Origin of the sequence: Pseudomonas sp. XK-1, from assembly GCF_038069885.1 — a bacterium.
Taxonomy (GTDB): Bacteria; Pseudomonadota; Gammaproteobacteria; order Pseudomonadales; family Pseudomonadaceae; genus Aquipseudomonas.
Window position 1 is genome coordinate 1 of the sequence record NZ_JBBPES010000009.1, and the last position, 114,293, is coordinate 114,293.

The window sequence follows — 114,293 nt, forward strand, 5'->3', positions numbered from 1 at the left end:
GCGATTGAAAAAGTTCGACTCGCTGAGGATGGCTGGAACAGCCGAGATCCAGAAAAAGTTTCGCTTGCCTATACGCTGGACACCAAATGGCGTAACCGCGCCGAATTCGCTACCAATCGCGAAGAAGCCAAAGGTTTCCTCACTCGCAAATGGAAAAAGGAGCTGGATTACCGTTTGATTAAAGAACTCTGGGCCTTCACCGACAATCGCATCGCCGTCCGTTACGCCTACGAATGGCACGATGATTCGGGTAACTGGTTCCGTTCCTACGGCAACGAAAACTGGGAGTTTGAAGCAGATGGTTTGATGCATCGCCGCTTCGCCTGCGTCAACGACATGCCGATCAAGGAAAGCGAGCGTAAGTTCTTCTGGCCACTGGGTCGCCGCCCTGATGATCACCCAGGTCTGACTGAACTGGGCCTGTAAGTCATACTAAACCTGATCCTTTACATGTAAAGGATCAGGTTTTTTGTGCAAATGTCCATTACCACTATTCCGCTTTTTGTTAACACACACTGAATCGCCCTAGCTTTTGCAGACACTCTATGACCGCTTCTGGCCGCTTTCTGCCTGTCGAGCTCAGCGCAATGTTCAGCGCTCGGCCAGATTGGTTCCCGGTGGCTGCCACCCCGAACAGCAAGCGCCTTATCTAAGCAGCACCCTCATCCATCGCACCGCCCCTCTGCTGTGGGCCTGTGGGAGCCCTGCCTCCAAGCCTGGTGGGCTTTACAGCTCTGTAAGGTAATTGGGGTCAGAGTCGATTGGCTTCTTTAGCCGGGTACCGACGCAGTGGCAACCAGCGGATATGCACGACAGTGTTATCGTCGAACCCCGCTCATTGTGGAGATCAAGCTAATGGCCTTAAGACACGCAACATCAGGAGAGATGCTTGAGCTGCTGCCTGCCACGCCTACTGCGGTGCAAATTTCCCAAGCCCTGGTCTGCGCACCACGCCTGGAAGTGATGCGCTTGGTCATGGAAGGCGGCAAGCAAATACCCGCGCACGCTGTGGCCGGCCCGCTGACAATTCAGTGCCTGCGGGGCAGTGTTGAGGTGCAGGCTGATGGCGTTTGGCAAACCCTTCAGGAACATCAATTGATGTACGTGGCCGAGGGTGTCGAACACGCATTGCACAGTAAAGTGGAAGCCATTGTGCTGGTAACCCTGGTGCGACTGCCGCACAGCGACTGACAGCGCGCGCATCACAGGCACATGTTTAGCGAGCTACCCATGCAGGCAAAACATGGCTTTGGCCAGCAGCCCAAAGCCATGTGCGGTACAACTTGGGCGTCATAAGGCAACAACGCAGTACCCGCCGTTCAAGCAGCATGTCTGCCGCGGCTTAAGGCGCTGATGTCGTGATCCGCGAACCCTGTACAGACACTTGCTGCCCCTCGATAAAACGCGCCTCTGAGGAGCGCACACGCCGGGTCTGGCCACTGTCATCCTTGATTACATAGAGCGTCTGTTCCAGCCCCAGCGCTTCCTGTGCCTGACTGCCGGCCAGGTAACCAAGGCCTGCCCCCACCAAAGCCCCCACTGGGCCACCGGTCGCAGCGCCGAGCATAAAGCCGGTTAGGCCGCTATAACCCCCGCCGACCAACGTATCGCTTTGCGCCGACAGTATCTGCTCGGCATGACTCAAAGGGCTGTTCAGCAGTGCGGCTACGGCGCACAGAGTAATGATCTTTCGCATGACATGATCCTTGTTAGGTTAAGAGGTTGACTCAGTAACCATCAGAAAGCATGCCAAAATATTATTGATATTAATCAATAGGATAGATTTATAAGGGTATTTAAAACCACAGCAATTAGAGTCTTTTATACCGTCGAATGGTTTTTAAAACCCTCACATCTAGCCCCCCACATAACCCGCAGCACCGGTGAAAAACTAGCTACCGAGCAGGTGCTAACGAATACCTGCAGTTCGTCGCCGTGCGGGTGCCAGACAGCCCCTTCTCCTCAAGGCGGGAGCATTCTTATCTATCGCGCCGCCCCTCTGTTGTTGGCCCCGGGGGGCTTGACAGCCCTGGGATACTGGATAGAGCGCCGCGGCCAGCGCGGCGTGCCCCATCACGAAAGGAAGGTGCTCCATGCGCAATGAAGAACTCAAGGACTTGTTCGACCAGCAGGCCGCCGGCTACGACAAGCAATGGGCGGGGATGGCACCCATTCGCGACGCCCTGTATTTGCTGCTCGACTCCCTCTTCGCCGGCTTGCCGGAAAATGCCCGGATACTCTGCGTCGGTGTGGGCACCGGCGCGGAACTGGCCCACCTGGCCGAGCGCTTCCCCGGCTGGCATTTCACCGCTGTCGACCCCTCGGCTGCCATGCTCGACATCTGCCGCCAGCGGGCGACAGAGGGTGGTTTCCTCCCGCGTTGCAATTTTCACCAAGGCTACCTCGACACCCTGCCCGCCGAGCCCAGCCACGACGGCGCTACCTGTTTTCTGGTGTCTCAGTTCCTGCTCGAACCGCAGGCCCGCATCGCCTTCTTCCATGAGATCGCCCGCCGGCTTGAGCCGGGCGCAATACTGGCAAACGCCGATCTCGCCTCAGACGTCGAATCACCTGCCTACGAGGCGCTGCTACGTAGCTGGATGACGCTGATGTCCTCTGCCGGCGTGCCGCCGGAAGCACTGCAGCGAGCCCGTGCCGCCTACGCCCGCGATGTGGCGATCCTGCCGGCGCAGCAGGTCGCCGGCCTTATCCAGGCGGCCGGCTTCGAGGCCCCGGTGCAGTTCTTTCAGGCGGGGTTGATGCATGGGTGGTTTTGCACGCTGACACCCGGTATCTCCCGCCCCTGCGACAGAACGCAGTCGATATAGGCGGTCGCTGGCGTAGGCTGCACCGCCGGGCAACGAGCACTGGTGCGCGCAGCACACCCTACGGGTAAAGCATGGGCGCGCAATCCGCCTTAAGAGCGCCGCCGGCCTTGCTGACGATCAGGCCGAGGCGCTGCAGGTGCCGATACCATGGGGCGCGGCGCAAAAGGACGGCAGGCGTTCGGCGCGGGCTGAAAGCTCGGCCAGCGCCGGATACTGCGCCGGCTCGATCAGCTCGGGCAGCATCTGCACCGCGAACTGCCAGGCCACCGCGGTGGTCACTGCGGCCTGGTCGATAGACGCTTCGCTCAACTCAGGCACCCGCCCCGCCCACTCATCCTGCAACGCCTGGCAGGCCGCCCGCAGCTGGCCGACCACCCGATCCAGCCAGGGCTGGTGCAGCTTCTCCTGCGGTCGCAGATTGTGCTCGTAGACCACCTGCACGCTTTTCTCGCAGGCGGCCAGCGCCAGGCCGATGATGCGCAGCGCCCGCACTCTGTCCGCCAGCCCACTTGGCATCAGGCTTCGGGGAGCGGCCAGGATTTCGGCGTAGTCGAGAATCAACCCGGAGTCCATCAGCACGGTGCCGTCGTCGCAGATCAGCGTCGGTGCCTTGACCAGCGGGTTGATCCGCTGAAACTCATCGAAGGTGCTGAACACCGAGAGCGCCCGGTGCTCGAAGCGCAGCTCAAGCAACTGCAGGGAGATCGCCACACGGCGGACGTAGGGTGAGTCGAGCATTCCAATCAGCTGCATGGCGGCTCCTTGCGCGCAGGACGATGAGTGACGCAGCTTAGCGCGCAAGGTATGCCTTGCGCACCATGCTCGATGCCCCTGGTCTCAGCCGTAGATCGCCGGCTCGCGGTAATGCCGTGGGCAGGCCTGGCCGTTGGCGCGGAACAGGTGGCATTTGCTGGCCATCAGGCCGGCGGCGAAGGTCTGCCCGACCGCGACCCGCAGGTTGCCGTCGCCACGCACCGTGACCATCTCATCGACCCCTTCCAGGGTCAGGTAGATCAGGTTGTGATCGCCCAGGCGCTCTGCCACGGCGATCTCGCCGTGGAAGGCGAAATCGGCCTGCTCGGGGCCAACGAAGTGCTCCGGCCGCACGCCCAGGGTCATCTCCTCGCCGACTTCCACGGCGCTGCCGTCGACCAGTACCGGCATGCGGTAACCGCCGGGCATCTCGATCTCCACCGCCTCGCTGCTGGCACTGAGTGCCCTGACCTTGAGGAAGTTCATCTGCGGCGAGCCGAGGAAGCCGGCGACGAACTGGCTCTGCGGATAATGGTAGAGCTGCAGCGGCTGGCCGATCTGGACGATTTCGCCGGCGTTGAGCACCACGATCTTGTCGGCCATGGTCATGGCTTCGACCTGGTCGTGGGTGACGTAGACCATGGTGGCCTTGAGGCGCTGATGCAGGCGCGAGATCTCGATGCGCATCTGCACCCGCAGGGAGGCATCGAGGTTCGACAGCGGCTCGTCGAACAGGAACACCTTGGGCTCGCGCACCAGGGTACGGCCGATGGCCACGCGCTGACGTTGGCCACCGGAGAGGTCCTTGGGCCGGCGTTCGAGCAGCTTGTCGAGCTGCAGAATGCGTGACACCTCGGCGACCTTGCGCTGGATCACGCCCTTGTCGACCTTGGCCAGCTTGAGGCCGAAGGCCATGTTCTCGGCCACCGTCATATGCGGATAAAGCGCGTAGGACTGGAACACCATGCCCACCGACCTGTCCATCGGCGGCAGCTCGTTGACCCGCTGACCATCGATCAGCAGGTCGCCGGAACTGATGTCTTCCAGGCCCGCGATCAGCCGCAGCAGGGTCGACTTGCCGCAACCGGACGGACCGACAAAGACCACGAACTCGCCGTCCTCGATGTCCAGGTTGATATCGCGGGTAATCGCGGTGCCGTCGTAGCTCTTGCAGATATTGCGCAGGGTGAGACTAGCCATATGATTTCTCTCGAACAGGGCCTGGCCGAATAGCATCGACCAGGCCGGAACCCTTTATAAACGTGTAGGAGCCATCACCCCAGCAGGCGGGCGAAACCTAAGCCGTGAGCCGGCAAGTTTACCCAGCTGCCGAGAAACTCGGCGGCGCTGGCCGGCACCCCTTCCAGGGGTTCGACCATCAGCGGCAGGTCGTAACGGCGCGGCGCGGCACTCATATTGAACAGACACAGCCAGGCTTGCTCGCCCAGGCGGCGCTCGAACACCAGCAGGCCGTCGTCGTGATAGCGCATGGTGATAGAGCCCTCGATCAACAGCGGCTGCTGCTGACGCCAGGCGAGAAATTGTCGGTAGCTGTTGAGCATCGACTGTGGATCCTGCTCCTGCACATCAACCGCCAGCGCTCGATGACTCTCGGCCAGCGGCAACCAGGGCTGTTGCGCGGAGAAGCCGGCATAGTCGCCCTCGCGGGTCCAGGGCATCGGCGTGCGGCAGCCATCGCGGCCCTTGAAGTCCGGCCAGAAGCGGATGCCATAGGGGTCGACCAGGTCTTCATAGGCCAGCTCGGCTTCGCCCAGGCCCAGCTCCTCGCCCTGGTACAGGCAGACGCTGCCGCGCAGCGACAGCAGCAGGGCCATCAGCATGCGCGCGCGCGCCGGGCTTTCTTCACCGGCCAGCGCCCAGCGGCTGATCACCCGCACCACGTCGTGGTTGCCCACCGACCAGCAGGGCCAGCCGTCGCCCAGTTCGCGCTCGATATTCTCCACCGTATGGCGGATAAAGGCCGGGCTGCACTGCGCGGTCAGCAGGTCAAAGGAATAGGCCATATGCAGGGTGTTGCCGCCGCCGGTGTAGGCGGCCATGGTGCGCAGGGAGTTGTCGCAGCCGATTTCCGCCACCGTGGCCGTGCCCGGATACGCCTCCATCAGCGCGCGCAGACGGCGTAGGAAGGAAAGGTTTTCCGGCTGGGTCTTGTCGTACACATGGCGCTGGTAGGCGTAGGGGTTGTCGGCGCGCACACCGATGCCACCTTCGCGGATATCCGGGTTCGGCGGATTGCTGCGCAGCTGCTGGTCATGGAAGTAGAAGTTGGCCGCATCCAGGCGGAAGCCGTCGACCCCCAGTTCGAGCCAGAAGCGCATGTCGTCGAGCAACTGCTGCTGCACCGCCTCGCAATGGAAGTTCAGGTCCGGCTGGCTGGCCAGGAAGTTGTGCAGGTAGTACTGCTTGCGCCGGCCGTCCCAGCTCCAGGCGGAACCGCCGAACACCGACAGCCAGTTGTTCGGCGGCGTGCCGTCCGGGTTGGGTTCGGCCCAGACAAACCAGTCGGCCTTGGGGTTGTCGCGGCTGGTACGGCTCTCCTTGAACCACTCATGCTGATCCGAGCAGTGGTTGAGCACCTGATCGATGATGATGCGCAGGCCCCGCTTGTGGGCGGCGGCGACCAGCGTCTGGAAATCATCCAGAGTACCGAACAGCGGATCGACTCCGCGGTAGTCGCTGACGTCGTAGCCGAAATCCTTCATCGGCGAGGTGAAGAACGGCGACAGCCAGATGGCATCGACATTCAGGCTGGCGATGTAGTCGAGCTTTTGCAGCACGCCGGGCAGATCGCCGACACCGTCGTCGTTGCTGTCGAAGAAACTGCGCGGGTAAACCTGATAGATGACGCCACCGCGCCACCAGTCCTTGCGGATAACAGCCATACATCAATGCCTTATATGTTCGTGATGACGGCTTCACTCTAGGCAAGCATGACGCCCGTCACATCCTCCCCGCCGGGCTTTTTGCGGGCGTAGCTGGCGTGCGCCGAGGGGGAGGAGTTTTGCCCCGTAGGGTGCGCTGTGCGCACCAATGACTGCGACACCACAACCCGGGCACGGCACAAAAAGAAGCGCCAACGCCAATCCCGATGGTGCGCACGGCGCACCCTACACAGCGGACCGAGTTGGGTGCGCCGCCCTACTCGCCCTGAATCTTGCTCAACAAACTGCGCGCCAGCTGTACCGCCTCGCTGCGCTGGGTGATGGCGAGCTTCTGGTAGAGGCTGCGGATATGGGTCTTGATGGTGGTCGGGGCAACGTTGAGGTGCTCGGAGATCTGTTCGTTGGACAGCCCGGCGTGGATCAGGCTGAGCACCTGCCATTCGCGCCGGGTCAGCGGCGAATGGCGAATCAGCTCGGGCACGTCGGGGCGGTTGATGATGTCCTGGATCACCGCTTCGTCGAGGGTGATGCGGATCGCCCGGCTGAAATCGCGCTGCTGCTGGGCCAGCTGGATCAGGCGGTCGGCGCGCTGGCTTTCCAGCTCGTCGAGCTGGCGTTCGTGCTGCAGGCCCTTGAGCATCGCGATCAGCGGTTTGCCGATGCGCAGGAAGCTGCCGATCACCCCGGTGCTGCTGGCCAGGCGCAGGGCCTGGTGCAAATGGTCGAGGGCCGCCTGGCGCTCCTCGCGCTGCCAGAACAGCTGGGCCTGGAGGATATGGTTGCGGTTCTGGTCCATCACCAGCTGGTGGCGCTCGGCATCCACCTGCAACTGGCGCAGGATCGGCAACGCACGCTCACTCTGGTTCAACGCCAGGTAGGCGCGCACATGGTTGCGCGCATTGCCCTGGGCGAAGTGATTGGCCCCGGGCTTGAGCGGCGGCGCGGTGCTCAGCCACTGCTGGATGCTGTCCTTGTCCTGGGTCGAGTCCCAGTAGGTGAGCATCACCGCATGGGCATTGGCCAGCCAGTCGATATGGTAGTTGTCGCCGGCCAGCAGGCTCTGGATCTTGCCGATATAGTCGGCGCACACGCTCTGCTGGCCGCGGGCGTGGGCGACCCGGGCGAGCAGCACATAGCACTGCAGAAACCAGTGGTCGCCCACCGCATCGAGGATCTCCAGGCCCTGCAGGGCGCACTGCTCCACCGCATCCAGGTGGTGCCATTCGAGCAGCACCTGGCCACGCACGCGGTGGATAAACTCCATGATCGGGGTCACCGGCAGCTGTTCCTGCTCGATGTACTGCAATGCCCGCTCCTGCAGGTTGTAGGCCTTCTGCAGATGGCCCTGGGCGATGGCGATCTCCGATAACTGGCCGAGGCTCCACAGCACCGGGTGAGTGGCATCGATCTGCTGCGCGCGGCGCACGGTTTCCTCGTGCTGCTGCTGAGCCTGCTGCAACTCGCCCTGAACGAAATGCACCTCGGCCAGCACCGACATCGCCGCCACCCGCGAGGTGCGCATGGTCAGCGGCTCGAAGGCCAGGGACTCACGGGCGAAGGCCACGGCCCGCTGCAGATCACCCTGGTTGATCGCCACCTGGGCGCGCACCGCCTTGAAATCGGCCTCGATGCGCTGCCACTGCTCGGGGGTGTGCAGGCCCTTCTGCGCCGCTTCGCCGGCCTGCAGCCAGCGCTCGACCTGATCGCTCTGATACTGGTTCTGCGAGGCCCAGGCCTGCAGCAGGGTGAACAGCGGCGACTCGGCGATGGCGCTTTCCGGCAACATCGCCAGGCAGCGCTGCAGCAGGGCCAGACGGCCCTGGCGATAGAACTGCCGACCGTGACTCAGCAGCACCTGGGTGATGCGCTGCGGATCGCGGGCCAGTACCGCGTGGCGCGCCGCCTCCTCCGGCATCTTCTCCCCCAGCAGTGCCTCGGCGGCGCGCAGGTGCAGTTCGGCGACGCGCTGCGGCTGGTGGGTACTCAGCTCGTTCTGCAGAAAGCAGGCGAACAGCGGATGGTAGGCGAACCACTGGCGCAGGCTGTCGACGGGCTGGATAAACAGGCCGGCACGCTCCAGTGCCTCGAGCATCTCGCGGCCGTTGCAGCTCTCGGTCAGACGGTCGGCCAGGGCCGCGCTGAAGCGCTCGAGCAGGCAGGTGGCCTGGAGGAATTCCTGGGTCGAGGCGTCCAGCCCGTCAAGCACCTGCTCGCGCAGGTAATCGCGGATATAGGGATGGCCGAGCTGCAGGCTCTCGAGAAACAGGTCCATGCCGCGCCCGGTCTGCACCTCCTGCTGGGCCAGTTGCAGGGCGCAGGGCCAGCCGCCGATACGCCGGTTGAGGCGCTCGACCTGCTCGCGGTTGATCGCAATCGGCAGGCCCAGCGCCAGCAGTTGCTGCACCTCGTCGTGCTCGAAGGCCAGCAGGGCGGCATCCAGCGCCAGCAGTTGACGCTTGACCCGCAGTTCGGCGACGCCGAGCTCCGGCAGACCGCGGCTGCACACCAGCAGGGTCAGCCAGGCCGGGCTGTTGCGCAGGAAGAAGCGCAGCGCGGCGATCAGCTCGGGGTTGCGCAGCGCCTCGAACTCGTCGAGCACCAGCAGCAGCGGCGAATGCTCGGCCGGCAACTCGGCGAGCAGGCGGGTGAGCAGGCCGTCGAGGTCTTCCTCGCCCCGCTCGGCGCGAGCCAGGCTCTGCGCACAACCGCCGTCGATACGGGCATGCAAGGCGTTGAGCAGGTAGCGGCCGAACTGCCGCGGGTTGTTGTCCTTGTCATCCAGGTTGACCCAGGCCACCGCGCCGGCGAAGGCCGCCGCCCACTGGCTGGCCAGCACCGTCTTGCCGAAACCGCTGGGGGCCTGCAGCACGGCCAGGCGCACCTGGGGTAGGCGTTGCAGCCACTCGTCGAAACGCGGCCGGGCAAGCAGCCCGGGATGCAGGGCCGGCGCACAGAGCTTGGCCGGAATCAGCGGCAGCGGCTGAGCTAATGCAGCATTCATACAATCACTCCCGTTAATTGTCTTTGTATCGGGTAGCGGCAGATCTTACGCAACTTGCAGGCTCAAGCCTGCGCTATAAACGGCAAAAACCGGCATGCCCAGATAGCAGGTATGCCGGTCGTAGGGTGCGCGGGGCTGCCCAGGCTGTGCACACCAATAGAGCCGACCTGGGCGCAATCAATGGCCACGGAGTTCATCCCTGTAGGGTGCGCCGTGCGCACCGATAGAGCCACGATCCGTGGTGCAAGCATGGCCACGTAGTTCATCCCATGGTGCGCACGGCGCACCCTACGACAGGCACCTCGTCATTTCCGTCCCTACCCTTTCACCCCGCCCGCAGTCAGGCCACCAACTATCCACTTCTGGCAGTAGAGGAATACTGCGGTGATCGGCAGGCCGGAGAGCACGGCGGCGGCGGCGAAGTCGCCCCACAGGTAGTTCTGCTCGTAGAGGTACTGCTGGGCACCGACCGACAGGGTCAGTTTGTCCACATCCATCAACAGCACCGAGGCGATCGGGTATTCGGTGATGCTGGTGATAAAGGCGAGGATAAACACCACCGCCAGGATCGGTACGCTCATCGGCAGCAGGATGTGCACGAAGGCCTGCCAGGTGGTCGCACCGTCGACGATGGCGGCCTCTTCCAGGGAGGCGTCGATGCTCTCGAAATAGCCCTTGATGGTCCAGATATGCAGGGCCATGCCGCCGAGCGAGGCGACTATCACCGCGCCGTGGCTGTTCACCCCGAGCCAGCCGGCGTGCTTGCCGAGCTGGTCGAACAGGGCGTAGATGGCCACCAGCGACAGCACCGGCGGGAACATCTGGAAGATCAGCATGCCCTTGAGGATCGGCCCCTTGCCGGCGAAGCGCATGCGCGCGAAGGCGTAGGCGCTGGTGGTCGACAGCATGAGGATCAGCAGCGAACTGATCAGGGCGATCTTCAGCGAGTTCCACAGCCAGGTCAGCACCGGGAACGGTGGGTTGAGCAGCGTGCCGTTGTCCAGGGTGTAGGGAATGCCCAGGGCCAGCGACCAGTGTTCCAGGGTTGGCTGGTCCGGCAGCAAACTACCGGTGGCGAAGTTGCCCTCGCGGAAACTGATCGACACCACCATCAGCAGCGGAAAGACGATCAGGGCGATGAAGCCAAGCAGACTGAGGTGGGTCAGCCAGAGGCGGTATTTCACGGATTGCGGTTGCACCATGGCCATGGCGGGCCTCCTCAGACTTTGACTTTCGACAGTTTCAGGTTGAGCCAGGCCATGCCGCCGACCACCAGGAAGATCAGGGTGGCGATGGCCGCCGCCAGGGCGAAGTTCTGCCCGGAATCCTGGAAGGCGATGCGGTAGGTGTAGCTCACCAGCAGGTCGGTGGTGCCGGCCGGGGTGGTCGCGCCGATGATGTCCGGGCCGCCGCGGGTCAGCAGGGTAATCAGCACGAAGTTGTTGAAGTTGAAGGCGAAGCTGGCGATCAGCAGCGGTGCCAGCGGCTTGATCAGCAGCGGCAGGGTGATCTTCAGCAGGTTGTCCAAAGGCGTCGCGCCATCCATCGCCGAGGCTTCATAGAGGTCGCGCGGGATCGCCTGCAACAGGCCCATGCTCAGCAGCAGCATGTAGGGATAACCCAGCCAGGTGTTGACGATCAGGATCATGCTGCGCGCCAGGGTCGGGTCGCTGAACCAGTCCGGGCGCACGCCGAACAGGCTGTCGAGCAGCAGGTTGATCTCTCCGAAGTTCTGGTTGAACAGGCCGCGAAATACCAGGATCGAGATAAAGGCCGGCACCGCGTAAGGCAGGATCAGCATGACCCGGTAGAACGCCTTGCCGCGCACCAGATCCCACTGCAGCAGGCTGGCCAGCACCAGGCCCAGCGCCAGGGTGAAGAGCACGGTGAGGCCGGCGAAGGCCACGGTCCAGACGAAGATCTCGAGGAAGGGGTCGCGGATACTCGGCTCGCTCAGCACCCGGGCGAAATTGCTCCAGCCGGCGTACACGGTGAAACCGGGGGCCACCTTGCTGCCGTGGCTGTCGACATAGAAACCGCTGCTGCGATCCACTTCCAGGCGTTCACTGCTGCGGGTATTGAGCAGGTCGCCGTTTTCCAGCAGGCGGTACAGCGGCTTGACCGCCGCCACCTCGCGCAGGCCATAGAGGCGCAGCAGCGCGCCATCGGTACCGCGCAGCACCCACTGTTCCAGCTCGCTGCGGCGCTGGATCACCTCGCGCAGCGGCAGGGCTTCGGCCAGACTCACGGCGCTCTCCGGCAGCAGCTCCAGCGGTTCGCTGAGCAGCGGATCGCCCTGCAGCGGCGGCGAAACAAATACGCCCTGCTCGCCCTGGTCCACCCGCAGGCGCAGTGCGCCGTCCTGATCAGGGTGCAGGCTGAAGGCGAAGCGCTCGCCGGCCAGGTAGGTCTGATTCAGGTGATAACGCTGCACCTGTTCGAAACTCAGCAGATTGGTCGCGCTGTAGTTGGTAAAGCCGATGCCCACCGTGTACAGCAGCGGAAAAATCACAAACACCAGCATGCCCGCCACCGCCGGGTAGATATAACGATGGGCATAGGCCTTCTTGCTGATAAACACGTAACTGGCGATACCGGTTACCACCAACCCGAGCAGGGCGAAAGCGACCTGCTGCTGGGCGTAAAGCGCCACCACCAGGTACAGCGCCAGGGCGTTGAACAGGCCCCAGACAGACCAGCGCAGGGGCTGACGCAGGTAGGCAAAAGCGGATGGTCGGGTCATGGCAGGGCTGACCGGAGCAATTGAAAATTCCAGGGCTGACATCTTTTTATAGCCTCAAGCAAGGCGGTTGCCGACTTCAGGCGTCGGCAACCGCCGGTTGTCACTTGGCGATACGCTTGGCAGCGTCATCCAGCGCAGCGTCCACGGTCTGGCGACCGGAGGTGATATTGGTCAGCGCCGGGGCCATGGCCGACCAGAAGCTGCCCATTTCCGGGACGTTGGGCATCGGCCGGCCCATGGCGGCGTTGTCGAAGGTGGCCTTGATCAACGGATCGTTGGCCAGCTCGGCCATATAGGCCTTGTTCGGCACCGCGCCCAGGGGCACATCGGCATTGACCGTCTTCAGCCCTTCGACCTGCAGCAGGTAGCTCTCGAGGAACTCCACGGCCAGGGCCTGGTTGGGGCTGGCGGCGTTCAGGGTCGCGGCCATCACCCCGGTAAACGGCCGGCTGGCGGCCTCGCCCACGGCGGGGATAGGCGCGACGCCGAAGTCGATGCCGCTCTTCTGGATATTCGACCAGGCCCAGGGCCCGCTGATGAACATCGCCGACTCGCCCTTGTTGAAGGCCGCCTCGGCTGCGCTGTAATCCGCGCCCTTGGGCATCACCCCGGCATCGATCAGTTGCTTGAGTACGGCCGCGCCCTGCTTGGCACCGGCGCTGTTGACCCCGGTCTTGCTGACATCGTAACCGCCGTCCACTTCGGCGAAGGCATAGCCGCCGTTGGCCGCCAGCAGCGGCCAGGTGAAGTAGGTGTTGTTGTAGTCCCAGAGGATCGCGCGCTTGCCGTCTTTGGCCAGCTCGACATTGAGCGCCAGCACCTCGTCGAAGGTTTTCGGCGGGGTCGGCACCAGCGCCTTGTTGTAGATCAGGCCGGTGGCTTCAACCGCCATGGGGTAGCCCCACAGCTTGCCCTGGTAGGTCACCGCGTCCCAGGCGAAGTCCTCAATCTCGGCCTTGTTCTTGGCACTCGGGTTGATCGGCGCGATCAGCCCGCTCTGCGCCCATTCGCCGAGGCGGTCGTGAGCCCAGATAAAGATGTCCGGCCCGTTGCCGGTGGCGGCGGCCTGCTGGAACTTGTCGGTGGCGCTGTCGGGGTGCGCCACCTCGACCTTGATCCCGGTGTCGGCGGTGAACTTCTCGCCGACCTGGGCCAGCCCCTTGTAGCCCTTGTCGCCATTGATCCAGATAACCAGCTTGCCTTCCTCGATGGCCGCCTGGCCCGCTAGCGGCAGACCCAGGGTGACGGCCAGGCCGATGGCAGCAGTAAGCAATTTTTTCTTCATGGGTGAGAGTCCTCGTGGCTTCTTATTGTTGATCCACAACCGCTGCAGGCCGGTAGATAGTCGCGCAGCCCTTGCATCCTCGGGCAGAAACACAAGCGCCACATCCTCCCCCGGCGCAGCTTGCGAGGGCGTAGAGACGGGGGCGTAGTCTGCCAGCCGCCAGCCAAAAAAAGTATGCGCACCGGCCCTGTCCCCGCCTGCCGCAGGCAGCAAAAAGCGACTCCAATGGCGGCTCAACCGTACCGGGAGAAGTCTATGCGCCGCTCGTCACCGCTGCTCGCCAGCCTGCTTATCGCCCTGCTCAGCCCTCTCGCCCAGGCGGCCCCGCAGTTGCAGGCCTGGCTCGAGCAACAGCCGCTGCAGCTGCGCTGGCAAAGCGAAGCCGGGCAGCGTTACAGCAGCGAACTGGAGCTGCAGCCCGGTCTGCTGGCCCTGCGCGGCTCCGCCAGTACCGAGCAGGCAGAGGCCCTGGCGCTCTATCAGCGGCAGACCTGGCAGACCGACAGCCACCTGAGCCTGCAGGTGCCGAAAGCCGGGCGCTATCGCCTGCTGTTCCAGGACGGCGACGATGCCCACCTGCGCCTGCTGCCGATCAAGGCGGCGGCCGCCAGCCAGGTCACCTGCACAGCCTGGCAGGGCCAGGCCCTGAGCGTCGATGTCAGCCGGGTATTCGCCGACGGTCAGCAGCTGCGCGATGCCTATAGCGGACAACTGGCGACGGTCGAACAAGGCCATGTGCAGATGACCCCAGCCCCCCAGAGCGGCGGCCTGCTGTTGCTCGAAGCCGCCGCAGCACCGGCCAAGCCGGCCCACGACTGGCGCAACGCCACGGTGTATTTCGCCCTTACCGACCGCTTCGCCAACGGCGACCCGAGCAACGACCGCAGCTACGGTCGTCAGCCCGACGGCGAGCAGGAGATCGGCACCTTCCACGGCGGCGACCTCAAGGGCCTGACCGGCCAGCTCGACTACCTGCAGCAGCTTGGGATCAGTGCGCTGTGGATCAGCGCGCCCATTGAACAGATTCATGGCTGGGTCGGCGGCGGCGACCAGGGCGACTTTCGTCACTACGCCTACCACGGCTACTACGCCCTGGATTTCACCCGTCTGGACGCCAATATGGGCAGCGAGGACGACCTGCGCGAACTGATCGCCCAGGCCCATGTCCGCGGCATCCGCGTGCTGTTCGATGTGGTGCTCAACCACCCCGGTTACTCAACCCTGGCCGACATGCAGGAACTCGGCTTCGGCGGCCTGCGGCGCGGCATGGCCCAGTACCTGCCGCAGCGCTGGAGCGACTGGCAGCCAGAGAGCTATGAGAACCTGCACGCCTACCACAACCTGCTCGACTACCAGCACCCGGACTGGCAGCAATGGTGGGGCAAGGACTGGCTGCGCGCCGGTATCGCCGACTATGACAGCCCGCCCAGCGTGCTGGTCGACCCGCTCAAGGGCCTGCTGGCGTTCCTTCCCGACTTCAAGACCGAAAGTGAGCAGGCCGTGGCGCTGCCGCCCTTTCTGCTGCGCAAGGCCGACACCCGCGCGGTGCCGCGCGAGGGCTATCGGGTGCGCGACTACCTGGTGGAATGGCTGACGTTCTGGGTGCGCGAATTCGGCGTCGACGGCTTTCGTGCCGACACCGTCAGGCATGTCGAACTGGACACCTGGGCGGCGCTGCGCCGGGCGGCCGACCAGGCCCGCGCCGAGTGGTCGGCCGCCAACCCCCTTGATCCCATGAACGGCAGCCCTTTCTGGATGATCGGCGAAGTGTTCGGCCACGGCCCCCAGGCCAACGTCTACCAGGACAACGGCTTCGACGCCCTGATCAACTTCGCCTTCCAGGGCGAACTGGCGGCCAAAGCCAGCGACTGCCTGAGCCAGGCCGATAGCGGCTACGGCGAATACGCCGGGCTGCTGCAGAACAGCCCCGGGCACAACTTTATGAGCTACGCCTCGTCCCACGACACCTCGCTGTTCTTCGCCGAACAGCACAGCGATCTGGCGCGCCAACAGGGCCTGGCCGCGGCCCTGCTGCTCAGCCCCGGCGCGGTGCAGATCTACTACGGCGACGAAAGCGCCCGCCCCCTCGGCCCCAGCGGCTCCGACCCGTATCAGGGTACCCGCTCGTCGATGAACTGGGCGGCGCACCAGCAACCGCCCATCGCCGCCCTGCTCGAGCACTGGCGCATCCTCGGCCAGTTCCGCGCGCGCCACCCAGCCATCGGGGCCGGCAGCCACCAACGCTTGTCCAGCCAGCCCTACGCCTTCGCCCGCCGCCTCGGCGACGACAAGGTGGTGATTGTCCAAGGCCCGTGAGGCACCCCAGCAACCTTCGCCAACGCCAACTCCGTAGGGTGCGCGGGGCCGCCTAGGCCGTGCGCACCACTTTCTACTCGGTATTACCATGACCCCCGAACAACAACGCCAACAGGCCCAACTGGCCTTCGCCGCCAGCCACGCCGATATCCAGGTCGGCCGGGCCGCCGACTGCCCGCTGCCCATCGAACAACTGCTGCTGACCACGGCCGCCAGCCCCTGGGTGCGCCGCCACTTCGCCAGCGGCCTGACCGCCGAGGTCTACCAGATCGAGGCCGGTGGCAGGCTCTGGACCCTCAAGCGCGCGCGGACGCAGTGCAAGGTGCAGAACCTCAACGGCCAGACCTCCTTTCTCAACGAGGTGCAGCGCCGCGCCGAGCTGCAGGCCCTGAAACAGCAGCCGGCCTGGACTGCGGCGCTAAGCGGGATAGTCGCCACCCAGTACGCCAGCTATCGCCATGGCCTGCTGCTGTCGCCCTGGATCGCCGGCGAAGCCGTACAGGAATGGGACGAGCGCCGCCTGCTGCAGCTGTTCGCCAGTCTCTCGGCGCTGCTGCAACTGGGCTTCTTCGACTGGGATCTGTGCCCGGGCAACCTGCTCGACGACGGCCAGATTCGCCTGTTCGACTTCGGCTATATGTACCGCTTCGATCCCTTGCGCGCCTACAACAGCAACGGCCTGCTGACCCCGCAGTGCCACGCCGCCGAACGCTTCGAAACCCGCAGCTACTACGCCTACCTGCTCGACCTGGAACAGCGCCAGGGCAGCGCCGCCGCCCTTAGCGCCCTGGCGCTGGAAAAACGCATCGCCCTGGAGTGCTACCAGCACCTGCGCCAGACCCTGGCCCGGCGCAGAGCAAGCAGCGACGTATTGGCCTGGCTGGATGGCATCATCGGCGACTGGCAACAGGCACTGCGCCACGACCTCGCCTGCCTCTACCTGCGCGAAGCCTGGCGCTCGCACTGGAGCGACCTGGACGACGACCTGCAGGGCCAGACCTGCACACCCCTGACCCTGCAACGTCTGGATTGGCTAACGGAATGCCTGGAGGCACAGGCTCCGGATTTGCAACGCCTGGACCTGCTGCAAAACAGACCCGTGGCTGCCTGGCGACAACAACTCGAACAGGCACGGGAACAGGCCCTGGCTTGGCAGGTCGATGGTTAAGGCGGCCCCGCACTCCCTACGAGACCGCTACCCCGCACGATGCCCACTCGTAGGGTGCGCCGTGCGCACCGCGGCTTACGCGGTTCTTCGCCACATGCATCTCCCGCCAACGACAAGCGCTTGGCCGGACGTTGACCTGGCAGATCGGCGTTTAACCCCGGTGCGCGCAGCGCACCCTACAGAAGCCATTCCCCCTGCGCCGCACCGCAAGACACCGCAAGACACCGCACACCGTAGGGTGCGCCATGCGCACCGCGACTTACGCAGGGATTCGCCACATGCCTCTCCATCCAACGACAACCGCCTGTCCGGTCGTTGACCTGGCAGATCGGCGTTTAACCCCGGTGCGCGCAGCGCACCCTACAGAAGCCATTCCCCCTGCGCCGCACCGCAAGACACCGCACACCGTAGGGTGCGCCGTGCGCACCGCGGCTTACGCGGTTATTCGCCACATGCATCTCCCGCCAACGACAAGCGCTTGGCCGGTCGTTGACCTGACAGATCGGCGTTTAACCCCGGTGCGCGCGGCGCACCCTACAAAAGCGTCGCGCCCGCAACTTGCTCGGTCACTCGCCGAACGTGCCCTCTGCTTCCCCCGCTCCGCCCCAATCCGCCGGGTATATGCCTTCGCGCACCAGGCGGTGATAGCTGGACCAGGGCCAGTCGGCCACCCGCTCGACCAGGCCATGGCGCACCGGGTTCCAGTGCAGATAGTCCAGGTGCCGGCGGTAATCCTCCTCGTCGCGGATGCGGTGTTCCCAGAAGCGCCGCTGCCATAGCCCGGACTCGCGGCGCAGGTAGCGGCTCAGGCTGATCGCCCCCGGCGCACGGGGTAGCGCCTGACTGGTAAGGCGCTTGATCAGCGACCAGCGCAGGCCGAAGTCGGCATCGCCGGCGGGCAACTGCCAAAGGCAATGCAGGTGATCGGGCAATAACACCCAACCCGCAATAGTGAAGGGATAACGCTGACGCACCTGAACGATGGCCAGACGCAGGGCTTCACGCACTCTCGGCTGGGTCAGCACAGGCTGGCGCTGCTCGGTCGTCAGCGTAAAGAAATAGCAGGCACCCGGGTCCCGGGCGCGGCGATAGTCGGACATTCCCTGTCTCCTGGAAGCGTGTCGCCCGTTCAGGATAGTCGCTGGTGCGCGCAGCCTAGGCGGCCCCGCACCGCCTTCGGGCCAACCGGCCCCCGGCACGATGCCGCCTTCGTAGGGTGCGCCGTGCGCACCGCGGCCGCAGCGGTTATTTGCCCAACGCGCTCTTGTCACCCGCCACGCCGTCCAGCGACAACTGCGCAACCCAGGTCGGCAATAGAGCGAATGCGCGCGGCACGCCAACAAGGTATGCCGCACGCCGCTGGTCAGAAGCTGCCCGAGGTGCTGGCTCCAGCGCTGACGGTCAGGCTGTTGTTGGCACCGGCTTGCCAGGTCTTGACCTGGGTCGAGTTGCTCTCGTTGCGGATGATGCACTTCCACTCCACCTGTTGCTGGGCCGGCAGGCTGATGCTGCCCTTCCAGGTCGGGTAGGCGCTGGTATCGGTCAGGCGCACGGCCGCTGCCGCGCTCCAGTTGCCCAGCTGGCTGACATTGCCCACCGCGTAGACGCTGTCGCCCCATTGGGTGATGCCGTTGTCGCAGCGAAAATTCACGCTGACCAGATCGCCACCGCCATCGCCAGCGCTGTCCGTGCGCCAGATGCGCACCTGCCCGTTGTCACTGGTCAGCGCCTGGGTGAAGTTGCCGCTGGCCACCTGGCCGGGGGAACCCAGGTTCGAATCCAGGGCGATCAGCAACTGCTGATCACTGCCGCTGACGGTCGCCACCAGGCCGCTGAAACCCGTGTGGAACTCGATCGCCGAGTCGGCCTTGATCCCCGCCGTACGGCGGATCTGGATCAGCTGGCGGATAAAGTCGCCGTAGCCCCAGTCGTACATGTGCGACCAGTAGACCACCGGTGTGCCGGGGCTGGAGAGGATATAGGCATAGGCCCGCTTTAGCAGGTGATCGGGCAACGGCCAGTGGTGCTGCCCGCCGTTCTGCCCAGGCGAATAGCCGGTGTCATGGTTGTCGACAAAGGTCACCGCCACCTCGCGCCAGCGCGGGTCGGGGTTGCCGTTCAGGCCATTGCGCCAGTCGCTGACGCCGCCGTTCTGCATGCGCTCCTTGAGGGCGAAGTCGAAGATGGTGCACTGGGCCCGGTCCGACCAGTCCTTGAGGATCTGCTGCCAGCTCGCGCCGTTGCGCCAGTCCCAGCTCGGGTATTCGCCCGGGGCCTTCCACAGCTCGCCGACGCAGAAGCCGTCGTCGTGGGCCTGGTCCATCCAGCTGTCGACCCGCTCGCCGGCGTAGCCTCGGACGAAGTCGAAGCGCAAGCCCGCGCCGCCGTAGTTGTTGCGCAGGTTGGCGAACTCCTGCTGGAACATCGCCAGGTTCTGCGGGTGGCCGGTGTTGAGGTCGGCATCGCCGCCAACAAAGCGGTCGCCGTCGTCGCAGTCGTTGGCATAGTTGCCGGGATCAGCACAATCGTTGCGCCACAGCCCCTGGCCTGCCGGCAGGTTGATTTCCTTGTCCGGATAGCCGCGGTTCATGTGGTTGGGTACCACATCGAAGATCGGCTTGACCCCGGCACCGTTCAGCGCGCTGGCGGCCTGCTTGAGCTGGCTGTCGCTGCCGTAGCGGCCGTTCTTGTTGAAGTCCTGCCAGAAGTAGCCCTCGCCGCCGCCCGAGGTGCCGTTGCTGGAGTCGCTCCAGCTGGAGAAGTCACGCCAGGGTACCGGCATCCAGATGGCGCTGAAGCCGTCCGCGGCGATGCTTGGAGCCATGCTGGCAAGGGTGCTGTACCAGTTGTTGGGGGCGGTGCGCACGACGTTCCAGTGAAAGCCTTGCAGGATGATTTCGTCGCCGCCGTGGTAGCGCACGCCATTGGGCGATTTGCCCGAGGCTTCAGCCGCCTCGAGCAGGCTGCCGTAGGGGTACGCCAGGGGCGTCAATGCCAGGACCAGCCCGGCAAGTCGCAGGTATCGTTTCATCGTAGAGCTCCATTTTGTTGTTGTAGAGAGCATCCGACTACAGGGGATGTGTTGCGCGGGCGGACGCCTGGGTCCACTCAGCCGCGCCAGCTTGGCGCTGCGCGCGCCGCTGCCACACCTCCCCCGGGGACTTTCTTGCGGCGTAGCTGGCAGGCGTAGCCGCCGCCTCCCCCCACCCCCTACCCGCCTGCACGGCGCTACGCCCCGGACCCTCAGCCTTGAAAAAAACGGCCGGGGAGGATGTGGCGCTGGGGGCGATCCATGACGCTTAGTCCAGCCGCCGCCCTCGGTACTCCCCAGTGCGGTCGAGCCTGCGGGGCGAGTGTCGGCACGCCAACGAGGACACCCTCCCCGCCGGCAAATGTCCGAACGGGCAGTGCGCAAGGCTCCGGCAGCCCTGAATCCAAAAACAAGAAAAGGTCCCACGATGAACAAAATCCAACCTGCACAGCTGTTTCGTCCCAGCGCCCTGCTGGCCGCCATGCTGCTGGCCAGCCCGGCAATGGCCGTGGACTTTCATGGCTACCTGCGTTCCGGCATCGGCGCGACTGCCGGCGGCGGCGACCAGGCCTGCTTCCAGGCAGCCGGTGCGTCGGCCAAGTACCGACTGGGCAACGAATGCGAAACCTACGCCGAGATCGGCCTGGGCAAGGAAGTGTGGAAGGAAGGCGAGCAGAGCTTCTACGTCGACAGCATGATTGCCTACAAGTCCGACCAGGCCAACGACTGGGAAGCCACCGACAGCGACAGCAACCCCTACGCCAACGGCACCAGCTCGATTCGCCAGTTCAACGTGCAGGCCAAGAACTTCCTGCCCGACACCCTGCCCGGTGCCACCCTCTGGGCCGGCAAGCGCTACTACCAGCGCCATGACGTGCATATCAACGATTACTACTACTGGGACGTTTCCGGGCCGGGTGCAGGCATCGAGAACATCGACCTGGGCTTCGCCAAGGCGCACGTGGCCTGGATGCGCAACACCGACGGCGACTGGACCTATAACGGCGCGGGCACCGGCACCAACGTGGCCAACGACACCCTGGACTTTCGCCTCAACGACATCGATCTCAATACCGACGGCAAACTGGAGTTCGGTTACAACTACGGCAAGGCCAACCTCTCCGATATCCAGGAAAAAGACCCTGGCTATAGCGACCAGAAGGGCCACCTGGTCACCGTCGAGCATGTCCAGGGCAACTGGTTTGGCGGCTACAACAAGCTGGCCCTGCAGTACGGCACCGACGGCATTATCGGCAGCACCGGGCGCAACACCACCGGTAACAGCAACGGCAGCATGGTCCGCCTGGTCAACCAGGGCGTGGTCAGCCTGAGCGACAACATCGAAATGATGTACGTGCAGATCCACGAAGACAAAGACTTCGACAACGACTCCGGGCAGGCCTGGACCTCCTTCGGCGTGCGCCCGGTGTACAAGTGGAACGACACCATGAGCACCGCCCTGGAGTTCGGCTACGACTACGTCGATCCGCAGGCCGATGGCGAAAAATCCCGCGACCTGAAGAAGATCACCCTGGCCCAGCAATGGTCCGCCGGCCGCAGCTTCTGGGCCCGTCCGCAAATCCGCGCCTTCGCCACCTACGCCATGTGGGACGGCGGCCGCTACAACGCCGCCAGCGAATCCATCGAGCCGGGCGACGACAACGGCCTGACCTTTGGTGTACAGGCCGAAGCCTGGTGGTAAGCCAATCGGGGCCCGTTGCATCCGGGCCCCGAGCGAAGTTGTAACGCTGCTCCTGTGGTTATTTGCCCCGGACCTGCAACAGGCCGGGGCCCTTTTACAGGCGTGAACAATAAGAGGAATAACACATGCCGCATCATCGACTCACCGGCCTTGCCCTGCTCGGCCTGCTGCTGACCGGCTGCGCCGGCGAACCGCTGCGCCGCATCGACGTACTGACCCAGACACCCGCACCGCTGCAGACCTCAGAGCAGGACGGCCAGCGTGCGCTGGCCGCTGCCAAACCCTGCTGCAGCAGCCTGCAACAACTGCCCTATATGCCGATCCCGGCCAATTTTTCCGGCGACGTGGTGATCGACCCCAGCGCCCCGGCCTTCGAATTCCAGAGCGGCAAAAGCTTTCTGCGCGCCTTCGCCCTGCCGAGCGACAGCCGCTCGTTCGAAATCCGCCTGTACAGCCAGGCCGGCAACACCGTGCTGGCCCCCAGCGCCATGCTGCTCGACAGCCAGTTCCGCCTGACCCGCCTGCTCGGCAGCGAGGATTTCGTCTACGAACCGGCCGCCGGTCTCAAGGGCGACAGCCTGGATGCGCGCCTGCGTATCGACCGCCTCTATCACGACAACCCCGGCAACGAGCAGTACCTGATCCTGTTCACCAGCGAGCGCCAGCTGGCCGGCCAGACAGTCCTGCAACACCCGGCCAAAGCCCATGCCAAGGCCCACGGCAACGAGCCGCCGAATATTCCCGATCCGGTCGCCCGGCACGCCCCGGTGGGGGTGATCAAGATGGTGCTGATCGAGGACGGCAGCGCCAGCCAGCAGGCCAACAGCTATGTGCCGCCGCGCAGCATCGGTATGGAAATGGGCAACCGCCTGCCCAGCACCCCAGTACCAGCCGTGCTGCCGGAGACCCAGGCCTACTACCGCCAGGGCATCGACGCCGCCCTGGCCGGCCAGGATCTGGAACGCGCCCTGCGCCTGGCCGATGAAGCCGCGCGGGTCGGCGACGACAGCGCCAAGGCCTACCTGCTCGAGCGTATCCAGATCAAGTGAAGTCAATCCCTCCAGGGATGTTTTCGGGCGGCCGCTGGCCGCCTTTTTTTCGCCTGCCATCCCTGGCGGCCACCCTGCGGACCGTCGCTACGCGACGTTAAAAACCTTTCACCTGCCACACGAGGCACCTCATCCCCCACACGAGACCCTCAGGATGAAAACAACAATAATCCTCGCACTCCTGCTGCTTCTGCCCACCCTGCCCCCCAGCGTCCACGGCTTCGAGAAAGGCACGCTGACCATCTGGATCAACCCGGACAAGGGCCACGACGGCCTGCGCCGGGTCGGCGAACGCTTCACCCGCGACACCGGCATGCCGGTCAAGGTGCTGGCCCCGGACGACCTGGCCAGCCGCTTCGATCGCCTCGGTGCCACCGCCCAGGGGCCGGACATCGTGATCTTCGCCCATGACCGCTTCGGCTCCTGGATCAACGCCGGTCTGCTGCAGCCGCTCGCCCCCACTGCCGACGCCCTGCAGCGGGCACCGACCTTTGCCTGGGAGGCGCTGCGGGTCGGTGCCGACTTCTATGGCTACCCCTTGGCCGTCGAGACCATCAGCCTGATCTACAACCAGCAACTGGTCACGCAGGCGCCGCGCGACCTGGAACAACTGGCCGCCCTGGATCGCCAGCTACGCGCACAGGGCAAGCGCGCCATCGCCTGGGACTACCGCAATCTTTATTTCTCCTGGCCCTTTATCAACGCCGGCGGGGCCTACAGCATCGGCAAGCACCGTGGCCTCTACGACCTCGGCGACCTGGGCATCGCCGGCCCCGCGGCGATTGCCGGGGTGCAGCGCATCAAGGCCCTACTCGACAGCGGCGTGCTGGCGCGCGACAGCGACTACGGCTCGATGATGGAAGACTTCAAGCGCGGCGAGGTGGCGATGATCGTCAACGGCCCCTGGGCCTGGAACGAGTTGCGCGACGCCAGGATTCCCATCGCCCTGGCCGCGGTGCCCGGCCCCAGCGCCGAACAGCCGGGGCGGCCCTTTATCGGCGTGCAGGCCGCCGCGCTGAACCGCCACAGCCGGCACAAGGCGCAGGCCCAGCGCTTTATCGAGGACTACCTGAGCAGCGCCGAGGGGCTGCGTACGATCGACGCGGACAAACCCCTGGGCGCACCGGCCAACCTCGAGCTGATGGCGCAGATGCAGGACGACCCGCTGATCGCCGCCACCTACCTGGCCGCCGAGCGCGGCGAGATCATGCCGGACATCCCCGAGATGAAACGCTTCTGGAGTCTATTCGAGGCGCGCCTGGAACCCATGCTGCTGGGGCAACGGCCGATCCCCGAAACCCTCGCGGAAATCGCCCGCCGCCTGCACGCCGCCGGACGCATGCAGGGCCAACGCCGCCTGCACTACCCGTCCGCGGACGGTTTGTGAGGTAAGAAAGGGTTGAAAGCGGTGGCAGGGACTTCAATGGCGGGAGGCGAAAGCCCGTCCACCCATAAGAAAACCGCCACCCGAGGTGCGCACAGCGCACCCTACAGATATCGGCTGCCGGCAGGGCTTGCCCCTCTCTACCCTGAGGGGAGAGGGAGTTGAATATGCATTGCAGCCGGTGGTAGGCGCGGCGATCTGCCGTTCGTAGGGTGCGCCGCGCGCACCGATGCAGACGCTATCGCTTGCGAACTCAGGGAGCCTTGATGCCCCGTGCGGCTTCGGCCAGGTAGAACCAGGTCGGCGCATCCAGTTGCAGCTCGCTGCCGGCCAGCGCCTCGTCGATACGCGTCTGGCGCAGGCTGCCGAGAATAGGTAACGGATTGCCGGGCAAGCGGCGCAACCAGGCCAGGGCGACCTGAGTCGGGGTCGCCTGCAGCGCCGCGGCGACTTCGCCCAGGGCTTGCTGCAAGGTCGGCGAAAACTGCCCGCCGGCCAGCGGCGACCAGGCCAGCACCTGCAATCCTGCGGCCTGCATGGCCTGCAACTGGCCATCCCAAGCCGGCTGCTGGGCCAGCAGCGACAGCTCGATCTGGTTGCAGCGCAGCGGCAGTTCCCTGGCCAGTACCTGCCAGTGCAGGGGCTCGGCATTGGACAGGCCGATCCAGCCCACCTTGCCACTGGCCAGCATGGCCTGCAGCGCGCGGGTCACCTCCTCGACCTGCAACAGCGGGTCGGGACGGTGCAGCAGAAAGCCGTCCAGACGCTCGACGCCCAGGCGCGCCAACGAGGCCTCCAGAGCCTGGTTGAGGTAGCTCGCGGCGCTGTTGTAGTGCTTGACCCGCCAGCGCGACAGGTCCTGGCTGGCCGGCACGATATCGGCCTTGCTGATCAGTTCGAGGTCCTGACGCAGCTGCGGGCGCAGCCTCAGGGCTGCACCGAAACGCGCCTCGCACTCGCCCAGACCATAGATATTGGCGTGGTCGAAGCCGTTCAGGCCACGCTCCACGCAGCGTTCGATAAACCCCAGCAAGGCCTGGGGTGCGGCCAGCTCGGGGTAGTCGAGCAGGCGCATCATGCCCAGCAGCAGGGGTTGCCGCAGCGCCTGGGTCACAGGCTTTCCAGCAACTGCAGAGCTTCGCTGCTGCACTGCTGAATCCGCGCCCAGTCGCCGTTCTTCACCCACTCGCTGTCGAACATCCAGGTACCGCCGACGCACATCACGTTGGCCAGGGCCATATAGCGCTGCACATTGCCCGGATTGATGCCACCGGTGGGACAGAATTTCACCCCGGCAAAGGGGCCGCCCAAAGCCTTGAGCGCCGCGGTGCCGCCACAGACTTCCGCGGGGAACAGCTTGAAGCGGCGGTAGCCGAGGGCATAGCCGAGCATGATGTCGGAGGCACTGCTGACGCCGGGCAGCAGCGGCACCGGGCTTTCCAGGCTGGCCTGGAGCAGTTCCCGGGTCGAACCCGGGGTGACGATAAACTGCGCACCGGCTTCGAGGGCCGCATCCAGCATCGACAGATCCAGCACGGTGCCGGCACCGACGCACAGCTCGGGGCGCTGCTCACGCAGCAGACGGATGGCGTTCAGGCCGTGCTCGGAGCGCAGGGTCACTTCCAGCACCGTCAGGCCACCGGCGGCCAGGGCATCGGCCAGCGGCAGGATATCCGCCTCGCGGGCGATGGTGATCACCGGCATGATCCGCGCCCGGGCGCAGATGCTGTCGATCTGGGCGATCTTCTCGGCCATGCGGGCCTGCGGGTTGTTTTCGTTGTGGGTCATATCGGCTGGTCCTTCGGCCCTAGGGGCACCAGTAAATCTCAAGGGGGGAATGCAGCAAGGCGCGGATCGGCATGTCTGCCACGTCGTCGCCGGCCAGGGCCGCACGCAGCGTGGCCAGCTTGTCCGGGCCCTGAATCGCCAGCAGCGGCAGACGCGCCGCCGCCAGCAGCGGTAGGGTCAGGCTCAGGCGCTGGGTCGGCGCGCTGGGGGCCTGCATCGGCAATACCCGGCGCGGGCAATCGGCCTGCAGCGCCAGCTCCAGATTGGGGCTGGCCGGGAACAACGAGGCGGTATGCCCATCGTCACCCATGCCGAGTACCAGTACATCGATCGGTGGCAACTCGGCCAGGGCCGCATCGGCCAGTTCGGCGGCCTGCTCCAGGCTGCTCGCGACCCGGTAAAGGCTGAGAAAACGGGCTTCGGCGGCCGGACCGCGAAGCAGATGACGGCGCACCAGGGCTTCGTTGCTGCTGGCATGATTGGTCGGCACCCAGCGTTCGTCCGCCAGGCTGATCAACACCCGCTGCCAGTGCAGCGGCTGCTGCGCCAGGGCCTCGAAAAAGGCAATCGGGCTGCGCCCGCCGGACACCACCAGGGTCGCCTGACCGCGACTTTCAATGGCCACCCGCAGCGCCTCGGCCACGGCCACGGCCTGCGCCTCGGCCAGGGCCTGGGGATCGGCATGGCGGTGGGCAAGCACGCCCGCCGGCAGTTCGAGATCAGAGATCGCCATACCAGCTCCTACCGTCGCGGGTGATCAGGGCGATCGAGCCCATGGGGCCCCAGGTGCCGGCGGCATAGGGCTTGGGCGCATCGCCCTGGCGCTTCCAGCCGGCGATCAACTGATCGCACCACTGCCAGGCGTGCTCGATTTCATCCTTGCGCACAAACAGATTCTGGTTGCCGCGCATCACTTCCAGCAAAAGCCGCTCGTAGGCGTCGGGTACCCGGGCGCTGCGGTAGGTGTCAGAGAAATTCAGTTGCAGCGGGCCGCTGCGCAGCTGCATGCCCTTGTCCAGGCCCTGGTCCTTGGTCATCACCTGCAGGGCGATGCCCTCGTCCGGTTGCAGGCGGATGATCAGCTTGTTGCCGATCAGCTGGCGCTGCTCCGGGTCGAAGATGTAGTGCGGCGGCACTTTGAAATGGATAACGATCTGCGACATCTTTTCCGCCATGCGCTTGCCGGTGCGCAGGTAGAACGGCACGCCGGCCCAGCGCCAATTGCGGATGTCGGCACGCAGAGCGACGAAGGTTTCGGTGTCGCTGCGGGTGTTGGAATTCTCTTCTTCCAGATAGCCCGGCACCGCCTTGCCATCGCTGCTGCCGGCCACGTACTGGCCGCGCACCACCTGCTGGCTGAGCTGTTCGCCGGTGATCGGGGCCAGGGCCTTGAGCACCTTGACCTTCTCGTCGCGGATGCTGTCGGCGGACAGGTCGCTGGGCGGGTCCATGGCGATCAGGCAGAGCAGTTGCAACAGGTGATTCTGAATCATGTCGCGCAGCTGTCCGGCCTGGTCGAAGTAACCCCAGCGGCCTTCGATACCGACCTTCTCCGCCACGGTGATTTCCACGTGGGAGATATGGTTCTGGTTCCACTGGGTTTCGAACAGGCTGTTGGCGAAACGCAGGGCGATCAGGTTCTGCACCGTTTCCTTGCCCAGGTAATGGTCGATGCGATAGATGCGGGTTTCCGGGAAATACTGTGCGACCGCATCGTTGACCGCCCGCGAGGACTCCAGGTCGTGACCGATGGGCTTTTCCAGCACGGCGCGGGTGCGCTCGGCCAGGCCGACCGCCGCCAGGTTGGCGCAGATGCCACCATAGACCGAGGCCGGAGTGGCGAAGTAGGCGATCAGCCGCTCGCGGTTGCCGACCTGTTCGGCCAGCAGCAGGTAGTCATCGGCCTCGAGAAAATCCATGCTCAGGTAGCTCAGGCGCGCCTGGAAGCGTTGCAGCACGGCGGCGTCCACTTCGGCGGCCGGCACATGGCGGCGCAGGTGCTGCTCGATCTGCTGCAGATACTGCTGCGCATCGCCGGCGTCGCGGGCCAGGGCGAGAATCTGCGTATCGGCGTGCAGCAGCCCGGCCCGATCCAGCTGATAGAGCGCCGGAAACAACTTGCGCAGGGCCAGGTCGCCGAGCGCGCCGAATAAGGCAAAAGTACAGGATTCAACGATTATCGAAGGCATGATGTTTGTTCTTTTATCAAGTTAAGCTAGAAATACCCGGTCGCAACGGATTAATCAAGGTTGAATGTAGTAATAAAAACAACATTTTCACAAAATCCACTTTGCAGTGGTCGTCACCTGGCCCCATCAGTACGATAGGCCAGCAAATTCAGTGCAGGTTTAAGGAATCAACATGGATCGCGTGCGCAATCTACTGGAGCAGATCCAGGGCCGACTCGACAGCCTGAACAAGGCCGAACGCAAGGTCGCCGAGGTGATCCTGCTCAACCCGCAGCAGGCCACCCGCCTGAGCATTGCCGCGCTGGCCCAGGCCGCCCTGGTCAGCGAACCCACGGTCAACCGCTTCTGCCGCTCCTTCGGTGTCAGCGGCTACCCCGAGCTGAAGATGCAACTGGCGCAGAGCCTGGCCAGCGGCGCGGCCTATGTCAGCCGCGCGGTGGAAGCCGACGACGCCCCGGAAGCCTATACCCGCAAGATCTTCGGCAGCGCCATCGCCTCGCTGGACACGGCCTGCCAGACCATCGACCCGCAGCTGATCAGCCGCGCCGTCGACCTGCTGATCCAGGCCCGCCAGATCCACTTCTTCGGCCTCGGTGCCTCGGCCTCGGTGGCCCTGGATGCACAGCACAAGTTCTTCCGCTTCAACCTCGCGGTCACCGCCCATTCCGATGTACTGATGCAGCGCATGCTGGCCTCGGTGGCGCATACCGGCGATCTGTTCGTGATCATCTCCTACACCGGACGCACCCGCGAGCTGGTGGAAGTGGCGCGTCTGGCCCGGGAAAACGGCGCATCGGTACTCGGCCTGACGGCCGCCGGCTCGCCCCTGGCCCAGGCCAGCACCCTGAGCCTCGACATCCCGCTGCCGGAGGACACCGACATCTATATGCCGATGACCTCACGGATCATCCAGCTCACCGTGCTCGACGTACTGGCCACCGGCATGACCCTGCGCCGCGGCGTGGACTTCCAGCCACACCTGCGCAAGATCAAGGAAAGCCTCAACGCCAGCCGTTATCCGGCCGACGAAGAGCCGCTCTGAGCGCACCGCTCACCGACGCCTGGTGCGCACAGCGCACCCTACAGGCCCACTCGCGCCTCACCCGTAGGGTGCGCCGTGCGCACCACCGACACCAGGCCGCCTGATGCGTGCAGCGCACCCTACTCCCATGCACCCTAGAAAATGTAATCAGTGGTCAGAAAGCTCGATTCGCGGTTGCGGATGATCTCGCTGACCAGGGCCTTGTTGCTTTCCTGGAACTTGGTCGCCACCAGGGTGCGGATGGAAAACACCCGCAGCGCGTCATGCACCGACAGAGTGCCCTCGGCCGAGTTCTTGCGCCCGTTGAAGGGGAAGCTGTCCGGGCCACGCTGGCACTGGCTGTTGATATTGATCCGCCCCACCTGGTTGGCGAAGGCATCCACCAGCCGACCGACCTGGGCCGAATCGTTGCCGAAGATGCTCAGCTGCTGACCGAAGTCGGAGTCGAGCACATAGTCGATCACCGTCTGCAGGTCGCGGTAAGGCACCACCGGCACCAGCGGACCGAACTGCTCTTCCTGATAGACGCGCATCTGCGCATTCACCGGATACAGCAGCGCCGGATAGAAGAACGACTCACGCGACTCGCCGCCGCCGGCATTGACCACCCGCGCGCCCTTGGCCACGGCATCGGCCAGCAGGCCGCCGAGGAACTCGCTCTTGCCCGGCTCCGGCAGCGGCGTCAGGCTCACACCCGGCTCCCACGGCATACCCGGCTTGAGCGCGGCGACCTTGGCGGCGAACTTGTCGAGAAAGCTGTCGACCACATCCTCATGCACGAAGAGAATCTTCAGCGCCGTGCAGCGCTGGCCGTTGAACGACAGTGCGCCAGTGACCGCCTCGCTCACCGCGTTATCCAGATCGACCTGGGGCAGCACGATGCCCGGGTTCTTCGCATCCAGACCCAGGGCCGCGCGCAGGCGGTGCGGACGCGGGTGCAACTTCTTCAGGTCGCTGGCCCCCTTGTGGGTGCCGATAAAGGCGAACACGTCGATCTTTCCACTGGCCATCAAGGCGCTGACGGTCTCCCGGCCGCTGCCGTAGATCACGTTGATCACCCCGGCCGGGAAGCTGTCGCGGAACGCTTCGAGCAGCGGACGGATCAGCAGCACGCCGAACTTGGCCGGCTTGAACACCACGGTGTTGCCCATGATCAGCGCCGGGATCAGGGTGGTGAAGGTCTCGTTCAGCGGGTAGTTGTAGGGGCCCATGCACAGGGTCACGCCCAGGGGCACGCGGCGGATCTGGCCGAGCGTGTCCTGCTCCAGCTCGAAGCGACTGGAGCGACGATCCAGCTCCTTGAGCGCCTCGATGGTGTCGACGATGTAATCGCAGGTACGGTCGAACTCCTTCTCCGAGTCCTTGAGGTTCTTGCCGATCTCCCACATCAGCAGCTTGACCACCCGCTCGCGCTGCTCGCGCATGCGCGCCAGGAAGGCCTCGACGTGCTGGATGCGCTCGGCCACGCGCAGGTTCGGCCAGGTGCCCTGGCCGTTGGCGTAGGCGCGCACCGCCGCGTCCAGGGCGGACAGCGCCGCCTCGGCATCGAGCAGCGGCGTGCTGCCGAGAATCACCTGCTGCTCGCCCTCCTCGGTTTTGAGGAACACCGGGCTGCGCACGCTGGCCAGGGGCCCTTCCCAGATGCGCAACTGGCCGTCAACCAGGTAGTCGCGCTGCTCGATGGGCGCATCGGGGCGGTAGGCCTCGGGAATCTCGGCCAGGGTGGGAAACAGCGTGTCGAGACGTTTAGACGCAGTCATGGCGTTCACTCCTCTCAAGGGATACGGCATCGGCGCAGTAGGTGGCGCGTCCCTGCAGGGCCTCTTCGATGCGCAGCAGCTGGTTGTACTTGCCGACCCGGTCGGAGCGGCACAAAGAGCCGGTCTTGATCTGCCCGGCGCAGGTGGCCACCGCCAGATCGGCAATGGTGGTGTCTTCGGTTTCACCGGAGCGATGGGAGATCACCGCCCGGTAGCCGGCAGCCTGGGCCATGCGAATGGCGGCGAAGGTTTCGCTGAGGCTGCCGATCTGGTTGAACTTGATCAGGATCGCATTGCCGATGCCGCGCTCGATCCCCTCCTGGAGGATCTTGCTGTTGGTGACGAACAGATCATCACCCACCAGCTGCACTCGCCGACCCAGACGCTCGGTCAGGTAGGCCCAGCCCTCCCAGTCACTTTCGTCCATGCCATCTTCGATGGAGCTGATCGGGTAACGCTCACACAAACCCGCCAGGTATTCGGCGAAACCGGCAGAGTCGAAGGACTTGTTCTCCCCGGCCAGCACATAGCGGCCGTCGCGGTAGAACTCCGAGGCCGCGCAATCCAGGGCCAGGACAAAGTCCTGACCGAGGCGGTAGCCGGCGCGCAGCACCGCTTCCTCGATCACCACCAGCGCCTCTTCGTTACTGGCCAGCGACGGAGCAAAACCGCCCTCATCGCCCACCGCCGTATTCAGGCCACGCTCGCGCAGCACCTGCTTGAGGCTATGGAACACCTCCGCGCCCATGCGCAGCGCCTCGCCGAACGAGGCCGCCCCCACCGGCTGGATCATGAATTCCTGGATATCCACGTTGTTGTCGGCGTGCTCGCCGCCATTGAGGATATTCATCATCGGCAGCGGCAGACTGAAGCGCCCGGGCTGGCCATAGAGCGCCGCCAGGTGCTCGTACAGCGGCAGGTTCTGCGCGGCGGCGGCGGCCTTGGCGCAGGCCAGGGAGACCGCGAGAATCGCATTGGCCCCCAGCGCGCTTTTGCCCTCGGTGCCGTCCAGCTCGATCATCGCCGCGTCGACCACGCCTTGCTGCAGCGCATCCAGGCCCAGCACGGCGTCGCGGATCACGCCGTTGACATTGGCCACCGCGCGCAGCACGCCCTTGCCCTTGTAGCGCTCGTCGCCGTCACGCAACTCCAGCGCCTCGCGACTGCCGGTGGAGGCTCCCGAGGGCACACTGGCGACACCCACCGCGCCGCCCGCCAGAGTCACCACCGCCTCGACGGTCGGATTACCCCGCGAGTCGAGAATTTCCCGGGCACTGACCTGGCGGATCAGGTTCTTGCCCACGGCCCGGGTCGCCCCAGAGAAGCCGTCAGACCGCACTGCGCCGGCCGTACCCGCGAGCAGCTCGCGCTGTTCGGCATGGGACTCGCGAAAATCAAAATCCCGCGGCCACTGCGGCGCGCCAGGGTTGCTGGAATCGTTCATGAATGCGTCCTCGCTTAACAAATGCTGTCGCCCACGCGGATCACCCGCAGGCAGTTGGTGCCACCCTGGGCATTGGCGTGATCGCCACGGGAAATCAATACGTGATCACCCTCGACCACCACCCCGCGACGCAGCAGCTCGTCGACCGCGTGGCCATTGACCTCGGCGATCGGATAGCTGTCGCTGTCGAACGGAATGGTCTGCACCCCGCGAAACAGCGCCACGCGGTTCTGCGTGCGCGGATTGCGCGAGAAGGCATAGATCGGCAGGTGCGAACGGATTCGCGACATCAGCCGCGGCGTGTCGCCACTCTCGGTCATGCAGATGATCGCCTTGACCCCATGCAGGTGATTGGCGGTGTACATGGCGGCCATGGCGATCGACTCGTCGATGCGCTGGAACTGCTCGTCCATGCGGTGCTTGGAGCGATGGGCCAGGGGGTGCTTCTCCGCCCCGACTATGACCCGGCGCATGGCCTGCACGGTTTCCACCGGGTAGGCCCCGGCGGCGGTCTCGGCCGAGAGCATCACCGCGTCGGTGCCATCGAGCACGGCGTTGGCCACATCGAACACCTCGGCGCGGGTCGGCATCGACTGGGTAATCATCGACTCCATCATCTGCGTGGCGGTGATCACCAGCCGATTGCAGCTGCGGGCGCGCTCGATGATCAGCTTCTGCACCGCCACCAGCTCGGCATCGCCGATCTCCACGCCAAGGTCGCCGCGGGCCACCATCACCCCTTCGGACGCCAGGATGATGGCATCCAGAATCTGCAGGTCATTGACCGTTTCCGCCCGCTCGATCTTGGCGATCAGACCGGCCTCGCCGCCCGCCTCGCGCAGCAACCGACGCGCCTGGTGGATATCCTCGGCATCGCGCGGAAAGGACACCGCCAGGTAGTCGACCTGCATGGCCGCGGCGGTCTTGATGTCCTCGCAGTCCTTCTCGGTCAGGGCCGCCGCCGACAGGCCGCCGCCCTTGCGGTTGATGCCCTTGTTGTTGGACAGCGGACCGCCCACCAGCACCTCGCAGAGCAGGCGACTGCCCTCCACCGCCCGCACTTCCAGCTCGATGCGGCCGTCGTCCAGCAGCAGGATATCGCCCGGGCGACTGTCGCCGACCAGGGCCACGTAATCGATGCCCACTGCCTGCTCGTCGCCGGCATTCTTGTCCAGCCGCGCGTCGAGGCAGAAGGACTGCCCCTTGAGCAGCTGCACCTTGCCCCGAGCGAAACGGGCGATACGAATCTTCGGCCCCTGCAGGTCCGCCAGCACCGCCACGAAACGCCCCTGCCGGCGCGCCGCCTCCCGCACCAGGCGCGCCCGCTCGATATGTTCGGCAGCGCTGCCGTGGGAGAAATTCAGGCGCACCACATCCACCCCCGCCTCGACCAGGGCTTCGATCGCCTCAGGGCTTTCGGTAGCCGGGCCCAGGGTGGCCACGATTTTCGTTCTACGACGCATAGCTCAGGTTCCTCGACAGCGTTTTTCTGGGGGAAAAGGGGTAACGACAGGGCAAGCGGCAAACCCGGCCGACACCCCGAAAACCAGCGCCGAGGAGCGGAAAGCTTGTTGCTTTAACCAATTGCGCTATTTTTACTCGGGAAAAACAGATACATCAAGACCAAATGTTGTAATAAAACAACATTTGATCTCAATGCGATAAACCGATGCGCAAAAAAGCCACAACCCACGCCGAATAGGGCCTTGCCGAAGGGATAAACAGTCGCAACGCGGGACTCGCAAGCCGTCAGCCCAGCTGCGCACTCAGCTGCAGCAGCGCCTCTTGCCCGGGTTGCAGGGTCAGGCTGTCGGCGGCGCAACAGGCGGCCTGAACGCTGAGAAAGCCCAGCGCCTCGCTCCAGCCGACATCGGTCAGGGGTCGGCTGCCGGGATGCCAGACCACGCTGTTGGCAGCGCCATGGGTATGAATCGACAGACTGCGCTGCCAGGCCAGGTCCTGCAGCTGCAACAGCCCACCACGGCGAAAGATGCGGTGGCAGCCATCCTCGACCCGCAACGCGCCGCGCTGCTGGCAGGCGGCACGCCTGAGCAGGTCGTGGCCATGGGCACCCTCCAGGCCGAGCACAGTCACCCGCACCACATCGCTGACGCGCCAATAGGCATGCAGGGCATGGCTCAGCTGGCAGGGCTCGCTGTCCTGATGGCTGCTGCGCAGGCGCAGATGCATGCCGTCGCCCAATTCGGCCTCCAGGGTCACCTGCCAGTCGCACAGCTGCAGCTGCCAGCGCAGGCGCACGCCCTGCTCGTCCACCGTGCAATCGAGCAGCTCCCAGTCGCTGAGGCGCGCCCAGCCATGGGATGGCCAGCCGCTCTCGCTGGGATGCCGGCCAAACCAGGGCCAGCACACCGGCACCCCACCGCGGATTGCCCCGCCGCGCTGCCAATGGCTGGCGCACCAGAGCCAGGGGCGCTGGCCGCGAGGCTGGAAATGCAGAAGCTGGCCGCCCTGACGGCTGAATGCCGCCTGAAAGCGCGGATGTTCGAGCAACAGCAACTCGCGCTCCTGGTGGGTCACCCAGCGCAGGGTCTGCCCGCCACCCGGCACAAACAACCCGGCCAGGGGGTGCTCTGCAGCAGCCCCTGGCCGAGTTGTAGCCGGCGCAGGCACGCGCCATCGTTTAGCCGGTAGCATCGAACCGTCCCGGTTTCACAGCGCCGCGCGATCTGTTATTTCCACCAGTATTCGACCTGTACGCCGAAGTTGGAACCATGCCGGGCATTGTCGAAGGCACCGCTGTCGGACAGCGCCGAACCCGCCGCCTGCAGACTGGCCGCACGCTGCGCCGCCTCGTTCCAGCTGGCATAGGTGTAATACAGGCGGATTTCCGGGCGCGCCCAGAAGTCCTGGCCGGCGGGCGACCAGGTCGGGGCCACGGTGAACTTGGTCAGCTTGCGCGTGCCGTCGGTGGCATCGACCTGATCGTGGCCTACCTCGCCGACCAGCTTGAACTGCTCGGTAAAGGCATAGCTGGTACGCCCCCCCACCGATAGCCAGTTCTGATCGTCGCCATCGGGGCGCACATCCTTCTGATAGACGAACTGCGCCTGGCCGCCCCAGCGTGGCGTGGCCTGCCAGTTGTAGATTTCCACCAGGCGATAGCTCTTGTTGTCGTCATCCAGGGTCACATCGCCGGTGTAGCCCAGGCCGGTACCGGGGCCCTGGCCGTACTGCAGGGCCAGGGTATTGCTGCCGCCGAGAAAATTCGCCTGCTTGTGCTGCGCGGTCAGCGCCCAGCCGCTGTTGGCATCGGTGCTGTCGGGCTTGTCGATAAAGCTCAGGCCGAACTCCAGCTCGCCGCCCGGATTGGGCTTGAAGCCGGCGACGTTGAAGTCATGACGGTTGATATAGGGCTGCTGGAAGTAGCTGTCCTTGCGCGAGAAGGCGTAGCTGTATTTCAGCCCGCCCAGCTCGTAGTCCTCGATACCGGCACCGGTACCACTCTGGTTCCAGTAGTAGAAGTCGCTGATATGGATATCGTTACGCTTGTAGAAGCGCCGCCCGGCCCACAGCGAACCGCCGTTGAGCGCCGGCACCTTGCTCCACTCGGCATACATCTGGTTCATCCGCGCGAAACCGTAATCGCCGGTGAATTTCGGCGTATGGCCATAGGCGTTGTACAGCTGCGCCATGCCCTCGACACTGACCACCGAGCCATCGTCCAGGCTCAGCAGGTCCTGGCGCAGGTCCAGCTCCATATAGTGTTCGCACTCGTTACCCAGGCGGTATTTGCTCTGCGCGCCGGGCAACTGGAAGCACGACTGGGTGCCGCCGTTGGACGAACCACCGGCACCACTGCGCACGTACCCGGAGAACTCCAGCGCGCTCGCCGCTTGTGGCAAAACCAGGCTACCGAGGGTCAGTGCCAGGCCGAATTTCATTGCTGCTCTCATGTCTACTCCTTCTTGTTTTTATTGTTGTAACGCTTGTTGCAGGGTCCCAAAGGCGCGGATATGGCAGGCACCCTTGGAGGTATTTAGCTGCGTAGCCCGGATGCAATCCGGGGCAAGATTGCGCGGCCGACAACGCTCCCGGATTGCATCCGGGCTAAGCCTCAGCGGCCCTTGAACTGGGCGACCTTGCTTGCCTGCTCAGCCGTTTGCGGCTTTCCCGGCAACAGGCGCTCACCGCTCTGGGCATCGAACAACAGCACCTTGCTCGGATCGAACTGCAATTCCAGGGTCTGCCCCACCTGCGGCGCATCGTCCGGAGCCAGACGGCAGCAGACCTTGGTCTGGTTCAGCTCGACGAACACCAGGGTATCCGGCCCGGTGGGTTCGACGACCTCGACCTCGGCACGAATCGACGACTGATTGCGGCTTTCGGCCGTGGCCAGGAGGATCTGCTCGGGGCGGATGCCGAGGATCACCTCGCGGTTCTCGAAACCCGCCTCCATCGCCCCCAGGGGCAGCTCGCAACGGGCCTGACCGGAGTCGAGCAGGGCCAGCAACTGACCATCGCGGCGCTGCAGGCGCAGGGGAATGAAGTTCATCGGCGGCGAACCGATAAAGCTGGCCACGAACAGGTTGGCCGGGTCGTTGTAGATCTGCTTGGGGGTGCCGAACTGCTGGATGATGCCGTCCTTCATCACCGCCACCTTGTCACCCAGGGTCATGGCCTCGATCTGGTCGTGGGTGACGTAGACCGTGGTGGTCTTCAGGCGCTGGTGCATCAGCTTGATCTCGGTGCGCATCTCCACCCGCAGCTTGGCGTCGAGGTTGGACAGCGGCTCGTCGAACAGGTAGATCTTCGGCCGCCGCGCCAGCGCCCGGCCCATGGCCACGCGCTGCTGCTGGCCGCCGGACAGCTGGCCGGGCTTGCGCGCCAGCAGATGCTCGATCTGCAGCAGCTTGGCCACCCGCGCCACTTCTTCCTCGATGGCTGCGGGGGCCATCTTGCGCATCTTCAGGCCGAAGGAAATGTTGTCCTTTACGCTCATGGTCGGGTACAGCGCATAGGACTGAAAGACCATGGCGATATCGCGATCCTTGGGGCTCATGCCGCTGATGTCCTGATCGTCGACCAGAATCGCCCCACCGCTGATGTCCTCCAATCCGGCGATGCAGTTCATCAGGGTGGACTTACCGCAACCCGAGGGCCCGACCAGAATCAGGAACTCGCCGGACTCGATGGAAATCTCGATGTTCTTCAGGGTGTCCGCCAGGCCGCTGCCGTAGGACTTGTTGACGTTGCGCAGTTCGAGGGTTGCCATAATCGTTCTCCTAACCTTTGACCGCGCCGGCTGTTAGGCCGCGCAGGAAGTATTTGCCCGCCAGGATGTACACCACCAGCGTGGGCAGACCGGCGATCATTGCCGCGGCCATATCGACGTTGTATTCCTTGGCCCCGGTGCTGGTGTTGACCAGGTTGTTCAGGGCCACGGTGATCGGCTGGGTATCGCCGCTGGCGAACACCACGCCGAAGAGGAAGTCGTTCCAGATCTGGGTGAACTGCCAGATCAGGCAGACCATGATGATCGGCATCGACATCGGCAGCAGGATGCGCCCGAAGATGGTGAAGAAACCCGCCCCATCCAGCCGCGCGGCCCGCACCAGGGCATCCGGGATGCTCACGTAGTAGTTGCGGAAGAACAGCGTGGTGAAGGCCATGCCGTAGACCACATGGATCAGCACCAGGCCGCTGGTGGTATTGGCCAGGCCGAGATGACCAAGGGTAAAGGACGCCGGCAGCAGCACCACCTGGAACGGCAGGAAGCAGCCGAACAGCAGCAGGCCGAAGAACAGCTGCGAGCCGCGAAAGCGCCACATGGCCAGCACATAGCCGTTCAGCGCGCCGATCACGGTAGAAATCAGCACCGCCGGGATGGTGATCTTCACCGAGTTCCAGAAGTAACCGCCGACGCCGTCCCAAGCCTTGAGCCAGCCGATGGCGGTAAACATCTCCGGCCAGGACAGCAGGTTGCCGGTACGGATGTCTTCCGGGCTCTTGAAGCTGGTCAGCAGCATGATGATCAGCGGAATCAGGTAGACCGCACAGGCCGCCAGCAGGGTGGCGTAGATGGCCATACGGCTCAGGCTGAGGGCGGGCTTAGTCATGGCGTTTGCCTCGCAGTTCGGAATACAGATAGGGCACCAGGATCGCCAGCACCGCGCCGAGCATCAGGATCGCACTGGCGGCACCAAGGCCCATCTGGCCGCGGGTAAAGGTGTGGGCGTACATAAACATCGCCGGCAGATCAGAGGCGTAGCCGGGGCCACCGGCAGTCATCGAGGCCACCAGGTCGAAGCTCTTGATCGCGATATGGGCGAGGATCATCAGCGAGCTGAAGAACACCGGGCCCAGGCTCGGCAGGACGATACGCAGGTAGATATTCGGCAGGCTGGCCCCGTCGACCTGGGCGGCGCGAATAATCGACTGATCGACCCCACGCAAGCCGGCCAAAAACAGCGCCATGACGAAGCCCGAGGCCTGCCAGACCGCCGCGATCACCAGGCAGTAGACGACCCGATCGGTGTCCACCAGCCAGTCGAAACGAAAGCCTTCCCAGCCCCAGTCACGGAGCATCTTGTCGATACCCAGGCCCGGGTTGAGCAGCCACTTCCAGGCGGTGCCGGTAACGATCATCGACAGCGCCATGGGATAGAGAAAGATGGTGCGGATAAAGCCTTCGCGGCGGATGCGCTGATCCAGCAGCACCGCCAGCAGCACGCCGATCACCAGGCTGATGCCGATAAACAGGCCGCCGAAGACCATCAGGTTCTTGCTCGCCACCCACCAGCGGTCGTTTTCCAGCAGACGTACGTACTGCTGCAGGCCGACGAAACTGTAACTGGGCATGAAGCGCGAACTGGTAAACGACAGGACAAAGGTCCAGAGGATGTAGCCGTAGAAGCCGACCATGATGATCAGCATGCTCGGTGCCAACACCAGCTTGGGTAGCCAGCGTTGCAGCGCATCCAGCGGCGAGGCCTTGGTGAAAACTGCGGTTGAACTCATGGGTAACTCCATTGCTTGATACACCACCTGTAGGACCCAGGGGACGCCCAGTGCTTGCTGGCGATCCATGGTCAGCGCGGCTGATCGCCAGCAAGCTGGCTCCTACATAAAAACCGACACGGCCGATCCCGTGGCGCTTGCCTAAAAGGGCAGGTACCAGGGAGAAAAGGCTTAAAACTGGCGGGTTGCCCCGCCCTACGACAGCCGCCGGCGAACCGGCGGCCGAGCGGGCCTTACTGCACGGCCTGGATGGCCGCGGCCAGCTGCTGGGCGGCCTTTTGCGGGTCGGCCTTGGTGTCGTTGAAGAAGTTGGTCACCACATCAAACACCGCGCCCTGCACATAGCTGGAGGCGGCCATGCCGTGGGCCAGGCTCGGCTGCAGGCCACCATTGCCGGCGGCTTCCTTGAAGTCGGCCATCGACTGCTGGGCACAGGCGTCGAAGCTGCTCATGTCCTGGTCCAGACGCACCGGGATGGAGCCCTTGTTCTGGTTGAAGAACTGCTGAAACTCCGGCTCCATCACGGTACGCGCCAGGTCTTCCTGGGCCTTGCGATCTTCCGCATTGCTCAGCTTGAACATGGCCAGGGAGTCGATGTTGTAGGCGAAGCTGCCCTTGGTGCCGGGGAACGGCAGGCACTGGTAGTCCTTGCCGGCGATCTTGCCGGCGGCGGTCCACTCGCTCTTGGCCCAGTCGCCCATGATCTGCATGCCGGCCTTGCCGTTGATCACCATGGCTGTGGCGCTGTTCCAGTCACGCCCGGCGGCGTTGGCATCGACATAGCCGCGCAGTTTCTGCAGAGCGGCGAATACTTCGACCATCTTGGCGCTGGTCAACACCGACTCGTCCAGCTCGACGAAGGCCTTGCGGAAGTCATCCGGGCCGAGCACGGCCAGAGCCAGGTCTTCGAACACGGTGCTGTCCTGCCAAGGCTGACCGCCGTGGGCCAGGGGCATAAAGCCGGCGGCCTGGAGTTTATCCGCGGCGGCGAAGAATTCGTCGAGGGTGGTCGGCGGCGTGGCACCGGCCTTGGCGAACACCTCGGGGTTGATCCACAGCCAGTTGACCCGGTGCACATTGACCGGCACGGCCACGTAGTCGCCGCCGAACTGCATCACCTCGATCACCTGGGGTGGCAGCAGCTCGTCCCAGCCATTCTGTTCGGCGACCTGATTGAGGTCGGCAAGCAGACCCAGCTCGCCCCACTCCTGAATGTCCGGGCCTTTGATCTGCGCGGCGGCAGGCGGGTTGCCGGATACGGCGCGGGTTTTCAGTACGGTCATGGCTGCTTCACCACCGCCACCGGCGACGGCGAAGTCCTTCCAGGTGTGGCCCTTGTCTTCGACCAGTTTTTGCAGGGTATCGGCGGCGCGCTTTTCGCCACCGGAAGTCCACCAGTGCAGCACTTCGACTTCGCCGGCATGGGCAGCCAGCGGCAGCAGGGAGACGAGGGAGATAGCAGTAGCCAGGCGGGAGATCGCTTTCATGAGCAGGAGTACCTTTATTGTTGTTATTCACGGGCAAGTCTGGTGCTTGCGCTGGAATCGAGTCTAACCAAGGGTCATTGCCCGGCGGGTAACGAAGGGATGCGCAAAGGTCACGGGATGGTTACATAAGCAAGGCATCGGACCGCACGCGATCTCACTCGACAAAGCGCGGCAGCCACAGGGTCACCCGCAGGCCGCCTTCGCGCAGGTTGCGCAGGCTTACCTCGCCACCGTGGCTGTGGGCGATATTGCGCGCGATACCCAGGCCCAGGCCGTAGCCCTGTTGCTGTCCGGCCAGGCGGAAATGCGGCTCGAACACCTGTTCCAGACGCTGCTCGGGCACCCCCGGACCTTCGTCGTCGACATGCAGGACAAAAGCCTGATCATCGTCCTCGATATACAGATGGGCGCGCTCGCCGTATTTCAGCGCGTTGTCCACCAGGTTGCCGATGCAGCGCTTGAGTGCCAGGGGCTTGCCCGGATAGGCCGCGCACGCCTGACCATCCAGAGTCACCCGACCGTTGCCCTGGGGGGCCAGGTAGGGCTCGATCACGCAGTTGAGCAACTGGTTGAGATCCACCGGCTCGATATTCTCGTGGATATCGGTGTCCTTGACGCACTGCAGCGCGCCCTTGACCAGCATCTCCAGCTCGTCGAGGTCGCGGCTGAACTTGGCCTGCACGGCCTCGTCGTCGAGCAGCTCGACGCGCAGACGCAGGCGGGTGATGGGGGTGCGCAGGTCATGGGAAATGGCGCTGAACAGCTGGCTGCGCTCGCGCAGGTAGCGGCCGATGCGCTCGCGCATGGCGTTGAAGGCCCGGCTGACTTCCACCACCTCGCTGCCGCCCGCCTCCGGCAGAGGCTGCACTTCGCTGCCCAGGGACATGTCCCGCGCCGCCACCGCCAGACGCTTGAGCGGGCGGCTCTGCCAGTGCACCAGAATGCCGATAAACAGCAGCAGAAAACTGCTGGTGAGGATGATAAACCACAGCTGCTGGGCCGGCAGCCCCTGCTGTTCCAGGCTGACATAGGGCTCGGGCATCAGCGAGGCGAGGTACAGCCATTCGCCCGGGGCGATCTGGATCTGCGTCACCAGCACCGGCGGATTCAGCGGCTCCAGGCTCAGGGCGTAATGGGCCCAGGAACGCGGCAACTCATCGAGTTTCAGGGCGTTGTTGAAGATGCGCAGGTCTTCCGGGCTGACGAATTGCACCAGCAGGTCCAGATCATTGCCCAGACGCTCGCGCAGGGTCGCATCCACCGCATCCAGCACCGCGCGCTTGCGCGGTGTCTGCGGCAGCACGCGCATTTCCAGCGGGTTGTCGTTAAGCGAAACGAAGAAGCGTGTGCCGCCCATATTGCGCAGCTGGTCGAGCACCAGCGGCCGGTAGCCCAGGGGCAGCGAGCGGAAGTAGCTGACACTGGCGGCCATCGACTGGGCCAGGCTGCGCGAGCTGGTCAGCAGGCCCTCGACCTGGCTGGCGCGCAACTGCGAGACCCAGATCAGACTGGACAGCGCCTGGGCCAGCAACACTACCAGCAGGGTCAGCAGCAGCATACGGCCGAGCAGCGAGCGCGGCACCGGCAACCACTTGCGCAGGCTAGTCGCCGACATAGGGGCCAACCGCCGCCGCCAACTGATAGCCGCTACCGCGCACGGTACGGATCAGACGCGCCGGTTTTTCGGTATCGCGCAGGCGCTGGCGCAGGCGGCTGACCGCCATATCGACGATACGCTCCAGCGGCATCACCTCGCGGCCGCGGGTGGCGTTGCCGATGGTGTCGCGGTCAAGGATCTGCTGCGGGTGGTCGAGAAACAGCTTCAGCAGGGCAAAGTCGGCACCGGAGAGAATCACCTCCTCGCCATCGGCATGAAACAAGCGGTGGCTGACCATATCCAGCCGCCACTCGTCGAAGGCCAGCACCTCGTTACCGCGCTCCTGGGTGAAGTGCGCACGGCGCAGCAGCGCCTTGATCCGCGCCAGCAGCTCGCGCGGGCTGAAGGGTTTGCCCAGATAGTCGTCGGCCCCCAGCTCCAGGCCGATCACCCGGTCGGTCTCATCGGAACTGGCGGTGAGCATGATGATCGGCACCTGGGCGAAACGCTGATGCTCGCGCACCCAGCGGCAGAGGCTGAAGCCATCCTCGTCGGGCAGCATCACATCGAGAATCACCAGATCCGCCGTCTCGGCGCACAGGCCCTGGCGAAAGCCCGCACCATCGCCAACGGTACGCACCTGGAAGCCGGCGCGGCTCAGGTAAGTGTGCAGCAGTTCGCGAATTTCCTGATCGTCGTCGACCAGCAGAATGGATTTACCGGGCTGGCTCATGGTCCGCCGTCCTTATTGTCATGCACTCGCCAAAAATGGCATGTAGCTAGCATTTGTAGGAGCGGCCCATGGCCGCGAATCGCGGGCATGGCCCGCTCCTACAAGGAATACCTAGGTTCGTAGGATGGGTGGAGCTCCGCGATACCCATCAATCCTGAGCGATGGGTATCGCTACGCTCCACCCATCCTACGCCAATGCTCTTGCTGCAAGGCCACACCCGCGCCCATCAGCCCCGGGTATTCGGCGGTTACCAGCCATACCGGAATGCCGGCAAAGTAATCACTCATGCAGCCTTTGTCACTGAAGCTTTTGGCAAAACCGCTGGCCAGAAAGAATTCGGCAAAGCGCGGCACCACGCCGCCGACTATATACACCCCGCCGCGCGCGCCCAGGCTCAGCACATTGTTGCCGGCGGCGCGGCCGAGCCAGACGCAGAACTGCTCCAGCACCGCCATCGCCAGCGCGTCGCCGGCCAGCGCCGCCGCCGTGACTTCTGCCGGAGAACTCAAGCGCGCCTCATGCCCATCCAGGGCGCACATGGCGCGGTAGAGCAACAGCAGGCCGCTGCCACTGAGCACATCCTCGGCGCGCACATGGCCGAGCTGGCGATACAGCTGCTGCCAGAGTTCGGCTTCGCGCGGGCTGCCGATCGGCAGGTCGACATGGCCGCCCTCGCCCGGCAAGGCCAGCCAGCTGCCATCGGCCAGGGTCAGCAAGGTGCCGACGCCCAGACCGGTGCCCGGGCCGATCACCACACAGGGCCGCTCCCCCTCGGGCGTGCCGGGGCAGACCGGCACGCGCTCGTCATCGCGCAGGCGGGTCATGCCCAGGGCCATGGCGGAAAAATCGTTGATCAGCAGCAACTCGCGCACCTGCAACTCGCGGCAGAAGGCCGCGCGGCTGATGCGCCAGTGGTTGTTGGTAAAGCGAAACAGGTCGCCACTGACCGGCCCGGCGCAGGCCAGACAGACCGAATCCACTGCCCCCAGAGGTAGCTCCAGCTCGGCCAGATAAGCCTGAATCGCCGCCTCCGGCCCCGGAAAATCGGCGGTGGCCAGCACCCGCACCGACTCCAGCTGCTCATTGCGCCACAGGGCAAAGCGCGCATTGGTGCCGCCAATATCACCGACCAGGGCCAGCTTCACTGCAGCGACTCCAGACTGGTGGTGAAGGCACTGGCACCCTGCTCCGCCGAGCTGAAGGACTGACGCATAAAGGCGAACAGCTCGCGGCCGCAACCCACGGCATTGGCCAGGGTACCGCGCGCAGGCTCACGCGCGGCCAGTTCGGCGTCACTGAGCAGCACGCACAGTTCGCCGGTATGACCATCGAGACGAATCATGTCGCCGTTACGCACCCGCGCCAGCGGCCCGCCGCCGTATGCCTCGGGGCAGACATGGATCGCCGCGGGGATCTTGCCCGAGGCACCGGACATGCGCCCGTCGGTGACCAGCGCCACCTTGAAGCCGCGGTCCTGCAGCACGCCGAGGAAAGGGGTCATCTTGTGCAGCTCGGGCATGCCGTTGCTGCGCGGGCCCTGAAAGCGCATCACCGCGACGAAATCGCGCTCCAGCTCGCCGGCCTTGAAGGCATCGGCCAGCTGCTGTTGATCCTCGAAGACCAACGCCGGGGCCTCGACCAGCTGGTGCTCCAGGGCCACGGCGGAGACCTTCATCACTCCACGACCGAGATTGCCCTGCATCAGGCGCAGACCGCCCTCGGCGGAGAAGGGATTGGCCACCGGGCGCAGCACGCTTTCGTCGTGGCTCTTGCTCGGGCCGTCGCGCCAGACCAGTTTGCCGTCCTCAAGGAAAGGCTCGCGGGTATAGCGCGAGAGGCCATGGCCGGCCACGGTGTTGACGTTTTCGTGCAGCAGCCCAGCATCGAGCAGCTGGCGAATCAGGAAAGCCATGCCGCCGGCCGCCTGGAAGTGGTTGATATCGGCCTTGCCGTTGGGATAGACGTGGGCCAGGGTCGGCGTCACGGCGGAAAGGTCGGCCATGTCCTGCCAGGTCAGCTGGATGCCCGCAGCGCGGGCGATGGCCGGCATATGCAGGGTGTGGTTGGTGGAGCCGCCGGTGGCGCTCAGGGCGATGATGGAATTGACCAGGCAGCGCTCGTCGACGATCTCGCCCAGCGGCATAAACTGCCCGCTCTGCTTGGTCAGACGGGTGACCTGCTGCGCCGCTTCGTGGCTCAGGGCATCGCGCAATGGCGTATTGGGGTTGATAAAGGACGCGCCCGGCAGGTGCAGACCCATCACTTCCATCAACAGCTGGTTGGTGTTGGCGGTGCCGTAGAAGGTGCAGGTGCCGGGGCTGTGGTAGGCGGCCATCTCGGCCTCCAGCAGCTCGTCGCGGCTGGCCTTGCCCTCGGCATAGCGCTGGCGCACGTCGGCCTTTTCCTTGTTCGACAGGCCGGAAGGCATAGGCCCCGCCGGCACGAACAGGCTCGGCAGGTGCCCGAAACGCAGGGCACCCATCAGCAGGCCGGGGACGATCTTGTCGCAGATCCCCAGGTACAGCGCGGCGTCGAACATGTTGTGCGACAGCGCCACTGCGGTGGCCATAGCGATCACTTCGCGGCTGGCGATGCCCAGCTCCATGCCCGGCTCGCCCTGGGTCACGCCATCGCACATGGCCGGAACGCCGCCGGCGAACTGGCCCACCGAGCCGATTTCGCGTAGGGCCTGCTTGAGCTGCTCCGGGTAATCCTGATAGGGCTGGTGAGCCGAAAGCATGTCGTTATAAGAAGAAACAATCGCCACGTTGGCCGCATTCATCAGGCGCAGGGCCTGCTTGTCCTCGCTGCCGCAGCCGGCCACGCCGTGGGCGAAATTGGCGCATTGCAGCTTGCCACGCTGCGGACCTTCGCTGGCCGCCGCGCGAATCATCGCCAGGTAGGGCTCGCGCGTGGCGCGGCTGCGGGCGATCAGGCGGTCGGTTACCTCAAGTACGCGGGGATGCATGTGGTTGACTCCAGGCTGGTGGATGGCAATATTTTGTACTTAATACAAAAATACTGCCACTTAAAACACTTGATTTCTATCCCTACGGGAATAATCTTGTAATTCCAACAACAAAATAAAGAACGGACCTCAGCCATGACTATCCGCATCGCCATCAACGGCTTCGGCCGTATCGGCCGCAATGTGCTTCGCGCCCTCCACTGCCAAGACTACCGCCAACAGCTGCAGGTGGTCGCCATCAATGACCTGGGCGACAGCGCGATCAATGCCCATCTACTCAAGTACGACAGCGTGCACGGGATTTTCGACGGCAACGTGGAAAGCGATGGCGAAAGCCTCACGGTCAACGGCGACCGCATCGCCGTGAGCGCCATTCGCAACCCGGCCGACCTGCCCTGGCAGGCACTCGGGGTCGATGTGGTCTTCGAGTGCACCGGGCTGTTTACCGAACGCAGCAAGGCCGCCGCCCACCTCGCCGCCGGCGCGCGCAGGGTGATCATCTCGGCACCGGCCAAGGGGGCCGACGCCACCATCGTCTATGGCGTCAATCACGACATCCTGCGTTCCTCCATGCAGATCATCTCCAACGCCTCCTGCACCACCAACTGCCTGGCCCCGGTAGCCCAGGTACTGCAGCGCGAGCTGGGCATCGAACACGGCCTGATGACCACCATCCACGCCTACACCAACGACCAGAACCTCTCCGACGTCTACCACAGCGACCCCTACCGCGCCCGCTCGGCCACCCAGTCGATGATCCCGACCCAGACCGGTGCCGCCGAAGCGGTGGGCCTGGTGCTGCCGGAACTGGCCGGCAAACTGACCGGCATGGCCGTGCGCGTGCCGGTGATCAACGTGTCGCTAGTCGACCTGACCCTGCAGGTCAAGCGCGACACCAGCGCCGAGGAAATCAACCAGCTGCTGCTGAGCGCCAGCCGCACCTCGCCGGTGCTGGGCTACAACAACCTGCCGCTGGTGTCCTGCGACTTCAACCACAATCCGCTGTCGTCGATCTTCGACGCCAACCACACCAAGGTCAGCGGCCGACTGGTGAAAGTCATGGCCTGGTACGACAACGAATGGGGCTTCTCCAATCGCATGCTCGATACCTGCCTGGCGCTATGCAAAGCGGCGTGAAGATCCGTCGCTGCGCCCCCGTAGGAGCGTCGGAGACGCCGAGATCCATGGCCGCGCTAGCGCGGATCGCGGGCATGGCCCGCTCCTACAATGCGTCCTGACAGCGTAAATCGCCTTCCCGGATTGCATCCGGGCTACGCAACCGCCCCCCCGTTAATGCCAGAAGGTGCCGCATCCGTAGGTTGGCGATGAGCCCGCGAAGCCCAACGCAAGGCACACACCCTTTAATCCTTCGCCAAGCAGACCAGGAAATCGCCATGCCGCGTATCAGCTTTACCACCGCCACCCTGCCCGAGCGCAAGCGCATTGCCCTGGTGGCCCACGACCATTGCAAGGAATTCCTGCTCGACTGGAGTGAGCGCCAGCGCGACAAGCTGGCACGTCATCATCTGCTGGCCACCGGCACCACCGGCCTATTGCTCGGTCGTCGCCTTGGCTTGCCGATCGAATGCATGATCAGCGGGCCGCTCGGTGGCGACCAGCAACTGGGCGCGCGTATCGCCGAACAGCGGGTGGATATGCTGGTGTTCTTCTGGGACCCCTTCGAGCAGCAGCCCCACGACCCGGATATCAAGGCCCTGCTGCGCGTCGCTGCGGTGTGGAATATCCCCGTGGCCTGCAACGAGAGCAGCGCCGACTATATGCTCGGCAGCGCGCTGCTGGACCTGGCTCACAACTACCGGGTGCCGGATTACCAGACCTACCTGGATAACCGCCAATAACAGCCCACTAGCCGCCCTCTCGCGTCTCGTTGTCGAGACAACAGTCACGGCTGTCCAACGCCTCCAGCAGCCGACAATGTTCAGCCTCGGCGCTGGTGCAGCCGGCGAGCTTGCTGAGCTCGGCTTTCATCTTCTGCAGATCGCGAATCCGCGCATCGATGGTCTGCAAATGCTCCTGCACCAACTGGTCGGCTTGCGCGCAGGGGCTGTGGGGTTGGGCGGCCAGGCCGAGCAAGGTGCGAATCTCCTCCAGGCTGAAGCCCAGCTCGCGGCCGCGACGGATAAAGCGCAGCCGGCGGATATCGGCGTCCTGGTAATGGCGATAACCCGAGGCGCTGCGCTTGGGCTTCGGCAGCAGTTCGCTGCGCTCGTAGAAACGAATGGTTTCCAGGTTGACCCCGCTCTCGCGGCTCAACCCACTGATGGTCAGCGGCTTGCCCATGGCTTGACTCCGTAGTGACTACTGGGTTTAGCGTAGCGCTCATACCTTTTCAGGAGAAGCCTAATGGGCGTCAATTGCTGCAGCAGCACATCGAACTGCGACACCACCCGCACCAGCACACGCTACCGCAAGATTCTCTGGGCCGCCCTGGTGCTCAACCTGGGCATGTTCGGCGTGGAAATCGTCGCCGGCATGCGCGCCGGCTCGGTATCGCTATTGGCGGACTCGCTGGACTTTCTCGGCGACGCCGCCAACTACGGCATCAGCCTGTGGGTGCTGGGCATGAGCCTGACCCTGCGCGCCAGGGCCTCGCTGTTCAAAGCTCTGTCCATGCTGGTGTTCGGCGTCGGTGTGCTGATCGCGGCGATCTGGCACCTGTTCAGCGGCCAGGTACCCGACGCGCCCACCATGGGCGTGGTCGCCACCCTGGCCTTGCTGGTCAATGTCGGCGTGGCCGCCCTGCTCTACGCCTACCGCGAGGGCGACAGCAATATGCGCAGCGTCTGGCTGTGTTCGCGCAACGACGCCCTGGGCAATATCGCCGTGCTGCTGGCCGCCCTCGGCGTGTTCGGCACAGGCAGCGCCTGGCCGGACCTGCTGGTGGCCAGCATCATGGCCGGTCTGGCGGTCACCTCGTCCTATCAGGTGATGCGCCATGCACGCCAGGAGTTGGCCGAGGAAGCCGCGGCCTGAAGCTAGCAGGCCGCTGAAAAACTACCTGCGTTGGCAATACTGCGTTAAAAACGGCCTCGGAATGCTCATTTACAGCCAGTAAACTCCGCTTCCTCGGCCGTTTTTGCCTTGTCTTGCCTGCCTCGCCTACGGTTTTCAACGGCCTGCTAGGCCTCAAGCAACTGGCCGGCGAGGTAGTCGAGAAAGCAGGTGATGCGCGAAGCCAGCGCGGTATTGCGGTAGTACACCGCATGGATCGGCTGGCGCACCTCGACCGTATACGCCAGCAGAACCTGCACCAGCTCACCGTTGGCGCGGTCGGCGCGGGTCATAAAATCCGCCAGGCAGACGATTCCGGCACCGGCCAGGGCCAACTGGCGCAGGGTTTCGCCGCTGGACGCGCCAAGGCGCGGGGTGATGCTGTAGGCGTCACCAAGGGCATAGCGCAGCGGCCACTGGTTGAGGCTGTCGGGTTGGGTAAAGCCGAGCAGGCTGTGACGGCTCAGCTCCTCGACACTTTGCGGCGTGCCATGGGTTTTGAGATAGGCCGGGCTGGCAAGCACGCGCAGGCAGCTGCTGCCCAGCGGCCGCGCATGCAGGGTCGAGTCGCGCAGCGGGCCGATGCGGATGGCCACATCGGTGCGCTGTTCGAGCAGGTCGATGATCTGGTCGCTGCTGTGCAGTTCCAGCTGGATATCCGGATACTGCGCGCGAAAGCCTGCGATCAATGGCACCACGGCATGCAGCATAAAGGGCGCGGCAGCATTGACCCGCAAACGCCCGGCGGGCTTCTGCCGGCGCAGCTTCATCTGCTCCTCGGCATCCTCCACCGCATCGAGAATCTTGCGCGCCTGGGCGAGAAAGGCCTGGCCCTCCTCGGTCAGCTCCAGGCGGCGTGTGGTGCGGCGCAGCAGGGTGACATCGAGCTTGTCTTCCAGCCGGCTGAGGGCGCGACTGACGCCTGAGGCAGTCTGCGTCAGCTGCTCGGCGGCGGCACTGATCGAGCCGCTGTCCACCACACGAACAAAGGCCTGTAGTTCATCCAGGGTCGTTTTCATTCGTGCATATTAGTCAAATATCCCGTCCGGTAAATCGTATTTATCCGCATTAATCTGCCGGAAACACGCTACCTCGGGCGGCCCCTATGCGGCACTCAGAAATCCACCTTGCCGCGCCCTGCCTTGATCGTGCCGCGAATGCTCTTGCCTTCCAGGCGGCGCTTCTTCGAGCCCAGGGTCGGCTTGGTCGGGCGGCGGGCTTTTTCGGTTTTAGCCGCGCTGCGAATCAGCTCGGCCAGGCGTTCCAGCGCATCGGCGCGGTTCTGCTCCTGGGTGCGGTACTGCTGGGCCTTGATCACCACCACGCCTTCGGCGGTGATACGGCTGTCGCGCAGCGTCAGCAAGCGCTCCTTGTAGAACGGCGGCAAGCTGGAAGCCTGGATGTCGAAGCGCAGATGGATCGCACTGGACACCTTGTTGACGTTCTGCCCGCCCGCGCCCTGGGCGCGGATGGCGGTCAGCTCGATTTCAGCATCCGGGATGTGAACGCTGTTGGAAATGATCAGCATGCTATGAGGAACCAAGAGTAGCGATGGGGCACAGGATAACTCGCCCGTCTTATCAAATAGCGGATTTGGCTTGGCATATGGAAAGAGGCAGTTCTGTAACCCGAATGGCAGTGCTCGCCCAATGTGGAAGCCCAAGCGGTATGAGAATCAATTGGCTGCTTTGCGCTGGACCACAGCCCCCGCCTACGCGGGTTTCTCAACTGCACACCGCCACCCGAAGCGATCCCCTAGCGATGTTCGGCCATCCGTAAAAAGGCACCTCATTGCCCCTCTCTGCAATAGCCAGGTAACGTCGTTAGAGGCCTTTGCCCAGCAACTGCCCGTTAACGGTTTTACCGTATAGATTCACCCCGTCATTGGCGTGGTACTTGTCGCGAGTTTTTTCGATCGAACCGTCGATCAAGCGCGGGTCCTGCGGGCGTTCGTGACTGTTCATAAATGCTGCCACATGCCAGGCATCCTCATTCGACAAGCTCGTGCCTTTGCCCAACGGCATGTTTTCCTTGATGAATGCGGCAGCGGTGTTGATCCGATGCATCCCCGCGCCCCAATTAAACGAGTCCGCGCCCCACAGTGGTGGCAATACATAATCCTCGCCGGCCTTTTGCCCTTCACCGTTCGGGCCATGACACAGCGCACATTGGGCGGTATACACCTGCGCGCCCTTTGCCAGGTCGAACCCGCCCTCAGGTGGCGGCACTTCCGGATAGGCTCGGCCTGGCAGTTCCTGACCGGTGGGTGCGCCGGTTGCCAGCCAATAGGAATAAGCCGAGAGCGCTGCGATGACCGGGCCGTTCGCGTCCGGAGCCTTGCCATTCATGCTGAACTGAAAGCAGCCCTGCAAGCGCTCGGCGTAGGTGTTCACCTTGTCGTTCTTCTTCCGGTACGCCGGGTACATGGTGTACGCCGCCCACAGCGGGGCGGAGTTGGCTTTGCGGCCCTGGTCAAGGTGGCAGTTAGCGCACGCCAGGCCGTTCCCGACATAGTCCGGCGCGTACTTTTTGGTGTCGACAAAGAGGGCGCGGCCTTCCTGTACCAGCTTGCCGAAGGCGTTATCAGGCAGTTGGCTTTCCTTCGGCGGCTGGAAGTAATGGCTGCTGGCTGGTGCCGCTGCTTGGGCGGAGAGTAACGACTGATCCTTCATCGCGATGTCGGCGGCATGAGCGGGCAGGGCAAGTGCGATCAGCAACAAGCTGCTTGTGCAAGCGTTCATTGGCCAGCTCCTGCTTCGGTCAGATTGGCGAAGTACGCCGAAACGGCTTTGATCTCGTCTTGGCTAAGGCTGCGGGCGATATGCCCCATCAGATCGTTCGGATCATTCTTGCGAGTCCCTTGCTGCCAAGCGAGTAACTGCGCAGACAGGTATTGCGCGGATTGCCCCACAAGTGGCGGAAAGGTGTCGCCAACCCCCACACCGCTGGGGCCGTGGCAGGCCACACACTCAGGAATATTGCGCTCCCAGGCACCGCGCAATGCCAGCACGGCACCCGGCTCCTCAGCCAAGGCGGCGCGACTGATCCGTTCGACTGGCGGTTGCGGTTTGCTGGCGAGCATCGCCGTGACAGCGTCCGCTTCCTCGGCGCTCAGGGCCGCAGCAATAGGCTGCATGATCGGGTTGACGCGCTCAGCGGAGGCAAAATCGGCCAGCTGCTTTTTCAGGTAGACGGCGGACAGGCCGGCCAGCCGTGGGAACCCGGCGGCGGCCAGCCCTTCACCCTCGGTGCCATGGCAGCTGGTACATGCCATCGCGGCAGGGTTGGTGCCGCCCTTGCCATAGACCGCGAGTGGATCAGCGGCCTGGGTGGATACGCTTACTGCTAACAGAAGCCCGGCAAGGGGCCAGCAAAAGTCGTTCATGAAGCCTCCACATCACGTGCTCGATAACGGCGCAGGGCCGCCTGGTGGTGGTTTGACGATTCGCGGACAGTCCCCAAAGCCTGATTCAGCGAAGCAGGACGAGGAACACCTTGCTGTTGTTGAACCTCCATTTCAGCCAGCAGTGACAGGTTCGTCTTGAACGGTGTATTGACCTTAGCCTAATTGCTAACAATCGACACCAGCTTGCGCTTCATGCCTGTCATTTGAAGACAATTTTCGGATTTATCTTCTTTAGCCGACTGCAGTGGGGCTGCTTCGGCCAGGCACGCCTTGTGAGAAGTCCATCCTACGGGCCGCCGGTCCCGTCAATACCAGTAGATCGATAAGCATCAGGTCGCATCGTCAGCGTTGACGACGAAATAAGCGCTCGGGGAGGCGACTTGCAGCTGCGCTGCCAGCACGGATCACAGCACTAATTGCCGACAATTTCGGCAAATTCCGCGTGCTGTGTACGCGAACGGACAGAACTCCTTGGCGATTCTCGCCATCATGCAGTGGTGCTGGCAAAGGCCTGGAAGGGATTGCCGTGCCGTTGCTCAAAGGATGCTATGTCGATCTCCACTCATCCGCGTGAAAATCACTTGCTGGCTGCCCTGCCTGACAACGATCTAGCGTGCCTGCTGCCTTTTCTCGAGCTTGTTCCCTTGCTCGCGGGCACGGTGCTGTACGAGCCCGGTGAGCCGATGCGCTATCTCTACTTCCCAACCAACGCCATCGTTTCGCTGCTGTACAGCGTCGAAGATGGCTCGTCGGTCGAGATCGCCATCGTCGGCAATGAAGGGGTGGTTGGCCTGGCCATGTATATGGGCGGCGAGACCCCCCTAAGCCGAGCCGTCGTGCAGAGCAGCGGCTCGGCCTACCGCGCGAAGGGGCAGGTGCTCAAGTCACCCTTCGATCACGCAGGCGCGCTGCAACAATTGCTCCTGCGCTACACCCAGGCGCTGCTCACGCAGATGGCCCAGCGCCTGGTCTGTACCCGCGCGCATTCGCTGGATCAGCAATTCTGCCGCTGGCTGCTGCAGTACTTTGATCACTTGCCGGCTAATACCCTGCAAATGACCCAAGAGTTGATCGCCAGCCTGCTTGGGGTAAGGCGCGGCGGCGTGTCCGAAATGGCCGGCAGTCTGCAGCGTGCCGGGGTCATCAGCTATCGCCGCGGCAGCATTACCCTGCTCAATCGGCCGGTGTTGGAAGGGCGTTCCTGCGAGTGTTATGCGGTGGTCAAAGATGAGTTCGAGCGTTTGTTCCCACGAGCTCTGCGAGTCCCATTTCACTCCGGCGATTACTGCGCCATTGGCAATGGCTAAGCGTCAGCGTGCCAACAGAAATAGGCGTTGTCCAAGTGTCCCGTCGGCCACCAGCGGTAGGTGAAAACCAGGTGCCATCCTAAGGACTGATCGCCATCTGTTCAGTCGTGCTCTGCCCTCTTTTAAGCGCGAATGCCTGGGGTGTCGCGCGCATTCTTCTGCAGACTCATCGACGCTTCGTTGTAGGCATGCTGGCTTGCACATAGCGCCGCTGGATGCGCGCCAGCTCGCCCGAGTGGCGCAGCTGTTCCAGGGCACCGGCCCAGGCGGCGACCAGTTCGTCGTCACAGTCGCGACTGAAGGCGATGTACAGCGAGGCGCGATAGATTTCGATAGGGATCTTGCGCAGCGTGCCAGGGGCGATATTCAACTGGCGGCTGTAGTACGCCACCCCGGCATCGGTGTCGCCGATGATGATGCCGGTGCGCCCGGCCAGCAGCATGCGGTAGAGCTGCAGGTTCACGGTTGCACTTGTGTCGAGGTTGTTGAAGCCCAGCGACTGCAACATCTTGGGTACCAGGCCGGCATGGCGCGTAGTGATCTGCGGGGCGCGCATCAGTTGCTCCAGGGAGTTCACCGGCTGCGGTGCACTGGCCAGCTGATAGGGGTGGATGGACTCTTCCACTATGGGGCCAACCCACTTGTACAAAGGCTCGCGCTCCGCCGTGCGAAACAGCGAGTACATGATGGTCTTGGGCCGGGTCTGCAATACCTGGGTGGTTCGCATACTGGGCAGCAGCACAATCTCGAAATCATCGCCGGTCATTGCCATGATGGTCCGCACGATCTCGGTGGCCATGCCGGTGAGCTGATTGTTCTCCTGGTAGTTGTACGGGGCCCACTCCTCGGTAACGACCTGATACGGCTCGGCCCGGGCCAAAGTGCCGAGCAGGAGACAGAGCAGCGCTGCAGTAGATGTCGATAGCTTCACGTGTTCTGCCTGATGAGCTGTGCGGTGCTCAAGGGTGGAGCGGATGGAAAGACTAGGCCAAGCATAGATGCTGACACCTCTCCCATGCCCGGCGCATGTGCGCAAAAGGGGCAAGTTCGATAGCGCGGGCTGCAGCTTGCTTGCTTTGCCAGCACCTGGCTCGGCTTTGGACGGACGGCGCACAAGCATCGCCTACCCCGCCCGCACCACCTGTACAACCTTCGTATAGGTCAGTCGAGCCTCCACTGCCTAGCCTCACAGGCCGCGCGACTGCCTGCAGCCGGCGGAAACTACTTGGCTGCGGGCATTATGGCCATTTCCTGGACATCTATGCAGCACCACTACCGGCTATCTGCCATTATCATCTACATGCAAACAAAACCTGTACAAAATCTATTTTATGTATAGGATTTGCACAGGACAGCATTCAGCATCTAGCCGTCACCCCACCCGTCGCACGCCGCAGTAGCCCCCCAGGGGCAAGAGGAGTTCATCCTATGTCATCGCAAATGAGCATCGCCCAGCGTTTGGGTCTGGGTTTCGGTCTGATTCTGTCACTGATGATTCTGATCAGCCTGTTCGGGGTGCTGCGGGTCGGCTTTATCGACAGCACCCTGACCGAGGTCAGCGAAGGGGCCACGGTCAAGCAGCGCTATGCGATCAACTTCCGCGGCAGCGTGCATGACCGCGCCATCGCCATTCGCGACGCCGTGCTGGTGGACAACGATGCTGCCCTGAACAGCCAGCTGGCAGAGATTCAGCGCCTCGACGCCTTTTATCAGGAGTCGGCCCAGGCCATGGATAGCCTGCTGCGCGAACAGGCTCCGAGCGTCACCGAACAGCGCCTGCTCAGCGATATCAAGGCCATCGAACGCAGTACCCTGAGCCTGACCGAGCGCCTGATCGCCCAGCGCCGCCAAGGCGATAGCGCTGCCACCCAGGCCCTGCTACTGAGCGAGGTGTCGCCGGCCTACGGTGAGTGGCTCAAGCGCATCAACGGCTTTATCGACCACCAGGAAGAAACCATCGGCCACGATATCGGAGCAGTGCGCGACGCCGCCGGTGGTTTTCGCCTGCTGATTCTGCTGGTTACCGCCGCGGCAATTCTGCTCAGTGCTGGCGTGTCGCTGCTGATCATCAATCAGCTGAAATCCACCCTGGGGGCCGAGCCCCATGAAGTGGCCCAGGTTATTCATCGCCTGGCCGATGGCGAACTCAACCAGCGCATCCAGACCCGCTACCCGGACAGCGTTATGGGTGCCCTGCAGGACATGGTCAAGCACCTGGCCGAGACCATCACCCAGGTGCGCAGCGCCGCCGGCGAGTTGACCCTGTCCTCCGACCAGCTGCTGACCACTTCGGCCAGCAACAACCGACAGATCCGCCTGCAATCCAGCGAAGCCGAGCAGATGGCCACCGCCATCAACCAGATGGCCGCCACCGTCAATGAAGTGGCCAGTTACGCCGCCAGCGCCGCCTCCGCCACCCGTAGCGCCGACAACGAAGTGGCCACCGGCAACCGCGTGGTCAGCGAAACCGCCAGCGCCATCCAGAACCTGGCGAAAACCCTGGAAAGCGCCGCCCAGAGCGTGCAGCAGGTGTCCACTGACAGCGAGAGCATCGAGAAGATCATCGAAGTGATTACTTCGATCGCCGAGCAGACCAACCTGCTGGCGCTCAACGCCGCCATCGAAGCGGCCCGCGCCGGCGAACATGGCCGCGGCTTTGCCGTGGTGGCCGACGAGGTTCGCTCCCTGGCCACCCGCACCCAGGACTCGACCCGGGAAATCCGCGGCATGATCGGCAAGCTGCAGGAAGGTGCCGGCAAGGCCGCCGAAGTGATGCGCAGCAGCCGCCAACTGGCTCAACAGACCGTCGAGCAGACTGCCGTGGCGGAAAGTGCTCTGAACAAGATCAGCACCGAAGTCACCGCCATCAACGATATGAACGCGCAGATCGCCAGCGCCTCGGAAGAACAGAGCGCGGTGGCCGAAGAGGTCAACCAGAACATCAACCGCATCCACAACGCCACTCTGGAAACCTCCGCCGGCTCCGAACAGGTGGCCTCCTCCAGCCGCGAACTGGCCACCCTGGCCAATCGCCTGACCGAGAAGGTCAGCTTCTTCAAGCTCTGACAGGCGCTGGTAAATCCACTCCAGGCCGGGAGGGTGAGCGCCCTCCCGGCCATGGCACTGCGTCAGGGGCCTGAGACCGCCATCAGCCAGCTGCGTCAGTGAAATCTTTGCTTGAAAATTACCAGCGGCCAATTTGCAGCGGCTCGGTTAAGTTAGCGATCTGACCAACCTGAGAGCTGTCGCGATGGATTCGATTACCCAGGCCGTGCTCGGTGCCACTATCCAGGGCACCCTGCTCGGCCGTTGGCAAGGGCGCAAGGCCCTGCTTTACGGGGCCATGCTCGGCACCCTGCCGGATATGGATGTAATCATCGACTACGGCGATGCCGTAGCCGACATGACCTACCACCGCGGCTTCAGCCATTCGCTGATTGTGCTCACCGGCCTGGCCCTGCTGCTGACCTGGCTGACCCGGCGCTTGCGGCACAATCCGGGCTATTCGACGCAACGGCTGTTTTTCACCCTCTGGCTGGTCCTGCTCACCCACCCGCTGCTGGATGCCTTCACCAGTTACGGCACCCAGCTGTTCTGGCCGCTGATGCCGACGCCCACCGCCTGGTCGAGCATCTTTATCATCGACCCCCTCTACACCTTGCCGCTGGGTATCGCCGTGGTTATCGGCCTGCTGTATGGGCTGCGGGACAAGACGCCCAGGGTTCCGGCCATCGCTCTACTGCTGTCGACCCTGTACCTGGCCTCAACCCTGGGCGGCAAATATATGGCCGAACAACGGGTGGAGGCCGAACTGGCCCGCCAGGGCATCCAGGCCGATGCCCTGTTCAGCACGCCGACACCCTTCAACAGCCTGTTGTGGCGGGTGATCGTGCTGGAGGGTGAGGATTATCACGAAGTGCTGGTCAGCTGGCTCGACAGCGCCCCGCCGCAGCTCGGCAGGATTGCCCGCGGCACCCGGCTGGCCGCAGCCCTGGCCGACTCGCCGGCGCATGCACGCCTGGCCTGGTTCACCGACGGCGTGCTGCGCTACGACCAGCTCGGCGATCAGTTGGTGGTAACCGATATCCGCCTGGGCATGACCGGCTTTCATCCCTTCCGCTTCGCCTTCGCCACCTTGGAAGACGGCCAATGGCGCATACACGATGAAATTCAGCGCCTGCCCTTCGAACGTGGCGATATAGACCGCCTGCAGTTGCTGCTGACACGCATCTGGCAGCCCGAAGTGAATGTGCCGCTGGTGGCCTGGGCCAACGAGCTGGGCAAACCCCTGACAGGCCATAGAGAAACGACCTGCGTGGGCAATCCAGGGTTGAAAACGGCCTGCTAGTCGCGCATGGGATAGCGGCGACAAGGCTGGGCGGGCCGCTCGGGAGCGAAGCGACAGCCCGACAGCCCGACAGCCCGACAGCCCGACAGCCATGGTGCACTGCCTGCGGCGAGTGATCCCCTACGGATCTCGGGTTGCCCGAGGGAATGGATTCGCTACCCAAATCCGGCTCTCGTAGCCCGGATGCAATCCGGGAAGTCGGTATCTACCAACTACCAGACCGCTCCCGAACGGCGCAAATCCCCCGGTTTACCTCAGGTACGGAACTGCGCGACCAGTCCCTGCAACTCGACACCCAGGCGTGCCAGTTCGGCACTGGAGGCGGCGGTCTGCTCGCTGGCGCTGGCGCTCTGCTCGCCGATATCGCGCACCCGGGTCACGCTTTCGCTGATATTTTCCGCCACCGCGCTCTGCTCTTCGGCGGCCGCGGCGATCTGCTGGTTCATCTGTTCGATGGTGCTCACCGCCAGGGTGATCCGCCCCAGGGCATCGCCCGCTTCGGCGGCCAGGGTCACGGTACGCTGGGTCAGGCTGCGGCTGCTTTCCATCTTTTCCACCGCCCCCTTGGCCATGCCCTGCAGGCTGACGATCAGGCTTTCGATCTCCTCGGTGGAGTCCTGGGCGCGTTTGGCCAGGGCGCGCACCTCGTCGGCCACCACGGCGAAGCCGCGGCCCTGCTCGCCGGCCCGGGCCGCTTCGATGGCCGCATTGAGGGCCAGCAGATTGGTCTGCTCGGCGACAGTGCGGATCACCTCCAGCACGCTGCCGATACGCGCGCTCTCCTGATTCAGCGCGGCAATGGCTTCAGCCGACTGCTCGACCTCCCGGGCCAGGCTGCCGATCTGGCTGACCGCCTGTTGCACCACGCCGTTGCCCTGCTGCGCCTCGCGGTCCGCATCGCGGGCGGCCCGGGACGCCTGCTCGGCGTTCTGCGCCACCTCCTGCACGGTGGCGGCCATCTCATGCATGGCGGTGGCGGTCTGTTCGGTTTCCATCTTCTGGTTCTGCACCCCGGCGCTGGTTTGCGCGGTGATCGCCGAGAGCTGTTCGGCGGCGGCGGCAATCTGGCTGACGCCACCGCCGATACGCCCCACCAGGGTGCGCAGGCTGAGGCTCATGGCCTGCATGGCCGCCATCAGCTGGCCCACTTCATCGCGACGATTGTGCTGCAGGTCCTGGCTAAGATCGCCCTCGGCAATGCGCCGGGCAAAGGCCACGGCCTGGCGCAGCGGGGCCACGATGGAACGGGAAATCAGCAGGGCCGCCAGCATGCCCAGCACCACGGCCGCCAGGCCCATGGCCCCGAGCAGCAGCAGGGCCTGGCGGCTGTCGGCGGTCATCGCCTGGTCTTCGCGGTCCTTGGCTTCCCCGGCCTGGGCCAGTACGGCACGTGCCTGTTCGACCATGGCCTGCTCACTGGCATGGCTTTGCTCGCGCATCTGCTGGTAATTGGCAAAGGCCGTCTGGTACTGGGTCAGGGCCTGCAGAGCCGACTCGATGGCGCGCTTCTGATCGTCGTCCAGCCAGACCATCAGGCTGCGCGCGACAGTCTGCAGGTCGTCGTTGATATAGGTCCATTCCTCCAGGGACTCGGCCGAGCCATCGATAATGAACTGGCTCTCATGGCCACGCAGATCGAGCATGCGCTTGCTCAGCCCCGAGGCGGTTTCCGCCAGGGTCAGCGGGTCACTGCCACGCAGCTTGTCACCGGCCAGGCGCAGCTCACGCACGGCGTCGTACATGTCCAGCTCGATCACATCGAACTGATCGCGCGCCTCCCCCGCCGCTTCGCGCATCGTCGTGCGCGCCTGACGTGCATTGCCCAGCTGCTGAACAAAGCCATCGAACTGACGGCGGTAATCGGCAATGGCCTGCTGCATACCCTGCAGACGGGCGCGGTCCTGGGCCGCACTGGCTTGCAGTTGCTCGGCCAGCAGCGCGTCCACCTTGTCCAGCTGGTCACGCATCCGCGCCGCCGCCTCGTCGTTCTGGCGCAGGGCGAAATCCCGCTCGAAACGCCGCGCCTGGAGAATCATGCCGTCGATCGCCGACAACCGAGCGACATTCTCATGGCCCTGCAGCACCGCCTGCACCGCGAGAAAACCACTGCCGGTCACCGCAATGGTCAGCAGCAACACCAGGCCGAAACCACAGAGGAGTTTTTTCCCGACGGCAAGATCGGCGAACAGGCGGGCGGCAGACGACATGGCAATGACTCCGTTTTTATTATCGGGCGGCCTGACAGCGGCGGCTCCTTGTAATGACTGCAAGCAGTTTAGCCGCTACCCCTGCAACCCCTGCGCCAGCCCGGGGGAAAAATCGAGATTGGAGCTGCAGGCTGCATCACAGCTGGCCTGCTACGAATCGAGGAGCGCCGATCCAACGGCGTCAGTTTGTCGGCAGCCTCCGCAGTCGGCGACTTTCCGCCGCGACCCAGACCTAGATGGCGGCTTATCGCCATCAGCTAGACCCAGCCCGCGGCCATAACAGCGCAAAGGCTTAAATGGGTAGAAAGCAGCCCGGATCACATCCCCGCTGCTGTTGTAGGAGCGGGCCATGCCCGCGAAAGTATCTGGCCTCGCGTAGTTCTCAGACATGGAACTGCGCAGTCCCGCCCGTGCCTACAAGGAGTTGCTGCATGCCGCACCTAACGGCTATATCGCCATAAGAAAGGGGGCATGCCCTTACGGTCATGCCCCCTGCTTCGTCCAGCGTAGAACCTTTTAACGCCCGGCCAGTACCGGCATCACCCGCGGCCGCAGCAGTTCACCCAGCACCGTGAGCAGGCCGATGGCTCCGGCGATCCAGTACCACTGGCTGACCGGGTCGAACAGCAACCAGTCGAGGGCGTGGAGGAACACCACCATGATCAGTACCGGGCTGACATAGCGCACCATAAACAGCCAGAGGGCATAGCCCAGTGGTGGCAGGTTCAGCTCATCACGCATGATTTCGTCACGCAGGGCATAGCCCGCCAGACAGACCAGGAAAATCCCGCCCAGAGGCATCATCCAGCGCGAAGTCAGGTAGTCCAGCCAGTCGAAGAAGTTCTTGCCCAGCGGCGTCCAACCGGACATCAGATTGAACGAGAGCATGGCCAGCAGGCTGATCACCAGCAGTACGCCGCCAGCCAGGACCGCGGATTTCATCCGACTGATGCCGTGCTTCTCGTTCAGATAGGCCACCGTGGCTTCGATCATGGAAATCGCCGAGGTCAGGGCGGCAATCGACACCATGGCGAAGAACAGCACGCCGAAAACGGTGCCGAACGGCATCTGCTGAAAGGCCAGCGGCAGGCTCATAAAGATCAGCCCCGGCCCCGCACCCGGGCTCATGCCGTTGGCGAAGATGATCGGGAAGATCGCCAGCCCCGCCAACAGCGCCACACAGGTATCGCACAGGGCGACAACGAAGGTGGTGCGGGCAATCGACTGGCCGTCGGGGATATAGGAGCCGTAGGTGAGAATCGCCCCGGAGGCCAGGCTCAGGGTAAAGAACGCATGGCCCAGCGCGGCCAGCAGTGCTTCACCGGTGATTTTCGAGGCATCAAAGGTGAACAGGAAATCGAAGCCAGCGCTGAAACCGCCACTGGTAAAGGCATAGCCCACCAGAATCAGCAGCATCACGGCCAGGCCTGGCATCATCCAGCGCACGGCACTCTCGATGCCCTTCTGTACGCCTTTGGCAACGATCCACAGGGTCAGCAGCGCCACCAGCACACTCCAGCCGCCGAGCTGCCAGGGGTTGGCATTATGCGCCTCGAACACCCCGCCGAGTGCTTCCACACTGGTGGCAGCCAGGGAGCCGTCGAGCATTTTCACGGTGTAGGCAAAGGCCCAACCGGCCACCACTACGTAGAAACACAGGATCATAAAACCGGCCAGCATGGCCATGCCGCCGACCGCCTTCCACAGGGGGTTGCCGCCATTTTCCTTGACCACCCGCCCTATCGCATCGATGGGGCTGCCACGGCCGCGGCGGCCAATGGCGATCTCGGTCATCATTACCGGAATGCCGATGGCCAGGATGCAGGCCAGGTACATCAGCACAAAGGCACCACCGCCGTATTCGCCGGTGATGTAGGGGAATTTCCAGATATTGCCCAGGCCCACAGCGGAGCCGGTTGCAGCAAGAATAAAGCCCCAGCGCGAGAGCCAGAGGTTCTTCGGTTTTTCACGGGTCATGCGTCACCTGTTTGTTTTTATCTGTGACGAAATGGAACCCGCAGCGCTTGTGGCGCGGCGGAGTGCAAGGCATTCAGGTCGGTTTAAAGCGAGTGCGCTCGGCTATGCCGCTTTGCGCCTACCTGGGGTCGCCGGATTCGCCAGACCCTAGCGGCGGCGAGGCCGGCTGAGATCACTGAGCGTCGGGTTGCACCTCCGGCGCGGCCTGCTTAAAGGCGTCCAGAGATTCACAACGCGCCGCCATGGCGAGAATGCGTGGGTACGCATCGAGGTCACAGTTAAAACGGCGGGCATTATACAGCTGTGGCACCAGACAGGCTTCCAGATATCCAGGCCGTTCGCCAAGCGACAGCCGATCATCGAATACCGCAAGCCCAGCCTCGACCGCAGCCATGCCCTTGTGCAGCCAGTGCTGATACCAGGCGTCTTTCTTCGCCTCGCTCACCCCCAGCTCACCGGTCAGGTACTGCAGCACCCGCAGGTTGTTCAGTGGATGCAGATCGCAGGCAATATGCAGGGCCAGGGCACGCACCTGGGCGCGCTTGGCGGGGTCGCTGGGTAGCAGCGCTGGTGTCGGAAACACCTCGTCGAGGTATTCCAGAATCGCCAGGGACTGAGCGATACGCACCCCGCCGTTATCTTCGTCCACCAGCAGCGGCAGCAGCTCCTGCGGATTCAGCGCCTGGTAGTCGGCGCTGTGCTGCTGGCCGCCATCCTTGACCAGATGCACCGGCACCTGCTTGTAGGGCAGGCCCTTGAGGTTAAGCGCGATACGCACCCGGTAGGCGGCGCTGGAGCGCCAGTATGAATAAAGGGTCAGCATGGACATTCTCCCAACGTAGGAGCGGGGGGAACGCCTAGTTCCATGCCCGCGATGCTTTTCGTCGCCGATGCTCGCGGGCATGGCCCGCTCCTACAAAATCAACCTTTGTACTTCTCCACTACCTGATCAATCGCGCCAAACAGGCTATGGCCGGCGGCGTCGAACATCTCGATACGCACCCGGTCACCGAACTTGAGGAACGGGGTTTTCGCCTCGCCGCTCTCGATGATTTCCAGCATGCGTTTTTCCGCCAGGCAGGAAGAACCCGCGCTGCGGTCGTAGTTCGACACCGTGCCGGAACCGATGATGGTGCCGCAGCCCAGCGGCCGGGTCTTGGCAGCATGGGCCACCAGGGTCGGGAAGTTGAAGGTCATGTCCACCCCGGCGTCCGGCTGGCCGAACAGCGCGCCGTTGATATGCGAGACCAGCGGCCGATGCACCTTGCCATCCTTCCAGGTATCGCCCAGCTCGTCCGGGGTAATCGCCACGGGCGAGAAGCTGGATGAGGGTTTGCTCTGGTAGAAGCCGAAGCCCTTGGCCAGCTCGCCGGGAATCAGGTTACGCAGCGACACATCGTTGACCAGCATCAGCAGCTGAATATGCCCGGCGGCCTCGGCAGCGGTCGCGCCCATCGGCACGTCATCGGTAATCACCGCAATCTCGGCTTCCAGGTCGATGCCCCAGGCCTCGTCGGCCATCTGAATCGGGCTGTGCGGTGGGATAAAGCAGTCGGCACCGCCCTGGTACATCAGCGGGTCATGCCAGAAGCTTTCCGGAATCTCGGCACCGCGCGCCTTGCGCACCAGTTCCACGTGATTGACGTAGGCGCTGCCATCGGCCCAGTGATAGGCCCGCGGTAAGGGGCTATGGCAGGCGGCCTGATCTAAGGCAAACGCACCCTCCTCCAGGCCATCGTTCAGGCGCTGATAGACCGCCTCCAGCTTGGGTTTGGCCACGGCCCAGTTATCCAGCGCGGCCTGCAGGGTAGCGGCGATGGCCGGCACTTTAACAGCGCGGCTAAGGTCGCGGGATACCACAACCAACATGCCGTCGCGGCCTTGATTCAGTGATGCGAGTTTCATCAGGATTCCTTGCCCGGCGCACGCCAGGAATTCACATATTCGGGAACATCCACCACGGCAGCGGCTTCGCCGACTTCCAGGGCGCGGCGGGTATCGATCATCACCGCCACCTCATCGATAAAGCTGGCCGGATCGGTCTGCGCCTTCTTCAGCGCCTTGGGGTGCGGGCCGTGGGGGAAGCCGCACGGGTGCAGGGTGACCATGCCCTGCTCGATATTGTCGCGACTGAAGAAGTTGCCACGGTGGTAGAACAGCACTTCGTCGTAGTCGTCGTTGTTGTGATAGAACGGCACCTTCAGCGCGCCAGGGTCGCTTTCCACCGGGCGTGGGGTAAAGGTGCAGATGACAAAACCGTTGGCCACAAAGGTGGTATGCGCCGAGGGCGGCAGGTGGTAGCGGTGGCTCATCAGCGGGCGGATATCGCGCCAGTTGAGGCGCACCACGGTGTTGTCGCCATGCCAGCCGACCACATCCAGCGGGTTGTAGGGATAGGTCACGGTGCTGACCTGACCGCGCCGCTTGATGCGAATCTGCCAGGTGTTTTCGTCCTGCTGGGCCTTGAAGGCGTCATCGATGCGCGGATGATCGAGCACCGCTGGATCGAAGATCGCCTGCGGGCCGAGCAGGCCCTTGTCCGGCAGCTGATAGGCACCGTCGGTGCTCTCGATCAGCAGCATAAAGGTCGGTTCACTGGCCTCGATGCGCCAGGCAGTGCCGCGCGGAATCAGCAGGTAATCGCCGTCACGGTAGGTCAGATGGCCGAAGTCGCAGTAGAAGTGCCCTGCCCCCTCATGGATAAACAGCAGGTCATCGCCATCGGCGTTACGCACCAGATGGCGCATGGCACCGTGGGTTTTCCACACGCGCAGCTTCACATCGCTGTTATGCAGAGTGAGCGGCGCGGCCAGCGGGCAGTCACGCTCGCTGGAAATATCATTGAAGTTGAACGCATGGGGGCGCAACGACCCCTGCCAGTCGATCCAGCCGGTGGGCGGATGCTTGTGGTGCAGGTGCGCGGTGGGGCCAAAAAAGCCCTCGCGGCCCATCTCGCGCTCGTAAGTGCCCTCGGGAAAGTCGCAGTGCGCCTGACGCGAACACTCGCCTTCACGCAGGGGAAAACTGATCCAGTTACGGCTCATGGCCGGTGTCTCCTCAACTCGACAGCTGTGGCGTAGGGTGGGTTAGGCGCAGACACGGTGAGCAGGATTGCCCCTGGTACCGGTGCGCCGTAACCCACCATTGCGGTGTCGGATTAATCAGCCTTGATCACGCCGCGCTTGATCTGGTCTTCCTCGATGGACTCGAACAGGGCCTTGAAGTTGCCTTCGCCAAAGCCCTGGTTACCCTTGCGCTGGATGATCTCGAAGAAGATCGGGCCAATCACAGTATTGGTGAAAATCTGCAGGAGGATGCCGTCATCACCCGGCGCGCCATCGATCAGGATGCTCAGTTCACGGAGCACGTCGGTCGGCTCGCCATGCCCGGCCACACGGGTGTCGACCTTGTCGTAGTAGGTGCCGGGAGTGACCATGAACTGCACGCCATTGGCCCGTAGCTGGCGCACGGTGGCGTAGATATCCTCAGTGCTCAGGGCGATATGCTGGATGCCCTCGCCGTGGTACTCGCGGATAAATTCCTCAATCTGCGACTTGTCGTCGGCCGACTCGTTGATCGGGATGCGGATCTTGCCGCAGGGCGCGGTCATGGCGCGCGACAGCAGACCGGTGAGCTTGCCTTCGATATCGAAGTAGCGGATCTCGCGGAAGTTGGCGATGCGCTCGTAGAAGCCCGACCACACGTCCATCTGTCCGCGCTTGACGTTGTGGGTCAGGTGATCGAGTTCCATAAGACCGACCGCATTGTCGTTTGGCGTGCGCCCTTCGATATATTCGAAATCGACGTCGTAGATGCTCTTGTCGCCGTAGCGGTCCACCAGATACAGCAAGGAGCCGCCGATACCCTCGACGCAGGGGATATTCAGCTCGCCGAAGTTGGCGTGGCTGCCCACCAGCTTGGCACCCTGGGATTCCACATAGGCGGCGGCCTGGGCCGCGTTCTGTACACGGAAGGCCATGGCGCAGGCACTCGGGCCGTGCTTCAGGCCGAACTCACGCACGTGCCCAGTGGGGCTGCCGTTAAGCACGAAATTGATATCGTTCTGCTGGAACAGCCAGACCTCTTTCGAGCGGTGCTTGGCGGTTTCGGTAAAGCCCATGGCGGTGAACAGCTCACGCAGCTGCTGGATGCCTTCCGGAGTCGGCGCGGTGTATTCGACGAACTCGAAGCCGTCGGTGCCGATGGGGTTGTGCTGCTCGATCTTGTTCACGGCGTTCATTGCGCCTCCTCGTTGTTGTTTTGATCAGCCGCCGCGTCAGCGGAATTGACCTCATAACAACCGAGCGCAGCCCCGCTAACAAGAGCAGCAGCGGGTAAGAACAACATCCTGAATGAGCTTAAACGGCAGACTTTCCGTACAGATCCAACAACCCGAGCGTGTTAACACCAAAAACACTCGCCTAACGTAACGTATTATTTACATCGTGGTGCGCCAGACTGCCACTCTTACACTGGTGGGTAGTGCCCAGCACCCTCTTACGCAGTTACCACGTGCGCACTGGCCGCGAACAGCAAAAAGCCCGGCCAATGCCGGGCTTTTGCCATAATCAGCTTGCGCGTGGAACAGACTCAGATACCGGATTCACCGGTCGAATCATCACCATTCGCGTCGCTATCAGTTGCGCCCTCACCCACAGTTTCAGCATCCTCAGCATCCTCAGCATCTTGCTTAGTGCTGTTCGAGAAGGCATTTTCCAAGCCCAGAACTGCGGCCAATGCTGCTGGTGTGGAGGCCACAACGGACATGGCCTTGGCCAAACCAGTAGTTGCCTTAGAACTCGCAGCTGCCGAGGTGGCTGCGCCGTGACCTTTACTCGAGTTGGCAGATTGGCCCTTGCCTTGGCCCAAACCATGCCCGGAACCGTTGCCGGAACCTTGGCCACCACCGTGACCACCGCCATTACCACCACCGTGGCCACCACCGTTTCCACCACCATGGCCACCACCGTTTCCGCCACCATGGCCACCACCTTCCTTGGCATAGGCGGTGCCTAATAACAGATGACCGTCATGATTGAGGCCACCGGTCAACATCAAGGCGCAAGCCGAAACAGCGAGAAGCGTGTTCTTCAGCATGGCAAAGTCTCCAGAATTCGATGAGCGAAGAAATACATTCGGATGCTCGTTCAAGTACACCGGTCAGTACTCTACTCCCTTGGCGTAGGCTGCCAATCGCCGCCAGGCAGCTACCCGCCTGGCAAACGTGAGCGTCCTCGCAATTCAGAAAAGACAACAGCCTGTGAGTGTTTGCGTGTTACTGGGCTGTTCATCTGCGCCACTAAACCAGAGGCTCTTAATGGCAGCCACGGCTACTGAATAGCTGGCCAGTTGCTCGACTGCAGCCGCTCCAGTGCACAGTGGAGCGGCAACGCTGGTCAGTGCTGCAAGTGACCATATAGCTTGGCATACAGCCCGCCTTCGGCGATCAGCTGCTGGTGGCCGCCATCTTCGGCGATGCTGCCGCCGTCGAACACCAGCACCCGATCCGCCTGCTTCACCGCACTCAGGCGGTGGGCGATGATCAGGGTGGTGCGGCCGTTGAGGAACTGGTTAAGCGCCTGATGCAGGGCGTATTCGGTGGCGGCGTCGAGGGCAGAGGTAGCTTCGTCGAGGATCACCACCTTGGGTTCGGCCAGGACCATACGGGCGATCGCCAGGCGTTGGCGCTGGCCGCCGGACAGGCGCACGCCGCTGCGACCGACCATGCTGTTCAGGCCTTGCGGCAGGCTGCGGATGGTGTCGGCCAGCTGAGCGATTTCCAGGGCACGCCAGCACCCTTCATCACTGCGTTCGCGCCCCATGCACAGGTTGGCGCGCACCGTGTCGTTAAACAGCGCCGGGTGTTGCAGCACCACCGCGACGTTTTCGCGCACGCACTCCAGGCCGATGTCCTCCTGGCTGCTGCCGCCGAAGCGGATAGTACCGGCCTGGGGTGTGTAGAGCCCCAGCAGCAACTGCACCAGGGTGCTCTTGCCGCCGCCGCTGGCCCCGACTATGGCCACCTTCTCCCCAGGCGCGATGCTCAGGTTGAGGTGGTTGAGGACCGGTTCATCGTTGTAAGCGAAAGTCAGCCCGCTGACTTCGATACCCACGGTGTCGCGGCCCTTGAACGGGTCGACCCGCCCCGGGTAGTGCGGCTCGTCCTGGCGCGCCAGCAGCTGGTTGATCCGGGTCAGCGCGCCGCCGGCGGCATAGAAGGCGTATTGCAGGCTGAGCAGCTGCTCGACCGGACCGATCATAAACCACAGGTAACTGAACACCGCGAGCATCTGGCCGATCGACAGGTCGGAGAACAGCACGGTGAGCATGGCCGCGGCGCGGAACACATCGATACCGAACTGGAACAGCAAACCGCTGGCACGATTGGAGGCATCGGTCCTCCACTGCGAGGCCATGGCATGGTCGCGCACCTCCCGAGCCCGGCCGCCGAGACGACCGAGGAAGAAGCCCTGGCGGTTGCCGGCACGGATTTCCTGGATCGCATCCAGGGTTTCGGTCAGCGCCTGGGTAAAGCTCGCCGTGCTGTCGTTTTCCAGTTTCTTCAGGTGCTTGACCCGCTTGCCCAGCAACACCGTGGCGTAGATCACCAGGGGGTTGAACAAGAGGATCAGCAGCGCCAGCTGCCAGTGCATCCAGATCAGGATGGCCGAGGTGCCGGCCAGGGTCAGCATCGCCACCAGAAAGCGGCTCAGGGTCTCGCCGACGAACTTGTCCAGGGTCTCCAGATCGGTGATCAGGTGGGTGGTGACGGTACCGCCGCCAAGGCTTTCGTATTCGCCGAGGGAGATGCGCTTGAGCCGTTCGATCAGGCGGATGCGGATACGGTAAACGATGTCCTTGGACAGGCGCGCGAACAGCTTGGCCTGCAGCACGTTGAAGATCAGCGCCGAACCGCGCAGCAGCAGGGTCAGCACCAGCATCAGGCCGATATAGCCGGCAGCGGTTTGCCATTGCCCGGGCAGGAAGTTGTCCATCACCTTGAGCGCCGCATCGCCGTCCTGCAGCAGCACTTCGTCGACCAGCAGCGGCAACAGCAGTGGAATCGGCACGCTGCACAGGGTGGCGAACAGCGCCACCAGATTGGCCAGGATCAGGGCTTTCTTGTGGTGCAGGGCCAGCCGGCGGATTTCCGCCCAGCTCAGGCGATCAGGCATGGGCCGCACGCTCCAGCCAGCGCGCAAGCAACGGCTGCAGCACTTCAAGGGGTTGATAACCGTTGGTCAGCAGCGCCAGCTGGCCGTTGCGTTCGGCCAACAGGGTGGGGAAACCGGCGATGCCCAGGTCCTGCACCCAGCTGACATCGGCAGCGGTGGCGTCGCGTTGCGCGGCACTGTCGAAGGCTTCGGCAAACACGATGCGCGGAACCCCGGCGCGCTCGGCCAATTCCACCAGCACGCTGGCGCGGGTGACATCCACACCTTCGGTATAGAAGGCGCGCTGGATCAACTGAGCCAGCGGCCAGACCATATCCGGAGCCAGGCTGCGCGCGGTGACCAGAGCGCGACAGGCCGGCTCGGTGTCGTACACCAGCCCCTCGGGCAGGCCGGCTTCGAAGTTGAACAGCTGACCGGTGCTGGCATTGACCGCCTGCCAGTAGCCCAGGTAACGCACCCGGGCGGCCGCATCAATGGCCACGCCATCACGGCGCAAACCACCCAGCACCAGCTGCAGGCCGACGCCTGCCGCCGCAGCCTGCTCGGCAAGGGACTCGAGCACCGGGGCAAAGCCCCAGCACCAGGAACACATCGGGTCCATGACATAGAGCAGGCGTGCGTGCATGGTTAAGCCTCGCGCGATTGTCGGGGGTTGTAGCCCAGCGGGTGCGGCTGATTGCGCGCCTTGGCCAGTTCGATCTGACGCTGACGCTCGCGGGCACCGGCGCGGGTTTTCTCCGGCAGCGAGTCCCAGCAATGTGGGCAACTGACGCCCGGGGTGTAGAACTCGGACTGACGATCTTCCACCGACACCGGGGTGCGGCAGGCGTGGCACTGGTCGTAGTCGCCTTCGGAGAGGTCGTGGCGCACCGTCACCCGGTTATCGAAGACGAAGCAGTCGCCCTGCCACTTGGTTTCTTCCTGCGGCACTTCTTCGAGGTACTTGAGAATGCCGCCCTTGAGGTGGAAAACCTCTTCGAAACCCTCACCGAGCATATAGCTGGAGGCCTTCTCGCAGCGGATGCCGCCGGTGCAGAACATCGCGACCTTCTTGTGCTTGGCCGGGTCGAAGTGCGCCTTGATGTAGTCGGGAAACTCGCGGAACGACTTGGTTTTCGGATCGACCGCACCCTCGAAGGTACCAATCGACACCTCGTAGTCATTGCGCGTATCGATCAGCAGCACTTCGGGGTCTGAGATCAGCGCGTTCCAGTCCTTGGGCTCGACATAGGTGCCGACCTTCTGGTTCGGGTCGACGCCGGGAACGCCGAGGGTGACGATTTCCTTCTTCAGCTTGACCTTGGTGCGATAGAACGGCTGCTCATCGCAGTAGGACTCCTTGTGGTCGATATCGGCCAGGCGCGCATCCTGGGCGAACCAGGCCAGCAGGCCGTCGATACCGGCGCGCGAGCCGGAGACAGTGCCATTGATGCCTTCCTCGGCGAGCAGCAGGGTGCCCTTGATGCCGTTGTCCAGCATGGCCTGCAGCAGTGGCTCGCGCAGGGCCTGGTAATCGGGCAGGGAAACGAATTTATACAGCGCGGCGACAACGATCTTGTCAGTCATGTGCATGTCCTTCAGTAGTCGCCCACGTAAAGGGCGGACCGGGATACAAAAAAATACGCCGACCCAGGGTTGTTCACCTTGAGCCGGCGGTGGCGCAGTTTACGTTTCTTCAGGCACGGCGTGTAGGGGCCAATTGTCTCAGAACCGGTTTACGATCTGCTGCGCGTCGGCCCTGCTGCGTTAAAAGCAGGCTCGGATGCTCATGTACAACTCGTACACTCCGCGTCCTCGCCTGCTTTTGCCTTGCTGGTCTCTAGCTCGCGAGATCGTAAGCCGGTTCTCAGTGGCCGCCCTTGCAGGTCGGCGAGGCCGGCACGCTGCCCTGCTCCGCCCATTCGTCGGGGGTGTAGGTGTGCAAGGCCAGGGCATGGATCTGGCCCATCAGCTCGCCAACCGCGGCATAGGCCTTCTGGTGGCGCTTGACCGCATTCAAACCGGCAAACTGCTGGCTGACGATCACCGCCTTGTAATGGGTTTCCAGCCCCCGGCTGTGCATATGGCTTTCATCCAGCAGCTCGAGGTGCTGGGGCTGCAGTGCGGCAAAGGCCGCCTGCAACAGATCGATTTTCGGCATCAGAGCGCTCCCTTTATGGCGTCTTGGGGGGCAGCTTGGCGCTCATCTCTGCCAGCAGCTTGTTGACCTTGGGCACCGCGCTTTCCAGCTTGCTCTGGGTCAGCTGCGCCGACTGTGCAGTCAGGGACGGCATCTGCTCCAGAACCTTCTTGCCCAGGGGCGACTCGTAGAAGGTGATCAGGTCTTTCATTTCCTGTTCGTTGAAGTTGCTGGTGTACAGCTTGATCATGTCCGGCTTGAGCTTATCCCAGCCGATTGCCTGCTCCAGCGCGGCATTGGCCTGGGCCTGGTAAGTTTCCAGCAGGGCCCGATTGCCCGACGCTTCCTTACTCTCGGCAAAGCGCTGGGCAAACATGTCCCGCACCTGGCCATAAACCGGTACCGCCAGCTTGTCGGCGTGAGCCAGCAGCAGAAAACGCTCGGCATCGGCGGCATGACTGCGCGCATCGGCGAAAACCTGGGCACTGGTGCAAGCCAGCAGCAGCGCGGCACAGAGGGCGGATAAACGTGGCATCGATGACTCCTGGGTAAAGGATAGAGCCCTGTTGGACCCCTACAACCCGCATTTTGTCCCCAAGCACCGTGTGCACTCAAGCGTGGCGCAGCGCACAAAGCGACTGTGCACTGGCGCACTGCGCGCTTAAAGGCCAAAATGCCAGTACTTGCCGGAGCGACTGCCGACTGGTCATGCTCGACGGATCAGCCATTTCCCGCTACGCCGGGTCGACTGGCAACTGCCTGACGCCCGTACACACATGGACGTGTTAGATGAACAGTTTCACCCTTCCAGCCCCCCTGGCAGCCATTGCGCTCTGCAGCGACCAGGGTCAGCTCAATCCGCAGGCCATTGGCTGGTCGCCACGCCCCCTGGTCGATTGCGCTATCCCCGGACACTATGGCCGGCGCAAGCGCTGGAATCACTGGTGCATCACCACGCCGGACTGGATGCTCTCGCTGACCCAGGCGAACCTCGACTACCTGGGCTATGCCGCCGCCTACTTTCTTGACCTGCACAGCGGCCAGGCCTTCGAATTCAGCCAGTTTCGCCTGTTCGGCATCGGCAGCCACCTGCCGGACCATCCCCAGCAAAGCCACGAATTCAATCATCCGCGCCTGCAGCTGCGGGTTACCGAACATACCGGGCGTACCCGGATAAGCGTCAACGCCCCGGATATTGGTGGGCAGGCGCTGCATGTCGCCCTGGATATTCTTCGCCCGGCCCACCTCGACTCGGTCAACCTTGTGGTGCCGCTGGGCCCAGGCAGCTTTCATGCGACCAGCCGGCAACTGGGCCTGCCCTGCAATGGCAGCGTGCAGCTGGGCAAGCAGCACTACAGCTGTGTCGGCGGCCAGAGTTTCGCCTCCCTGGACTTTGGCCGCGGCGTCTGGCCGCTCAACAGCCACTGGACCCGCGCGGCCTTCGCCGCCCCCGGCGGCATCGCCGGCAATTTCGGGGCCGGCTGGACCGATTACAGCGGCCTGACGGAAAACACCCTGTGGTTTGGCGGCGAGCTGCAGCACCTCAATGCGCCGATCAGCATCACCCCGACCACCCCCGGCCTGCTGGCACCCTGGCAGCTCAGCAGCGCGGACGACACCGTCAGCCTGACCTTTACCCCGCGCCAGCGCCATCAGGCCTACCGACGGCTGGGCCCCTTCTATGCCGATACCCAGCAATGGTTTGGTCATTACCAGGGCGTACTGCGCGGCCCGAAGGGCGAACGGGTTCCCGTCAATAATGCCCTGGGCTGGCTGGGCGAGACCCACGCCCGCTGGTAATCCTCGGCGCATTGGAACCTCTGGCCCTTCGCGATAGCCTAAGCTTGCGCCACCTTCCGGAGAGCCACCATGAGCCGTACAGAGACTGACAGCCTAGGCCCCATCGATGTCCCCGAAAACGCCTACTGGGGCGCACAGACCCAACGCTCGCTGATCAATTTCGCCATTGGCGAGGAGCGCATGCCCCTGGCCGTGGTGCACGCCCTGGCGCTGATCAAGAAGGCCGCGGCACGGGTCAACCAGCGCATCGGCGAGCTGCCCGCCGATATTGCCCGGCTGATCGAACAGGCGGCCAACGAAGTCATCGCCGGCGAGCACGATGAACAGTTCCCCCTGGTGGTCTGGCAAACCGGCAGCGGCACCCAGAGCAATATGAACGTCAACGAGGTGATCGCCGGCCGTGCCAACGAACTGGCCGGCGGCGCGCGCGGCGGCAAGAGCCCGGTGCACCCCAACGACCACGTCAATCGCGCCCAGAGCTCCAACGACAGCTTCCCCACCGCCATGCATATCGCCACCGCCCAGGCGTTGCAGCAGCGGCTGCTGCCAGCCATTCGCGAGCTGCGTGACGGCCTGCAGGAACAGGCCGAGCGGCATGCCAAGCTGGTCAAGACCGGGCGCACCCATATGATGGATGCCACGCCGATCACCTTCGGCCAGGAGCTCTCGGCCTTTGTCGCCCAGCTGGGCTATGCGGAAAGCGCTATCCGCGCGGCCCTGCCCGGTGTCTGCGAGCTGGCCCAGGGCGGCACTGCGGTTGGTACCGGGCTCAACTCGCCGCAGGGCTTTGCCGAGGCCATGGCAGCCGAACTGGCGGCCCTCAGCGGCCTGCCGCTGGTCAGCGCCACGAACAAGTTTGCCGCCCTGAGCGGCCACGAGCCCCTGGTGCAACTGTCCGGGGCCTTGAAGGTGCTCGCCGTGGCGCTGATGAAGCTGGCCAATGACCTGCGCCTGCTCGGCTCCGGCCCCCGCGCCGGCTTTGCCGAAGTGCGCCTGCCGGCCAATGAGCCGGGCAGCTCGATCATGCCCGGCAAGGTCAACCCAACCCAGTGCGAAGCCCTGTCGATGCTGGCCTGCCAGGTGCTGGGCAACGACACGACCATCGCCTTTGCCGCCAGCCAGGGGCATCTGCAGCTCAATGTATTCAAGCCGGTGATCATCCATAACCTGCTGCAATCGATACGCCTGCTGGCCGACGGCTGCCACAACTTCCAGCAGCACTGCATCGCCGGCCTGCAAGCGGATAGCGCGCAGATGGCCGCGCACCTGGAGCGCGGCCTGATGCTGGTGACCGCGCTGAACCCGCATATCGGCTATGACAAGGCCGCAGAAATCGCCAAGAAGGCTTATCAGGAGGGCAGCACCCTGCGTGAGGCCGCGCTGCAGCTCGGCTACCTGAACAACGAACAGTTCGACGCCTGGGTGCGTCCCGAAAACATGCTGGAGGCGGGTCAACATGAGTGAAGCAGCAAAGAGCGGCGCAACGCCGCTGGAAGGCGATGGCAAGCGCATTCTGATGATCCTCGGCACACCGAAAAGCGCCAGCCTGTGCCACGCTCTGGGCGAAGCCTATGCCCAGGGCGCACGCAGCAAAGGCCATGTGGTGCGCCAACTGAAACTGGGGGAAATGAGCTACGACCCGGTGCTGCGCGACGGTTACGAGCAGAGCCAGCCCCTGGAGCCGGACCTGCTGGAAGCCCAGCGGCAGATCCACTGGGCCGAGCATCTGGTGTTCGTCTACCCAGTCTGGTGGGGCGGCATACCGGCACTGCTCAAGGGCTTTTTCGACCGCACCTTTCTGCCCGGCTTCGCCTTCAAGTACCGCAATCGCTCACAGCTGTGGGACAAGCTGCTCAGCGGCCGCACCGCCGATCTGCTGGTGACCATGGACACCCCACCCTGGTACTTCCGCTGGATCTACGGCGCACCGGCACACCGGCAGATGACCCGGACCATCCTCGGCTTCAGCGGTATCAAGACCCGCCGTCTGGCGGAATTCGCCCCGGTCCGCCCCTCCTCCGAAGAACAGCGGCAGAGCTGGCTGCGCCGCGCTGAACGCCTGGGCCTGCGCGCCTAGAAGCCTTGGTGTAATCCAGAAGCTATCGCAACCATAGCCCGGTCGTGGTTTTCACCAGGGCTCGCTCAACGATCAGCCGTCGACCCGGGAGCGGAACAGCGCCTGATGCTCGCGGCACTGCTGGGCCGCGAGCAGGAACACGCCATGGCCGCCACGCTCGAACTCCAGCCAGGTGAAGTCGACTTCCGGGTACAGCGCTTCTACATGCACCTGGCTATTGCCCACCTCGACGATCAGCAGGCCACGCTCGGTCAGGTGATCGGCGGCCTCGGCCAGCATGCGTCGCACCAGGTTCAGGCCATCCTCGCCACAGGCCAGGCCCAGGGCCGGCTCATGCTGGTATTCGGCCGGCATATCGGCGAAATCCTCGGCATCCACATAGGGCGGGTTGGAGACGATCAGATCGAAGCGCTGGCCCGGCAAGCCGGCAAAGCCGTCGCCCTGCACGGTGTACACGCGCTCATCCAGGCCATGCCGTTCGATATTCTGGTTGGCCACTTCCAGGGCCTCGTAGGACAGGTCGCCAAGCACCACCTCGGCCTCGGGGAACTCATAGGCGCAGGCGATGCCGATGCAGCCCGAGCCGGTACAAAGGTCGAGGATGCGCTGGGGCTCCGGGCCCAGCCAGGGCTGCAGGTGCTGTTCGATCAACTCGGCAATCGGTGAACGCGGCACCAGCACGCGCTCGTCGACGATAAAGGGCAGGCCACAGAACCAGGCCTCGCCCAGCAGGTAGGCGGTCGGCACGCGCTCATCGATGCGCCGCTTGAGCAGCTCATGCAGGTGCGCATGCTCGTCGTCTTCGAGGCGGCAATCGAGGTAGCTGTCGGCTATTTCATAGGGCAGGTGCAGTGCTCCCAGCACCAGCTGACGCGCCTCATCCCAGGCATTGTCGGTGCCATGGCCGAAAAACAGCTCTTCGCCCTGAAAGCGGCTCACCGCCCAGCGGATATAGTCGCGCACGGTGCGCAAGCGGGTGTTGAGAGCAGGGGTGGCGGTCACGGCAGCGGTCTCCGGGGGCTAAAGATCGCGCATTCTAGCCCAAGGACGCATCCCTGCACGAAAACGCCGCGCTGGTACTCAAGTAGCACTGCCAAAGCCCAGGGGACAGGCATATAATTTGTAACACTTTCTCAACCCTTCCCTCCCCCTCCTCCGAGACCTCCACAAAATGGTCATAGATCCGTTCTCGATCACGGGCTTGCTCGTGCTGGCGATATTCCTGATTGGCATGACGCTGATCGTGTTTGAAGCACAACTGGAAATGGATAAGTTCAAACCGGCGATGTTCATGATGTCCGGTCTGATCGTTATCGGTGCCCACTATGCAATCAACGACCCCAATGGCTTCCAGTATTTCCTCCATGCGCAGAATGAGACCAAGGGAGAACTCTTTGGCCTGATCGCCTTTATGGCGTTTATGTGGATGGTGGTCGAACTGCTCAACGAGCGGAACGTATTCACCGCCCTGAACGGCTACCTGATGCGCAAGGGTCTGGGTGCCAAAGGCATGTTCTGGGCTACCGGGGCATTGTCGGCGCTGCTCTCGCCCTTTCTCAACAACATCACCACGGCGATGATCTTCGGTAAAACCGTCAAGAGCATCTCCACCAACCAGCGCTACACCCATATATCGCTGTGCAATATCGTCGTAGCGTCCAACAGCGGGGTGTGGTTTCTCGGCACCTCGACCAGTCTGATGGTGGTTCTGGCCGGGAAAATCAGCATCGCCGGGCTGTTGCTGCTGATTCCTTCGGCGCTGATTGGCTGGCTACTGTTCGCTGCCACCCTGCACCTGTTCTACCTGCGCAAACTGGACGGCGAAAGCCTGGTGCATATGGCCGACCAGGCGGAAACCGGCCTCAAGCCGGGCGGCGCGGGCCTGGCGATCGTCGGGTTCTTCGCCGTGGTTGGTGCGGTGCTGTGCAATATCCTGCTGAAAGTCAGCATCGAATTCGCCATCGGCATCGGTCTGGGCTTTGTCGCCCTGTATGCCTGGTTGCTGATGCAGCGCGGCATCGAACTGCCCTGGCAGGATCAGCTGCAGAAGGTCGAGTGGAACGCCCTGCTGTTCTTTATCGGCATCATCACTTCGGTGGCCTGCCTCAATCATGTCGGCTGGCTGTCGTATATCTCGCAGCTGTTCGAAGTGATGAACCCCACCGCGGTCAACGTGGTGCTCGGGGTAGCGTCCGGGGTGATGGATAACGTGCCGGTGGAAGCGGCTGCGCTGATGTCAAACCCGCAGCTGGGGCTCAATCAGTGGGCGCTGAATGCGCTGATGGTGGGGATTGGCGGCTCGCTGACCGTGGTCGGTTCGGCCGCCGGGGTGATGGCCATGTCCCTGGACAAGACCTACAGCTTCGGTGTGCACCTGAAGTTCCTGCCGGCCATTCTGGTCAACTTCTTCGGTTCGCTGGGCGTCTGGTACCTGCAGTTCGAGCTGCTAGGCCTCTACTGACCCCAGGCCAAGCGGGCCGCGCCTGGGCATGTTCCAGGCGCGGTTCAGCCGCGCTTCTGGCGACCCGGCTCATCACGTTTGAGACTTAGTTCGCGCAGCACGGCGATGGAAACCGCCAGGGCGAACAATAACCAGAAGTGTTCGGAAAACAGCGATACCAGGCTCATTGGGCAACTCCTTTTGCTTTACGACACCCCATCCTCGGGAGTGGTTCGATTCTGCTCGCCACTTCGGCCACACGCAAGAGCCGCCGCAGCTTGCCACTTTGGCCCATGCCGTCAGCGGAACACTGATTCAAACGCAATCATCCGCAAAGGTTCACAGCAGCAGCCCAGAGGCGGACAATGCAGGAAGTCGTCCATGCCAGCCTGGAGTTCCCTGCCATGTCCATCCCCCAAACCCTGTTCACGTTGACCGGCCGCGGCCATGCACCTGCCAGCCTGAACAATGCGACCCTGCTGATCATTGATGCTCAGGAGGAGTATCGCAGCGGCGTTCTGCAACTGCCGGGGCTGGATGCTGCGCTGGAAGAAATCGCCACCCTGTTGGCTGCAGCCCGCGCCCGGGGCTGCGCCATCGTCCACGTCAAGCACCTGGGTATTCCCGACGGCCTGCTCGACCCACGCGGCCCACGCGGCCATCACCTGCCGGAGGCCGCGCCGCTGCCAGGAGAAATCATCGTGGAAAAACGCATGCCCAATGCCTTTTCCGGCACCGATCTGCACGAACATCTGCAAAAGCTGGGACACTTGGACCTGATCATTTGCGGGTTTATGACCCACTCCAGCATCAGCACCACCGTGCGCGCCACCAAGGACTACGGTTATCGCTGCACCCTGGTCGATAGCGCCTGCGCCACCCGCGACCTACCAACCCTGGACGGCCAGGTGATCAGCGCCGCCGACATGCACCGCGCCGAAATGATCGCCCTGGCGGACAATTTTGCCGCGGTGGTCCCCCGCGCCAGTGCCTTGCTGTAAAGCCGAATGTCCTCACTCGCCGCGTGCAACTCGCGCACCCCGTTGAACCACGCCAGTAGCAGCAGGTCATACCGGCGTTAGCCTCTAAGGAATTCGCAATGAAACCATCCGATGGTTTTGATGCTCGCCGCTTGCGGCCCCGCAGCTCCGGCAACTGGCGCTCGCGCCTCGGTGCAGGGTTGGCAGCGCTGCTGTGCATGCTCGGCGTACTGCTGACCATGGCGGGCGCAGCAACGCTGCTCGGCCGCCCAGCAGCCCTAGGCCCGCTGAACGAGTCGCCGGCCGCCGGCGTGGCCTTTGTGGTAATCGGCCTGCTCCTGCTGTATTTCGCCATCATGTTCTGGCGGCGCTGTCGCCGCCGCATGCGCCAACACAGCGACCTGAGCCTCGCCCCGCACCTGATGAAAAAGCGCGACTGATAGCGGGCCGATCCAGTGCGCACTTGAGCCCGCACCTTGGTTACACTAGCGGCCTTCGCGGAGATATAGGGTCTGTTGCCGTTTCGTCGCGAGCCGCGTTGCTGCGCAAAATCTCGCCATGGCCGGGCGGCGCTCCGCTAGGCGGAGGACGCAGGTAATGGTTGCTCCCTTGCCAAGTCCTCCAACACCGCATGGCGAGATTTTGCGCGCAACCCGAGGGGCCGGGCCTGTTTTAGCGCGATACTGCGTTTCTCGACACTCATTTGGAACAACCAAACTTCGCGTCTCGTGCCTTGCCTCGCGCTAAAACAGGCTCCGGCGCGGCCGCGAACAAAACGGTAACAGACCCTAAATGCAAGACGACGATTTTTCTTTATTCAAAGCTGAGTTGCGCGGCGTCAAACCGATCAAACATGACCGCGCCGACACCGGCAAACCGAAACCCAACCGGGCGCAACTGGCTACCCTGCGCCAGGCCGCGACGGCGCGCGTGGAGTCGGTCAAGGTCGACGGCCTGTCCGACCAGTTCGTCATCGACGTAGGTGCCGAAGACCCACTGTACTGGGCCGCCAACGGCGTTCAGGAAGGCCAGATGCGCAAGCTCAAGCTGGGGCAGATCAGCTTTGAAGGCAGCCTCGACCTGCACGGCATGACAGTGGAAAAAGCCCGCGACACCCTGTGGGAATTTATCGCCGAGGCCAACAAGCTGGAGGTGCGCTGCGTGCGCATCACTCATGGCAAGGCCGTGCGCATGGATGGCCGCAAACCGATGATCAAAAGCCACGTCAACACCTGGCTGCGCCAACACCCACAAGTGCTCGGCTTCACCTCCTGCCTGGCCAAACATGGCGGCACCGGCGCGGTTTACGTGATGCTCAAGCGCACCATGATGGATGGCCGCGACGAGTAAGCAGGCCGCCGCCACACTTGCCAGCCCAGCGCTTGCGGCCTAACCTGCGCCCTTTGGAAAGACCTACGAGATTGTCCATGTCCCTGGAACAGCAATACACCGAGATCCTTGGCCAACTTGGCGAAGACGTATCCCGCGAAGGCCTGCTCGACACGCCAAAGCGCGCCGCCAAAGCCATGCAGTACCTGTGCAAGGGCTACCAGCAGACGCTGGAAGAGGTCACCAATGGCGCGCTGTTCAGCTCCGACAACAGCGAAATGGTGCTGGTGAAGAACATCGAGTTGTACTCGCTGTGCGAGCATCACCTGCTGCCGTTTATCGGTAAGGCCCATGTCGCCTATATCCCCAGCGGCAAGGTGCTCGGCCTGTCGAAGGTCGCCCGTATCGTCGACATGTACGCGCGCCGCCTGCAGATCCAGGAAAACCTCAGCCGGCAGATCGCCGAAGCCATCCAGCAGGTTACCGGTGCCCTCGGGGTTGCGGTGGTGATCGAAGCGCAGCACATGTGCATGATGATGCGCGGCGTGGAGAAGCAGAACTCCGCCATGGTCACCTCGGTGATGCTCGGCGAGTTCCGCGAAAATGCCGCGACGCGCAGCGAGTTCCTCAGCCTGATCAATAACTGATCAACCCCTGCTGCAAGAAGAAACCGGTCATGGGCCGGTTTTTTATTGACTGCACCCTACTGCGGCAAGGCGTCAGGCTGCGCCGCTCATATGCGTGCAAGCCTGCTGTCGTAGGGTGCGCCGCGCGCACCAAGGTGCCCGCCGCCTAGGCTGGTGCGCACAGCGCACCCTACCGGACCGCTGCGCAGGGCTTACTGGCCCTTGAACGGCACCCGCGGCTTGGTTCGTAACGGGTCGAGCAAACCCGACAAACCGTTGTGGTCGATCTCCTGCATCAACGCCAGCAGCCGGCCGACTTCACCCTGGGGAAAGCCTTCGCGAGCGAACCAGTTGAGGTAGTTACCCGGCAGATCAGCGAGCAGACGGCCCTTGTGTTTACCGAAAGGCATTTCGCGGGTGACCAGCAACAACAGATCTTCGGGCTTCATCGCAGGCTCGGCAGGGTTGGGCAATCGAACGCGGATTATGCCGTTCGGCCCAGGGCCAGGCCAAGGCGGAAAAACTCGGGTAAGCTGCGCGCCCCTGTTTATCGACCCAAGGTTTGCCCCGCATGATTATCAAGGCACTGCGCATCGGCCTCGGCCAGTTGATCATCTTCCTCGACTGGATCAGCCGTCCGGCCAAGCTCAAACGCACCCCGCAAGCTCAGACGGCGGTCGAGCAAAGCGCCAGCAACCTGGCGCTGTACCAGTTCCACGCCTGCCCGTTCTGCGTAAAAACCCGCCGTACCCTGCACAAACTGAACGTGCCAGTGGCCCTGCGCGACGCTAAGAACGACGCCCAGGCGCGTAGCGAGCTGGAGCAGCAAGGCGGAAAAATCAAGGTGCCGTGCCTGCGCATCGAAGAAAACGGCCAGAGCACCTGGCTGTATGAGTCCAAGGCGATCATCGCCTATCTGGACGAGCGCTTCGCCGGCGCATAACGCCCAGGACTGCGCCAGGGGTTGCCCCTGGCGCAGGGTTACACGGGCTTACTTGATAAAGTACTTGCCCCAACGCTCGATATTGCGCACCGACTGCTGACGCTGCAGGGCACGGCCTTGTTGGGCCTGCTCGACGGCGGCAATTTCATCGTCGATGACCTTGGTCGACAGCGACAACCAGCTGGTGGCAAAGGCCATGGCGTCGCCATGCAGCTCCAGCGCATCCATATTGATATTGCTGATGTCGTCGCAGGCATCGTGGTAGCACGGGTCGAACGGCTGGTTGGCCGCACCGCCGAACTTCTGCGCCTGCTCCTCGCTCTTCAGGTCTTCAGCCCCGGTAAACAGACCGCCAAAGGCGATGCTTTCCTCGAAGAACTGCGCATAGTCGGAGCGGAAGTCGATCTCGGTGCCCTCTGCCGGCGCGCCGCGCAGGTCGAAATAGGCTTGCAGCAGACGCTCGATGGCAGCCGAACCGGGTGGACCCTGCAGGCCGAAGTCCGAACCGTCGCCATCATAGATAAAGTTGCCGAAATTCGGCGACGCGATCATGTCGAAGTTCAGGTAGGCCCTGATCTGCTGTTTCTCCTCGTCCGGCAGCTGGCTGGCGTAATAGGTGGAACCGACCAGCCCAGACTCTTCCGCGCCCCACCAGGCGAACCGTACCTGATTGAGCGGGTGGGCCTTGCTCATCAGCACTGCCATTTCCAGCAGCGCAGCGCTACCCGAGCCATTGTCGTTGATGCCGGCACCTTCGCCCACCGAATCCAGGTGCGCGCCGACCATCACCACATTGTTCGGGTTGCCGCGCCGGGTCTGGGCAATCACGTTGTGGGTTTCGGTACGGCTACGCTCGACGTCGGCCACCATGCGCACTTGCACCCCTGCGGTCTGCGCCCAGTCGGCACCGATATCGTAGGTGGTGAACAACACCGGGATACCGCCGGCATAGGTATCGCCCAGGGTCGCGTTCATCAGGCCCTTGCGATCCTCGCTATCGCCCTGATTGAAGATGACCGCCCCCGCCGCACCAGCCGCTGCGGCATTCTCGGCCTTGATCTGGAAGGTACAGCTGCCGCGCTGAACCAGGGCGATGGAGCCACTGGGGAAGCCGGCGAAATCCTCTGCCTCGCAACCGCTGCTGGAGCTATTGCCGGCACCGAGCATCAGATCCACCGGCACCACGGCGGCGCTGACATCGCCGGCTTCGGTTTGCGACAGGTAGGTGAAGTCCTCGTCCCAGACATAGTCGGTCGGCGTCGGCAACAGCATGCTCAGGGTGCCTGGGCCAATCGGCTCGTAAGAGGTGAAGGGGAAGGCCTGCAGGGTAACGGTATAGCCGGCACGCTCCAGGGTGCTGCGCACGTAGTCGACCGAGGCCTGATAGCCGGGCTGCGCGGCGGCGCGGTTACCGCCATTGAGGCTGGCGATATCCTGCAGGGCTTGCAGACGGGTCATCACCTTGCTGGCCTGCATGCAGTGGGGCAAGCCCAGCGGAGTGCCCACCAGCAGCGGCGATTTGCACGCCGATAGCGGCGGTTTGCCCGGTGTCCAGAAATCATTGAAGCGCTCGCTGTCACTGGGCGAGGCGGCAATACCGGCGGTGGAGGCGATTAAAGCGAGCGAACCAACAACCCAATGAACATTGTTCTTCTTCGTCATGGGAAATCATCCTTGGATAGATAGTGTTGTGCTGGTCGTCTATGGCATCTGCCACTGCCCCCTACGGCTCCCTGGAGACGCGACCATAAGCAGTGACTCACGCCTGTCCTTTCGGTTCGCCATTTATGGATCGAATGCCGACCCCGCGCGCAAATTTGAGCACTAGGTCAAAAAATGCCGGGGCAAATGAGATCTGGGCTGTATCAGAAGGGCTCTGCAGGATGCGCCGTGCGCACCGCTGCAGCCCAAAAGCCGTTGGGCCACGCGGCGCAGCCAGGCTAACTGACACTCAAGCGCCGGCACCTGGACGCAAAGCCACGGCCTGAGGAATTGGCCACGGCGCGCGCCTAGGCCAATAGAGCAAACCGGACCGACCCGCGGCCCGGCTAAGCGCGGCGTTACTGCGCGCCCTGCAACTCGGTCACGACGAACTTGCTGCCCTGCTGCTCGACGACAAAGCCGACCTTGTCACCCACTGCGACCCCTTCGAGCAGAGTAGCGTCCTTGACGTCGAACACCATGGTCATCGGCGGCATGCCGATATTGGCAATGGGGCCATGGCGCAGGGTGATCTTCTGCCGGGCCGCATCGATCTTGCGCACCTCGCCCTGGCTCATGCTGGCGTTGACCTGCGCGGCATCCTGGCCCTTGTCGCTGGCATATTCATCACTGGCTTGTACGGTAAATGCCAGGCTGCCCAACAGGCAGGCGATCAGTAGTTGCTTCATGGTCTTGCTCCTCAAGTCAGGCGACCCAGCGGCCGCCCTGATCATTTATCGGCCCGCGCAAGGTTTGCGCTGCCGCTACTGCCCCGATCAGCACAGGCTGATCCGGATTTGCACGCTTGCGTCAGTTCGCCATAACCCGCACCTTGCCGACCATTCCCGCCTGGTAATGGCCGGCAATCAGGCAGGCAAAGTCGAAGTCCCCGGCGCGGTTGAAGGTCCAGATGATCTCGCCAGTCTGGCCCGGGCCAACGTGGGCCATATAGGGCTCGTCATGCACCATACCGGGGAACTTGACCATCAACGCCGCGTGTTTATCCAGATCGTCCTGAGTGCCGATGACGAACTCGTGCAGCACCTGACCGTTGTTGCGGTGGACCAGGCGAATGGTTTCGCCCTGCTTGACCTCAAGGCGGTCGGGGGTGAAGCGCATGGCATCACTCATGCCAATCTTGATGGTGCGGCTGACCTGCTCGGCATCGCCGGCAATGCCCCAGGGCTTCTGCTCCTTGATCACCGCCGCGCTGTGAGGCGCGTCAGGTTTATCGCCATGGGCCAGCAACGGGCTGCTGATAAAGACGCCGACAAAGCCCAGCAACAGGGCACTAAGGTTTGACGATAGATTCATGATTAATTCCTCGAATTGAATAAATGCTGCATGCCTGGTGTAGGAGCGGCTGGGCGGAGTGCCGCCCAGCGGGGTGCCGCCCAGCGGGGTGCCGCCCAGCGGAATGCCGCCCAGCCGCTCCTACAATTTTCATTAGTGGCCGTTGTGGCCGCCGGGTTTACGCACCTGCACCTCAACCGGCTCATCAATCGGCTGCTTGAGCGGCATCGACTGCCCACCGGCCTCGCTCGAACGCGCCGGTTGGGCCAGGTCCCCTTTCCATTCGTAGGCCACAGTGCCGGCCGGGTGCTTGAACCAACCAGGGTCGCGGTAGTCGCCCGCGGGCTGGTCCTTGCGCACCTTGAGCACGGTAAACATGCCGCCCATTTCCACCGAGCCGAAGGGACCGTCGCCGGTCATCATCGGTGCGGTGTTGTCCGGCAGCGGCATCTGCATCTCCGCCATATCGGCCATGCCGCGTTCGCCCATGACCATATAATCGGGGATCAGCTTGGCGACCCTGCGGGTCATGTCGCGGTGGTCGACGCCAACCAGGGTCGGGATGTCGTGGCCCATGGCGTTCATGGTGTGGTGGCTCTTGTGGCAGTGGAAGGCCCAGTCGCCCTCCTCGTCGGCAAGAAACTCGACCTGGCGCATCTGCCCCACCGCGATATCGGTGGTCACCTCCGGCCAGCGCGAACCCACCGGGGTCGGCCCGCCATCGGTACCGGTCACTTCGAACTCGTGGCCATGCAGGTGGATCGGGTGGTTGGTCATGGTCAGGTTGCCGACGCGGATCCGCACCTTGTCGTTATGCCGCACCACCAGCGGGTCGATGCCGGGGAAGATGCGGCTGTTGAAGGTCCACAGGTTGAAGTCGAGCATGGTCATGATCTTCGGCGTGGCCGCCCCGGGCTCGATGTCGTAGGCGTTGAGCAGGAAACAGAAATCCCGATCCACCTCGCTGATCAACGGGTGATGCGCCTTGGGGTGAGTGACCCAGAAGCCCATCATGCCCATGGCCATCTGGGTCATCTCGTCGGCATGGGGGTGGTACATAAAGGTGCCGGGACGGCGCGCGACGAATTCGTAGACAAAGGTCTTGCCCACCGGAATCGCCGGCTGGGTCAGCCCGGAGACGCCGTCCATACCATTGGGCAAGCGCTGGCCGTGCCAGTGAATGCTGGTGTGCTCGGGCAGCTTGTTGGTGACAAAGATGCGTACCCGGTCGCCCTCCACCACCTCGATGGTCGGCCCCGGCGACTGACCGTTATAGCCCCACAAATGGGCCTTGTAGCCCGGTGCCAGCTCGCGCACCACCGGCTCTGCCACCAGGTGGAACTCCTTGACCCCGTTGTTCATCCGCCACGGCAGGGTCCAGCCGTTGAGGGTGACCACCGGGTTATAGGGTCGGCCGTTCTGCGGTTGCAGTGGCGGCTGGGTATCGGCGCTACCCTGGGACACCGCTTCCGGTATGCCGGCCAGGGACACCCGACTGACCGCAGAGGTGGCGACAGCGGCGGTAATGGCGCTGGCACCGAGAAAGAAATCACGTCGTGAAACCATGGGAAATAGTCCTTGATCAGTGCCCGGCGGGCTCGTCGGTGGCGGCCATGGCCGGAGTGCTCGATGACAGGCTGGGCGCACCCAGCAGGGCCATATCCAGGTCGGCCTTGGCGATCCAGAAATCGCGCTGCGCCTGCAGGTAGCCATCCACCGCCAGCACCTGCTTACGCGCATCGGCCAGCAGCTCGAAGGTGCTGATAAACATGCCGTTGTACTGCAGGACATTTTCCTCGGCGATGCGCGCGCGCAGCGGCAGCACCTCGTCACGGTAATGCCGGGCAATGTCATGGCTGGCCTGGTAACCCAGGTAAGCCTCGCGCACCTGCGAGCGAGCGTTGATCGCCGTTTCGGCGGCGCGGTTGAGCATCTGCCGGTACTGCGCCTCGGCCTTGGCCACCTTGGCCCCACTCCAGTCGAACAGCGGCAGCTCGACGCTGATCTCGTAACCGCGCTGGGTCGGCTCCTCATTGGAGCGGTTATTCACCACGCCCAGCTCCAGCACGTTGATAAAGCGCGTGGTCTTGCTCAGCCCCAGGTTCTTGGCCAGGCGCTCGGCGTCCAGGCGCACGGCCTGGATATCCAGACGCTGGGCCATGGCCAGGCGTTCGACATCCGCCAGTTGCTCGGCCGTGGCCGGCAATTCGGGCAAGCGCGCAGGCAACTGGAAGTCGAGTTGCTCACCCCACAGACCGAGCAGACGAGTCAGCTGCTCGCGGCTCTGCACCCGGGCCTGCTCGGCGCGGATCAGGTTAAGCCCGGCATCGGCATAGAAGCTCTGTTCCTGGGCGCGCTGCAAGGTGCTGTAGTTGCCCACCGCCGCCAGCCGCCTGGCCAACTCGGCAGAGATTTCAGCCGACTCCATCACCTGGCCCATAAAGCCCAGGCTCTCCTGCGCCGCCACCGCGCGGTACCAGGCCTTGCGGGTCTGGCTGGCCAGCTCGAACACCGCCAGGCTGGTCTGCCGCTGCACCTGCTCGAAGCGCTTGGCCTCCATACCCGAGGTCAGCGGCATGGCGATCAGCCGCGCCAGGTTGATATGCAGGCCGCGCTCGTACTCCACCTCGCTGCCCTTCTCCAGACGGCCGAAGGAAAAGCCCGGATTGGGGATGCGTCCGGCCTGCACCCGTTCGGCCTCACTGATACCCAGCTGATCGAAACTTGCCTGCAGGCCGGGGTTGTTCAACAGCGCCACCTGCACTGCGGCATCCACCGTCAGCGGCTCGGCCAGCAGCTCGGCGACCCGCTCGGCCACCTGGCTGCGCTGCTCCGGGGTTTTCACCCAGGTGACCTGCTTGTCCAGCTGCGCCTGGCTGGCCTGCTCGACCGTGGCAAAACCGCCGTCCTGACTAAAACCAGCGCAACCGACCAGCAACAAGGGGCTACAGAGCCCTAACAGGCGTACGAAACCTTTTATGCGCCGTGCCTTAGTGATGACCATGCTGCTGCTCCATTGGCTTGGCCGGCGGCTCGATAGCCGGCTCGGTGGGCTGCGGTGCCGAAACTTCCTCGGCGTAAGGCTCCTGTGCGTAGGTGCGCCAGCCGCCGATACGGCCGACCAGCTCATTGGCCTCGCGCCAATCCTGCAGCGGTTGCTCGCTAAAACCCTGGTAGGTCTTGAGCGGTGATTGATAGTGCACAGCCGGCGTAGCGGCCTGGGCATCCAGTGGGTCGGGCAACTCGGCCCAGGCACTGACAGGCAGCACCAACAGAACCAGGCAGGCAAACGCGCGCCGGGCAAAAAACAAACGCAGCATCGAATGATCTCGCGTCAAGCGCAGTAGCCGGCAACAGGCCGGTCAGCCACGCAACTAAGACAAAGGCCATATACCGGTTAGCGGGTCTGGCAGCAGGCGCGGATTGGCCCCTCTCCCGGGGGGGGGTGAGGGAAGGACTCAGCGCATAGCCATAGCTAACAGGGCGATAGCCCAGTGGGCACTATTCAGTGCACTCCTGGCTTAGGCGAGAAACAGGCGGGGGGGTCTTTCCGGGGTCTCGGCGATAAAGCCGATAAAGCGATCCAGTCGTGCCAGGGACGGCTCGACAGCATGCGGCAGGCTATTGCTGGCAACCACCGTACTCAGCGCCACCGCACCCACGCAAAAGGCGCAGAGGCTGCATAGGCTGTTATCGGCGGGCTGTACGGAGGTGCTCGAGGGGGCGGCACTGTCGCCGCCATGATGCTCGCCATGGGCGGAGGCCTGCATGGCCTGGGGAGCCATGACAGCCGGGTGATGGGCCGCTATCTGCTGGCTGCTTGAATCGCCCGCCCCACCCTGAGTGAATGCACATAACTGCATGCCGACGGCTGCCATGCTCTGCGCCGGGAGGGCGAGCATCAGCATCCAGATCAGGGCAATTCGCAGTGTGCGCATGGCGATAGGGCTGTCTTCGAATAAAAGTGGGTGAGGCGGATTATCCACCGATTCGGTCGCTTGTCCATGGCCGGCAAGTGCCGGAGCTTGATTTCCCCACAGCCGACCATCGATATAACCCACCAGCCCCATGGGCAAACAACCGCCAGGCTGGCTATGATCGGAGCCCATGACAACCAACCCGCCCATCCGCCAACCCTGCCCGCCCGGAGCCTGCGACTGCGGCCGCGAGCAGCTGCTGGAAAGCGCCGACAGCGACCTGCGTATCCTGCGCCTGACCCGCCAGGAAGAGAAACGCCTGCTCGATCGCCTGGAAAACCTGCAGAGCCTGAGCGAGCTGGAAAAACTGCAGCAGCGCATGTACGAGCAACTCGGCATCCGCCTGGCCATCGCCCCCGGCTTCAATGAAGTGCGCAGCATGCGCGGCATCAGAATTGAGATCGCCGAACTCCCCGGCCTCTGCCGCAAAACCCGCCAGGCGCTGCCCACCTCCATCCGCCGCGGCCTGGAAAAACACCCGGAGATCGCCTACGACCTGCTTAACGCCCATGACCTGTTTCGGGATATTTGAGGGGTTGGGGAAAGTAGCCGAAGTCGGACAGAAGCGGATCGGCACAACGGATAGCTAACAGCTAAGAGAAACCATTCGCTCTAACATTCCGGATAAGGTCTATAAATATAAATAACCGGATTTATTACTTATAAGCAAAAAGCAATATTTATATTTCCAACCGCGATTAATATTAATTAATTTGGTTTATTTGCTAATTGTATTTATTAAGCATACGGTGGAGTGTCAATTACGACATTTAACTCAAAGGATCGGCATGAAAGCCAGCTTAATTTCTGTAGCTGTGGCAGCCGCCATCGTGGCTTGGGCCCCGATCAGTCTGGCTCGTGAGGCCGTTGCGCTTCCCGGTGTAGTCGGGGCTGAAGGCGAGCTCAATGGTGTCGATACTACGGGTGGTGCCACATTGACCATTACCGACGGTCAAAACATCAATACCAATAACGACCTCGGCGGTGCCTTTACCACTGACTCCAATAACACCGGCGACCTTCTGTTTCTCGGTGATTCAACCGTAACAGGGTCAACCGGCCAGCCAGACGTGCTGTTTCTAAATATCAGTGCTGGCGCTACTGGCAGTACGGTTAATTTTAATGGCGACGTATTCGCTACTACGTCCCAAATTAGCGGGGAAGGCATTGTAAATTTCAATGGTGACGTCATATCGGCACCTGTATTCGTAGGCGATGGCTTTCTTAATCTCGGCGCTGGTCAACTCCTGACGGGCGCAATCACGACTAATACTGCAAATACCGGCACGTTGACCCTGAATAACGGCAGTCATGTCGATGGGGCCATTGGCGGTGCAAACGGGCTGAAGCAAATTAATGTCTCTGGCGGTAATGCATCCATTACCGGTGCCGTACAAGCCCAAGGATTCAACCTCGGTGCGAATACCCTGGCCATTACTGGGGCATTGACCACTAACGCCAATGGCACGATTGCGACCTCTCTGGCCGGCAATACCGTCTACGGTAATATCCAGCCGTCCGGCGCTTCGAATATCAATGCTGCCGGTATCACGGTAATTCCAACTGTTACGGGCGTACTTACTGCGGGCACGACCTTCACGATTGTTGGCGGCCTGGCGGGCACCAACGGAGCGACTGTAACCGTACTCAACACCAACCCGCTCTACACCTTCTCCAGCGTGCCGACGACTACTGGCGATGTACTTATCACGGTTGAATCCGTTTCATTGGGCTCACCCGTTGCCGATGTGGCTGCGGGGGCACTGCTGGGTTCACCTGCTCCAGTGGGCTCCGATGTTCAAGTTGTTCAGGGTGCCGTGCTTGCTCTGCCCAGCGCATCAGCAGTCACCAATGCCCTGGTTCAGTTGGCCCCCAGCAGTACCAACCTGGCAGCCCCCTGGGTAGCAGGGCAAACGACGCGCCTGATGGAAGACATGCTGCAAGCACGTGTGGATGAAATCCAGAACCTGTGCTGCGACACCAGCTGTGGGACCGATAAGCCCCAGCAAGATCTGCGCAAGTGCAACGGTGATGAGCAACCGAGCAATTGGTGGGCCAAAACCTTTGGTAATGCAGGTAGCCAGGGTGATGTCGATAATAGCTTCGGCTACGACACTAAAACCTACGGTTTGGTACTGGCTTACGACCGGCCGGTGGGCGAAAACACCCGAGCGGGTATCAGCGCCGGTTATGCGAATAGCACCATTGACGGCAACAACTCTTCGGGTGAGACGACAATTGACTCTTACCAGCTGACGGGCTATCTCAATTACACCCCAGGCCCTTGGTATGTGCAGGGTGCTTTGACTGCCGGCATGGATCGATATGAAGGGGAACGCCAGATCACCTTCCCTGGCGTTAATCGCATGGCCAAATCTGACTACGACGGCCAGCAGTACACTGCTCTGGTTTCGGCCGGGAAGCATTTCTACTTCGATCAGGAAGTTACTGTTACCCCTTTCGCCTCGTTACAGACGTCGCTTATCAAAGTTGACAGCTATAAAGAAAGTGGCGCTGGCGGTTTGAATCATCGTGTGGATGACCAGGATTACAACCTGACCCAATCAGGCGTGGGCGTGAAGGTCGAACGTGTTATTCGATCCGGCACCAGCACCTACTCCCCTGAAGTTCATGTTAAATGGATGCATGATTTTAGCGATACGTCTACTGAGCAGACCGCAGCCCTCACCGGGGGCGGATCGGCATTTAACGTGGAAGGCATAGAGCAGAATCGGGACCTGTACAATGTCGGCGCTGGCATCACCTTCCTGTCCTGCAATTGTGATAACAGTTCCTGGACAGTCAAAGGGCAATATGACTACAAGTGGAATGACAGCGAGTACTCGTCCAATCAACTGTCACTTATAGCCAGCCTCAAATACTAAATAGGCGCATGTTGGCAGTGGTTCGTATAACTGCGTGATATTTTCGCGCAGTTCATCACCAACTGCTAAAAATGCAAGTGGGGCGCGGCGAAAACATACGTTAGCCAGCGCTCCAGCCTGCCCTCCACTCTTCAGGGTCCGAACATGGACTCCCCCGCTCCAATAGACATCCCCAGCCTCATAATGAGGCACGTTCAAATGCCTCGGGACTGACACCGCCCAAGTGACTGTGGCGGCGGGTTCGGTTGTAAAACACTTCGATGTAATCGAACACATCGGCCCTTGTTAGGGGCATCGACAGTGAACTCCAGGTTGAAATGGTTCGGGGCGATGATCGAGGGGCGAATTGAACACGGTGCTTTATAGCCCCGCTGGGCCTTAATCTTGTGACATCGCATCAACCGCGCAACACGATGCTTGCCACAGGTCTCACCAGCTTCCCGCAAGCCCCCCAACGACCCGACGCGCACCCTACACACCACGGCTGGCCGCATAGGCATCTCGGATTAACCGCAGCAGTCGATTCGTTGGGTGCTCATAGACTTCCTCCTATGCTCAAAGCATAGGCCGGGGATGTCTATCGGATCGGCGGTAGTCCATATTGACGGTTGCAGGCTATTAACAAGGTGGCGCTATGAGTATTTGCCAATTAGGTATCCTATCCGCCAAAACGCTAGCTATCGTTGAGCAACACAATGCCTGCTGGGCGCGGGGCGATATCGCCGGTATCGAAGCGCTGTATCACCCGGACATGGTCTTCATCGATCATTTCAGTGGCAACAGCTATAGCGGGGCAGCACTACGCGAACACATCCGCGACATCATTGCCCGTTCGTCCCTGGAAACTCTGGAGTACCTGGATAGACCTAGGGTCGATGGCGACACCGTCTTCCTGCGCTACTGCGAGGTGATTCGTGCCGCCAATGGAGATGTGCTGCTCAGCGTGTCTGCCTGCGATGCGGTGCGCATTGCCGACGGGAAGATTATTGAAATCAATGAATACGCGCTGCCGATGCACAAGCCGGATCAGCCGCAACGCAAGCAAGCCGCAGCCAGTAAAATTGGCCTCAGTCCTCGGGCACTGGGCTACCTACTAAAAGACCTATCGATTTACTTTGAACAGCAGCAACCTTATCTGGAGCCTGGTCTGTCTCTGTCGGACGTGGCCCGGGTCAGCGGCTACACCCGAAATCAGATTTCCTATGCACTGAATCAGGGGCTGGGGTTGAGCTTTTACCAGTATCTCAATCGGGCACGCATTCGCCATGTGCTGGCCAGCGATTCGGCTACCAGCATTGTCGAACGCGCCAGGGTTGCCGGGTTCCGTTCTACCAGCACGTTTTACAGTGCGTTTCGCGCGGTGACCGGACATGTGCCCGGTGAGCTACTGAAATAGCCCTGAATCAGTCGATGTCACTTCAATCAACGTGCCTGGGCATAGAGACGATGCCCGGCAAGACAGCTAAATTGCTGTGACACGGCCGCTTAGACGCCCCGACCACTCTTGTAGGTGGTCGGGGGGAATGACGGCTTATGTACCTGATTTAATTTTGGCCCAACTGCGGGTCATGGCACGCTGAACATTCTGAGACAGTTCACCCAGAACGTAGAGCTTCTTCATAGTTTCAGGTGTCGGATAGATGCCCGGGTTGTTGCGAATTTCTTCGGTCACCAGCGGCGTTGATGCAGCGTTACCGTTCGGATAAGCCACATAGTCTGTGACAGCCGCAATCACTTCTGGCTTCAGAAGGTGATTCAAGTACGCGTGGGCTGCATCGGGGTTCTTCGCGTCAGCCGGCAACGCCAGCATGTCGTACCAAGAAGCCGCCCCCTCTTTCGGAATGGCATAGGCAATGTTGACGCCATTCTTTGCTTCATTACTCCGAGCCTGAGCCTGGAACGCATCTCCAGACCAGCCCACTGACACGCAGATATCGCCATTGGCCATATCGGTGATGTATTTCGAAGAGTGGAAATAGGTAACGTACGGCCGGATCGACATCATCAAGGCCTCAGCTCTGGCGATGTCTTCTGTGCTGGCCGGATTCGGATTCAGGCCCTGATAAAACAGTGCAGCCGCCATGATTTCCTGCGGGGCATCCAGCATGGTTACACCACAAGCCGCCAACTTTTCCAGATTGTTTGGTTCGAAAATGACATCCCACGAATCAATCGTCTCCACACCCAGCGCCGCTTTGACCTTGTCGACGTTATAGATGATACCGGTGGTGCCCCAGAGGTAGGGGATGGCGTACTGGTTGCCCGGATCAGTGGTTTCAAGCACCTTCATCAGGTCAGCATCTAGGTCCTTCCAGTTTGGAAGCTTGGATTTATCCAGCTTCTGGAACACCCCTGCCTTGATCTGCCTGGCAAGGAACATGTTTCCCGGCACCACCACGTCATAGCCAGAGGCACCCGCCAGCAGCTTGGCTTCCAGGGTTTCATTACTGTCGAATACGTCGTAGATCACTTTGATGCCGGTCTCTTTTTCGAAGTTGGCATTGGTGTCTTCGGCGATGTAGTCCGACCAGTTGTAGACCTTCACCGACGTGTCTGCGGCCTGGGCAACACCGCCAGCAGTGGCGGCAAGGCACAGTGCAATTAGCATCTTGCTCTTACTATTAGCCATGTAATCAGCTCCAATTCTTAGAAGTCAGCCACACAGGCTGAGACATTTAGCCTTAGCCCCAAACAATTCTGTCAGCGGAATCGACTATCAACGCACGGCGTCGGCTACTGCATCCTGGATGCTTTGCGCTTCGGCAGGCGGATTTGCAGCCACTTCACGGATTGCTTCGGCAATCGCGGCGCAGCTGAACTCGAACACTTCGGGCGACATGGTCAGGGCCGGCTGCAGCCGGTAATGCCATTTGCCGCGCTGGGAGATACCCAGTACACCGCGGCGCAATACCGCATGGTGCACGGCGTACTGAAAGGCCGGTGCCGCCACATTGCTGGCTTTGCTCTGCACGAACTCGATGGCGGCCATGGCACCGACGGCACGTACATCACCAACCTGCTCGATTTCGGCTTTCAGCGGTGTCATGTGCTCAAGGAAAATCCTTTCCAGCAGGCGGGCATTTTCCAGCACGCCGCCGGCCTCGATCAGCTCGATACCAGCCAGTGCACCGGCACAGGCGGCCGGCGCAAAACCGTAAGTGCTGCCCAAATGCAGGTCGGTGTTACCCATGATCGCGTCGGTGCCGAGAATCGCAGCAATCGGCTGTCCGCCGGCGGCAAAGGCCTTGCCCAGCAGAATCAGATCAGGATCGATGTTCTGCCAGCGCTGCATGGCGAACATCTCGCCGCAACGGCCCATACAGGTCTGTACTTCATCCAGACAAAGCAGCCAGCCCCAACGTTTGCACAGTGCACCGAGGCGATCCCAGAAGGCTTGCGAGGGCGCGTGAATACCGCCCTCACCAAGCACCGGCTCGATCAGCACACCGGCAACCTGCCCCGGGTGCACCTGCTGGACCAGCAGATACTCCAGGTAGTCGAGCACTTCGGTGTCGTCGAACGGGCCGGGGCCCTTGCGGAAGGCCGAGCGGAAGCGGTTGGGGTAAGGCACCATGACCACCCCGGAAACAAATTGGGTGCGCCCGGAGGAAACATTCGACAGGTCGCTGGAGGCCCCAGCGGTCATGTAGGTCGACTCGCCATGGTACTGACCGCCGAAGGTGATGATCAGCGGACGCTTGCTGGCCTCGCGCATGAACTTCACCGCGCCTTCCACGGCCAACGTGCCGGATACCGAGTACTCGACCCGGTTGATTCGCCCCGGTGCGATAGCGGCGAGCTTTTCCACCAGCGGGTAGGCGGCGGTGTTGCTCAGCCAGCCACTGATCTGCATGCCGTGATCCTGCCAGGCCGCGTCCATGGCAGCTTTGACGGTGGGTGGAGTTGGGCCGAAAGGCGATGCGCCCCAGGCAGACAGATGGTCGGCAAAGGTGTTGTTGTCGGCATCGACAATCAGGTGGCCGCGGCGACTGGTTTCCACCAGGGGGTAAATGCTGTGGTCTGCGTTGCTGCTGGTCAGGTGTGGCGAGTAGCGCTCGAACAGCGCGGTGCTGGCCGGTCCCGGTAGCTGGGTGTTGACCTGGGGCAGTTCTTTATCATGCACGGACATGGCGGTTACCTTGTAGTGAGCGTGCTGTAAAGACTGCCACTCCGGTGACGCTTTTGCTTTTCGTGCGGGACCGCGCGAAAACCATGGTCATTTAGCCTCGGCCTGTTCTGAACTGTTCTCCGGCCGGCACCACTGCCCCCCTCCCCGCAGCCTTGCTTTGCATAGCGCGGTAGTAGCGGCGAATTTCCAGATCATAGAATGGTTGTCGCAGGCTCAACTCCATTCTGCGTTTCTTCATCTGCGGGTAAGTACGCGGCGTATAGCCACGGCTCACCCCCAGTACGGGTGAAACGGCAGGCTTTGTGGACTAGCCCTTCTCCGGTGGGTACCACCAGACTTCAACGGATGCCTGCTAAGCAGCTGCTGCGATAGTCCGTATATGGACTGTTCCGCAGTGGCTTAACACACCTGCTTTGCGTTTATTGGGGGCACTGCACCAGAGGCGATTCAGCGCAAGGTGTTGCGTCAGCAGGTGATAGCCCGCGTCTGCCGCCATGTCGCGGTGCTGCAGTGGGCCGACGGGCCGTTATGAATCATTTTTGCAGAGACGCGGAATAGCGCATGCGCCAACTTTGGGCGGATCCAGACGAAAGATTCCCGCCGCAAAAGGTCTTGGCTTTCTTTTGCACGGGAAAGATTACGGCGCTGCACTTTTTTGCTTGACCTTGCCACGATGGCAAGGAGGAAAGTCGAATCATCAAACACTACCCTTAGTAGGAGCGAGCGATGATTACCTTCGAAGTAAAAGACATGACCTGTGGACACTGCATAAAAGCTATTACCCAGGCTGTACTGACCGTGGACTCAACTGCCAAAGTGCAGATAGACCTATCTACGCACCGAGTCCAGATTGAGTCGGCAAGCGCCGAAGCTGAACTCAGCCATGCAATTGTGAAAGCGGGATACTCCCCGATCGCGAAAACGACCGAGCAAGCGTCTTCCGCGCCGATCAAGATGACAGGTCGCGGTTGCTGCTGTCATTAAGTACCACACAAGTGAATCGCCCCTAGTTTCGTAGACGTTGGATGGCCTCTTGGGGCCGATTCACGCCGTTTGCTGACGACAGCTTGGCGTCGCGACTGGCAGAGATCGGCCCAGACTGTGTGAAAACGTCGAGGGTGCTTAGATCTATCGCCAACACATTGTGCGTAATCCTGACCTCGCTTGGGCCAAGCCGCTTGCAGCCGCAGCGACGCCGTGTAAAATCCCGCGCCCGAAAATGCAGGAGACAACACGTTGGCCATTCACTATTCCGCGTCCCAGGAAAATATTGCATGCGGGCGCACAGGCTCGAACCTGAGCAGCACCCAGGATGTTTCCCAGGTCTCGTGCAAGCTCTGCCTTCGCAGCGTTGAAAAGGGCGCGACTGAACCTGTGCGCAAGACCCCCACCCTGGCCGAGCTTAGGGCCGAAGCAAAAGCCGCCAAGGCTGCCCTCGCAGCGGCTGAAATGGCGAAGCCAACCCCGTCCCTGACCCCGCGCGCCGAATGGCAGCAACGCCTGGAGCAGCTGCCTGGTAAGAACCGCGTCCCGCGCGGCGTGGCTCGGCAGAAATTTATCTAAGCCTGCTGGCATTCGTGGTTGCGCGTCCGGCTACAACCTTGATCTGCCGGAGCCATAAACCTCAGGATCAGAGCCGATTTACTTGAAAGCCGGCTCTGGCTCTTATTCCTCTCCCAAGCGATCTATTTCGGCTGGCTGCTACGCGCTATGACTCCGGCGATGGTGGAGCTGAAGGCTTCATGAGCGGTGTCGAGCAAAAGCTGGCGCTGTTCAGGATGCTCCAGATAGTCCAGACACAGCCATGCCGTGTTGCGAATGAGCAGATCAACTGCGCCGCGTAACATGGATGGCTCTACGGTACGAAGCTCAGGTAACTGCCGGAGGTCTTCGCACATGTCCTCCGCCAGGGATGCGAGCAACCGGCGCACAACATCCCGGAAAGGACCGGCGGGGCCATGCAGCTCTCGCAATGACACGGTGAAGATGTCCACGTTTTCAAGTGCCAGATCAAACAGCCACCCTACAACCACCTCCGACAACGGCGTTCCGGGCTTCACATTGGCCCGGGCTTCGCGAATGCCCTGCCTGACCTGAACAGCAAAATCCTCCGCCATTACTCTCAGCATCGACTCCATATCCTCGAAGTGACGATAGAAGGTGTTGTGGTTCAAACCAGCTTCGCGCGCGACCTCCCGTAATACCAGCGCATGTGGGCTGCCACGGAGCACAGCCAGCTTCGCGGCGGCGGCCAGCAACAGGCGCTTGCCCTCGGGTGTCATGACGGCAGATGCCCGTCCCATAAATACTCCTGTTGACGCTCAGTATCCAACTGGCTACTTTTGTAGCCAACTGGATACCCGGGTAGCCAGTTGGCCATTTAAGCGAACAACGGCGAGGCTTGTCCATGAAGATTCGGCGCATATGTGATGCCAACTCCCCCCAGGGGTCGCGGCTCGAAATCGTTGAGGGAGAGCCCGGTGCGGCAGTCCCCTACTGGCTGCAGGAACTTGCGCCAGCAGAGCCGGGTGCCGGAGGGGCAATGCTGCCTTTTCAGCCGCGCTCTTTTCGGGACTGTATGTTGTTCGAGCAGCACTGGATTCAAGCTTCACGTGGGTTCGTGCGGCGCTTTATGCCGGGCGCTTTCCGAATCACGCAGCTCTATGAAGGCATCCTGCGACGCCCTTTCCCCGCCTTCCGGCCTCCGGCGCTATGGAAGCAGCAACCGATTTACTATTTCAGCAATCACCTGACGATCGTCCCAGGCGACACCCCTGTGAAATATCCGAGCCACACCCAGGCGTTCGACTATGAGCTGGAGCTTGGCATCGTATTGGCAAAGCCCCTGTTCAATGCCTCACCCGATGAGGCGTTGGATGCTATCGGTGGCTTTGTAGTGCTCAATGACTTCTCGGCGCGCGATATTCAGCGGCCTGAAATGCAGTCCGGTTTTGGCCCCCAAAAGTGCAAGCACTTCATCTCGTCCATCTCGCAGACACTGACAACCGCAGACGAGGTGCTTCCTCGCATCAATACACTCACGGCCACAGTGCACTTGAACGGTGAACTGATCACAACAACGTCCACCGCAAATATGCGCTATTCACTGGGCAGTCTCTTGGCGTTCCTGTCCAGCGCTGAGCCGCTTTTTCCGGGTGAACTGATCGGCACCGGAACGCTGCCGGGAGGCTGCGGAATGGAGACCGGCCGCCTGCTGGAGCGGGGAGATACCCTGCGGCTGGCTATCGAAGGCGTTGGCGAACTGAGTCACACGATCGTCTGAGGAGATGTTTTACATGGCAGCACAGTGGCTAGCCGGCCCACAGCGCCCCCTGACACGCTTTGGTGAGAAGCCAATTTTCGCTGAAGGGCTGTATCGAATTGCCCAGGACAGCTACGCCTGGATGGTACCCAACGGTTCCTGGGGTGAAACAAACATCGGACTGCTCGACTGCGGCGGCGAGAGCGTACTGATCGATACCTGCTGGGATCTGCGCTTCACCAGCGAGATGCTGAAGATGATGCAGCCGATTACGGGAAGCGCCCCCATCACCTGCGTCATCAACACCCATGCCGATGGCGATCACTGCTGGGGCAACCAACTGTTTGCTCAAAGCACAATCATCGCGTCCAAAGCCTGTGTGGATCATATTCATCACACCAGCCCCCTGGCCATGACGGCAATGCAACATGTTGGACGCCTATCGCGGCACCTGCCGATTCGCACGCTCAGCAATTTCGGCCATTACATGAACGAAATGTTAGAGCCATACGATTTTCGTGGCATCCGGGTTCGCCCCGCCACAGAGACGTTTGAGCAACAGAAGCTACTCAACGTAAAGGGTGTTGAACTCCTGCTGATGGAGGTCGGGCCGGGCCATACTGATGGCGACATCATCGTTTATGTGCCGGAACGAAGAGTGGCCTACACCGGGGACATTCTTTTTGCGGGGTCAACACCAGTGGCGTGGGCTGGCCCGGTTGAGAACATCGTGCGCGGCCTGCAGAAGCTGATGGAGCTTGACGTCGATGTGTTCGTTCCAGGACATGGCCCCTTGGCAACCCATGCCATGGTGAAGCAGCAGATTGACTACTGGGACTTCCTACAGGAAAACCTGCACCTGGCTTGCCAGCGTGGCATTGCGCCGCAACATGCGGTGCATGAGCTTCTGCTGTCTAGCCGGTTCAAAGACACCCCCTTTGCCAAATGGGACTCTCCAGAGCGCGCGATAAGCAGTGCCTTCACGCTTTATCGGCATTGGGGCTTTGAGCTTCCCGCGCTGCCCGGCAAATTGGGCATTCTGAATGTAATGAGGCACCAGGCGGGTATGGCCATGTGTATGCCCCATGCAGCCCCCAGCGCAATGCACTGCCGAAACCAGAAACTGCTTTAAGGCCGTGAAGTGACCGCCCCTTCTGGCCGATTGTTTACCTACCGCGACCAGCTGGCTTAGGTCCTCCAAATAGCCTACCGCCCCCGCCCCGCCAACACCCGCGTCGCCCCCTGGGTTTTCTGGCAGTACCAGAACACCCGGCTGACGCCACGGGTGATCGCCACATAGGCCAGGCGCAGGCTTTCGTCCTGCATGGCCTGGTCGTAGCTGTTGTTGAAGAGACCCGAGTAGGCGTACAGCGCATTGCGCAGCGGGTGTGGTTCGGGCGGCAGGCAGTCGTCGAGGATGATCGCCACTTCGGCCTGCAGGCCCTTGGCGCGGTGGATGGTGTAAGCCTTGACCGGCAGTTTCTTGTCCAACTGCGCGGTGATGGCCTGCAGCGGCTCGTTGCGTCGGCTGAGCAGCAGCACCGCATTGCGCTCGCCGCTGTTGCGTTCGGCCGCATGGGCGCATTGCTCGTGAATCTGCTTGAGCAGCTCCGGCAGGCGGGTCTTGCTGTCAAAGCGCTGGATCAGGCGCACGCCGTGGTCGCCCGGCTGCACGGCCTTGCTCGCCTGGCTGAGCTTGCCCTGCTTGTAGACCACCGAGCCGAGCACCGCCTCGGCGTCGCGAATAATCGGCTCGATGGAGCGGTAGTTGGTGGCCAGGGTCAGCACGGCGCTGGGCTTGGCCCGACCCTTACCGGGGAAGTGTCGGTCGAAGTCGATAAACAGCTCCGGCGAGCTGCCGCGCCAGCCATAGATCGACTGCCAGTCGTCACCGATGGCCATCAGGCTGACCGCCGTACCCTGCCCGGCCAGAGCCCGCTGCACGGCCTGCAGCCACTGAACGATCTGCGGCGATATATCCTGAAATTCGTCGATCAGCAGATGGCCGAACGGGGCCAGCGCCTCGACAGGCACGCTCTGCCCGCCCGCGCCAAGGCACTCGGTCAGCTGTTGGAACGCGCCATTGAAGGTCGTCAGCCCCTGGGCCTGCAGACAGCTGGCAAAGCTTTGCCAGAACAGCATCAGGGCTTCGATAAAGCAGCGTTCCTGCGCGTTGCAAACCAGCTGCTGCGGCTGAATTTGCTCGATACGAATGCCGATGCTTTCGATAAAACCGGCCTGGGCGTAGAAGGCCTCATACAGCGGCACGACGCTAAACTCGCCCTGCAACTTGAAGCCATCAAGCGGTGCCTTGGGCGGGCGCTTGCCGTCGGCCGGTGGCATGGGCAACTGCAACAGGCTGTGCACCCGTTCGCGAAACCCGGGTTGCTCGGCGTAGCACTGCTGATAGGCCTGTTTGAGCAGGCGTTGCTGGGCCGGACGCAGGCGTGAGGCCGTCAGCGGGTTGTCCAGCTCGCGGCCGGCGGCCTGTTTGTCATCCAGCTGTTCGAACCAGCGCGGGCCAGCGAGCAGCGTCTTGGCCATCGTGCCCATGGCCGAATGGAAGGTGCGCACGCATTGCCGGGCCTGGGCGTCATCGAAGGGGTAGCCAAAGAAGCCCAGCACCTTGAGCAGACGTTCGCGCAGTTCGGCGCAGGAGGCGTTGGTAAAGGAGATCAGCGTCAGCCGCTGCGGCTCGATTCCCAGGTGACAGAGCATAAAGGCCACTCGCAGCACCAGGGTGGTGGACTTGCCCGAGCCGGCCCCGGCGAAGATGCGCGTCAAGGGATGGTTGCCGAGGATCATCGCCCACTGTTCGTCCGAGGGTGCACTGACCACGCCGGCCTCTACCGCCCGCGCCACTTGCGTACGCATGGCCTGGATCTGCACGGCGTCGACCGTCATCAGCGCGGGGCCGTAGATGCCTGCGGTCGGAGGCTTGCTGGCTTTGCTACGGGGCTTGGCGGATTTAGCGGCTGCACCCGCCTTGGTCTTGCGGGCGCTTGCCGTGCCCTTTTTCGCCCGCGCGGCGGGCTTTTTATGCACCACCGCCGCCTCGCGCTCGGCACGCAGGTAGGCGGTGGTATGCGGGAAGTAACGGGCCAGGGCAGCGGAAATAAGCCGCTTATAGCGCTGCACAGCAGTGGGCATTCGGTGATCCAGTCATTTAGATAGATCGTTGAATGATAAGTGTTTTTCAGCGCGCCCTGGCAAGCGATGGCAAACCGCGCCGATTAATCGAGCATACCGACATAACGCGGATGACTGGCCACACGCTGCAGCCAGCTGCAAATTGCCGGGTAGCCGCTCAGGTCGAAGCCGCCCTCGTCTGCCACATGGGTGTAGGCGTACAGGGCGATATCGGCAATCGAGAAGTGCTCGCCGACCAGGTAGGGCGTGCGTTGCAGCTGTTGCTCCATCACCTTGAGCGCCTTGTGGCCGCGTACATGGCATTCCTCATATTCAGCGCGGCGCGCCTCGGGCAGGCCCTGGTACAGCTGGATAAAGCGCGCCACCGCGACATAGGGCTCGTGGCTGTACTGCTCGAAGAACTGCCACTGCAGCACCTGGGTGCGCAGGCGCGGCTCGCTGGGCAGAAACTCGCTGCCGTCGGCGAGGAAATTGAGGATGGCGTTGGATTCCCACAGGCAGGTGCCGTCTTCCAGCTCCAGCACCGGGATCTTGCCGTTGGGGTTCATGGCCAGGAAGGCTTCGCTCTGGGTTTCGCCCTTGAGGATATCGATCGCTATCCACTCATAGGGCAGCCCCAGCAGATGCAGCATCAGCTTGACCTTGTAGCAGTTGCCCGACCGGTAGTCGCCGTAGACCTTGTACATCGTCCTGCCCTCCCTCTATCTGTTGTCTGTGGCGGGCTGCCGCTTCGCGGCGAGACCGCCCTACTCGATCAAACTGCTGCGCCGGCCTGGGCCTGCCGAATCACCTCGGCCAGACGCTTGAGGCCTTCGCCCAGACGCTCCGGGGCGACGTGACTGAAGTTAAGCCGCAGATGCCCAGGGTGCGCGTCCGGGTCGATAAAGAACGGCTCGCCGGGCATAAAGGCCACGTTCTGTGCCAGGGCCGGAGCGAGCAGCGTGCGGGTGTCCAGCGGCTGCTTGAGGGTCAGCCAGAAGAACAATCCGCCCTGCGGCACCTGCCAGTCCGCCAGGTCGCTGAAATGTTCTTCCAGCACCGCCTGCATGGCATCGCGGCGGATGCGGTAGAAATCGCGCAGCTCGGCCAGATGGCCGCGGTATTTCTCGCAGCCCAGCCACTGCAGCGCCTGCCACTGGCCAATGCGGTTGGTGTGCAGGTCCGCCGACTGCTTGAGGCGCAGCAGGTAGGGGTACAGATCCGGGGTGGCGATCAGATAGCCAACGCGCAGGCCGGGCAACAGGGTCTTGGACACGGTGCCGGTGTAGATCCAGCTGGCCTTGTGCAGGCGACTGACGATAGGCGTGGCGCTGCCTTCGTCGAACACCAGCTCGCGGTAGGGTTCGTCCTCGATCAGGGTCACGCCGAACTCGTCCAGCAGCGCCGCCACCGCGTCGCGCTTGGCTTCGCTGTAGCGCACCGCCGAAGGGTTCTGAAAGGTCGGGATCAGGTAGGCAAAGGCCGGCTTGTGGTTTTCCAGACGCTGACGCAGGGCATCGATCTGTGGGCCATCGGCCTCCTGTGGCACGGCGATGCAATCGGCACCGAACAGCTGGAAGGCCTGCAGCGCAGCCAGGTAGGTCGGCGCTTCGAGCAGCACTTCGGTGCCCGGGTCGATAAACAGCTTGCTGGCCAGATCGAGGGTCTGCTGCGAGCCGCTGACGATCAGCACCTGGCTGGCATCGCAGGGTACGCCGAGGGCGCGGGCCTCACTGGCGATGGCCTCACGCAACGCCGGCTCACCTTCGCTCATGCCGTACTGGCCCATGCTGGCCGGCATCTCGGCCCACTCGACTTTCGGCAGCATGGGTTCGGCGGGCAGGCCGCCGGCAAAGGACATGACTTCCGGACGCTGCGCCGCGGCGAGGATTTCACGGATCAGGGAGCTTTTCAGGCGGGCGACGCGTTCGGAGAAGGCCATGGATATCACCGGTAGCAAAGGCAAATAAAAATAGGTCAAACTGTTTGACCGAAACTACGATGCCGCATAGAGATACGTCAATATGACTGACCTAAAAAATTTCCAGGAGAAATTTTTAACGTCGCACAGCGACGGCCCTCAGGGTGGCCGCCATGGATGGCAGGCCATAAAAAACCCTGCCGTCCAGCAAGCCGCCATGGAAGCCTTCTTCTTCGGTTACCAGGCGTTTACCGCCAAGGCTGACGAAATGCTGGCGCGCCGCGGCCTGTCGCGGGTGCATCACCGCATCCTGTTCTTTATCGCCAAATACCCGGGGCTGAGCATAAAAGAGCTGTTGGGTTATCTGGGGGTGAGCAAGCAGGCGCTCAATACGCCGCTGCGCCAGTTGCTGGAAATGGACCTGGTGCGGAGCCTGACCGCCGAAGACGACAAGCGCAAACGCCTGCTCGGCTTTAGCGCCGAAGGGGCCAAGCTGGAACTGGCCCTGCGCCGCGAACAGGCCAAGCTGCTGCAGCGGGCCTTCAGCGAAGTGGGTGACGAGGCGGTGCAGGGCTGGCTCAAGGTCAATCAGGCGCTGGCCGGCAAGGGGCTGGAGTCAGAACCCCGTAACGCGTAATGGCTGGTGCGCACGGCGCACCCTACGGCCAGTCGCGGGCCCACTGTACTGCTACCCCAGAGAAACTGTACCGGTCTTTCCCGAAAACACTTTAGAACTGTTACGCCCATTGCCCGCCTCGCTGTACCGCGACGCCCCGTCCCACGCCCCTTAGGCTGAGCAGCACTATCCCCGAGTGCCGCAGCCATGACCGCCGAACTGCTGATCGCCTTTATCGCCTTTGCCTTCGTTACCTCGGTGACGCCAGGGCCGAACAATATGATGCTGCTGGCCAGCGGGGTGAACTTCGGCCTGCGCCGCAGCCTGCCGCATATGTTCGGCATCAGCCTGGGCTTTATGCTGCTGGTGGCCTCGGTGGGCCTGGGTCTCGGTCAGTTGTTCGAGCAGGTGCCGTTGCTGCACAACCTACTGCGCTACCTGGGCGCGGCTTACCTGCTGTACCTGGCCTGGAAAATCGCCCGCTCCGGTGCGCCACAACATGGCGAGCAGCCGGTGGGCAAACCCTTTACCTTTCTCCAGGCGGCGGCCTTCCAGTGGGTCAACCCCAAGGCCTGGATCATGGCCATCGGCGCGATCACCACCTATACCCCGCAGGAGAATTTCGTGGTCAATGTGCTGCTGATTGCGGCACTCTTCGCCCTGGTCAACTGCCCCAGCGTCGGTCTGTGGACGGTGGCCGGCAGCCTGCTGCGCAACTGGCTGAACAATGCCCGCGCCCTGCGTGTGTTCAATATCGGCATGGCCCTGCTACTGGTGGCCTCGCTCTACCCCATCTTCGCCGACACCGGATTGCTCTGATGCACGACCTGTCTCAAGCGCGTTTACGGCCACTGGCAGACACCTCCACTTCGGCGGTGGTGGCCGGTTTTATTGCCATGCTCACCGGCTACACCAGCTCGCTGGTGCTGATGTTCCAGGCGGGTCAGGCCGCGGGCCTGACCAGCGGGCAGATTTCCTCGTGGATCTGGGCGCTGTCGATCGGCATGGCAGTGACCAGCATCGGCCTGTCACTGCGCTACCGCGCGCCGATCATGATCGCCTGGTCGACCCCCGGCGCGGCGCTGCTGATCACCAGCCTGCCCGGGGTGCCCTATGCCGAGGCCATCGGCGCCTATATTTTCGCCTCGGCGCTGATCGTGCTGATCGGCCTGACCGGCACCTTCGAGCGCATCATGCGCCGCATCCCCGCCTCCATCGCCGCCGCCCTGCTGGCCGGGGTGCTGTTCAAGATCGGCCTGGAAATCTGCGTAGCCGCCGAGCAGCAACCGCTGCTGGTGCTGGCCATGCTGCTGGCCTATCTGTTCGGCAAACGCCTGTTTCCCCGTTACGCGGTACTGGCGGCGCTGATTGTCGGCTGCCTACTGGCCGGGTTGTTCGGCCTGCTGAACTTTGAGCACTTCCAGCTGCAGTTGGCCGTGCCGGAATGGACCACGCCGAGTTTTTCCTTCGCCGCGGTGATCAGCATCGGCATTCCGCTGTTTATCGTCGCCATGGCCTCGCAGAACCTGCCGGGCATGGCCGTGCTGCGCGCCAACGGCTATGACGTACCGGCCTCGCCACTGCTGAACACCAGCGGCCTGGCTTCCATCCTGTTGGCTCCCTTCGGCTCCCACGGTATCCATATGGCGGCGATCAGCGCGGCGATCTGCGCCAGCCCGGAAGCCCATGAGGACCCGGCCAAACGCTACACCGCAGCAGTCTGGTGCGGGGTGTTCTACGGTATCGCCGGAATCTTTGGTGCCACCCTGGCCGCGCTGTTCGCCGCCCTGCCCAAGGCCTTGATCCTGTCCATCGCCGCATTGGCGCTGTTCGCCTCGATCATCGGCGGCCTGACCCAGGCCATGAGCGAGCCAAAAGAGCGTGAAGCGGCGCTTATCACCTTTCTGGTCACCGCCTCGGGCATGACCCTGTTCAGCGTAGGTTCGGCCTTCTGGGGCATAGTCGCGGGGCTCTTGACCCTGGCGATTCTCAACTGGGGCAAGCGGGACGCTTGATTGATCGGTGTCGCGGCGCACAAAGCCCAATCTGTAGGGTGCGCCGTGCGCACCGATCTTGATAGCGGGCTCCTGGTGCGTACCACACCCTACGCAGCGCGACGCGCCCGAAGGGTGACGGTCATGAATGGCACACCATAAAAAACGGGCTTATGCATATGCATAAGCCCGTTTTTGTTACAGCAGGTGCAATCAGCCGCGCTGGCGCTTGGGCAGCACGTCCTTGAGTTTGGCGTGCATATTGCGCAGGGTCTTCTCGGTGCTTTCCCAGTCGATGCAGGCATCGGTCACGGATACGCCGTATTTGAGCTGGCTGAGGTCCTTGGGAATCGACTGGTTGCCCCAGCCCAGGTGGCTCTCCACCATCAGGCCGACGATGGACTGATTGCCTTCAAGGATCTGGTTGGCGACGTTGTCCATCACCAGCGGCTGCAGGGCCGGGTCCTTGTTGGAGTTGGCGTGGCTGCAGTCGACCATGATGTTCGGGCGTATGCCTGCTTTTGTCAGTTCCTGCTCACAAACGGCAACACTGACCGAGTCGTAGTTGGGCTTGCCGTTGCCGCCGCGCAGCACCACATGGCCGTAAGCATTGCCCTTGGTGGTGACGATGGAAACGCCGCCTTCCTGGTTGATGCCAAGGAAACGGTGCGGGCTGGAAACCGATTGCAGGGCGTTGATGGCCACGGTCAGGCCGCCATCGGTGCCGTTCTTGAAACCAACCGCCGAGGACAGGCCGGAGGCCATCTCGCGGTGGGTCTGGGATTCGGTGGTACGCGCGCCGATGGCCGACCAGCTGATCAGGTCCTGCAGATACTGCGGGGAAATCGGGTCCAGCGCCTCGGTGGCGGTGGGCAGGCCCATTTCCGCCAGGTCGCGCAGCAGCTGGCGGCCGATATGCAGGCCGTCCTGGATCTTGAACGAGTCATCCAGGAACGGATCGTTGATCAGGCCTTTCCAGCCGACGGTGGTCCGTGGCTTCTCGAAATACACGCGCATGACCAGGTACAGGCTGTCCGACACCTCGGCGGCCAACGCCTTGAGGCGCTCGGCATACTCGTGGGCGGCCTTGATGTCGTGGATCGAGCACGGCCCTACCACCACAAACAGGCGATGGTCCTTGCCATCGAGGATATTGCGGATCACCTCACGACCGTTGGCAACCGTGTGCAGCGCAGCTTCGGTCAGCGGAATTTCACGCTTGAGCTGGGCCGGGGTTATCAGGGTCTCGTTGGAGGCAACGTTCAGGTCATCAATCGGTAAATCAGCCATCGTGCTATTCATCAGTCAGAGTCATCAGGTCACGGGTGCCGGCCGCCAGCGATCCCCGTGTGGCGGAGCACAGCAATATGAGCACAGCGGGGAAGCCGAACCTTAGCGCGTACGGGCAGCCTCGACAATGGGCCTTAGGTCGTTAACAGGCCGTTGAAAACTACCTACGTTGCCGATACGGCGTTAAAAACTGGCTCGGAATGCTCATTTATAGCTCGTAAACTCCGCTTCCTCGCCTGTTTTTGCCTTGTCTCGGCGGCCTCGCCTACATTTTCAACAGCCTGTTAAACGCCCCGATAGCCTAAATCGCTGTTCAGACTGGCCTGGGAGAACTCCACGGCATGCTGGGCTATCCATTCCTGGGCGATCACCTCGGCGCACAGCGTGCAGCCCAACTCCAGCTCGCGCTGGTGGCGGTAATGTTCGATCTGACAGACCTGTTCGACCATACGCGCGCGGAACAGGGTGTCCTCGTCGATAAAGGCGATACCGACCAGATAGTCCTCCTCCTGCTTGCGGCACCAGGCCACCACGCCGGGATAACGGGCATACTCGCCAAACACCGGGATGCGCAATTCCACCGCAGTACCCCGTCGAAAAGCCCGTTTGGAATTGCATGCCACACCACCGAGACTGATATTGTTCAGGCGCTGCTTTGGCACGGGGGCCTTCTTGCGCACAATCAACTCAACCGGCATATCACTGGGATGACGCAAAAAATGACGCATCTCAAACAACCTCTAATGCCATCAAATTGATACCACACCAAACAGTATAGTGAACGCGCTGAAACTGACTGAGTTCGTTGCCGGTCGCCATCTGCCGACCTGCCCGCCACTTCACTATGGGTATTTACCAGCATAGGCTGTGCCAGTTGCCGCTAGTAGGCCGTAAACCGGTGCAGGCAGGCGCGCAGCCGACTGCCATGGATGCCATGGCGATACTTTTATGACGCAGCCCCGATACAGCTGCGTTGCGTCGACTTAACACTGGCGCTGGACAATCCCCTGTCGCGCCCAACTGAGGAGCTTGCTTGATGAATGCCTCTCCCCGTATCGGCATTATCGGTGCCGGTGCCATTGGTGGTTTCTATGGCCTGATGCTGGCCCGTGCCGGCTTCGACGTGCACTTTCTGCTGCGCAGCGAATTCGATGCGGTGGCCCGCCAGGGCCTGCAGCTGAACAGTGCCGTGCATGGTGCCCTGAGCCTGCAACCGGTGCAGGCCTACCGCAACGCCGCCGAGATGCCCGCCTGCGACTGGTTGCTGGTGGGCGCGAAAACCACCAGCAATGCCGAACTGGCCCCAACGATTGCCCAGGCCGCCGCACCCGGGGCCAAGGTGGTGCTGCTGCAGAACGGCCTGGGGGTCGAGGAGGAACTACGCCCGCTGCTGCCGGACAGCCTGCATCTGCTGGGCGGCCTCTGCTATATCTGCGTACACCGCAGCGCCCCGGGGGTGATCGAGCACCAGGCCCTGGGGGCGATCAATCTGGGTTACCACTCGGGCCCGAGTGACGCTGGCGAAAGCCCCCAGGCGATCCTCGAGATGGGCGTTTCGATGTTCAAACAGGCGGGCCTGGACTCCAGCGCCATGGCCGAACTGGACCAGGCACGCTGGCAGAAACTGGTGTGGAACCTGCCGTACAACGGCCTGGCCGTGCTGCTGAACAGCGACACCACAGCCCTGATGGGCAATACCGACAGCCGCGCGCTGATCGAGGCGATCATGCAGGAAGTGGTAGACGCCGCCAGCGCCTGTGGCCATCAACTGCCACCCGGGTTTGCCGGCAAGCTGTTGGCCGCCACCGATCGTATGCCCGACTATCTGCCGAGCATGTACCACGACTTTGCCCTGCAGCGGCCCATGGAACTGCCCGCCATCTACGCCGCGCCCCTGGCCGCCGCCGCCCAGGCAGGCTGCGCCATGCCGCGCAGCGAGATGCTCTACCAGGCCCTGCGCTTTCTCGAACAACGCCCGCGATAGGAGCAACGCCATGAGCAAGGGATTAGGCGACAAGCTGGTGCTGGCGATTTCCTCGCGGGCGCTGTTCGACCTCAGTGAAAGCCACCGCATCTATGAAAGCCAGGGCGTCGCGGCCTACCGCCAGTACCAGATCGAGCATGAGGACGAAATCCTCGCCCCGGGCGACGCCTTTCCTCTGGTGGAAAAACTCCTGGCGCTTAACAGCGCCCTGCAGCAACAACGGGTGGAGGTGATCCTGGTCTCGCGCAACAGCGCCGACACCGGCCTGCGCGCCTTCAACTCGATTCAGCACTATGGCCTGGGTATCTCCCGCGCCGCCTTTGTCGGCGGTCGCAGTCCCGACCCCTATCTGGCCGCCTTCGGCTGTCACCTGTTCCTTTCAACCCACGCCGAAGACGTGCGCAGCGCCCTGCGTGCCGGTTTCGGCGCGGCCACCATCCTCTCCGGCGGTGCCCGGCGCGCGGCCAGCAACGAACTGCGCATCGCCTTCGACGGCGATGCCGTGCTGTTCTCCGACGAGTCCGAGCGGGTCTATCAGCAAGCCGGCCTGGAAGCGTTCCAGAGCCACGAGCGGCAGTCGGCCCGCGAACTGCTCGGCGGCGGCCCGTTCAAACCCTTCCTCGCCGCCCTGCACCGCCTGCAGCAGGAGTTCCCGGAAGAACAGTGCCCGATTCGCACCGCCCTGGTCACCGCTCGCTCGGCCCCGGCCCATGAGCGAGTGATCCGCACCCTGCGCGAATGGAATATCCGTCTGGACGAGTCCTTCTTCCTCGGCGGCCTGGAAAAAGCCGCGATCCTGGAAACCTTCGGGGCCGACGTGTTCTTCGACGACCAGGCCGGCCACTGCGAAAAGGCCCGCGAGGTGGTCGCCACCGGTCATGTGCCCCATGGCGTCAGTAACGAACCGCAATCCTGAGCGCCAGCAGACGGCCTGCGTATATAACCATTCGTCCTCAATAGCGGCGCTTTCTTGGACTTATCAAAGGCGCTGCTAAGCTCAAATCAGGCCCATCCCTCAGGCAGTCAAGGAGGCCGGATGATCCGCAAGATTCTTTACGCAACCGACCTGGGTCTTTATGCCCCCTATGTGCTGCAACATGCGCTGGCGCTGACCCGCGCCTTCAATGCCAATCTCTATGTGGTCCATGCCGTGGAGCCCATGGGCCTGTTTGCCGAGTCGGTGCTGCAAACCTATCTGGACGAGGAAAGGCTCAAGGAGCTGCGCAAGAATGGCCTGAGCACGGTCATGGCCAGCATCGAACAACGGGTACTGGAAGGCTTTCGCGACGAGATCGGCGAGACCTGCCAGGACCTTGATCTGATCAAGGCGGTACGGGTGGTGCAGGGCGACCCGCCACTGGTGATTCTCGAACAGGCCCAGCAACTTGGGGTGGACCTGCTGGTCCTGGGTAGCCACAGCCACGGCACGGATATGAACATCCCTCTGGGGCGCACGGCATCGCGTCTGGTTCAGCTCGCCGAAGCGCCGGTATACCTGGTGCCCATGCTGCAGCATCGCAGCCGCGGGGAGCTTTAGGTGAATAAAACAGCACATCCAAATATCTGGTCTAGATTTAAGGCTCTACCCATTAATATGGTTATATAAAAACATGCCGGTAACCTGAACGGCCCCGACCAGCCTTGAGGGATTTTTATGAAGCTTCAACAACTGCGCTACATCTGGGAAGTCGCGCATCACGACCTCAACGTATCCGCCACAGCGCAGAGCCTCTATACCTCGCAACCGGGCATCAGCAAACAGATCCGCCTGCTGGAAGACGAACTGGGCGTGGAAGTCTTCGCCCGCAGCGGCAAGCATCTGACCCGGGTGACACCGGCTGGCGAGCGAATCATCAACACCGCCGGGGAAATCCTGCGCAAGGTCGAAAGCATCAAGCAGATTGCCCAGGAATTCTCCAACGAGAAGAAAGGCACCCTGTCGATTGCCACCACCCATACCCAGGCGCGCTACGCCCTGCCCCCGGTGATCAGCAGTTTTATCAAGCAATACCCGGATGTCGCACTGCATATGCACCAGGGTACGCCGATGCAGATCGCCGAAATGGCCGCAGACGGCACCGTCGACTTCGCCATCGCCACCGAAGGCCTGGAACTGTTCAACGACCTGATCATGATGCCCTGCTACCGCTGGAACCGCTGCGTAGTCGTGCCCCAGGGCCACCCGCTGACCAAGCTGCCGAAGCTGACCCTGGAAGCCCTGGCCGAATACTCCATTGTCACCTATGTGTTCGGTTTTACCGGTCGTTCCAAGCTGGACGAAGCCTTCAGCCATCGCGGGCTGACGCCCAAAGTGGTGTTTACCGCCGCCGATGCCGACGTGATCAAGACCTATGTGCGCCTGGGTCTGGGCGTGGGCATCGTGGCCAAAATGGCAGTCGACGCCAAGCTCGACCCGGATCTGGTGGTGCTGGATGCCAGCGAACTGTTCGAAGCCAGCGTGACCAAGATCGGCTTCCGTCGTGGCACCTTCCTGCGCGGTTTTATGTGCGACTTTATCGAGAAGTTCGCCCCACACCTGACCCGCGACGTGCTGGCCAAGGCCGTGCAATGCCATACCAAGGCCGAGCTGGAGGAGCTGTTCGAAGGGTTTGAGCTACCGATTCACTAAGGCCGTGCATTCCTGCGCGGGCTCTTGGTGCGCACGGCCTAGGCGGCCCCGCCCACCCTACCGTTACCACTCACATAACCATGCAAAAGGGCAGCTAGAAGCTGCCCTTTTGCATGGCGCCAACCCGATCAGATCGCGGTCGCGCCGCCATCCACTGCCAGGGCATGGCCGGTGGTGAAGGCCGCGTTATCGCAGCACAGGTAGAGCACCGCAGTGGCGATTTCCTCGACCTTGCCGATGCGCCCGACCGGGTGCATGGCGGCGGCGAACTCGCCCTTCTTCGGATCGGCTTCATAGGCACGGCGGAACATGTCGGTGTCGATCACCGCCGGGCATACCGCGTTGACGCGGATTTTCTTCTTCGCGTACTCCACTGCCGCCGACTTGGTCAGGCCGATTACCGCGTGCTTGGAGGCCGCGTAGATACTCATCTTCGGGGCCGCGCCGAGGCCGGCAACCGATGCAGTGTTGACGATGGCACCGCCGCCCTGGGCCAGCAGCAGCGGGATCTGGTGTTTCATGCACAGCCACACACCTTTGACGTTGACGCCCATGATGGCGTCGAATTCGCTCTCGCTGCCATCGGCCAGCTTGCCCTTCTCGATCTCGATACCGGCATTGTTGAAGGCATAGTCCAGACGACCGTAGGCGGCGACCGTGGCATCCATCAAGGCCTTGACCTCGGCATCGCGGGTCACGTCGCAGCGCACGAAGGTGGCCTGTCCACCAGCGGCGCGGATCAGTTCGGCAGTGCCCTCGCCGCCCGCCACGTCGACATCGGAAACCACCACCTTGATCCCTTCGTTGGCGAACGCCAGGGCGGTCGCACGGCCGATACCGGCAGCGCCGCCGGTGACCAGGGCAACCTGGCCGGAAAAGCTCAAACTCATCTGTGTGTCCTCGCAAGGCGTGAAAGTCTGCGCCGAGTCTAGTCAGAGCAGTGCCACCGGCGGCAGCACTATTCGGGCAGCGGTTATGGCTCCATGCAAAATAATGATTAAGAGCCCGGGGTTGCTATCACCCTAATGGATTGACTGCCATTCGGCCCAAGGGCAAACCTTGCCGATCGGCCCTGCAGGGGCTATCACAAGTCTTTCCGCTCACCGAGTAACGACCATGACTGCCAACCTGAATCGCCAATTTCTTCTTGCCCAACGCCCGGTCGGCCTGCCCAGCCGCGACACCTTCAGCTACGTGGAAAGTGCCATCGGCGAACCCGGCCCCGGGCAGATCCTGGTGAAGAACCTCTACCTGTCCCTCGATCCGGCCATGCGCGGCTGGATGAACGATGCCAAATCCTATATCCCGCCGGTCGGCATCGGCGAAGTGATGCGCGCCCTCGGCGTCGGCCAGGTGATCGCCTCGCAACACCCGGATTTCGCCGTCGGCGACCACGTCAACGGTGCCCTCGGCGTGCAGGACTACTTCCTCGGTGAGCCCAAGGGCTTCTACAAGGTCGACCCGAAACGCGCACCACTGCCGCTGTACCTGTCTGCCCTGGGCATGACCGGCATGACCGCCTACTTCGCCCTGCTCGATGTCGGCGCGCCGAAAGCCGGTGAGACCGTGGTGATCTCCGGCGCGGCC

General features: G+C 62.9%; 103 protein-coding genes and 3 pseudogenes (1 of these 106 running past the window's edge). 40 read left to right on the top strand and 66 right to left on the bottom strand.

The window, feature by feature from the left end; genetic code table 11:
- Positions 1–426, top strand: a 426-nt coding sequence (locus tag WMW70_RS20300; RefSeq protein ID WP_341439279.1) for a nuclear transport factor 2 family protein, incomplete at its 5' end; no start/stop codon positions are given.
- A gap of 459 nt (positions 427–885) precedes the next feature.
- Positions 886–1,191: a hypothetical protein gene (locus WMW70_RS20305; protein WP_341439280.1), complete on the top strand. Its 306-nt coding sequence runs from the start codon at positions 886–888 to the stop codon at positions 1,189–1,191.
- A gap of 151 nt (positions 1,192–1,342) precedes the next feature.
- On the opposite strand, the gene WMW70_RS20310 is transcribed toward WMW70_RS20305, so the two are convergent.
- Positions 1,343–1,696 carry a hypothetical protein gene (locus tag WMW70_RS20310; protein ID WP_341439281.1) on the bottom strand — a complete coding sequence of 118 codons (354 nt, stop codon included), beginning with the start codon at positions 1,694–1,696 and terminating at the stop codon, positions 1,343–1,345.
- A 397-nt stretch (positions 1,697–2,093) separates the two neighbouring features.
- On the opposite strand from WMW70_RS20310, the gene WMW70_RS20315 reads away from it, so the two are divergent.
- Positions 2,094–2,828, top strand: coding sequence for a class I SAM-dependent methyltransferase (locus WMW70_RS20315; RefSeq protein WP_341439282.1), 735 nt, complete (start codon positions 2,094–2,096; stop codon positions 2,826–2,828).
- Positions 2,829–2,945: 117 nt separating this feature from the next.
- Here the strand turns inward: WMW70_RS20315 and WMW70_RS20320 are convergent, their stop codons facing one another.
- The 7 genes from WMW70_RS20320 to malE (WMW70_RS20350) form a co-directional block, all read right to left on the bottom strand.
- Positions 2,946–3,581 carry a glutathione S-transferase gene (locus tag WMW70_RS20320; protein ID WP_341439283.1) on the bottom strand — a complete coding sequence of 212 codons (636 nt, stop codon included), beginning with the start codon at positions 3,579–3,581 and terminating at the stop codon, positions 2,946–2,948.
- 84 nt (positions 3,582–3,665) lie between these two features.
- Complete coding sequence (gene malK / locus WMW70_RS20325; protein ID WP_341439284.1) at positions 3,666–4,781, bottom strand: maltose/maltodextrin ABC transporter ATP-binding protein MalK; 1,116 nt, start codon at positions 4,779–4,781, stop codon at positions 3,666–3,668.
- A gap of 74 nt (positions 4,782–4,855) precedes the next feature.
- Positions 4,856–6,484: an alpha-glucosidase gene (locus WMW70_RS20330; RefSeq protein WP_341439285.1), complete on the bottom strand. Its 1,629-nt coding sequence runs from the start codon at positions 6,482–6,484 to the stop codon at positions 4,856–4,858.
- Between the two features lie 256 nt (positions 6,485–6,740).
- Positions 6,741–9,485, bottom strand: a complete 2,745-nt coding sequence (gene malT, locus WMW70_RS20335; RefSeq protein ID WP_341439286.1) for an HTH-type transcriptional regulator MalT — start codon at positions 9,483–9,485, stop codon at positions 6,741–6,743.
- A gap of 317 nt (positions 9,486–9,802) precedes the next feature.
- The gene (malG, locus tag WMW70_RS20340; protein WP_341439287.1) at positions 9,803–10,693 is read right to left on the bottom strand and encodes a maltose ABC transporter permease MalG; all 891 of its coding nucleotides are present in this window, start codon (positions 10,691–10,693) and stop codon (positions 9,803–9,805) included.
- Between the two features lie 11 nt (positions 10,694–10,704).
- The gene (gene malF / locus WMW70_RS20345; RefSeq protein ID WP_341439288.1) at positions 10,705–12,228 is read right to left on the bottom strand and encodes a maltose ABC transporter permease MalF; all 1,524 of its coding nucleotides are present in this window, start codon (positions 12,226–12,228) and stop codon (positions 10,705–10,707) included.
- A gap of 100 nt (positions 12,229–12,328) precedes the next feature.
- The gene (gene malE, locus WMW70_RS20350) at positions 12,329–13,513 is read right to left on the bottom strand and encodes a maltose/maltodextrin ABC transporter substrate-binding protein MalE (protein ID WP_341439289.1); all 1,185 of its coding nucleotides are present in this window, start codon (positions 13,511–13,513) and stop codon (positions 12,329–12,331) included.
- A 255-nt stretch (positions 13,514–13,768) separates the two neighbouring features.
- Here malE (WMW70_RS20350) and WMW70_RS20355 point away from each other — a divergent pair, with 255 nt between their 5' ends.
- Positions 13,769–15,829, top strand: a complete 2,061-nt coding sequence (locus tag WMW70_RS20355) for an alpha-amylase (protein WP_341439290.1) — start codon at positions 13,769–13,771, stop codon at positions 15,827–15,829.
- A gap of 88 nt (positions 15,830–15,917) precedes the next feature.
- A complete protein-coding gene (locus WMW70_RS20360; protein WP_341439291.1) occupies positions 15,918–16,997 on the top strand; it encodes a hypothetical protein in 1,080 nt (359 codons plus the stop codon).
- Positions 16,998–17,563: 566 nt separating this feature from the next.
- Here the strand turns inward: WMW70_RS20360 and WMW70_RS20365 are convergent.
- Together WMW70_RS20365 and WMW70_RS20370 are read right to left on the bottom strand one after the other, a co-directional pair.
- The gene (locus WMW70_RS20365) at positions 17,564–18,097 is read right to left on the bottom strand and encodes an REP-associated tyrosine transposase (protein WP_341439292.1); all 534 of its coding nucleotides are present in this window, start codon (positions 18,095–18,097) and stop codon (positions 17,564–17,566) included.
- A 263-nt stretch (positions 18,098–18,360) separates the two neighbouring features.
- The gene (locus tag WMW70_RS20370) at positions 18,361–20,028 is read right to left on the bottom strand and encodes a glucan 1,4-alpha-maltotetraohydrolase domain-containing protein (RefSeq protein WP_341439293.1); all 1,668 of its coding nucleotides are present in this window, start codon (positions 20,026–20,028) and stop codon (positions 18,361–18,363) included.
- 427 nt (positions 20,029–20,455) lie between these two features.
- Between WMW70_RS20370 and WMW70_RS20375 the strand changes: the two genes are divergently transcribed.
- From WMW70_RS20375 to malE (WMW70_RS20385), 3 genes are all read left to right on the top strand, one after another.
- On the top strand, positions 20,456–21,730 hold the full coding sequence (locus tag WMW70_RS20375) for a maltoporin (RefSeq protein WP_341439294.1): 1,275 nt from the start codon (positions 20,456–20,458) through the stop codon (positions 21,728–21,730).
- A 125-nt stretch (positions 21,731–21,855) separates the two neighbouring features.
- On the top strand, positions 21,856–22,779 hold the full coding sequence (locus WMW70_RS20380) for a MalM family protein (RefSeq protein ID WP_341439295.1): 924 nt from the start codon (positions 21,856–21,858) through the stop codon (positions 22,777–22,779).
- A gap of 154 nt (positions 22,780–22,933) precedes the next feature.
- Positions 22,934–24,166: a maltose/maltodextrin ABC transporter substrate-binding protein MalE gene (malE, locus tag WMW70_RS20385; RefSeq protein WP_341439296.1), complete on the top strand. Its 1,233-nt coding sequence runs from the start codon at positions 22,934–22,936 to the stop codon at positions 24,164–24,166.
- A gap of 250 nt (positions 24,167–24,416) precedes the next feature.
- On the opposite strand, the gene WMW70_RS20390 is transcribed toward malE (WMW70_RS20385), so the two are convergent.
- The 4 genes from WMW70_RS20390 to zwf are packed head-to-tail and all read right to left on the bottom strand — an operon-like array spanning position 24,417 to position 28,140.
- Complete coding sequence (locus WMW70_RS20390) at positions 24,417–25,241, bottom strand: aldo/keto reductase (RefSeq protein WP_341439431.1); 825 nt, start codon at positions 25,239–25,241, stop codon at positions 24,417–24,419.
- 32 nt (positions 25,242–25,273) lie between these two features.
- Complete coding sequence (locus WMW70_RS20395) at positions 25,274–25,951, bottom strand: bifunctional 4-hydroxy-2-oxoglutarate aldolase/2-dehydro-3-deoxy-phosphogluconate aldolase (RefSeq protein ID WP_341439297.1); 678 nt, start codon at positions 25,949–25,951, stop codon at positions 25,274–25,276.
- Between the two features lie 19 nt (positions 25,952–25,970).
- Positions 25,971–26,684: a 6-phosphogluconolactonase gene (pgl, locus tag WMW70_RS20400; protein ID WP_341439298.1), complete on the bottom strand. Its 714-nt coding sequence runs from the start codon at positions 26,682–26,684 to the stop codon at positions 25,971–25,973.
- Positions 26,671–28,140, bottom strand: a complete 1,470-nt coding sequence (zwf, locus tag WMW70_RS20405) for a glucose-6-phosphate dehydrogenase (protein ID WP_341439299.1) — start codon at positions 28,138–28,140, stop codon at positions 26,671–26,673. Before zwf ends, pgl begins: the two co-directional genes overlap by 14 nt.
- A 181-nt stretch (positions 28,141–28,321) precedes the next feature.
- Between zwf and WMW70_RS20410 the strand changes: the two genes are divergently transcribed.
- On the top strand, positions 28,322–29,182 hold the full coding sequence (locus WMW70_RS20410) for a MurR/RpiR family transcriptional regulator (protein WP_341439432.1): 861 nt from the start codon (positions 28,322–28,324) through the stop codon (positions 29,180–29,182).
- Between the two features lie 134 nt (positions 29,183–29,316).
- On the opposite strand, the gene WMW70_RS20415 is transcribed toward WMW70_RS20410, so the two are convergent.
- The 13 genes from WMW70_RS20415 to edd form a co-directional block, all read right to left on the bottom strand.
- Entirely contained in the window at positions 29,317–30,942 is a 1,626-nt protein-coding gene (locus WMW70_RS20415) for an NADP-dependent glyceraldehyde-3-phosphate dehydrogenase (protein WP_341439300.1), read from the bottom strand.
- Complete coding sequence (gene eno, locus WMW70_RS20420; protein ID WP_341439301.1) at positions 30,929–32,386, bottom strand: phosphopyruvate hydratase; 1,458 nt, start codon at positions 32,384–32,386, stop codon at positions 30,929–30,931. Before eno ends, WMW70_RS20415 begins: the two co-directional genes overlap by 14 nt.
- Before the next feature lie 14 nt (positions 32,387–32,400).
- Positions 32,401–33,849 (bottom strand): pyruvate kinase, encoded by a 1,449-nt coding sequence (pyk, locus tag WMW70_RS20425; RefSeq protein ID WP_341439302.1) that lies wholly within the window; start codon positions 33,847–33,849, stop codon positions 32,401–32,403.
- 286 nt (positions 33,850–34,135) lie between these two features.
- Positions 34,136–35,017: a D-hexose-6-phosphate mutarotase gene (locus WMW70_RS20430; protein ID WP_445942176.1), complete on the bottom strand. Its 882-nt coding sequence runs from the start codon at positions 35,015–35,017 to the stop codon at positions 34,136–34,138.
- A 59-nt stretch (positions 35,018–35,076) separates the two neighbouring features.
- Entirely contained in the window at positions 35,077–36,288 is a 1,212-nt protein-coding gene (locus WMW70_RS20435) for a maltoporin (RefSeq protein WP_445942179.1), read from the bottom strand.
- 173 nt (positions 36,289–36,461) lie between these two features.
- A complete protein-coding gene (locus WMW70_RS20440) occupies positions 36,462–37,619 on the bottom strand; it encodes an ABC transporter ATP-binding protein (RefSeq protein WP_341439304.1) in 1,158 nt (385 codons plus the stop codon).
- 10 nt (positions 37,620–37,629) lie between these two features.
- Positions 37,630–38,463: a carbohydrate ABC transporter permease gene (locus WMW70_RS20445; RefSeq protein ID WP_341439306.1), complete on the bottom strand. Its 834-nt coding sequence runs from the start codon at positions 38,461–38,463 to the stop codon at positions 37,630–37,632.
- Entirely contained in the window at positions 38,456–39,364 is a 909-nt protein-coding gene (locus WMW70_RS20450; protein WP_341439307.1) for a carbohydrate ABC transporter permease, read from the bottom strand. Before WMW70_RS20450 ends, WMW70_RS20445 begins: the two co-directional genes overlap by 8 nt.
- A 233-nt stretch (positions 39,365–39,597) precedes the next feature.
- Positions 39,598–40,851, bottom strand: coding sequence for an ABC transporter substrate-binding protein (locus WMW70_RS20455; RefSeq protein ID WP_341439308.1), 1,254 nt, complete (start codon positions 40,849–40,851; stop codon positions 39,598–39,600).
- 154 nt (positions 40,852–41,005) lie between these two features.
- The gene (locus WMW70_RS20460; protein ID WP_341439434.1) at positions 41,006–42,433 is read right to left on the bottom strand and encodes an ATP-binding protein; all 1,428 of its coding nucleotides are present in this window, start codon (positions 42,431–42,433) and stop codon (positions 41,006–41,008) included.
- A 19-nt stretch (positions 42,434–42,452) separates the two neighbouring features.
- Positions 42,453–43,181 (bottom strand): response regulator transcription factor, encoded by a 729-nt coding sequence (locus WMW70_RS20465; RefSeq protein WP_341439309.1) that lies wholly within the window; start codon positions 43,179–43,181, stop codon positions 42,453–42,455.
- 171 nt (positions 43,182–43,352) lie between these two features.
- Positions 43,353–44,327: a glucokinase gene (locus WMW70_RS20470; protein WP_341439310.1), complete on the bottom strand. Its 975-nt coding sequence runs from the start codon at positions 44,325–44,327 to the stop codon at positions 43,353–43,355.
- Positions 44,324–46,150: a phosphogluconate dehydratase gene (gene edd, locus WMW70_RS20475; RefSeq protein ID WP_341439311.1), complete on the bottom strand. Its 1,827-nt coding sequence runs from the start codon at positions 46,148–46,150 to the stop codon at positions 44,324–44,326. The genes WMW70_RS20470 and edd overlap by 4 nt, the downstream gene beginning before the upstream one ends.
- Positions 46,151–46,285: 135 nt before the next feature.
- On the opposite strand from edd, the gene gap reads away from it, so the two are divergent.
- Together gap and WMW70_RS20485 are read left to right on the top strand one after the other, a co-directional pair.
- A complete protein-coding gene (gene gap, locus WMW70_RS20480) occupies positions 46,286–47,287 on the top strand; it encodes a type I glyceraldehyde-3-phosphate dehydrogenase (RefSeq protein WP_341439312.1) in 1,002 nt (333 codons plus the stop codon).
- Between the two features lie 257 nt (positions 47,288–47,544).
- Complete coding sequence (locus WMW70_RS20485) at positions 47,545–48,009, top strand: methylglyoxal synthase (RefSeq protein ID WP_341439313.1); 465 nt, start codon at positions 47,545–47,547, stop codon at positions 48,007–48,009.
- Between the two features lie 7 nt (positions 48,010–48,016).
- Here the strand turns inward: WMW70_RS20485 and WMW70_RS20490 are convergent, their stop codons facing one another.
- Positions 48,017–48,451, bottom strand: a complete 435-nt coding sequence (locus tag WMW70_RS20490; RefSeq protein ID WP_341439314.1) for a MerR family DNA-binding protein — start codon at positions 48,449–48,451, stop codon at positions 48,017–48,019.
- A 63-nt stretch (positions 48,452–48,514) separates the two neighbouring features.
- Between WMW70_RS20490 and WMW70_RS20495 the strand changes: the two genes are divergently transcribed.
- Positions 48,515–49,144 (top strand): cation diffusion facilitator family transporter, encoded by a 630-nt coding sequence (locus WMW70_RS20495; RefSeq protein WP_341439315.1) that lies wholly within the window; start codon positions 48,515–48,517, stop codon positions 49,142–49,144.
- 146 nt (positions 49,145–49,290) lie between these two features.
- Here WMW70_RS20495 and WMW70_RS20500 read toward each other — a convergent pair whose 3' ends face one another.
- The 4 genes from WMW70_RS20500 to WMW70_RS20515 form a co-directional block, all read right to left on the bottom strand.
- The gene (locus WMW70_RS20500) at positions 49,291–50,181 is read right to left on the bottom strand and encodes a LysR substrate-binding domain-containing protein (RefSeq protein ID WP_341439316.1); all 891 of its coding nucleotides are present in this window, start codon (positions 50,179–50,181) and stop codon (positions 49,291–49,293) included.
- 95 nt (positions 50,182–50,276) lie between these two features.
- Positions 50,277–50,690, bottom strand: a complete 414-nt coding sequence (arfB, locus tag WMW70_RS20505) for an alternative ribosome rescue aminoacyl-tRNA hydrolase ArfB (RefSeq protein ID WP_341439317.1) — start codon at positions 50,688–50,690, stop codon at positions 50,277–50,279.
- Positions 50,691–50,985: 295 nt separating this feature from the next.
- A complete protein-coding gene (locus WMW70_RS20510; protein ID WP_341439318.1) occupies positions 50,986–51,903 on the bottom strand; it encodes a c-type cytochrome in 918 nt (305 codons plus the stop codon).
- A complete protein-coding gene (locus WMW70_RS20515; protein ID WP_341439319.1) occupies positions 51,900–52,547 on the bottom strand; it encodes a c-type cytochrome in 648 nt (215 codons plus the stop codon). Before WMW70_RS20515 ends, WMW70_RS20510 begins: the two co-directional genes overlap by 4 nt.
- Before the next feature lie 569 nt (positions 52,548–53,116).
- Here WMW70_RS20515 and WMW70_RS20520 point away from each other — a divergent pair.
- Complete coding sequence (locus tag WMW70_RS20520) at positions 53,117–53,875, top strand: Crp/Fnr family transcriptional regulator (RefSeq protein WP_341439320.1); 759 nt, start codon at positions 53,117–53,119, stop codon at positions 53,873–53,875.
- A 166-nt stretch (positions 53,876–54,041) separates the two neighbouring features.
- Here the strand turns inward: WMW70_RS20520 and WMW70_RS20525 are convergent, their stop codons facing one another.
- The gene (locus WMW70_RS20525; RefSeq protein WP_341439321.1) at positions 54,042–54,806 is read right to left on the bottom strand and encodes a substrate-binding periplasmic protein; all 765 of its coding nucleotides are present in this window, start codon (positions 54,804–54,806) and stop codon (positions 54,042–54,044) included.
- Between the two features lie 509 nt (positions 54,807–55,315).
- Between WMW70_RS20525 and WMW70_RS22175 the strand changes: the two are divergent.
- The 3 genes and pseudogenes from WMW70_RS22175 to WMW70_RS20535 form a co-directional block, all read left to right on the top strand.
- Positions 55,316–55,816: pseudogene (locus WMW70_RS22175) on the top strand (MCP four helix bundle domain-containing protein); the annotation flags it as partial.
- Positions 55,817–56,236: 420 nt separating this feature from the next.
- Positions 56,237–56,941: a methyl-accepting chemotaxis protein gene (locus WMW70_RS22180; RefSeq protein WP_445942180.1), complete on the top strand. Its 705-nt coding sequence runs from the start codon at positions 56,237–56,239 to the stop codon at positions 56,939–56,941.
- A gap of 184 nt (positions 56,942–57,125) precedes the next feature.
- Complete coding sequence (locus WMW70_RS20535; protein WP_341439323.1) at positions 57,126–58,223, top strand: metal-dependent hydrolase; 1,098 nt, start codon at positions 57,126–57,128, stop codon at positions 58,221–58,223.
- Positions 58,224–58,477: 254 nt separating this feature from the next.
- On the opposite strand, the gene WMW70_RS22185 is transcribed toward WMW70_RS20535, so the two are convergent.
- The 13 genes and pseudogenes from WMW70_RS22185 to WMW70_RS20595 all read right to left on the bottom strand — a co-directional run bounded on the left by WMW70_RS22185 (position 58,478) and on the right by WMW70_RS20595 (position 72,236).
- Positions 58,478–59,359 (bottom strand): methyl-accepting chemotaxis protein, encoded by an 882-nt coding sequence (locus WMW70_RS22185; RefSeq protein WP_445942181.1) that lies wholly within the window; start codon positions 59,357–59,359, stop codon positions 58,478–58,480.
- A pseudogene (locus WMW70_RS22190) lies at positions 59,336–60,430 on the bottom strand (HAMP domain-containing protein); the annotation flags it as partial. The gene WMW70_RS22185 and the pseudogene WMW70_RS22190, both read right to left, overlap by 24 nt.
- A 516-nt stretch (positions 60,431–60,946) precedes the next feature.
- Positions 60,947–62,407 carry a sodium-dependent transporter gene (locus WMW70_RS20545; RefSeq protein WP_341439325.1) on the bottom strand — a complete coding sequence of 487 codons (1,461 nt, stop codon included), beginning with the start codon at positions 62,405–62,407 and terminating at the stop codon, positions 60,947–60,949.
- Between the two features lie 172 nt (positions 62,408–62,579).
- A complete protein-coding gene (gene maiA, locus WMW70_RS20550; RefSeq protein ID WP_341439326.1) occupies positions 62,580–63,230 on the bottom strand; it encodes a maleylacetoacetate isomerase in 651 nt (216 codons plus the stop codon).
- 98 nt (positions 63,231–63,328) lie between these two features.
- Complete coding sequence (locus tag WMW70_RS20555) at positions 63,329–64,312, bottom strand: fumarylacetoacetate hydrolase family protein (protein ID WP_341439327.1); 984 nt, start codon at positions 64,310–64,312, stop codon at positions 63,329–63,331.
- Entirely contained in the window at positions 64,312–65,451 is a 1,140-nt protein-coding gene (locus WMW70_RS20560; protein ID WP_341439328.1) for a homogentisate 1,2-dioxygenase, read from the bottom strand. Before WMW70_RS20560 ends, WMW70_RS20555 begins: the two co-directional genes overlap by 1 nt.
- A 113-nt stretch (positions 65,452–65,564) precedes the next feature.
- A complete protein-coding gene (gene hppD / locus WMW70_RS20565; protein WP_341439329.1) occupies positions 65,565–66,647 on the bottom strand; it encodes a 4-hydroxyphenylpyruvate dioxygenase in 1,083 nt (360 codons plus the stop codon).
- Between the two features lie 350 nt (positions 66,648–66,997).
- Positions 66,998–67,504: a hypothetical protein gene (locus WMW70_RS20570; protein WP_341439330.1), complete on the bottom strand. Its 507-nt coding sequence runs from the start codon at positions 67,502–67,504 to the stop codon at positions 66,998–67,000.
- A 299-nt stretch (positions 67,505–67,803) separates the two neighbouring features.
- The gene (locus tag WMW70_RS20575; RefSeq protein ID WP_341439331.1) at positions 67,804–69,582 is read right to left on the bottom strand and encodes an ABC transporter ATP-binding protein; all 1,779 of its coding nucleotides are present in this window, start codon (positions 69,580–69,582) and stop codon (positions 67,804–67,806) included.
- Positions 69,575–70,207 (bottom strand): DsbA family protein, encoded by a 633-nt coding sequence (locus WMW70_RS20580; protein WP_341439332.1) that lies wholly within the window; start codon positions 70,205–70,207, stop codon positions 69,575–69,577. Before WMW70_RS20580 ends, WMW70_RS20575 begins: the two co-directional genes overlap by 8 nt.
- Before the next feature lie 2 nt (positions 70,208–70,209).
- Positions 70,210–71,148 carry an oxygen-dependent tRNA uridine(34) hydroxylase TrhO gene (gene trhO, locus WMW70_RS20585; protein ID WP_341439333.1) on the bottom strand — a complete coding sequence of 313 codons (939 nt, stop codon included), beginning with the start codon at positions 71,146–71,148 and terminating at the stop codon, positions 70,210–70,212.
- A 280-nt stretch (positions 71,149–71,428) separates the two neighbouring features.
- On the bottom strand, positions 71,429–71,722 hold the full coding sequence (locus WMW70_RS20590) for a BolA family protein (RefSeq protein WP_341439334.1): 294 nt from the start codon (positions 71,720–71,722) through the stop codon (positions 71,429–71,431).
- Positions 71,723–71,735: 13 nt separating this feature from the next.
- Positions 71,736–72,236 (bottom strand): DUF2059 domain-containing protein, encoded by a 501-nt coding sequence (locus WMW70_RS20595; protein WP_341439335.1) that lies wholly within the window; start codon positions 72,234–72,236, stop codon positions 71,736–71,738.
- 254 nt (positions 72,237–72,490) lie between these two features.
- Between WMW70_RS20595 and WMW70_RS20600 the strand changes: the two genes are divergently transcribed.
- The 3 genes from WMW70_RS20600 (at position 72,491) to WMW70_RS20610 (ending at position 75,578) form a co-directional block, all read left to right on the top strand.
- On the top strand, positions 72,491–73,501 hold the full coding sequence (locus WMW70_RS20600) for a DUF2804 domain-containing protein (RefSeq protein WP_341439336.1): 1,011 nt from the start codon (positions 72,491–72,493) through the stop codon (positions 73,499–73,501).
- A 69-nt stretch (positions 73,502–73,570) separates the two neighbouring features.
- The gene (locus WMW70_RS20605; protein WP_341439337.1) at positions 73,571–74,965 is read left to right on the top strand and encodes a class II fumarate hydratase; all 1,395 of its coding nucleotides are present in this window, start codon (positions 73,571–73,573) and stop codon (positions 74,963–74,965) included.
- Entirely contained in the window at positions 74,958–75,578 is a 621-nt protein-coding gene (locus WMW70_RS20610; RefSeq protein WP_341439338.1) for an NAD(P)H-dependent oxidoreductase, read from the top strand. Before WMW70_RS20605 ends, WMW70_RS20610 begins: the two co-directional genes overlap by 8 nt.
- Positions 75,579–75,650: 72 nt before the next feature.
- On the opposite strand, the gene prmB is transcribed toward WMW70_RS20610, so the two are convergent.
- The gene (gene prmB, locus WMW70_RS20615; RefSeq protein WP_341439339.1) at positions 75,651–76,580 is read right to left on the bottom strand and encodes a 50S ribosomal protein L3 N(5)-glutamine methyltransferase; all 930 of its coding nucleotides are present in this window, start codon (positions 76,578–76,580) and stop codon (positions 75,651–75,653) included.
- Positions 76,581–76,785: 205 nt separating this feature from the next.
- Between prmB and nhaD the strand changes: the two genes are divergently transcribed.
- The gene (gene nhaD / locus WMW70_RS20620) at positions 76,786–78,039 is read left to right on the top strand and encodes a sodium:proton antiporter NhaD (RefSeq protein WP_341439340.1); all 1,254 of its coding nucleotides are present in this window, start codon (positions 76,786–76,788) and stop codon (positions 78,037–78,039) included.
- Positions 78,040–78,083: 44 nt separating this feature from the next.
- Here nhaD and WMW70_RS20625 read toward each other — a convergent pair whose 3' ends face one another.
- Positions 78,084–78,206 carry a hypothetical protein gene (locus WMW70_RS20625; protein ID WP_341439341.1) on the bottom strand — a complete coding sequence of 41 codons (123 nt, stop codon included), beginning with the start codon at positions 78,204–78,206 and terminating at the stop codon, positions 78,084–78,086.
- 216 nt (positions 78,207–78,422) lie between these two features.
- Between WMW70_RS20625 and WMW70_RS20630 the strand changes: the two genes are divergently transcribed.
- From WMW70_RS20630 to folE, 4 genes are all read left to right on the top strand, one after another.
- Complete coding sequence (locus WMW70_RS20630) at positions 78,423–79,019, top strand: cysteine hydrolase family protein (protein WP_341439342.1); 597 nt, start codon at positions 78,423–78,425, stop codon at positions 79,017–79,019.
- A 98-nt stretch (positions 79,020–79,117) separates the two neighbouring features.
- Positions 79,118–79,438: a hypothetical protein gene (locus WMW70_RS20635; RefSeq protein ID WP_341439343.1), complete on the top strand. Its 321-nt coding sequence runs from the start codon at positions 79,118–79,120 to the stop codon at positions 79,436–79,438.
- 352 nt (positions 79,439–79,790) lie between these two features.
- Positions 79,791–80,348 carry a Smr/MutS family protein gene (locus WMW70_RS20640; protein ID WP_341439344.1) on the top strand — a complete coding sequence of 186 codons (558 nt, stop codon included), beginning with the start codon at positions 79,791–79,793 and terminating at the stop codon, positions 80,346–80,348.
- Between the two features lie 77 nt (positions 80,349–80,425).
- On the top strand, positions 80,426–80,974 hold the full coding sequence (folE, locus tag WMW70_RS20645; protein ID WP_341439345.1) for a GTP cyclohydrolase I FolE: 549 nt from the start codon (positions 80,426–80,428) through the stop codon (positions 80,972–80,974).
- A gap of 191 nt (positions 80,975–81,165) precedes the next feature.
- On the opposite strand, the gene WMW70_RS20650 is transcribed toward folE, so the two are convergent.
- Positions 81,166–81,402, bottom strand: a complete 237-nt coding sequence (locus WMW70_RS20650) for a DUF3820 family protein (RefSeq protein WP_341439346.1) — start codon at positions 81,400–81,402, stop codon at positions 81,166–81,168.
- Positions 81,403–81,524: 122 nt separating this feature from the next.
- Here WMW70_RS20650 and WMW70_RS20655 point away from each other — a divergent pair, with 122 nt between their 5' ends.
- Positions 81,525–81,896 (top strand): glutaredoxin family protein, encoded by a 372-nt coding sequence (locus WMW70_RS20655; protein WP_341439347.1) that lies wholly within the window; start codon positions 81,525–81,527, stop codon positions 81,894–81,896.
- 48 nt (positions 81,897–81,944) lie between these two features.
- Here the strand turns inward: WMW70_RS20655 and WMW70_RS20660 are convergent, their stop codons facing one another.
- The 7 genes from WMW70_RS20660 to WMW70_RS20690 all read right to left on the bottom strand — a co-directional run bounded on the left by WMW70_RS20660 (position 81,945) and on the right by WMW70_RS20690 (position 88,828).
- A complete protein-coding gene (locus WMW70_RS20660; protein ID WP_341439348.1) occupies positions 81,945–83,558 on the bottom strand; it encodes a M28 family metallopeptidase in 1,614 nt (537 codons plus the stop codon).
- A 398-nt stretch (positions 83,559–83,956) separates the two neighbouring features.
- Positions 83,957–84,286, bottom strand: coding sequence for a copper-binding protein (locus WMW70_RS20665; RefSeq protein ID WP_341439349.1), 330 nt, complete (start codon positions 84,284–84,286; stop codon positions 83,957–83,959).
- 121 nt (positions 84,287–84,407) lie between these two features.
- Positions 84,408–84,911 (bottom strand): cupredoxin domain-containing protein, encoded by a 504-nt coding sequence (locus WMW70_RS20670; protein ID WP_341439350.1) that lies wholly within the window; start codon positions 84,909–84,911, stop codon positions 84,408–84,410.
- A gap of 132 nt (positions 84,912–85,043) precedes the next feature.
- On the bottom strand, positions 85,044–86,456 hold the full coding sequence (locus tag WMW70_RS20675; RefSeq protein WP_341439351.1) for a multicopper oxidase family protein: 1,413 nt from the start codon (positions 86,454–86,456) through the stop codon (positions 85,044–85,046).
- A gap of 16 nt (positions 86,457–86,472) precedes the next feature.
- Positions 86,473–87,894, bottom strand: coding sequence for a TolC family protein (locus WMW70_RS20680; protein ID WP_341439352.1), 1,422 nt, complete (start codon positions 87,892–87,894; stop codon positions 86,473–86,475).
- On the bottom strand, positions 87,881–88,210 hold the full coding sequence (locus tag WMW70_RS20685; protein WP_341439353.1) for a hypothetical protein: 330 nt from the start codon (positions 88,208–88,210) through the stop codon (positions 87,881–87,883). Before WMW70_RS20685 ends, WMW70_RS20680 begins: the two co-directional genes overlap by 14 nt.
- 201 nt (positions 88,211–88,411) lie before the next feature.
- Positions 88,412–88,828 carry a hypothetical protein gene (locus WMW70_RS20690; protein ID WP_341439354.1) on the bottom strand — a complete coding sequence of 139 codons (417 nt, stop codon included), beginning with the start codon at positions 88,826–88,828 and terminating at the stop codon, positions 88,412–88,414.
- 169 nt (positions 88,829–88,997) lie between these two features.
- Between WMW70_RS20690 and WMW70_RS20695 the strand changes: the two genes are divergently transcribed.
- Together WMW70_RS20695 and WMW70_RS20700 are read left to right on the top strand one after the other, a co-directional pair.
- Positions 88,998–89,399: a hypothetical protein gene (locus WMW70_RS20695; protein ID WP_341439355.1), complete on the top strand. Its 402-nt coding sequence runs from the start codon at positions 88,998–89,000 to the stop codon at positions 89,397–89,399.
- 256 nt (positions 89,400–89,655) lie between these two features.
- Positions 89,656–91,752, top strand: a complete 2,097-nt coding sequence (locus WMW70_RS20700; RefSeq protein WP_341439356.1) for an autotransporter family protein — start codon at positions 89,656–89,658, stop codon at positions 91,750–91,752.
- Positions 91,753–91,930: 178 nt separating this feature from the next.
- Here WMW70_RS20700 and WMW70_RS22195 read toward each other — a convergent pair.
- Positions 91,931–92,274, bottom strand: a pseudogene (locus WMW70_RS22195) (IS3 family transposase); the annotation flags it as partial.
- A gap of 112 nt (positions 92,275–92,386) precedes the next feature.
- On the opposite strand from WMW70_RS22195, the gene WMW70_RS20710 reads away from it, so the two are divergent.
- A complete protein-coding gene (locus WMW70_RS20710; RefSeq protein WP_341439357.1) occupies positions 92,387–93,148 on the top strand; it encodes a nuclear transport factor 2 family protein in 762 nt (253 codons plus the stop codon).
- Positions 93,149–93,283: 135 nt separating this feature from the next.
- Here WMW70_RS20710 and WMW70_RS20715 read toward each other — a convergent pair whose 3' ends face one another.
- Entirely contained in the window at positions 93,284–94,381 is a 1,098-nt protein-coding gene (locus tag WMW70_RS20715; RefSeq protein WP_341439358.1) for a polyamine ABC transporter substrate-binding protein, read from the bottom strand.
- Positions 94,382–94,468: 87 nt separating this feature from the next.
- On the bottom strand, positions 94,469–95,881 hold the full coding sequence (locus tag WMW70_RS20720) for an aminotransferase class III-fold pyridoxal phosphate-dependent enzyme (protein ID WP_341439359.1): 1,413 nt from the start codon (positions 95,879–95,881) through the stop codon (positions 94,469–94,471).
- Between the two features lie 726 nt (positions 95,882–96,607).
- On the opposite strand from WMW70_RS20720, the gene WMW70_RS20725 reads away from it, so the two are divergent.
- Positions 96,608–96,865, top strand: coding sequence for a heavy-metal-associated domain-containing protein (locus WMW70_RS20725; RefSeq protein ID WP_341439360.1), 258 nt, complete (start codon positions 96,608–96,610; stop codon positions 96,863–96,865).
- A gap of 252 nt (positions 96,866–97,117) precedes the next feature.
- Complete coding sequence (locus WMW70_RS20730; protein ID WP_341439361.1) at positions 97,118–97,444, top strand: hypothetical protein; 327 nt, start codon at positions 97,118–97,120, stop codon at positions 97,442–97,444.
- Positions 97,445–97,566: 122 nt separating this feature from the next.
- On the opposite strand, the gene WMW70_RS20735 is transcribed toward WMW70_RS20730, so the two are convergent.
- The gene (locus tag WMW70_RS20735; protein ID WP_341439362.1) at positions 97,567–98,184 is read right to left on the bottom strand and encodes a TetR family transcriptional regulator; all 618 of its coding nucleotides are present in this window, start codon (positions 98,182–98,184) and stop codon (positions 97,567–97,569) included.
- Positions 98,185–98,423: 239 nt separating this feature from the next.
- Here WMW70_RS20735 and WMW70_RS20740 point away from each other — a divergent pair, with 239 nt between their 5' ends.
- Positions 98,424–99,164 (top strand): fumarylacetoacetate hydrolase family protein, encoded by a 741-nt coding sequence (locus tag WMW70_RS20740; protein ID WP_341439363.1) that lies wholly within the window; start codon positions 98,424–98,426, stop codon positions 99,162–99,164.
- Between the two features lie 13 nt (positions 99,165–99,177).
- A complete protein-coding gene (locus WMW70_RS20745; protein WP_341439364.1) occupies positions 99,178–100,275 on the top strand; it encodes an MBL fold metallo-hydrolase in 1,098 nt (365 codons plus the stop codon).
- A gap of 74 nt (positions 100,276–100,349) precedes the next feature.
- On the opposite strand, the gene WMW70_RS20750 is transcribed toward WMW70_RS20745, so the two are convergent.
- The 3 genes from WMW70_RS20750 to WMW70_RS20760 all read right to left on the bottom strand — a co-directional run bounded on the left by WMW70_RS20750 (position 100,350) and on the right by WMW70_RS20760 (position 104,214).
- A complete protein-coding gene (locus tag WMW70_RS20750; RefSeq protein ID WP_341439365.1) occupies positions 100,350–102,293 on the bottom strand; it encodes a DEAD/DEAH box helicase in 1,944 nt (647 codons plus the stop codon).
- 83 nt (positions 102,294–102,376) lie between these two features.
- A complete protein-coding gene (locus WMW70_RS20755; RefSeq protein WP_341439366.1) occupies positions 102,377–102,979 on the bottom strand; it encodes a glutathione S-transferase family protein in 603 nt (200 codons plus the stop codon).
- Between the two features lie 68 nt (positions 102,980–103,047).
- Positions 103,048–104,214, bottom strand: coding sequence for an aminotransferase-like domain-containing protein (locus tag WMW70_RS20760; RefSeq protein WP_341439367.1), 1,167 nt, complete (start codon positions 104,212–104,214; stop codon positions 103,048–103,050).
- 196 nt (positions 104,215–104,410) lie between these two features.
- Between WMW70_RS20760 and WMW70_RS20765 the strand changes: the two genes are divergently transcribed.
- The 3 genes from WMW70_RS20765 to WMW70_RS20775 all read left to right on the top strand — a co-directional run bounded on the left by WMW70_RS20765 (position 104,411) and on the right by WMW70_RS20775 (position 106,824).
- Positions 104,411–104,830 carry a MarR family winged helix-turn-helix transcriptional regulator gene (locus WMW70_RS20765; protein ID WP_445942177.1) on the top strand — a complete coding sequence of 140 codons (420 nt, stop codon included), beginning with the start codon at positions 104,411–104,413 and terminating at the stop codon, positions 104,828–104,830.
- 186 nt (positions 104,831–105,016) lie between these two features.
- Positions 105,017–105,628: a LysE family translocator gene (locus tag WMW70_RS20770; protein ID WP_341439369.1), complete on the top strand. Its 612-nt coding sequence runs from the start codon at positions 105,017–105,019 to the stop codon at positions 105,626–105,628.
- A complete protein-coding gene (locus WMW70_RS20775; RefSeq protein WP_341439370.1) occupies positions 105,628–106,824 on the top strand; it encodes a benzoate/H(+) symporter BenE family transporter in 1,197 nt (398 codons plus the stop codon). The genes WMW70_RS20770 and WMW70_RS20775 overlap by 1 nt, the downstream gene beginning before the upstream one ends.
- A gap of 192 nt (positions 106,825–107,016) precedes the next feature.
- On the opposite strand, the gene WMW70_RS20780 is transcribed toward WMW70_RS20775, so the two are convergent.
- On the bottom strand, positions 107,017–108,093 hold the full coding sequence (locus tag WMW70_RS20780) for a 3-deoxy-7-phosphoheptulonate synthase (protein ID WP_341439371.1): 1,077 nt from the start codon (positions 108,091–108,093) through the stop codon (positions 107,017–107,019).
- A gap of 284 nt (positions 108,094–108,377) precedes the next feature.
- Positions 108,378–108,821 carry a PilZ domain-containing protein gene (locus tag WMW70_RS20785; RefSeq protein WP_341439372.1) on the bottom strand — a complete coding sequence of 148 codons (444 nt, stop codon included), beginning with the start codon at positions 108,819–108,821 and terminating at the stop codon, positions 108,378–108,380.
- 308 nt (positions 108,822–109,129) lie between these two features.
- On the opposite strand from WMW70_RS20785, the gene WMW70_RS20790 reads away from it, so the two are divergent.
- The 4 genes from WMW70_RS20790 (at position 109,130) to cysB (ending at position 112,706) form a co-directional block, all read left to right on the top strand.
- The gene (locus WMW70_RS20790) at positions 109,130–110,077 is read left to right on the top strand and encodes a putative 2-dehydropantoate 2-reductase (protein WP_341439373.1); all 948 of its coding nucleotides are present in this window, start codon (positions 109,130–109,132) and stop codon (positions 110,075–110,077) included.
- A gap of 10 nt (positions 110,078–110,087) precedes the next feature.
- Entirely contained in the window at positions 110,088–110,993 is a 906-nt protein-coding gene (locus tag WMW70_RS20795) for a 5'-nucleotidase (RefSeq protein WP_341439374.1), read from the top strand.
- Between the two features lie 120 nt (positions 110,994–111,113).
- Positions 111,114–111,614 (top strand): universal stress protein, encoded by a 501-nt coding sequence (locus WMW70_RS20800; protein WP_341439375.1) that lies wholly within the window; start codon positions 111,114–111,116, stop codon positions 111,612–111,614.
- A 117-nt stretch (positions 111,615–111,731) separates the two neighbouring features.
- Positions 111,732–112,706 carry an HTH-type transcriptional regulator CysB gene (gene cysB, locus WMW70_RS20805; protein ID WP_341439377.1) on the top strand — a complete coding sequence of 325 codons (975 nt, stop codon included), beginning with the start codon at positions 111,732–111,734 and terminating at the stop codon, positions 112,704–112,706.
- 128 nt (positions 112,707–112,834) lie between these two features.
- Here the strand turns inward: cysB and WMW70_RS20810 are convergent, their stop codons facing one another.
- A complete protein-coding gene (locus WMW70_RS20810) occupies positions 112,835–113,596 on the bottom strand; it encodes an SDR family oxidoreductase (protein ID WP_341439378.1) in 762 nt (253 codons plus the stop codon).
- A 226-nt stretch (positions 113,597–113,822) separates the two neighbouring features.
- Between WMW70_RS20810 and WMW70_RS20815 the strand changes: the two genes are divergently transcribed.
- Positions 113,823–114,293, top strand: partial view of an NADP-dependent oxidoreductase gene (locus WMW70_RS20815; protein WP_341439379.1) — the start only. 537 nt of this gene lie beyond the right edge of the window; the window shows 471 of its 1,008 coding nt (coding positions 1–471); its start codon is at positions 113,823–113,825; its stop codon lies off the right edge, out of view.

Coding starts and splice junctions, on each gene's coding strand:
- WMW70_RS20305 (WP_341439280.1), top strand. CDS start 886: ATGCTTGAGCTGCTGCCTGCCACGCCTACTGCGGTGCAAATTTCCCAA.
- WMW70_RS20310 (WP_341439281.1), bottom strand. CDS start 1,696: ATGCGAAAGATCATTACTCTGTGCGCCGTAGCCGCACTGCTGAACAGC.
- WMW70_RS20315 (WP_341439282.1), top strand. CDS start 2,094: ATGCGCAATGAAGAACTCAAGGACTTGTTCGACCAGCAGGCCGCCGGC.
- WMW70_RS20320 (WP_341439283.1), bottom strand. CDS start 3,581: ATGCAGCTGATTGGAATGCTCGACTCACCCTACGTCCGCCGTGTGGCG.
- malK (WP_341439284.1), bottom strand. CDS start 4,781: ATGGCTAGTCTCACCCTGCGCAATATCTGCAAGAGCTACGACGGCACC.
- WMW70_RS20330 (WP_341439285.1), bottom strand. CDS start 6,484: ATGGCTGTTATCCGCAAGGACTGGTGGCGCGGTGGCGTCATCTATCAG.
- malT (WP_341439286.1), bottom strand. CDS start 9,485: ATGAATGCTGCATTAGCTCAGCCGCTGCCGCTGATTCCGGCCAAGCTC.
- malG (WP_341439287.1), bottom strand. CDS start 10,693: ATGGCCATGGTGCAACCGCAATCCGTGAAATACCGCCTCTGGCTGACC.
- malF (WP_341439288.1), bottom strand. CDS start 12,228: ATGACCCGACCATCCGCTTTTGCCTACCTGCGTCAGCCCCTGCGCTGG.
- malE (WP_341439289.1), bottom strand. CDS start 13,513: ATGAAGAAAAAATTGCTTACTGCTGCCATCGGCCTGGCCGTCACCCTG.
- WMW70_RS20355 (WP_341439290.1), top strand. CDS start 13,769: ATGCGCCGCTCGTCACCGCTGCTCGCCAGCCTGCTTATCGCCCTGCTC.
- WMW70_RS20360 (WP_341439291.1), top strand. CDS start 15,918: ATGACCCCCGAACAACAACGCCAACAGGCCCAACTGGCCTTCGCCGCC.
- WMW70_RS20365 (WP_341439292.1), bottom strand. CDS start 18,097: ATGTCCGACTATCGCCGCGCCCGGGACCCGGGTGCCTGCTATTTCTTT.
- WMW70_RS20370 (WP_341439293.1), bottom strand. CDS start 20,028: ATGAAACGATACCTGCGACTTGCCGGGCTGGTCCTGGCATTGACGCCC.
- WMW70_RS20375 (WP_341439294.1), top strand. CDS start 20,456: ATGAACAAAATCCAACCTGCACAGCTGTTTCGTCCCAGCGCCCTGCTG.
- WMW70_RS20380 (WP_341439295.1), top strand. CDS start 21,856: ATGCCGCATCATCGACTCACCGGCCTTGCCCTGCTCGGCCTGCTGCTG.
- malE (WP_341439296.1), top strand. CDS start 22,934: ATGAAAACAACAATAATCCTCGCACTCCTGCTGCTTCTGCCCACCCTG.
- WMW70_RS20390 (WP_341439431.1), bottom strand. CDS start 25,241: ATGATGCGCCTGCTCGACTACCCCGAGCTGGCCGCACCCCAGGCCTTG.
- WMW70_RS20395 (WP_341439297.1), bottom strand. CDS start 25,951: ATGACCCACAACGAAAACAACCCGCAGGCCCGCATGGCCGAGAAGATC.
- pgl (WP_341439298.1), bottom strand. CDS start 26,684: ATGGCGATCTCTGATCTCGAACTGCCGGCGGGCGTGCTTGCCCACCGC.
- zwf (WP_341439299.1), bottom strand. CDS start 28,140: ATGCCTTCGATAATCGTTGAATCCTGTACTTTTGCCTTATTCGGCGCG.
- WMW70_RS20415 (WP_341439300.1), bottom strand. CDS start 30,942: ATGACTGCGTCTAAACGTCTCGACACGCTGTTTCCCACCCTGGCCGAG.
- eno (WP_341439301.1), bottom strand. CDS start 32,386: ATGAACGATTCCAGCAACCCTGGCGCGCCGCAGTGGCCGCGGGATTTT.
- pyk (WP_341439302.1), bottom strand. CDS start 33,849: ATGCGTCGTAGAACGAAAATCGTGGCCACCCTGGGCCCGGCTACCGAA.
- WMW70_RS20435 (WP_445942179.1), bottom strand. CDS start 36,288: ATGAAATTCGGCCTGGCACTGACCCTCGGTAGCCTGGTTTTGCCACAA.
- WMW70_RS20440 (WP_341439304.1), bottom strand. CDS start 37,619: ATGGCAACCCTCGAACTGCGCAACGTCAACAAGTCCTACGGCAGCGGC.
- WMW70_RS20445 (WP_341439306.1), bottom strand. CDS start 38,463: ATGACTAAGCCCGCCCTCAGCCTGAGCCGTATGGCCATCTACGCCACC.
- WMW70_RS20450 (WP_341439307.1), bottom strand. CDS start 39,364: ATGAGTTCAACCGCAGTTTTCACCAAGGCCTCGCCGCTGGATGCGCTG.
- WMW70_RS20455 (WP_341439308.1), bottom strand. CDS start 40,851: ATGAAAGCGATCTCCCGCCTGGCTACTGCTATCTCCCTCGTCTCCCTG.
- WMW70_RS20465 (WP_341439309.1), bottom strand. CDS start 43,181: ATGAGCCAGCCCGGTAAATCCATTCTGCTGGTCGACGACGATCAGGAA.
- edd (WP_341439311.1), bottom strand. CDS start 46,150: ATGCATCCCCGCGTACTTGAGGTAACCGACCGCCTGATCGCCCGCAGC.
- gap (WP_341439312.1), top strand. CDS start 46,286: ATGACTATCCGCATCGCCATCAACGGCTTCGGCCGTATCGGCCGCAAT.
- WMW70_RS20485 (WP_341439313.1), top strand. CDS start 47,545: ATGCCGCGTATCAGCTTTACCACCGCCACCCTGCCCGAGCGCAAGCGC.
- WMW70_RS20490 (WP_341439314.1), bottom strand. CDS start 48,451: ATGGGCAAGCCGCTGACCATCAGTGGGTTGAGCCGCGAGAGCGGGGTC.
- WMW70_RS20495 (WP_341439315.1), top strand. CDS start 48,515: ATGGGCGTCAATTGCTGCAGCAGCACATCGAACTGCGACACCACCCGC.
- WMW70_RS20500 (WP_341439316.1), bottom strand. CDS start 50,181: ATGAAAACGACCCTGGATGAACTACAGGCCTTTGTTCGTGTGGTGGAC.
- arfB (WP_341439317.1), bottom strand. CDS start 50,690: ATGCTGATCATTTCCAACAGCGTTCACATCCCGGATGCTGAAATCGAG.
- WMW70_RS20510 (WP_341439318.1), bottom strand. CDS start 51,903: ATGAACGCTTGCACAAGCAGCTTGTTGCTGATCGCACTTGCCCTGCCC.
- WMW70_RS20515 (WP_341439319.1), bottom strand. CDS start 52,547: ATGAACGACTTTTGCTGGCCCCTTGCCGGGCTTCTGTTAGCAGTAAGC.
- WMW70_RS20520 (WP_341439320.1), top strand. CDS start 53,117: ATGTCGATCTCCACTCATCCGCGTGAAAATCACTTGCTGGCTGCCCTG.
- WMW70_RS22180 (WP_445942180.1), top strand. CDS start 56,237: ATGGCCGCCACCGTCAATGAAGTGGCCAGTTACGCCGCCAGCGCCGCC.
- WMW70_RS20535 (WP_341439323.1), top strand. CDS start 57,126: ATGGATTCGATTACCCAGGCCGTGCTCGGTGCCACTATCCAGGGCACC.
- WMW70_RS22185 (WP_445942181.1), bottom strand. CDS start 59,359: ATGGCGGCCATGCAGGCCATGAGCCTCAGCCTGCGCACCCTGGTGGGG.
- WMW70_RS20545 (WP_341439325.1), bottom strand. CDS start 62,407: ATGACCCGTGAAAAACCGAAGAACCTCTGGCTCTCGCGCTGGGGCTTT.
- maiA (WP_341439326.1), bottom strand. CDS start 63,230: ATGCTGACCCTTTATTCATACTGGCGCTCCAGCGCCGCCTACCGGGTG.
- WMW70_RS20555 (WP_341439327.1), bottom strand. CDS start 64,312: ATGAAACTCGCATCACTGAATCAAGGCCGCGACGGCATGTTGGTTGTG.
- WMW70_RS20560 (WP_341439328.1), bottom strand. CDS start 65,451: ATGAGCCGTAACTGGATCAGTTTTCCCCTGCGTGAAGGCGAGTGTTCG.
- hppD (WP_341439329.1), bottom strand. CDS start 66,647: ATGAACGCCGTGAACAAGATCGAGCAGCACAACCCCATCGGCACCGAC.
- WMW70_RS20570 (WP_341439330.1), bottom strand. CDS start 67,504: ATGCTGAAGAACACGCTTCTCGCTGTTTCGGCTTGCGCCTTGATGTTG.
- WMW70_RS20575 (WP_341439331.1), bottom strand. CDS start 69,582: ATGCCTGATCGCCTGAGCTGGGCGGAAATCCGCCGGCTGGCCCTGCAC.
- WMW70_RS20580 (WP_341439332.1), bottom strand. CDS start 70,207: ATGCACGCACGCCTGCTCTATGTCATGGACCCGATGTGTTCCTGGTGC.
- trhO (WP_341439333.1), bottom strand. CDS start 71,148: ATGACTGACAAGATCGTTGTCGCCGCGCTGTATAAATTCGTTTCCCTG.
- WMW70_RS20590 (WP_341439334.1), bottom strand. CDS start 71,722: ATGCCGAAAATCGATCTGTTGCAGGCGGCCTTTGCCGCACTGCAGCCC.
- WMW70_RS20595 (WP_341439335.1), bottom strand. CDS start 72,236: ATGCCACGTTTATCCGCCCTCTGTGCCGCGCTGCTGCTGGCTTGCACC.
- WMW70_RS20600 (WP_341439336.1), top strand. CDS start 72,491: ATGAACAGTTTCACCCTTCCAGCCCCCCTGGCAGCCATTGCGCTCTGC.
- WMW70_RS20605 (WP_341439337.1), top strand. CDS start 73,571: ATGAGCCGTACAGAGACTGACAGCCTAGGCCCCATCGATGTCCCCGAA.
- WMW70_RS20610 (WP_341439338.1), top strand. CDS start 74,958: ATGAGTGAAGCAGCAAAGAGCGGCGCAACGCCGCTGGAAGGCGATGGC.
- WMW70_RS20625 (WP_341439341.1), bottom strand. CDS start 78,206: ATGAGCCTGGTATCGCTGTTTTCCGAACACTTCTGGTTATTGTTCGCC.
- WMW70_RS20630 (WP_341439342.1), top strand. CDS start 78,423: ATGTCCATCCCCCAAACCCTGTTCACGTTGACCGGCCGCGGCCATGCA.
- WMW70_RS20635 (WP_341439343.1), top strand. CDS start 79,118: ATGAAACCATCCGATGGTTTTGATGCTCGCCGCTTGCGGCCCCGCAGC.
- WMW70_RS20640 (WP_341439344.1), top strand. CDS start 79,791: ATGCAAGACGACGATTTTTCTTTATTCAAAGCTGAGTTGCGCGGCGTC.
- folE (WP_341439345.1), top strand. CDS start 80,426: ATGTCCCTGGAACAGCAATACACCGAGATCCTTGGCCAACTTGGCGAA.
- WMW70_RS20650 (WP_341439346.1), bottom strand. CDS start 81,402: ATGAAGCCCGAAGATCTGTTGTTGCTGGTCACCCGCGAAATGCCTTTC.
- WMW70_RS20655 (WP_341439347.1), top strand. CDS start 81,525: ATGATTATCAAGGCACTGCGCATCGGCCTCGGCCAGTTGATCATCTTC.
- WMW70_RS20660 (WP_341439348.1), bottom strand. CDS start 83,558: ATGACGAAGAAGAACAATGTTCATTGGGTTGTTGGTTCGCTCGCTTTA.
- WMW70_RS20665 (WP_341439349.1), bottom strand. CDS start 84,286: ATGAAGCAACTACTGATCGCCTGCCTGTTGGGCAGCCTGGCATTTACC.
- WMW70_RS20670 (WP_341439350.1), bottom strand. CDS start 84,911: ATGAATCTATCGTCAAACCTTAGTGCCCTGTTGCTGGGCTTTGTCGGC.
- WMW70_RS20675 (WP_341439351.1), bottom strand. CDS start 86,456: ATGGTTTCACGACGTGATTTCTTTCTCGGTGCCAGCGCCATTACCGCC.
- WMW70_RS20680 (WP_341439352.1), bottom strand. CDS start 87,894: ATGGTCATCACTAAGGCACGGCGCATAAAAGGTTTCGTACGCCTGTTA.
- WMW70_RS20685 (WP_341439353.1), bottom strand. CDS start 88,210: ATGCTGCGTTTGTTTTTTGCCCGGCGCGCGTTTGCCTGCCTGGTTCTG.
- WMW70_RS20690 (WP_341439354.1), bottom strand. CDS start 88,828: ATGCGCACACTGCGAATTGCCCTGATCTGGATGCTGATGCTCGCCCTC.
- WMW70_RS20695 (WP_341439355.1), top strand. CDS start 88,998: ATGACAACCAACCCGCCCATCCGCCAACCCTGCCCGCCCGGAGCCTGC.
- WMW70_RS20700 (WP_341439356.1), top strand. CDS start 89,656: ATGAAAGCCAGCTTAATTTCTGTAGCTGTGGCAGCCGCCATCGTGGCT.
- WMW70_RS20710 (WP_341439357.1), top strand. CDS start 92,387: ATGAGTATTTGCCAATTAGGTATCCTATCCGCCAAAACGCTAGCTATC.
- WMW70_RS20715 (WP_341439358.1), bottom strand. CDS start 94,381: ATGGCTAATAGTAAGAGCAAGATGCTAATTGCACTGTGCCTTGCCGCC.
- WMW70_RS20720 (WP_341439359.1), bottom strand. CDS start 95,881: ATGTCCGTGCATGATAAAGAACTGCCCCAGGTCAACACCCAGCTACCG.
- WMW70_RS20725 (WP_341439360.1), top strand. CDS start 96,608: ATGATTACCTTCGAAGTAAAAGACATGACCTGTGGACACTGCATAAAA.
- WMW70_RS20735 (WP_341439362.1), bottom strand. CDS start 98,184: ATGGGACGGGCATCTGCCGTCATGACACCCGAGGGCAAGCGCCTGTTG.
- WMW70_RS20740 (WP_341439363.1), top strand. CDS start 98,424: ATGCTGCCTTTTCAGCCGCGCTCTTTTCGGGACTGTATGTTGTTCGAG.
- WMW70_RS20745 (WP_341439364.1), top strand. CDS start 99,178: ATGGCAGCACAGTGGCTAGCCGGCCCACAGCGCCCCCTGACACGCTTT.
- WMW70_RS20750 (WP_341439365.1), bottom strand. CDS start 102,293: ATGCCCACTGCTGTGCAGCGCTATAAGCGGCTTATTTCCGCTGCCCTG.
- WMW70_RS20755 (WP_341439366.1), bottom strand. CDS start 102,979: ATGTACAAGGTCTACGGCGACTACCGGTCGGGCAACTGCTACAAGGTC.
- WMW70_RS20760 (WP_341439367.1), bottom strand. CDS start 104,214: ATGGCCTTCTCCGAACGCGTCGCCCGCCTGAAAAGCTCCCTGATCCGT.
- WMW70_RS20765 (WP_445942177.1), top strand. CDS start 104,411: ATGGAAGCCTTCTTCTTCGGTTACCAGGCGTTTACCGCCAAGGCTGAC.
- WMW70_RS20770 (WP_341439369.1), top strand. CDS start 105,017: ATGACCGCCGAACTGCTGATCGCCTTTATCGCCTTTGCCTTCGTTACC.
- WMW70_RS20775 (WP_341439370.1), top strand. CDS start 105,628: ATGCACGACCTGTCTCAAGCGCGTTTACGGCCACTGGCAGACACCTCC.
- WMW70_RS20780 (WP_341439371.1), bottom strand. CDS start 108,093: ATGGCTGATTTACCGATTGATGACCTGAACGTTGCCTCCAACGAGACC.
- WMW70_RS20785 (WP_341439372.1), bottom strand. CDS start 108,821: ATGCGTCATTTTTTGCGTCATCCCAGTGATATGCCGGTTGAGTTGATT.
- WMW70_RS20790 (WP_341439373.1), top strand. CDS start 109,130: ATGAATGCCTCTCCCCGTATCGGCATTATCGGTGCCGGTGCCATTGGT.
- WMW70_RS20795 (WP_341439374.1), top strand. CDS start 110,088: ATGAGCAAGGGATTAGGCGACAAGCTGGTGCTGGCGATTTCCTCGCGG.
- WMW70_RS20800 (WP_341439375.1), top strand. CDS start 111,114: ATGATCCGCAAGATTCTTTACGCAACCGACCTGGGTCTTTATGCCCCC.
- cysB (WP_341439377.1), top strand. CDS start 111,732: ATGAAGCTTCAACAACTGCGCTACATCTGGGAAGTCGCGCATCACGAC.
- WMW70_RS20810 (WP_341439378.1), bottom strand. CDS start 113,596: ATGAGTTTGAGCTTTTCCGGCCAGGTTGCCCTGGTCACCGGCGGCGCT.